The sequence below is a fragment of the Exiguobacterium profundum genome (assembly GCF_001909285.1).
GTDB classification, from domain to species: Bacteria; Bacillota; Bacilli; order Exiguobacteriales; family Exiguobacteriaceae; genus Exiguobacterium; species Exiguobacterium profundum.
This window is the reverse complement of record NZ_MRSV01000001.1, coordinates 860889-976231: the sequence shown is the minus strand read 5'-3', so window position 1 is coordinate 976231 and position 115343 is coordinate 860889. Positions and strand designations below refer to the sequence as shown.

Annotated in this window: 111 protein-coding genes, 3 pseudogenes and 2 riboswitches (1 of these 116 only partly in view); of the genes and pseudogenes, 34 read left to right on the top strand and 80 right to left on the bottom strand. The window is 49.2% G+C overall.

The annotated features are described in order from the left end of the window. Positions 1-284 precede the first annotated feature (284 nt). Entirely contained in the window at positions 285-710 is a 426-nt protein-coding gene (locus tag BBB58_RS05185) for a MerR family transcriptional regulator (RefSeq protein WP_074035947.1), read from the top strand. Positions 711-777: 67 nt separating this feature from the next. Here BBB58_RS05185 and BBB58_RS05180 read toward each other — a convergent pair whose 3' ends face one another. From BBB58_RS05180 to BBB58_RS05170, 3 genes are read right to left on the bottom strand one after another with little or no spacing between them, the layout of a single operon-like run. Continuing rightward, positions 778-1098, bottom strand: a complete 321-nt coding sequence (locus BBB58_RS05180; RefSeq protein WP_276327315.1) for a YxeA family protein — start codon at positions 1096-1098, stop codon at positions 778-780. Between the two features lie 36 nt (positions 1099-1134). After that, on the bottom strand, positions 1135-2967 hold the full coding sequence (locus BBB58_RS05175; protein WP_074035943.1) for an FtsX-like permease family protein: 1833 nt from the start codon (positions 2965-2967) through the stop codon (positions 1135-1137). After that, positions 2954-3715 carry an ABC transporter ATP-binding protein gene (locus tag BBB58_RS05170; protein ID WP_074035941.1) on the bottom strand — a complete coding sequence of 254 codons (762 nt, stop codon included), beginning with the start codon at positions 3713-3715 and terminating at the stop codon, positions 2954-2956. The genes BBB58_RS05175 and BBB58_RS05170 overlap by 14 nt, the downstream gene beginning before the upstream one ends. Positions 3716-3821: 106 nt before the next feature. Between BBB58_RS05170 and BBB58_RS05165 the strand changes: the two genes are divergently transcribed. After that, positions 3822-4511, top strand: a complete 690-nt coding sequence (locus BBB58_RS05165) for a response regulator transcription factor (protein WP_074035939.1) — start codon at positions 3822-3824, stop codon at positions 4509-4511. 12 nt (positions 4512-4523) lie between these two features. Next, positions 4524-5897 carry a sensor histidine kinase gene (locus BBB58_RS05160; RefSeq protein ID WP_074035937.1) on the top strand — a complete coding sequence of 458 codons (1374 nt, stop codon included), beginning with the start codon at positions 4524-4526 and terminating at the stop codon, positions 5895-5897. An 88-nt stretch (positions 5898-5985) separates the two neighbouring features. On the opposite strand, the gene BBB58_RS05155 is transcribed toward BBB58_RS05160, so the two are convergent. Both BBB58_RS05155 and BBB58_RS05150 read right to left on the bottom strand, forming a co-directional pair. Then, the gene (locus BBB58_RS05155) at positions 5986-6645 is read right to left on the bottom strand and encodes a hypothetical protein (protein WP_074035935.1); all 660 of its coding nucleotides are present in this window, start codon (positions 6643-6645) and stop codon (positions 5986-5988) included. An 81-nt stretch (positions 6646-6726) separates the two neighbouring features. Continuing rightward, on the bottom strand, positions 6727-8574 hold the full coding sequence (locus tag BBB58_RS05150; protein ID WP_074035933.1) for a sensor domain-containing phosphodiesterase: 1848 nt from the start codon (positions 8572-8574) through the stop codon (positions 6727-6729). Positions 8575-8855: 281 nt separating this feature from the next. On the opposite strand from BBB58_RS05150, the gene BBB58_RS05145 reads away from it, so the two are divergent. Further along, positions 8856-10628: an SH3 domain-containing protein gene (locus BBB58_RS05145; protein WP_074035931.1), complete on the top strand. Its 1773-nt coding sequence runs from the start codon at positions 8856-8858 to the stop codon at positions 10626-10628. A 112-nt stretch (positions 10629-10740) separates the two neighbouring features. Next, on the top strand, positions 10741-13437 hold the full coding sequence (locus tag BBB58_RS05140; RefSeq protein ID WP_074035929.1) for an EAL domain-containing protein: 2697 nt from the start codon (positions 10741-10743) through the stop codon (positions 13435-13437). Positions 13438-13524: 87 nt separating this feature from the next. Here BBB58_RS05140 and BBB58_RS05135 read toward each other — a convergent pair whose 3' ends face one another. Beyond that, complete coding sequence (locus tag BBB58_RS05135; protein ID WP_244150679.1) at positions 13525-14178, bottom strand: DUF3784 domain-containing protein; 654 nt, start codon at positions 14176-14178, stop codon at positions 13525-13527. Between the two features lie 97 nt (positions 14179-14275). Next, positions 14276-15517: a UDP-glucose dehydrogenase family protein gene (locus BBB58_RS05130; protein ID WP_074035928.1), complete on the bottom strand. Its 1242-nt coding sequence runs from the start codon at positions 15515-15517 to the stop codon at positions 14276-14278. Positions 15518-15720: 203 nt separating this feature from the next. Between BBB58_RS05130 and BBB58_RS15145 the strand changes: the two genes are divergently transcribed. Further along, complete coding sequence (locus BBB58_RS15145) at positions 15721-15882, top strand: hypothetical protein (RefSeq protein WP_167365515.1); 162 nt, start codon at positions 15721-15723, stop codon at positions 15880-15882. A gap of 145 nt (positions 15883-16027) precedes the next feature. Here BBB58_RS15145 and BBB58_RS05120 read toward each other — a convergent pair whose 3' ends face one another. The 21 genes and pseudogenes from BBB58_RS05120 to BBB58_RS05020 all read right to left on the bottom strand — a co-directional run bounded on the left by BBB58_RS05120 (position 16028) and on the right by BBB58_RS05020 (position 36844). Beyond that, positions 16028-16444, bottom strand: a complete 417-nt coding sequence (locus tag BBB58_RS05120; RefSeq protein ID WP_084543037.1) for a GNAT family N-acetyltransferase — start codon at positions 16442-16444, stop codon at positions 16028-16030. Next, positions 16444-17382, bottom strand: coding sequence for a glycoside hydrolase family protein (locus BBB58_RS05115; RefSeq protein WP_074035924.1), 939 nt, complete (start codon positions 17380-17382; stop codon positions 16444-16446). Before BBB58_RS05115 ends, BBB58_RS05120 begins: the two co-directional genes overlap by 1 nt. After that, complete coding sequence (locus tag BBB58_RS05110) at positions 17379-18344, bottom strand: glycoside hydrolase family protein (protein WP_074035922.1); 966 nt, start codon at positions 18342-18344, stop codon at positions 17379-17381. The genes BBB58_RS05115 and BBB58_RS05110 overlap by 4 nt, the downstream gene beginning before the upstream one ends. 48 nt (positions 18345-18392) lie before the next feature. Then, positions 18393-19091, bottom strand: a complete 699-nt coding sequence (locus BBB58_RS05105; protein ID WP_074035920.1) for a WbqC family protein — start codon at positions 19089-19091, stop codon at positions 18393-18395. Positions 19092-19105: 14 nt separating this feature from the next. Beyond that, positions 19106-20086 carry a glycosyltransferase family 2 protein gene (locus BBB58_RS05100; RefSeq protein ID WP_074035919.1) on the bottom strand — a complete coding sequence of 327 codons (981 nt, stop codon included), beginning with the start codon at positions 20084-20086 and terminating at the stop codon, positions 19106-19108. A 41-nt stretch (positions 20087-20127) separates the two neighbouring features. Beyond that, positions 20128-21180, bottom strand: coding sequence for a dTDP-glucose 4,6-dehydratase (rfbB, locus tag BBB58_RS05095; RefSeq protein WP_074037881.1), 1053 nt, complete (start codon positions 21178-21180; stop codon positions 20128-20130). Next, a complete protein-coding gene (gene rfbA / locus BBB58_RS05090) occupies positions 21086-22057 on the bottom strand; it encodes a glucose-1-phosphate thymidylyltransferase RfbA (RefSeq protein WP_074035918.1) in 972 nt (323 codons plus the stop codon). The genes rfbB and rfbA overlap by 95 nt, the downstream gene beginning before the upstream one ends. Beyond that, positions 22054-23175, bottom strand: coding sequence for a DegT/DnrJ/EryC1/StrS family aminotransferase (locus BBB58_RS05085; protein ID WP_074035916.1), 1122 nt, complete (start codon positions 23173-23175; stop codon positions 22054-22056). The genes rfbA and BBB58_RS05085 overlap by 4 nt, the downstream gene beginning before the upstream one ends. 26 nt (positions 23176-23201) lie before the next feature. Further along, positions 23202-24179: pseudogene (locus BBB58_RS15655) on the bottom strand (glycosyltransferase family 2 protein). A 14-nt stretch (positions 24180-24193) separates the two neighbouring features. Beyond that, positions 24194-25306, bottom strand: a complete 1113-nt coding sequence (locus BBB58_RS05075; protein ID WP_074035914.1) for a polysaccharide biosynthesis C-terminal domain-containing protein — start codon at positions 25304-25306, stop codon at positions 24194-24196. After that, complete coding sequence (locus BBB58_RS05070; protein ID WP_244150676.1) at positions 25270-26526, bottom strand: ATP-grasp domain-containing protein; 1257 nt, start codon at positions 26524-26526, stop codon at positions 25270-25272. Before BBB58_RS05070 ends, BBB58_RS05075 begins: the two co-directional genes overlap by 37 nt. Further along, positions 26435-27712 (bottom strand): glycosyltransferase family 4 protein, encoded by a 1278-nt coding sequence (locus tag BBB58_RS05065; protein WP_074035912.1) that lies wholly within the window; start codon positions 27710-27712, stop codon positions 26435-26437. The genes BBB58_RS05070 and BBB58_RS05065 overlap by 92 nt, the downstream gene beginning before the upstream one ends. Continuing rightward, the gene (locus tag BBB58_RS05060; protein WP_074035909.1) at positions 27676-28719 is read right to left on the bottom strand and encodes a polysaccharide biosynthesis protein; all 1044 of its coding nucleotides are present in this window, start codon (positions 28717-28719) and stop codon (positions 27676-27678) included. The genes BBB58_RS05065 and BBB58_RS05060 overlap by 37 nt, the downstream gene beginning before the upstream one ends. A 106-nt stretch (positions 28720-28825) precedes the next feature. Then, positions 28826-29464, bottom strand: coding sequence for a sugar transferase (locus BBB58_RS05055; protein WP_074035907.1), 639 nt, complete (start codon positions 29462-29464; stop codon positions 28826-28828). Positions 29465-29467: 3 nt separating this feature from the next. Continuing rightward, positions 29468-30619 (bottom strand): non-hydrolyzing UDP-N-acetylglucosamine 2-epimerase, encoded by a 1152-nt coding sequence (gene wecB / locus BBB58_RS05050; protein ID WP_074035905.1) that lies wholly within the window; start codon positions 30617-30619, stop codon positions 29468-29470. Positions 30620-30630: 11 nt separating this feature from the next. Then, positions 30631-32193, bottom strand: coding sequence for an oligosaccharide flippase family protein (locus tag BBB58_RS05045; RefSeq protein WP_074035903.1), 1563 nt, complete (start codon positions 32191-32193; stop codon positions 30631-30633). Between the two features lie 18 nt (positions 32194-32211). Beyond that, entirely contained in the window at positions 32212-33258 is a 1047-nt protein-coding gene (locus BBB58_RS05040) for an EpsG family protein (protein WP_074035901.1), read from the bottom strand. Positions 33259-33273: 15 nt separating this feature from the next. Further along, complete coding sequence (locus tag BBB58_RS05035; protein WP_074035899.1) at positions 33274-34200, bottom strand: glycosyltransferase family 2 protein; 927 nt, start codon at positions 34198-34200, stop codon at positions 33274-33276. Continuing rightward, positions 34197-35411 (bottom strand): glycosyltransferase, encoded by a 1215-nt coding sequence (locus tag BBB58_RS05030; protein WP_074035897.1) that lies wholly within the window; start codon positions 35409-35411, stop codon positions 34197-34199. The genes BBB58_RS05035 and BBB58_RS05030 overlap by 4 nt, the downstream gene beginning before the upstream one ends. 10 nt (positions 35412-35421) lie before the next feature. Next, on the bottom strand, positions 35422-36120 hold the full coding sequence (locus tag BBB58_RS05025) for a CpsD/CapB family tyrosine-protein kinase (protein ID WP_074035895.1): 699 nt from the start codon (positions 36118-36120) through the stop codon (positions 35422-35424). After that, on the bottom strand, positions 36086-36844 hold the full coding sequence (locus BBB58_RS05020; protein ID WP_074035893.1) for a YveK family protein: 759 nt from the start codon (positions 36842-36844) through the stop codon (positions 36086-36088). Before BBB58_RS05020 ends, BBB58_RS05025 begins: the two co-directional genes overlap by 35 nt. A gap of 397 nt (positions 36845-37241) precedes the next feature. Between BBB58_RS05020 and BBB58_RS05015 the strand changes: the two genes are divergently transcribed. Both BBB58_RS05015 and BBB58_RS05010 read left to right on the top strand, forming a co-directional pair. Then, entirely contained in the window at positions 37242-39143 is a 1902-nt protein-coding gene (locus tag BBB58_RS05015) for a beta-glucoside-specific PTS transporter subunit IIABC (protein ID WP_074035891.1), read from the top strand. A 43-nt stretch (positions 39144-39186) separates the two neighbouring features. Next, positions 39187-40644 carry a 6-phospho-beta-glucosidase gene (locus tag BBB58_RS05010; protein ID WP_074035889.1) on the top strand — a complete coding sequence of 486 codons (1458 nt, stop codon included), beginning with the start codon at positions 39187-39189 and terminating at the stop codon, positions 40642-40644. 59 nt (positions 40645-40703) lie between these two features. On the opposite strand, the gene BBB58_RS05005 is transcribed toward BBB58_RS05010, so the two are convergent. The 16 genes from BBB58_RS05005 to BBB58_RS04935 all read right to left on the bottom strand — a co-directional run bounded on the left by BBB58_RS05005 (position 40704) and on the right by BBB58_RS04935 (position 58554). Further along, positions 40704-41666 carry an aldose epimerase family protein gene (locus BBB58_RS05005; protein ID WP_074035887.1) on the bottom strand — a complete coding sequence of 321 codons (963 nt, stop codon included), beginning with the start codon at positions 41664-41666 and terminating at the stop codon, positions 40704-40706. A 14-nt stretch (positions 41667-41680) separates the two neighbouring features. Then, the gene (locus BBB58_RS05000) at positions 41681-43210 is read right to left on the bottom strand and encodes a UDP-glucose--hexose-1-phosphate uridylyltransferase (protein ID WP_074035885.1); all 1530 of its coding nucleotides are present in this window, start codon (positions 43208-43210) and stop codon (positions 41681-41683) included. Beyond that, positions 43207-44211 (bottom strand): UDP-glucose 4-epimerase GalE, encoded by a 1005-nt coding sequence (gene galE / locus BBB58_RS04995; RefSeq protein WP_074035883.1) that lies wholly within the window; start codon positions 44209-44211, stop codon positions 43207-43209. The genes BBB58_RS05000 and galE (BBB58_RS04995) overlap by 4 nt, the downstream gene beginning before the upstream one ends. Further along, the gene (locus BBB58_RS04990; RefSeq protein ID WP_208606702.1) at positions 44208-45392 is read right to left on the bottom strand and encodes a galactokinase; all 1185 of its coding nucleotides are present in this window, start codon (positions 45390-45392) and stop codon (positions 44208-44210) included. The genes galE (BBB58_RS04995) and BBB58_RS04990 overlap by 4 nt, the downstream gene beginning before the upstream one ends. A 22-nt stretch (positions 45393-45414) precedes the next feature. Beyond that, a complete protein-coding gene (locus BBB58_RS15335; protein WP_244150776.1) occupies positions 45415-45558 on the bottom strand; it encodes a GH36 C-terminal domain-containing protein in 144 nt (47 codons plus the stop codon). An 18-nt stretch (positions 45559-45576) separates the two neighbouring features. Then, positions 45577-47481, bottom strand: coding sequence for an alpha-galactosidase (locus BBB58_RS04985; protein WP_244150675.1), 1905 nt, complete (start codon positions 47479-47481; stop codon positions 45577-45579). Then, complete coding sequence (locus tag BBB58_RS04980; RefSeq protein WP_074035882.1) at positions 47478-49466, bottom strand: beta-galactosidase; 1989 nt, start codon at positions 49464-49466, stop codon at positions 47478-47480. The genes BBB58_RS04985 and BBB58_RS04980 overlap by 4 nt, the downstream gene beginning before the upstream one ends. 18 nt (positions 49467-49484) lie before the next feature. After that, positions 49485-50270 (bottom strand): carbohydrate ABC transporter permease, encoded by a 786-nt coding sequence (locus tag BBB58_RS04975; RefSeq protein ID WP_074035881.1) that lies wholly within the window; start codon positions 50268-50270, stop codon positions 49485-49487. 12 nt (positions 50271-50282) lie between these two features. Beyond that, complete coding sequence (locus BBB58_RS04970) at positions 50283-51236, bottom strand: carbohydrate ABC transporter permease (protein WP_074035880.1); 954 nt, start codon at positions 51234-51236, stop codon at positions 50283-50285. 67 nt (positions 51237-51303) lie between these two features. After that, positions 51304-52611: an ABC transporter substrate-binding protein gene (locus tag BBB58_RS04965; RefSeq protein ID WP_074035879.1), complete on the bottom strand. Its 1308-nt coding sequence runs from the start codon at positions 52609-52611 to the stop codon at positions 51304-51306. Positions 52612-52629: 18 nt separating this feature from the next. Continuing rightward, entirely contained in the window at positions 52630-53076 is a 447-nt protein-coding gene (locus tag BBB58_RS04960; RefSeq protein WP_074035877.1) for a hypothetical protein, read from the bottom strand. 166 nt (positions 53077-53242) lie between these two features. Beyond that, on the bottom strand, positions 53243-54394 hold the full coding sequence (locus BBB58_RS04955) for an ROK family transcriptional regulator (protein WP_074035875.1): 1152 nt from the start codon (positions 54392-54394) through the stop codon (positions 53243-53245). 221 nt (positions 54395-54615) lie between these two features. After that, positions 54616-55383 carry a tyrosine-protein phosphatase gene (locus tag BBB58_RS04950; protein WP_074035873.1) on the bottom strand — a complete coding sequence of 256 codons (768 nt, stop codon included), beginning with the start codon at positions 55381-55383 and terminating at the stop codon, positions 54616-54618. A gap of 6 nt (positions 55384-55389) precedes the next feature. Beyond that, positions 55390-56595 (bottom strand): alpha-amylase family glycosyl hydrolase, encoded by a 1206-nt coding sequence (locus BBB58_RS04945; RefSeq protein ID WP_074035871.1) that lies wholly within the window; start codon positions 56593-56595, stop codon positions 55390-55392. Positions 56596-56683: 88 nt separating this feature from the next. Continuing rightward, the gene (locus tag BBB58_RS04940) at positions 56684-57607 is read right to left on the bottom strand and encodes an LCP family glycopolymer transferase (protein WP_074035870.1); all 924 of its coding nucleotides are present in this window, start codon (positions 57605-57607) and stop codon (positions 56684-56686) included. A gap of 68 nt (positions 57608-57675) precedes the next feature. Beyond that, a complete protein-coding gene (locus tag BBB58_RS04935) occupies positions 57676-58554 on the bottom strand; it encodes a YihY/virulence factor BrkB family protein (RefSeq protein WP_074035869.1) in 879 nt (292 codons plus the stop codon). A 126-nt stretch (positions 58555-58680) separates the two neighbouring features. Here BBB58_RS04935 and gnd (BBB58_RS04930) point away from each other — a divergent pair, with 126 nt between their 5' ends. Then, positions 58681-59565 carry a phosphogluconate dehydrogenase (NAD(+)-dependent, decarboxylating) gene (gene gnd / locus BBB58_RS04930; RefSeq protein ID WP_074035868.1) on the top strand — a complete coding sequence of 295 codons (885 nt, stop codon included), beginning with the start codon at positions 58681-58683 and terminating at the stop codon, positions 59563-59565. A 37-nt stretch (positions 59566-59602) separates the two neighbouring features. On the opposite strand, the gene BBB58_RS04925 is transcribed toward gnd (BBB58_RS04930), so the two are convergent. The 7 genes from BBB58_RS04925 to BBB58_RS04895 form a co-directional block, all read right to left on the bottom strand. Then, entirely contained in the window at positions 59603-60217 is a 615-nt protein-coding gene (locus BBB58_RS04925) for a flavodoxin family protein (RefSeq protein WP_074035867.1), read from the bottom strand. Positions 60218-60323: 106 nt separating this feature from the next. Beyond that, positions 60324-61340, bottom strand: a complete 1017-nt coding sequence (gene galE, locus BBB58_RS04920) for a UDP-glucose 4-epimerase GalE (protein WP_074035865.1) — start codon at positions 61338-61340, stop codon at positions 60324-60326. A 41-nt stretch (positions 61341-61381) separates the two neighbouring features. After that, a complete protein-coding gene (gene pelG, locus BBB58_RS04915; RefSeq protein ID WP_074035863.1) occupies positions 61382-62842 on the bottom strand; it encodes an exopolysaccharide Pel transporter PelG in 1461 nt (486 codons plus the stop codon). Then, a complete protein-coding gene (gene pelF, locus BBB58_RS04910; RefSeq protein ID WP_074035861.1) occupies positions 62823-64241 on the bottom strand; it encodes a GT4 family glycosyltransferase PelF in 1419 nt (472 codons plus the stop codon). Before pelF ends, pelG begins: the two co-directional genes overlap by 20 nt. Further along, positions 64238-66079, bottom strand: a complete 1842-nt coding sequence (locus BBB58_RS04905) for a DUF2194 domain-containing protein (RefSeq protein ID WP_074035859.1) — start codon at positions 66077-66079, stop codon at positions 64238-64240. Before BBB58_RS04905 ends, pelF begins: the two co-directional genes overlap by 4 nt. Continuing rightward, positions 66076-66990, bottom strand: a complete 915-nt coding sequence (locus tag BBB58_RS04900; RefSeq protein WP_074035857.1) for a hypothetical protein — start codon at positions 66988-66990, stop codon at positions 66076-66078. The genes BBB58_RS04905 and BBB58_RS04900 overlap by 4 nt, the downstream gene beginning before the upstream one ends. After that, positions 66987-68213, bottom strand: a complete 1227-nt coding sequence (locus BBB58_RS04895) for a hypothetical protein (protein ID WP_074035855.1) — start codon at positions 68211-68213, stop codon at positions 66987-66989. The genes BBB58_RS04900 and BBB58_RS04895 overlap by 4 nt, the downstream gene beginning before the upstream one ends. A 69-nt stretch (positions 68214-68282) precedes the next feature. Further along, positions 68283-68369: riboswitch (cyclic di-GMP riboswitch) on the top strand. 40 nt (positions 68370-68409) lie between these two features. Between BBB58_RS04895 and BBB58_RS04890 the strand changes: the two genes are divergently transcribed. Continuing rightward, positions 68410-69204 carry a glycoside hydrolase family 191 protein gene (locus tag BBB58_RS04890; protein ID WP_244150674.1) on the top strand — a complete coding sequence of 265 codons (795 nt, stop codon included), beginning with the start codon at positions 68410-68412 and terminating at the stop codon, positions 69202-69204. Positions 69205-69446: 242 nt separating this feature from the next. Here BBB58_RS04890 and BBB58_RS04885 read toward each other — a convergent pair whose 3' ends face one another. The 4 genes from BBB58_RS04885 to BBB58_RS04870 form a co-directional block, all read right to left on the bottom strand. Further along, entirely contained in the window at positions 69447-69743 is a 297-nt protein-coding gene (locus tag BBB58_RS04885; protein ID WP_074035853.1) for a spore coat protein, read from the bottom strand. A 13-nt stretch (positions 69744-69756) separates the two neighbouring features. Next, positions 69757-69957, bottom strand: a complete 201-nt coding sequence (locus tag BBB58_RS04880; RefSeq protein ID WP_074035851.1) for a hypothetical protein — start codon at positions 69955-69957, stop codon at positions 69757-69759. A 56-nt stretch (positions 69958-70013) separates the two neighbouring features. Beyond that, positions 70014-70370, bottom strand: coding sequence for a DUF2512 family protein (locus tag BBB58_RS04875; protein ID WP_074035849.1), 357 nt, complete (start codon positions 70368-70370; stop codon positions 70014-70016). Positions 70371-70645: 275 nt separating this feature from the next. Then, complete coding sequence (locus BBB58_RS04870; protein WP_074035847.1) at positions 70646-72172, bottom strand: FAD-dependent oxidoreductase; 1527 nt, start codon at positions 72170-72172, stop codon at positions 70646-70648. A 196-nt stretch (positions 72173-72368) separates the two neighbouring features. Here BBB58_RS04870 and BBB58_RS04865 point away from each other — a divergent pair, with 196 nt between their 5' ends. After that, positions 72369-73247, top strand: coding sequence for a manganese catalase (locus BBB58_RS04865; protein WP_074035845.1), 879 nt, complete (start codon positions 72369-72371; stop codon positions 73245-73247). A gap of 119 nt (positions 73248-73366) precedes the next feature. Here BBB58_RS04865 and BBB58_RS04860 read toward each other — a convergent pair whose 3' ends face one another. The 4 genes and pseudogenes from BBB58_RS04860 to amaP all read right to left on the bottom strand — a co-directional run bounded on the left by BBB58_RS04860 (position 73367) and on the right by amaP (position 75144). After that, positions 73367-73753, bottom strand: coding sequence for a hypothetical protein (locus BBB58_RS04860; RefSeq protein WP_074035843.1), 387 nt, complete (start codon positions 73751-73753; stop codon positions 73367-73369). Positions 73754-73877: 124 nt separating this feature from the next. Continuing rightward, positions 73878-74327: pseudogene (locus BBB58_RS04855) on the bottom strand (Asp23/Gls24 family envelope stress response protein). Positions 74328-74382: 55 nt separating this feature from the next. Then, complete coding sequence (locus BBB58_RS04850; RefSeq protein ID WP_074035841.1) at positions 74383-74589, bottom strand: DUF2273 domain-containing protein; 207 nt, start codon at positions 74587-74589, stop codon at positions 74383-74385. A gap of 12 nt (positions 74590-74601) precedes the next feature. Continuing rightward, positions 74602-75144, bottom strand: a complete 543-nt coding sequence (amaP, locus tag BBB58_RS04845; RefSeq protein WP_074035839.1) for an alkaline shock response membrane anchor protein AmaP — start codon at positions 75142-75144, stop codon at positions 74602-74604. 133 nt (positions 75145-75277) lie between these two features. On the opposite strand from amaP, the gene BBB58_RS04840 reads away from it, so the two are divergent. Continuing rightward, positions 75278-75520, top strand: a complete 243-nt coding sequence (locus BBB58_RS04840; protein ID WP_074035837.1) for a hypothetical protein — start codon at positions 75278-75280, stop codon at positions 75518-75520. A 46-nt stretch (positions 75521-75566) separates the two neighbouring features. On the opposite strand, the gene BBB58_RS04835 is transcribed toward BBB58_RS04840, so the two are convergent. Further along, on the bottom strand, positions 75567-76415 hold the full coding sequence (locus tag BBB58_RS04835; RefSeq protein WP_074035835.1) for a MurR/RpiR family transcriptional regulator: 849 nt from the start codon (positions 76413-76415) through the stop codon (positions 75567-75569). 162 nt (positions 76416-76577) lie between these two features. Between BBB58_RS04835 and BBB58_RS04830 the strand changes: the two genes are divergently transcribed. The 8 genes and pseudogenes from BBB58_RS04830 (at position 76578) to BBB58_RS04795 (ending at position 86387) form a co-directional block, all read left to right on the top strand. Further along, positions 76578-79037 (top strand): bifunctional diguanylate cyclase/phosphodiesterase, encoded by a 2460-nt coding sequence (locus BBB58_RS04830; RefSeq protein WP_074035833.1) that lies wholly within the window; start codon positions 76578-76580, stop codon positions 79035-79037. Between the two features lie 371 nt (positions 79038-79408). Beyond that, entirely contained in the window at positions 79409-80614 is a 1206-nt protein-coding gene (locus tag BBB58_RS04825; RefSeq protein ID WP_012727266.1) for an MFS transporter, read from the top strand. Positions 80615-80883: 269 nt separating this feature from the next. Then, a complete protein-coding gene (gnd, locus tag BBB58_RS04820) occupies positions 80884-81765 on the top strand; it encodes a phosphogluconate dehydrogenase (NAD(+)-dependent, decarboxylating) (protein ID WP_074035831.1) in 882 nt (293 codons plus the stop codon). Between the two features lie 89 nt (positions 81766-81854). Next, a pseudogene (locus BBB58_RS04815) lies at positions 81855-83197 on the top strand (GntT/GntP/DsdX family permease). A gap of 16 nt (positions 83198-83213) precedes the next feature. After that, positions 83214-84713 (top strand): gluconokinase, encoded by a 1500-nt coding sequence (gene gntK / locus BBB58_RS04810; protein ID WP_074035829.1) that lies wholly within the window; start codon positions 83214-83216, stop codon positions 84711-84713. A gap of 119 nt (positions 84714-84832) precedes the next feature. Continuing rightward, the gene (locus BBB58_RS04805) at positions 84833-85114 is read left to right on the top strand and encodes a hypothetical protein (protein ID WP_074035828.1); all 282 of its coding nucleotides are present in this window, start codon (positions 84833-84835) and stop codon (positions 85112-85114) included. A 14-nt stretch (positions 85115-85128) separates the two neighbouring features. Further along, positions 85129-85602 (top strand): GNAT family N-acetyltransferase, encoded by a 474-nt coding sequence (locus BBB58_RS04800; RefSeq protein ID WP_074037878.1) that lies wholly within the window; start codon positions 85129-85131, stop codon positions 85600-85602. Positions 85603-85652: 50 nt separating this feature from the next. Continuing rightward, positions 85653-86387, top strand: a complete 735-nt coding sequence (locus BBB58_RS04795) for a polysaccharide deacetylase family protein (RefSeq protein ID WP_074035827.1) — start codon at positions 85653-85655, stop codon at positions 86385-86387. Between the two features lie 72 nt (positions 86388-86459). Here the strand turns inward: BBB58_RS04795 and BBB58_RS04790 are convergent, their stop codons facing one another. Continuing rightward, on the bottom strand, positions 86460-87530 hold the full coding sequence (locus BBB58_RS04790) for a GGDEF domain-containing protein (protein ID WP_074035826.1): 1071 nt from the start codon (positions 87528-87530) through the stop codon (positions 86460-86462). Between the two features lie 155 nt (positions 87531-87685). Continuing rightward, entirely contained in the window at positions 87686-88204 is a 519-nt protein-coding gene (locus BBB58_RS04785) for a dihydrofolate reductase family protein (RefSeq protein WP_074035824.1), read from the bottom strand. Positions 88205-88279: 75 nt separating this feature from the next. Between BBB58_RS04785 and BBB58_RS04780 the strand changes: the two genes are divergently transcribed. Then, complete coding sequence (locus BBB58_RS04780; RefSeq protein WP_074037877.1) at positions 88280-89170, top strand: helix-turn-helix transcriptional regulator; 891 nt, start codon at positions 88280-88282, stop codon at positions 89168-89170. Positions 89171-89246: 76 nt separating this feature from the next. Beyond that, complete coding sequence (locus tag BBB58_RS04775; RefSeq protein WP_074035822.1) at positions 89247-90188, top strand: peptidoglycan DD-metalloendopeptidase family protein; 942 nt, start codon at positions 89247-89249, stop codon at positions 90186-90188. Positions 90189-90224: 36 nt separating this feature from the next. On the opposite strand, the gene BBB58_RS04770 is transcribed toward BBB58_RS04775, so the two are convergent. From BBB58_RS04770 to BBB58_RS04745, 6 genes are all read right to left on the bottom strand, one after another. After that, positions 90225-90623 (bottom strand): cytidine deaminase, encoded by a 399-nt coding sequence (locus BBB58_RS04770; protein ID WP_074035820.1) that lies wholly within the window; start codon positions 90621-90623, stop codon positions 90225-90227. Between the two features lie 178 nt (positions 90624-90801). After that, complete coding sequence (locus tag BBB58_RS04765) at positions 90802-91638, bottom strand: ABC transporter ATP-binding protein (protein WP_074035818.1); 837 nt, start codon at positions 91636-91638, stop codon at positions 90802-90804. After that, positions 91639-92670 (bottom strand): FecCD family ABC transporter permease, encoded by a 1032-nt coding sequence (locus tag BBB58_RS04760; protein ID WP_074035816.1) that lies wholly within the window; start codon positions 92668-92670, stop codon positions 91639-91641. It lies immediately after the preceding gene. Further along, positions 92667-93668 carry a FecCD family ABC transporter permease gene (locus tag BBB58_RS04755; RefSeq protein ID WP_167365514.1) on the bottom strand — a complete coding sequence of 334 codons (1002 nt, stop codon included), beginning with the start codon at positions 93666-93668 and terminating at the stop codon, positions 92667-92669. Before BBB58_RS04755 ends, BBB58_RS04760 begins: the two co-directional genes overlap by 4 nt. Before the next feature lie 20 nt (positions 93669-93688). Continuing rightward, entirely contained in the window at positions 93689-94720 is a 1032-nt protein-coding gene (locus BBB58_RS04750; protein ID WP_074037876.1) for an iron-siderophore ABC transporter substrate-binding protein, read from the bottom strand. A gap of 155 nt (positions 94721-94875) precedes the next feature. Continuing rightward, positions 94876-95469, bottom strand: a complete 594-nt coding sequence (locus BBB58_RS04745; RefSeq protein WP_074035812.1) for an FMN-binding negative transcriptional regulator — start codon at positions 95467-95469, stop codon at positions 94876-94878. A 71-nt stretch (positions 95470-95540) separates the two neighbouring features. Between BBB58_RS04745 and BBB58_RS04740 the strand changes: the two genes are divergently transcribed. Further along, positions 95541-96206 carry a haloacid dehalogenase type II gene (locus BBB58_RS04740; RefSeq protein ID WP_074035810.1) on the top strand — a complete coding sequence of 222 codons (666 nt, stop codon included), beginning with the start codon at positions 95541-95543 and terminating at the stop codon, positions 96204-96206. On the opposite strand, the gene BBB58_RS04735 is transcribed toward BBB58_RS04740, so the two are convergent. Both BBB58_RS04735 and BBB58_RS04730 read right to left on the bottom strand, forming a co-directional pair. Further along, the gene (locus BBB58_RS04735; RefSeq protein WP_074035808.1) at positions 96203-96715 is read right to left on the bottom strand and encodes a GNAT family N-acetyltransferase; all 513 of its coding nucleotides are present in this window, start codon (positions 96713-96715) and stop codon (positions 96203-96205) included. The two genes, BBB58_RS04740 and BBB58_RS04735, sit on opposite strands and share 4 nt — an antisense overlap. Before the next feature lie 13 nt (positions 96716-96728). Beyond that, complete coding sequence (locus tag BBB58_RS04730) at positions 96729-97181, bottom strand: MarR family winged helix-turn-helix transcriptional regulator (protein WP_074035806.1); 453 nt, start codon at positions 97179-97181, stop codon at positions 96729-96731. A gap of 114 nt (positions 97182-97295) precedes the next feature. Between BBB58_RS04730 and BBB58_RS04725 the strand changes: the two genes are divergently transcribed. After that, positions 97296-97652 carry a DUF2200 domain-containing protein gene (locus tag BBB58_RS04725; RefSeq protein ID WP_012727286.1) on the top strand — a complete coding sequence of 119 codons (357 nt, stop codon included), beginning with the start codon at positions 97296-97298 and terminating at the stop codon, positions 97650-97652. Next, positions 97649-98098: a DUF1801 domain-containing protein gene (locus tag BBB58_RS04720; RefSeq protein ID WP_074035804.1), complete on the top strand. Its 450-nt coding sequence runs from the start codon at positions 97649-97651 to the stop codon at positions 98096-98098. The genes BBB58_RS04725 and BBB58_RS04720 overlap by 4 nt, the downstream gene beginning before the upstream one ends. Before the next feature lie 18 nt (positions 98099-98116). Here the strand turns inward: BBB58_RS04720 and BBB58_RS04715 are convergent, their stop codons facing one another. Continuing rightward, positions 98117-99811: a methyl-accepting chemotaxis protein gene (locus BBB58_RS04715; RefSeq protein WP_074037875.1), complete on the bottom strand. Its 1695-nt coding sequence runs from the start codon at positions 99809-99811 to the stop codon at positions 98117-98119. A 218-nt stretch (positions 99812-100029) separates the two neighbouring features. On the opposite strand from BBB58_RS04715, the gene BBB58_RS15330 reads away from it, so the two are divergent. From BBB58_RS15330 to BBB58_RS04705, 3 genes are all read left to right on the top strand, one after another. Continuing rightward, a complete protein-coding gene (locus BBB58_RS15330; RefSeq protein WP_244150673.1) occupies positions 100030-100329 on the top strand; it encodes a TVP38/TMEM64 family protein in 300 nt (99 codons plus the stop codon). Between the two features lie 9 nt (positions 100330-100338). Further along, positions 100339-100671, top strand: coding sequence for a TVP38/TMEM64 family protein (locus BBB58_RS15325; protein WP_276327314.1), 333 nt, complete (start codon positions 100339-100341; stop codon positions 100669-100671). A 129-nt stretch (positions 100672-100800) separates the two neighbouring features. Further along, positions 100801-102333 carry a methyl-accepting chemotaxis protein gene (locus BBB58_RS04705; protein WP_074035801.1) on the top strand — a complete coding sequence of 511 codons (1533 nt, stop codon included), beginning with the start codon at positions 100801-100803 and terminating at the stop codon, positions 102331-102333. 38 nt (positions 102334-102371) lie between these two features. Here the strand turns inward: BBB58_RS04705 and BBB58_RS04700 are convergent, their stop codons facing one another. From BBB58_RS04700 to kdpF, 6 genes are read right to left on the bottom strand one after another with little or no spacing between them, the layout of a single operon-like run. Next, positions 102372-103229 (bottom strand): SDR family oxidoreductase, encoded by an 858-nt coding sequence (locus tag BBB58_RS04700; RefSeq protein WP_047794858.1) that lies wholly within the window; start codon positions 103227-103229, stop codon positions 102372-102374. A 59-nt stretch (positions 103230-103288) separates the two neighbouring features. After that, a complete protein-coding gene (locus BBB58_RS04695) occupies positions 103289-104368 on the bottom strand; it encodes a universal stress protein (RefSeq protein ID WP_208606701.1) in 1080 nt (359 codons plus the stop codon). Then, positions 104368-104859, bottom strand: a complete 492-nt coding sequence (locus BBB58_RS04690; RefSeq protein WP_074035797.1) for a potassium-transporting ATPase subunit C — start codon at positions 104857-104859, stop codon at positions 104368-104370. The genes BBB58_RS04695 and BBB58_RS04690 overlap by 1 nt, the downstream gene beginning before the upstream one ends. 10 nt (positions 104860-104869) lie before the next feature. After that, positions 104870-106891: a potassium-transporting ATPase subunit KdpB gene (kdpB, locus tag BBB58_RS04685; RefSeq protein ID WP_074035796.1), complete on the bottom strand. Its 2022-nt coding sequence runs from the start codon at positions 106889-106891 to the stop codon at positions 104870-104872. Between the two features lie 19 nt (positions 106892-106910). Continuing rightward, positions 106911-108548 (bottom strand): potassium-transporting ATPase subunit KdpA, encoded by a 1638-nt coding sequence (gene kdpA, locus BBB58_RS04680; protein ID WP_074035795.1) that lies wholly within the window; start codon positions 108546-108548, stop codon positions 106911-106913. 22 nt (positions 108549-108570) lie between these two features. After that, complete coding sequence (gene kdpF / locus BBB58_RS15630) at positions 108571-108651, bottom strand: K(+)-transporting ATPase subunit F (protein ID WP_353048210.1); 81 nt, start codon at positions 108649-108651, stop codon at positions 108571-108573. A gap of 211 nt (positions 108652-108862) precedes the next feature. Next, a riboswitch (cyclic di-AMP (ydaO/yuaA leader) is annotated at positions 108863-109005 on the bottom strand. 397 nt (positions 109006-109402) lie between these two features. On the opposite strand from kdpF, the gene BBB58_RS04670 reads away from it, so the two are divergent. The 3 genes from BBB58_RS04670 to BBB58_RS15140 all read left to right on the top strand — a co-directional run bounded on the left by BBB58_RS04670 (position 109403) and on the right by BBB58_RS15140 (position 111296). Then, positions 109403-110023: a DedA family protein gene (locus BBB58_RS04670; RefSeq protein WP_074035794.1), complete on the top strand. Its 621-nt coding sequence runs from the start codon at positions 109403-109405 to the stop codon at positions 110021-110023. Between the two features lie 106 nt (positions 110024-110129). After that, the gene (locus BBB58_RS04665; protein WP_074035792.1) at positions 110130-111047 is read left to right on the top strand and encodes a TerC family protein; all 918 of its coding nucleotides are present in this window, start codon (positions 110130-110132) and stop codon (positions 111045-111047) included. Between the two features lie 87 nt (positions 111048-111134). Then, the gene (locus tag BBB58_RS15140; protein WP_159562944.1) at positions 111135-111296 is read left to right on the top strand and encodes a hypothetical protein; all 162 of its coding nucleotides are present in this window, start codon (positions 111135-111137) and stop codon (positions 111294-111296) included. 45 nt (positions 111297-111341) lie between these two features. Here BBB58_RS15140 and BBB58_RS15320 read toward each other — a convergent pair whose 3' ends face one another. From BBB58_RS15320 to BBB58_RS04655, 3 genes are all read right to left on the bottom strand, one after another. Next, on the bottom strand, positions 111342-111794 hold the full coding sequence (locus BBB58_RS15320) for a M23 family metallopeptidase (protein ID WP_244150671.1): 453 nt from the start codon (positions 111792-111794) through the stop codon (positions 111342-111344). A gap of 48 nt (positions 111795-111842) precedes the next feature. Beyond that, positions 111843-112058, bottom strand: a complete 216-nt coding sequence (locus BBB58_RS15315) for an SH3 domain-containing protein (protein WP_244150670.1) — start codon at positions 112056-112058, stop codon at positions 111843-111845. 199 nt (positions 112059-112257) lie between these two features. Next, positions 112258-112734 carry a DUF305 domain-containing protein gene (locus BBB58_RS04655; RefSeq protein ID WP_074035791.1) on the bottom strand — a complete coding sequence of 159 codons (477 nt, stop codon included), beginning with the start codon at positions 112732-112734 and terminating at the stop codon, positions 112258-112260. 168 nt (positions 112735-112902) lie between these two features. Between BBB58_RS04655 and BBB58_RS04650 the strand changes: the two genes are divergently transcribed. The 3 genes in view from BBB58_RS04650 to BBB58_RS04640 are tightly spaced (at most 25 nt apart) and all read left to right on the top strand, a layout consistent with a single transcriptional unit that may run on beyond the window. Continuing rightward, complete coding sequence (locus BBB58_RS04650; protein ID WP_074035790.1) at positions 112903-113241, top strand: hypothetical protein; 339 nt, start codon at positions 112903-112905, stop codon at positions 113239-113241. Positions 113242-113266: 25 nt separating this feature from the next. Further along, positions 113267-113941 carry a response regulator transcription factor gene (locus BBB58_RS04645; RefSeq protein WP_074035788.1) on the top strand — a complete coding sequence of 225 codons (675 nt, stop codon included), beginning with the start codon at positions 113267-113269 and terminating at the stop codon, positions 113939-113941. Further along, on the top strand, positions 113938-115343 hold the 5' portion of the coding sequence (locus BBB58_RS04640) for a sensor histidine kinase (RefSeq protein WP_074035786.1). It continues 4 nt past the right edge of the window; only the first 1406 of its 1410 coding nucleotides appear in the window; it begins with the start codon at positions 113938-113940; its stop codon lies off the right edge, out of view. The genes BBB58_RS04645 and BBB58_RS04640 overlap by 4 nt, the downstream gene beginning before the upstream one ends.

The following is a 115343-nucleotide window of genomic DNA, read 5'->3' as shown; positions in this document are numbered from 1 at the left end:
AGGTCAAAGTGCTCATTCTATTTTTCTATAACAATAAGTGACGATAGTCCTAAACTATCTGAATATTTATTCATTTTTTTTTTTTTGTCTACTTTCTTGAGTTTTCATATTAAGTAGGGTATCTTAATCTTCGGCAGACAGCATTCAAAAATACGTCAAAAGTACCATGATTTATTCAAAACATTTGAAAAAACTGTAAGTTAAATTCTTGTAAATGGGGTACGATACGTAGGAGGGCATTTTTTGTTTTTTACTAGTCAGTCTTGAAGAAGGAGACATACACGATGAACAGCCTAGACCTCGCAAGCTTTGCCTCAATTCCTTCCGCTCAACACGACTTCGACCAAGCCGACCTGACGTTTTCAGCGACCGAATGGGATACATACCGACCGGAACAGGGAAAACTAATTTCGTATAAAGAGCAGCATCTAATGGTCTATCCGCTCAAAGAATTGAGTCGCGCCTTTAGCGTGGCCGGCATCCCACGCAGCCAACAGCAATTGATCAAATGGGAAACAGATGGCGTCTTGCCACCGACCCCATTTACGTTCGGCCGGAAGCGATTCTATACGGAAAATCAGATTCGTACCATTGTCGACATCGCACTGGAATGCGGATTGCGTCCACGAACACATGTGAAGAAAACAAACTTCTCTGAATTGGCGCATCATGAACTAACGTACATACTCAAACTTGAACTTCATGCCTAGGAAACTCCTCTCGTCTGAGTAGGCAAAAAAATCATTCGTCATGATGTTCGTGACGAATGATTTTTTTTTACAACTTCTCAATGACTGGACGAGGAAGCTCTTCCCGTTTCACTTCGTCGTACGAAGTCACGGTATCTTCATCTTTGACATAAAGACGTAAGAACGCCCCCTCCCGAAGTTCTTTCCCGGCGGTAAAGGTGACTTCTTTCTGGTCACCTTCCTCCGTGAACGCGGATTGTGTATAAATGTAACGCTTCATCACATCGCCGTTCTCGAGCGTCGTCTCTTCTACATCCGTCGCTCCTCCGATTTCAACGAAAAGGTTATCCTTCCCAATTCGATTCCAATCCACCTGCGTTAATCCAACGACCAATACAATCGCAACAATTGCAATTCCAATCCATTTTTTTATTTTTTTCTCTCCTTATCGAATCGCCGTCATGAAGCGGCGAACTGTGATGCCATAATAGACCGCATAAATGGTCGTATAGACGCCCATCCACACGAGAACCGGTATCGTGAAATTCATGCTCAACAAGTTTGAAAACGCGATGAGCGCCACGGTCGCATGAAGAATCCCGAGCGCGAACGGAGCGAGAAAGACGACGATGATCTGTTGGCGCACCGTCCGGCGCACGTCCCGATCGGATATCCCGATTTTCTGTAATATCGCATACTTCGCCCGGTCATCCTCTGCCTCCGTCATCGTCTTGAAGTAAATGACGCTACCTGTTGCAACGAGAAAGACGAGCCCAAGGAATGTCCCGACAAAGAGGAGCGCCCCGTTCATTGCCATCGTCTCGGCGTACACGTCCGGTGCACTCGAGAACGATTCAAGCCCGAGTTCCGCTAGACGCTCAGACTGTTCGCGCTGATCTTTGAACGACTCCGTGAGGGCAACGTGATACGTCTCGCTCGGCTCCGTCATCGTCTTGAACATGTCGTCGGCGACGACGAGGAACGACCCGCCGAACGTCATCACGTTGAGCGGTGATTCTTCAAGACGCGTCGACACGTCAACCGTCTGTCCTGACAGTTCGACCGATTCAAGATTCTCCGAGTAACGTTCGTCATAGAACGGGTCGACCCATACGACCTCATCCTGTTTGAACGGTGCCGGCTCTGCCACGCCGAGACCTTGCAGAAGATGGCGGTATGTCGATTCATCGATGACCCCGAGCTCACGCTCTCCGTATTGCGCTTCCGTCCGAATCGTCTTTTGTTCGACACTTGATTCGAACGTCGCTCCGTTCACCTCGACCGCATCCCCTTTCCAAGCATACGTGTATGGTGTATAAGAGGCGACATTCTCTTCCGCGTAGTAGTAGACGCTAAAGATGGCACCTCCTGCCGTGATTGCTGTCGCGCTGATGATGCTGATCAACGTGAGCGTCTTCGCGTTCCCGCGAATGCGATAGAGGAGCTGTGACGTCGTCAACAAATTGAGTCGTTTCCACGACCAGCGTTCGTTCCCTTTCAACCATGTCAATGCGAAAATCAAGACACTGTGAAAGAGAAGCGCAGACCCGATGACACTCAATCCGATAATGAGAAGCGGCATCGCGAGTCCGAGCATTCGCCATAGCGATGACGTCATCAGATCCTGAAGCGCGAGCCAGTATGCCGCTCCAATCGTGAGCACACCTGTGAGTGCGACCCATCCTTTCGCCGTCGGAACTCCTTCCCCACTCTTATCCGCATGGAACAAGTCAATCAACTTGAAACGATAGATGACGCGGTACCCTTGGAATGATGTGAAAAGGAAAATAGCAAGAAAGACAAGGAACGTCTCGATGAATGCCGACGCAGAGAAAGCGAATCCGATGTTCAAGTCACTGTCCATCAATCGCATCAACAGTTGCAAAAGCGCATTCGACCCGAACAGGCCGAGCACGATTCCAACGACCAAGGACACCGCTCCAATGACGATATTCTCAAACAAGAGCAAGAGTCCAATCTGTTTCTTTCGGACCCCGAGTAATGAGTAGAGCCCGACCTCTCGCTTAAGTCCTCTCAAAAAGAAGGCGTTCGAGTAGGCAATAAACAAAGCGACGAACAACATGAGGATGAACGTCGACGTGCTCATCAACCCGCTGATCTTTTGCGATGTTTCCGCAAGCGCACTGATTTCATGACTGTGCTTGAGTGTCGCGAACGTGAAGTAGATGACGATGGAAAAGATGGTCGTCCCGACATAGAGTGCGTATCGCGACAGATTCCGTACGACGTTTTTCTTAGCGAGCTCAAATAGCGTCATCGACCGCACCGCCTTTCGCGAGCTCCTCGAGGATTGATTGGTAGAATGCGTCTCGTGAGGCGTTGCCGCGAATGAGCTCTTTCTTCAACTGTCCGTCTTGAATATAGAGGACTCGGCGGCAAAAACTTGCGGCGAAGGCGTCATGCGTCACCATCATGATGGTCGTCTCCGCTTCATTCAACCGAGCGAGGGTATCTAAGAGATCGGTCGCCGACTTCGAGTCGAGCGCACCGGTCGGCTCATCGGCAAAGATGAGTTTCGGGTCCGAGATGAGCGCCCGACAAACAGCCGTCCGTTGTTTCTGTCCGCCTGAGATTTGATACGGGTACTGCTCGAGGATCCCTTCGAGTCTGAATCGTTTCGCTAACCGTTCGACCTTTGCGCGTGTCTCATGAACCGGCGTCTTCGAGACGGCGAGCGGGAGCAACATGTTTTCCCGGACCGTCAATGAATCGAGCAAGTTATAGTCCTGAAAGATGAATCCAAGATGGTCACGTCGAAAATCGGCAAGAGCCTCCTCATTCATCGCCGCAATGTCATCGCCTTCGACTAAAATCTCACCCGACGTCGGTGTATCGATTGTCGCGAGGACGTTGAGCAACGTCGATTTCCCAGCCCCGGACGGCCCCATGATTCCAACGAACTCCCCATGTTCAATGGTGAAGGAGACGTCATCGAGCGCTCGAAACGTCGCGTTCCCTTTCCCGTATGTCTTTTGAATCGCTTTTACTTGTAATAATGTTTCCATGTTCAGCACCTCTTTCTGTCCCTTACATTACGCCCTCTGTCTTAACTCCAACTCACGCGTACCTTACAAAATCCTTACGTGATATGCTTAGAAAGAGGTGATGACGATGGAACAGCCACGGATTCTCATCGTGGATGATGAACAAGATTTATGTATATTGATTCAACGCGCGCTTGAAAAAGAAGGATTTCATGAGATTCGGACCGCTCACACATTGAAAGACGGATTTGATGTCTTCGAGACGTTCCGCCCTCACTTGGCGATCTTAGACGTTATGTTACCGGACGGTGAAGGCTATCAGCTTTGCCAACAGATGCGAGCGCAGTCCAACATCCCGATCCTCTTTCTCTCTGCCAAATCGGAAGAGGTCGATAAACTACTCGGTCTCGCCATCGGTGGAGATGACTACATCACGAAGCCGTTCAGTCCAAAAGAAGTGGCATTCCGTGTAAAGGCTCAGCTCCGACGGGTTTCAATGATGGAAGCACCAATGCCCGAGACGACGACCGTCGGCCCCTTTCAAATGAATGAAGACGAGACGGAAGTGTATGTGAACGGGGAGCGATTGGAGTTGACGGCTAAAGAAGTCGGTCTTCTCGCCTGCTTTTTACGCAACCCGAACCGAATTCTCAGCAAGGAGACGCTCTTCACGCAAGTGTGGGGTGAGTCATTCTTCGGATCCGACAACACGGTCATGGTCCACATCCGACGTCTCCGTGAAAAAGTCGAACCGAATCCATCTGATCCGACATATATCAAGACGGTCAAGGGACTTGGCTATCGGCTGACGGTATAAGGAGCGATCATGATGAAATGGAAACTGACCGGTCGCTATTTGTTGTCGATTCTCCTTATTGTCGCGCTCGTCGTCTTCTTGAACATTACAATCTTATTCGGCCTCCTTATCAATGATCGAACGGGACTTGATGATGTCGAGAGCAACGCCGGGGAGACCTTCACCCGAAACTTCAGCACCTATGTATCGCTTGAGGACGGTGAACCCGTTGTGTCAGAAGCCGGGCGGGAAGCTCTTCGCCAAACGGGTGCATTCGTCCGCTTTTTAGATGAGACGGGACGTGTCGTCAGCGAGGTCGATGCCCCGAGTGGATTACCAGACGCCTATTCTCCAATCGAATTGATTCAAATGTATAAATATATGGATGATGACCTCCGACTCTACTTCATCGGGGAGTATGAATCGTACAGTTATCTCATCGGTGTGCCGGAGGCAAATGAGCGTCGGGTGCTCTTTATGTTAGACGAACAGGCAGTCCTTTCGTATATCACGAAGGCGTTCTTCTGGATTCTAGTTGTCGATTTACTTGTCGCCGCCTTGATCGGTTTATTGTTCAGTTCACGATTGACGCGCCCTGTATATCGCTTGACCGAACGGATTCAACAGCTGAAGCAACGTGATTTTTCGACTACCGAACCGAAGCAGTCAGGGATTTACCGTCCTGTTTTCTATGATTTGAATGCCGTCTCACAGACACTTAAAACGTATGAACGTCAGCGCGAAGAACTCGAAGAACGTCGAAAAGAGTGGATGAGCAACGTATCTCACGACCTGAAGACCCCGCTCGCCTCCATCCAAGGCTACGCCGAACTACTTGATGATGATTCGTTAGATGACACCGAGCACAGACAATACGTACATGTGATTGAACGACAGGCTAAGTATATGAAGGAACTGCTCGACGATTTCAATTTGACGATGCGTCTGCAACACGGCGATTTCCCACTTACGCTCGAAGAGACAAACCTCGAGCCGTTCGTTCGTGAGCTCGTCATCGACGTGTTGAACGATTCTCGCTTTGGGGAGCGTCACATCGAGTTTGAGGCTACTCAAGCAGCGACCGTCTCGCTCGATCGTCACTTTATGAAGCGAGCCTTGCTCAACTTCTTGTATAATGCTCTTCTCCATAATGACGATTCGGTGCACGTGACAGTCCACATCGAGGGTGACGTCGTGACGATTGGAGATGATGGAAATGGGATTGCAGAATCCGAATTGCCCTATATCTTTGAACGCTATTACCGAGGCACGAATACAGACGACGCACGCGGGAGTGGTCTCGGCATGGCCATCTCACGGGACATCATCGAAGCCCACGGCGGGAAAATAGAAGTCGACAGTGCACCGGGACACGGCACCACAATTCGAATCACATTCATGACATAGCAAAAGGGACGCTCAGGCGTCCTTTGCAAAAAATAGACAAAAAAGCACCTACTTCATTTCAACGCGAATAAAGTAGATGCTTTTCTTTTTATATTTGAAAAGGCAGAAACGACAGGATGCCAGTTTCTTTAAAAATGAAGAATATGATAACCGTAGAAACAGTTAAAATGATTCGACGTTCTGTTATCTTAAAAAATATTGAATAAAGCACAACCGCAGTCACAAGATTAAATCCACTTTGAATATCGATACCAAAGTAGTGAATACGTACTTGAGCTGCTTCAGTATTAAATAAGAGATCTGGAAGAAAATAGTAGCCTTGTTTGAATAGAAAGGCAGTAGGTATTGAACCTAAAATAGCGGCGCCTATCCCTCTTTTACCGGCATTCCAAATGATTAACGCATAGACAGAGGATAGGACTGCGATAGTTAGCCATATTCCAAATAGTTGATAAGGTAAGAATCCTAAGTTCAAATAGAACATTAGGTAATAAGCTAAAACTGTGGAAACAAGCAAAATAATCGAATGAATGGAAGCGTTTAATCGTGACTTGCTAAACACAGCTACTAATGTCACTAGGAATAGCCAAAACTCAAGTGTAGTATCAAAATCAATCAAAGGGGAACTACTCGCATATTGATCTAAGAATCCCAAGAAAATTCCCAATAACCCTAACAAGATATAATTCTTAAATTGGCTAAAAAAAGTAATTTCATGAGTTGACTGTTGTGGCGTTGAGCTATTCATATGTATTTGAGTCCCCAATCTAAACTTTAGGTAAGTTATAAGAGTGAAAGATATTGATATATACAATTCTAAAAGGGACGCTCAGGCGTCCCTTTTCTGTGTCGTATAGTCAACAATCCATTCTTCAAGTTCTTCAAGCGGTAATGGTCTAGAGAAATAATATCCTTGCATCTCGTCACAGCCGAGTTCGCGTAACGCGTTCCACTGTTCAAGCGTCTCGACGCCTTCGCACACCGTCTTCAAATTCAAGCCACGTGCCAAATCGACAATCGATTCGACGATGACGTTGCCGGTCGGGTCATTCTCGGTCACTTGAATGAACTGGCGATCGATTTTGATCTCATGAATCGGATAGTGCTTCAAGTAGACGAACGCCGAGAACCCTGTCCCGAAGTCGTCAATCGAGATAGAAAAACCTTCTTCTCGGAATGCAACAAAACGATCGATGACGTGTTTCTGGTTCTCCATCCCGACGCTTTCCGTGATTTCTAAGGTCAAATAACTCGTACTGACCCCTTCTTCCCTTGCGATTTGGGCAAACTTTTCGACGACCCCTTCGGATAAGAAGTGACGCGCCGATAAATTGAGGGCGAGTTCATACCGGTCTCCCCGTTCATGCCAACGTTTGAGCTGGCGACAAGCCGTCACGAACGCCCATTCCTCTAAGTCGATGATGACACCAGTTGATTCGGCAAGCGGAATGAAGTCGAGCGGCGGCACGAGACCTCGCTCTGGGTGATTCCAGCGCATCAACCCTTCAAACCCTTTCAGTTTACCTGAGGAAGCATTCACTTTCGGTTGGAAATACAGTTCAAACTGACCTGATATCACACCAGTACGTAAATTCATCTCTAACAAGAGTCTCTCAGATGCTTCTTGCGCCATGGCCTCTTCAAAAAACTTGATGACCCCACGTTTCTCATCTGATTGACCTGCAACGACACGTGTTGTATGAATCATATCCAAAGTAGATCGACTTTCATGTTCAATGGAAATGAATGCACTCGTCGTCAGTACAACGTCCAATTCATTGATTCGATATGGCGCACGCGTCACTTGCTCGCATAAATGTTCTGCAAACGAACGTATTTTCCTCCGTTCCCCGTAAGGTACCCAAATGACAAATCCCGATTGCGAGGTACGTGCCATCCTAGATTCATCGATTACTGCTCGTAGTCGTTTCGCCATTTCTTTCACGATCAAATTCGATGTTTCGGTTCCAATCGCATCCTCAATAGACCGAAAATCGTCTGCTCGAATATATAAAACTGCTCCTAAAAACCCTCTCGCTTGTTGACGTAATTGATCGACTTCCTCGACAAATGCATATTTGTTCATCAAACCTGTCAGTTCGTCCGTGTAGGCTAACTGATGAATCCGTTCATCCACAAGCTGCCGGTCAAGCCGGAAGTACAGGATGGCAATAAAATCCGCAAGTGTACTCACAATCAATTCCTCAAGATAGTTCCACTCCCGAAGCAGAAACGTCTCGCAACAAATCACACCTGTGGCACGATTGTTTGCATAAATCGGAGCGTCTAGCATGGAGTACACACGCTTTCCTTCTACAAAGTACTCTTTGTACAAGTCCTTCACCCATGGATGACTGCGAACATCCTCAAACGAAAGGATTCGCTCTGTTTGAAGCGCATCAAAATAGTCAGGCGCGAGTTCACGATGGACGGTCAACTTCGGATGATGTGTCCCTGATTCGTGAGAATAAGCGACTTGACATGAAATAGATCGATGCGATGTATCAAAATGCCAGATCGAGACTGTATCGACTGCCAACATATCGGCGACAATCTCACACATATACAGAATTGCCTCCTGCACCGTTTCTTCCGTTACAATCGGCATCCGTACGAGCGCGAACAGTTTCTCTTGATGCTTACGATATACTCGGTTTGAAAAGTTGTTCTCGATCATCAGTCTGCTACCTCACCCATTTAAATTTGACCTAATGATAGCATGAATCATCCGATACAGCGTTTTCCAAAATTCAACAGAGAGTCAATGCTTGCTTCGTTTTTAAATAAACAAGATTTGAATTTATTCCCATTTATAAATTATTGACCTCCTTTTTAAGAAAGTGGTGTGAATTGACCCTTTGTCCCATTGATTGTCCTTTTCCTCTCACCGTACAATGAACTTGTATTGCTTCACTTGTTGAATTGTTTCGTTCTCACTCTTTGAAAGGATGTGACGCTATGAATCCAAAGTCTGGTCTCACCTATTCATTCGCGGCACTTGCAGCGGTCAGCGTGCTTGCCCACGCAGACGAAGCTGCAGCGGCGAGCACACATACGGTGCGTTCGGGTGATACGTTATGGTCGATCAGTCGGTCCTATGATGTGTCCGTTGCGACGATTAAATCGTTGAACGGTCTCTCTTCCGATAGCATTCGCATCGGTCAAAAACTAAAGCTCACAGGCAGTCCCTCTGCTGCGACAGGTGGTTCCTCGTTAACCACGGCGAGTACGAACCGCGTCACGACGACACACGCATTGAACATGCGCGTCGCGGGCGGAACATGGCATCGCGTCCTCTTGACGATTCCAAAAGGTACGACGCTCACGTCGATTCAATCAAACGGTTCATGGACAAAAGTCAGTTACGGCGGACAGACCGGATGGGTGCATAACGACTATTTGCAAAAGGCATCTATGTCTAGCAGTACCGACAAACCAACAACGGTCACACCGAGCTCGGCTAAAGCTCAAACGAAAGCCAACTTGAATCTGCGTTCGTCGAAGTCTACGAAGACGACCGTATTGCTCACGATTCCAAAAGGCAAGACCGTGACCGTCTTATCTGTCGAAGGGTCATGGTCGAAAGTGAAGTACGGGTCGAAAACAGGATATGTCGCCAATACATATTTAACGACATCAGGAGCGGCGACACCGACAACACCGAGTACAGGACAATCAATCAATCAACAATTCACTACGACGGCAAACTTGAACGTTCGACAAGGTGCAGGCGTCGGTTATCCGCTCGTCACGACCATCCCGAACGGAACCGTCGTCAAAGCGACGAAACAGTCGGGCAACTGGTACTATGTCACGTATAATGGGAAGTCCGGATACGTGAGCGCCGGTTACTTGAAGCAGACGTCCACGACACCGAGCAACCCGGCTCCGAACGAAGGCGATGCCGGTGCTGGTAATGCGGCTGTCGATTATATCGTCAACACACCGTCCTTGAACGTACGTTCGAGCGCATCGACGAGCGCGACCATCATCGGGAGTGTCAAAGCAGGACAGACGTTGCGCGTCGTCCAATCGTCAAAAGGCTGGCTTCAAATCTATTACGGGAATACGGTAGGATTTGTCGCCTCGGCTTATGTGAAAACCGTCCCGAAAGGTTCGGCAGACGGCCCGTCTTGGGTTGAAGGTTCTTATGATTCGAATTCATATTATACGTACTATCCGACATCGATTCGGTCACAGGCGAACGAGTCGAGTAGCACGGTCGGCTCGACACTTCGGGGAGAACTCTTGAACGTGATCGGAGAGACATCGACCCACTATCGTCTCGCATCAGGATTCGTCGCAAAATCAGCCGTCACTGAAATCAAAGGGCAAAGTGCCCAAGCTACTAGGCTTTCGACCATCGATGTGGCAAAACGCTTCGTCGGCACACCGTACGTATGGGCATCATCAAGCCCGGCAAATGGTGGATTCGATTGCTCAGGACTCATCTATTATGTATTCAATCAATCCGGCGTCAGCATCCCACGGACAAACGTGGCTAATTATTGGGGTGGCGCTTATTTCGGACCTCAATTGCCCAAGTCATTCGTCCCGCAGGCCGGTGACCTCGTCTTCTTCGAAAACACATATACCGCCGGGCCATCGCACATGGGTATCATGATCAATTCCGATACGTTCATCCATGCCGGTTCATCCGGATTAGGATACAACCAAATCAGTAAAGAACCGTATTGGCAGTCACGCTTAATCGGTTATAAACGACCGTGACTTTGGTCACGCTAAAAAACCCGACAAAAGTCGGGTTTTTCTTTCGTTTTGCAGGATTTTTATCGCCTGACCCGAATTCGGAAGTAAAATGAAGGAAAAAAGGAGGTGCCGGATGGGCCAACCCCGTTTTGCAAAAATTCCATACCGTACCTACACGATGGTGCTCGCGATTGCTTGTCTCATCGGTGTCCTGTTGTTTGGACTTGGCACGAGTTTTTATTGGCATGAAAAACAAGAAGCCATCGACCAGACGATTACGAATTTGAATCAAGCGGCAGACCTAGCTGGTGTCGAAGCATACGTGTCTCTGTTCGAGGCGGCGACCCGGTATGAGGAGCAGTCGAATCAAACGACATCCTTCCTCTCCACACCGTACAAAGAACGGGCACTCCAATACAATGAGCGTTTATTGAACGACTTTGAGGACGGTGTGAACGAACGGGAACGGGAGACACTCCAGACGTTTTCAAATGAGTTGAATCAAATTCTCGAGGCAGAAAAGTTCGAAGCGGTCCCAACGGATGTCATCAGTTCCATCAATCGACGATGGCTATATCAAGCACTCGAGCAAACGAATCAATCGAATGCGGCATACGAACTGACTGATGCCATCATGCGAATGCAATCGATTCTTATGCGGAATCGCGAAGCCTTCTTCCGTAACCCGATTGATGCGGATCAACTCACAAACACCGTGGACATGATTGTCGGCGAAGCGACACTTGTTCAAACCATCATCGAATCGAATGAGACACTGCAATCGAAAGCGGTCATCGACGTGGCGGAAAGCGGGCAGTCCTTTGCGAATATGGCGAATCGCGAGGTGTCTCTAGAAGCACGTTACGTCAATTCAACGAATGTCTACGAGGACGCCTATGGTGCCCTTCGTTCCATCCGTTCGAGTTCTGAGACGATGCTTCAAGAAGAAAGTAAGCATTATCAAGTCTTAGCCACCACTTCATTCGTGGTGACGTTGCTCTTATCTCTCGGACTCTTATTCCTGCTCTACTATACACGCAATCGTTACAATCACGATTTGGCGCATCTCAAGGCACGCGCACTCGCCATCGACCCGAGCCTAGAACCTGTCGAAGCGATGTTTCCGAAAACACATGATTTTCGAGGGATCGAGGACGAGTTACGTGAGATTGCCACGAGTGTCCATTCGACTGTTCATGAACTTGAAAATCGTTCGCAAGATCTCGTGCGCTATCACGAACGTTGGTCGTCCCTCTTCTCTGAAACGGGACTCGCCATCGCACTGATGGATGACTCGTATAATTTAATTGAGCGCAACGAGATGTTCCGGCAGTTTTTCGGTGACCGGAACTTATATGAGATTAATCAATTGTTCACCGAGACGGGTCGCCGCTTGTTCGAGCAAGCGCTCGAAGGTGTGACTGAACATGGGACGAGTGCCCAGTTCATCATTCATCTGAAAGGGGAACATCTCCGTTATCTGAATGTGAAACTGACGCCGCTCAAGCGAGAGGAAAAGTTGACGTATTACCTCATCGTCGAAGATGAGACAGACCGGGTCGAACGGGAACGGAAGGTCGACCGTCTCGTCCGTTTCGACTTGGCGACCAATCTCTATAACGAATACGGTTTTATTCGCAAGTGGGAAAAGCAAGAGATTGACGGTGCATTTGTCCTTATCCGGATTCATGACTATCATCATCTCGTTGATTGGTACGACCCTGCGTATGCTGATCTGCTCATGATTGAGTTTGCGCGAGCCGTCGAGTCCCGTCTTTCGAAATATGCCCAACATCTCTTCGGTCGATACCGAGACGACACGTTTATGCTGTATGTCAAAGGCTTCTCGTACGAGGATGAGCACGAGCTGTTGGAGCTCTTCCCGACAGAAGTGACAATCAACCATAAACGTCAAAATGTGCATATCCAAATCGGGGCAACTGAGACGGAATCGACTTACAACGATTGTCTGTTCAAGGCGATGAAGGCGTTACAGCACGCCAAAGAGACACGTACCCCTTCGGTTTGGTATGACTCGGAAATTTTAGCCCAGATGCAACTCGCCGCACTGATTGAACAAGCGCTTCCGGACGCCATCCGAAAAGGAGAATTAACGGTCGCGTATCAACCGCAAGTCGAATTGAAAACCGGTCGCGTCGTCGGCGCGGAAGTGCTCGCTCGTTGGACACATCCTGACATCGGAGTCATCCCACCGAACGAGTTCATTCGCATCGCGGAACGTTCCGATCAAATCTTATGGCTCTCACATAATATTCTCGATCAGACGATTGCCCAGCTCGTCGCATGGCAAGGAACTTCATTTGAAGACATCTCCTTGTCGTTCAACTTGTCGGCCCATTCGGTCGACCCTTCCATCGTGGCGAAGCTCCGGGATTCGATTGAGGTATACCCGTGGCTACCTGACCGATTGAAGATTGAATTGACGGAGTCCTCGGATATCATGTCGTATGCGAGTGAACTCGAACGATTAGAAGACATCTCCGACCTCGGCTATTGCCTATCAATCGACGACTTCGGGACCGGATACGCCTCATTCGAAGCGATTTGGCACCTACCGATTCAAGAAGTGAAAATTGATCGGATGTATGTGAGTGGAAAGGCGAAAGAAAGTACTTCCTTCTTACGTGCCGTCTCTCGCTTTGCGAACGAGCAACAGCTGACCGCTCTCGCCGAAGGGATTGAGACCGAAAGCGACCTGTCACGCATGCTTCGTGAAGGGGTCGAACTCGGACAGGGCTTCTACTTCTCACCCGCCCTGGATGCGGCTTCATTCGAATCATGGGTCAACAAAAAGGGACACTCGCATTGAGTGTCCCTTTTTTCAGCGTGAACGAATGTCCTCATATAACTGCCTCGTTTCTTTAACCGAAGACTGATTGAGATAGATTGTTTTTTTTTACCAATCGAGTCGGATCACCGGTTCGACATCGCGGTCGATAAAGAGGAGTACATCCTCCCCTGTTTCCGTCCGAAAATGTCCGGTCAGACGTGTTCCCGTATCTGCTCCGTTCGTTCGACGCGCGATATCCGGCAATGTCGTCCATGTCACGTCTGCCACTTCATCAAACGAGACCTCACGACCATAACTGCCTTCAATCACAATCGCTTCATCCGTCACGGTCACCTCAGTCGGTTGACTGAACCAAAACATAAGCGCCGGCACACCGACGAGTAAGACGACAGAGACAATGATGATCGGAATGAGACGTTTTTTCCCTTCTGGTCTCAAGCGCCCCGCTCCATCGTAGATGTTACCGTCATAGCGTTGCATCCGCCAGAGCATCCCGACAATGAATACCATCAGGACGAGAAAGAACGGTTCGAGCGGGACGTTCCAACTAGACAGTTCGATAAGTGCAATGATGAGAAAAAGTGCACCAATCCCGTAACACATCCAGGCAATCAGTCGCGCCACTTTTTTGATGTCGACCCGCTCCTGTTTTTCTTTCGACATCGTATTATATCCAGAGATCAAGTGATACCAACCGAGCCTGTCAACCGCGAAGCCTAACCCGATGACGATTCCTGCTGCTAGAATGAGAATCCACATATGCCTCGCCTCCTCTCCTTTTTATACGTCATGACTGCTACAAAAGATACACGTCTCGCAAAAACAGGACCGCCTATATGAGCGGTCCTGAACAGTTTTAGTTTGAAGTCGGTGTGTTCGACGGACGTTGCATCCGTCCGATTCCTTCGTATGACACATCGCCCGGATCGCGTGCAAACTTCCATGCGTTTCGTGCATCGATCAATCGACGCTGGCGCATGCCGTTGAAAGCATCCGGTGCCAAGTTCACGATCTCATCCCATTCTGTGACGAAAATGGCATAATCGGCTCCCTTCAGCGCCTCTTCGACCGTCGTCGCTTGTGGATAGTCCCACGTCGCAATCGGATCATACCCGATGACGTCCACGTTACGGGCCACCATGTGGTGAGCGAGTAGAATCGATGGGGCATCTCGCATATCGTCTGTTCCTGGTTTGAATGCCAAACCAAGGATAGCCACGCGCATGTTCGGTTCAACGTTCAATTTTGAGAGCACGTACTCGATTTGCGTCTCATTCACTTTCGTCGCCGCCCGGATGACACGTAGGTCGATCTCGTTTTCACTCGCGACGTGTAGGAGTGCGTTCATGTCTTTCGGGAAGCACGAACCTCCGTACCCGATGCCCGCGTTCAAGAACGAACGCCCAATTCGCGGATCGAGTCCCATCCCGTCCGCAATCGTCGAAATGTCAGCGCCAGCTTGATCGGCTAGACGCGACAAGTCGTTCATGAAGCTGATTTTCGTGGCCAAAAAGGCGTTCGAGGCGTATTTGATGAGTTCTGCATTGATCGGTGTCGTACAGATGAGCGGAACGCCAAGGCGTCCGTAGATTCCTGCCAACTCTTCTGCGACTTCGAGGTTTACACACCCGATGACGACACGGTGTGGTTTCATGACATCTGCGAGCGCGCGTCCTTCTTGTAAAAATTCCGGTACGATCGCAAACGTATGAGAGGGATACATGATGTTCAGTAAGTCTGTCGTGCCGGGCGGGACCGAGCTACGAATGACGATTTTATGCTTCGTGTTTAGTTCCGACAAGACTGCTTCGATATAAGATAAGTCACAGCTTCCATCCGACTTGCTCGGTGTCCCGACCGCAAGAATCAAATAGTCGACCTGCTCCGTATCCGCGATTCGGCTTGTCAGGGTGATCTGGTCGGCGTGCTCTTGCAACACCTCTGCCATGCCTGGTTCATGGAATGGCGGGTGTCCACTCATGAGAAGACGTAGCTTCTCTTCGTCCGCTTCAACCCCGATGACGTGATGACCGGCTTTTGCCAAACCACAAAGTGTAGCCAATCCAACGTATCCTAAACCAATAATTCCAAATTTCACATCAGTTCCTCCTTCAATCATCTTTTATAAGCGTACCGAAACACGCCGAAGAAGTGAAGCTTCTAACACTCTCTCGATGTTCTTTGCTATAATGAGTCAAAATGATGGGTGAAAGGACAAACCGCATGGGCTTAATCGCTTTCTTCTTAGTGACATTGTTCGTTTATTTTTGGTTTTTTGTCCGGGGGGGACTGAAAACCTTTTTGCTAGTCTTGATCATGGTGAGCGGATGGCTCTCCATTTTTGAACTCGTCTCGATTCTCGAAGCCCGTCCATGGGTCATCGCGCCAATTCTGATCATCGTTGGATCGGTGATTTGGAAAGTACAACGCGACCGGAAACGAGAGCTCAAGAAAAGTGTTTGACCTCGGTCAGGCGCTTTTTTTTTTTGTCGTATTCGATAAAGCTTATCAGTTTCAAAAAAACATCAAAAAATCCTCGTACGATGGACGAGGATCAGCTTCGGTTTGTATTTAACTTTCTTATTCTAAAATACGAGAGAGATGCGTTTCATAATATACTCTCCATGACGAGCACATCATCGATTCGGTCGAGCTCGCTGAAGCCGTGTCGCATGTAGAAGGCAATCGCCCGTTCGTTCGTTGCCTCGACGTGCAAGTGAATCTTCCATTTGTTCGTCTGGATCGCTTCTTCGCATAATGCTTCCAGTAAGGCGTGCCCACTACCGGACGGTGCTTCCGGCAACACGCAAATATGGCTGATGAAAACGATGTCCGTATCCATGTAAGCTGCGATTAGCCCGACGAGACGCCCGTCGTTCCAGATTTCATACGACGTCGCCCGTTCGTGCAGTTTCAAAGCGTATGGCTCTAACTCTACCCGCTCCGACAGCTTGGTCGGGAACAGATGATCACACGCCTCAAGATGCGCCACATAGTCAGAGACCGTCCCTTGGTCGCGAGTCATCATACATCCTCCAAGACAGCGACACCAAATCCATGTCGCCCAAACTCGTTCCCGTTATAAAGGAGGTAGTGCCGACCGTCCCACTCGAAGACGTGCGGGTAACATTCCATGTCCGCATCCCATCCGTCGGAACTTCGTTCGAATCCGAGTGCCGAATCATCACGCGTCCAGTCCAACAGATTTTCCGAATAGGCGTAACCTAATCGATATCCGCGTAACGGGTCGGTCCGAAAGCCAAAGGTGTAAAAAAAACAAAAAATCATATGGTAGCGTCCGTCCGCTTCGAACACGGTCGGAAGCGCCTGACTCTCGTCCGCGATTGTATCCGAAACGATTCTTCCGTGACGCTTGAACGTCTGTCCATCTTCTGACGTGGCGAGCGCAATCTTATAGGTCCTTTCCTGGACGCCATCCGGACCCTCTTTCCATGTCGTCCCGTAAATGTAATACATATAGTATTGTTCCCGTGTGACCACAAAGGGGTCGCCGACGAGAAACGGTTCCTCGATGCTCGCCGATAATATCGGTCCGTCGCCGAGCCGTTCGAACGTCTCTCCCTCGTTCCGACTGACAGTGAGACCAATCCCCGTTTCGACCGACACAGAGTCTCGACGGCTCCAGCCACTCGTATAGCCATAAAGCCCATCACGCGTCCGCGTGACGTGGAATGGGAAGATCCCGTGTTCGTCGAATGTCCCCCGTTTTCCAAGTGGGATGATCTCATCTGTGGACACGTCGATGACGTTGAAATCACGTGTCATGTCCACATATCGGACGTGGCTCTTGAACATGTCACCGTCCGGTTCACGGGTCGAGAAATAGATGCGCACAAAATCTCCGAAGACGAGCGCCTGAGGGGACTGGGCGAACGAGGAATACTCCCCGAAAAATCCATACGGCGCCGGGTCGAAGATGTGTCCGAGTTTTTTCCACTTCATCTCGCTCCCTCCTTGCGCTCCGCGATGCCGAATCCTTCTCGTCCGACTTCATTCCCCAAATAGAGTAAATACCGTTTCCCGTTCAACGTGAACGTGTGGGGGTAGGCGACCATCTCGTCATCGAATCCCGATTCTGTCCGCGAGAATCTCATGACCGAATCGTCACGCGTCCAGTGGAGGAAATCCGGAGAAGAGGCATATCCGATTCGATAAGTCCGCTCTGGATTCTTCCGATAATCGGTCGCATCTCGGTAACAGAAAAACATATGATAGCGCCCATCCTCATAAAAGACGTCTGGACTAGCCTGCGCTTCATTCGGAAGTACGCTTTCGATCAAATCGCGTCCCGCCTTCACCCAAGTGACCCCGTCCTTCGACGTGGCCAGCCGAATCTTATACACCGGTTCAGGACGTTCGCCATCCATGACCCACTCTCGTCCGGCGATATAGAACAAGACCCACGTGTCATGGAAACGCCGAATCTTCGGACCGCTCAAGATGAACGGTTCATCGAGTGTATACGATAGGATCGGTCCTGGACCGACACGCTCAAACGAACGTCCGCCGTCTCGACTGATGGCTTTTCCGATATTCACATTAAACGGAACGGACACAGTACGCGTCCAGCCCCCGTAATAGGCGTGCACCTCATCCCCAACCTCAATCGCCGAGAACGGATAGACACCAAACTCGTCGAACGTCCCACGTGCACCGAGCTCCAGTATCGGTCGTTCACTCACTCGAAGAATCGAGAAATCCTCTTTTGCGACATCCACATACCCGCTGTGACTGACGTATCGTCCATCGATCGGTTTCGGTCGACAACTGAAGTAGATTCGTAAATAGGTATCGCGTTCCAACACACAAGGTCCTTGTGCGAACGCATCCATCCAGTCGAGTGATGCGTCTCGTTGAGGGCTGAAGAAAAGACGTCGATTGGTCCATTCAAATGATGTATTCAACGTGTTCGTCCCCTTTCCCCTAATTGTTGCGGCATCTATCTCGCCCCATTAGACGAGCGTATAGGCATCGAGTAGTTCACGCATTTTCGTCTTCGAATTGAACATCAAGACATCGATGATGGACAAGTTGGGCGTGAACGGATGACCAAATTGAGCATATTCCACCGCATCCATCTGGATAAAATCAAGCGGCACCCCGGATTCCGCGAAACGCTGTTTATCATAAAGCTCCTGTCCTCCAATCGCATTGATGTAATGCGATGTACGCAAATGATGACAAATCTCGAGTACCAATTGTTCACACTTCAGCGACTTGTCGTAGTCGAGCGAGGAGGCGACCAATAACTCCGTATCCATCTCGAGATAATCACGCACTTCCGTCAATAACGTCTCTAGGTAAGTGGCGACATTGCGTTCCTCGTTTTTTTTTATTCGTTCCACCATCGGCATGACGTCGGCATAACTTGGTGCGTGCTGATACGCATGATGCAATAAGCGCAGTTGATAGGTCTCATGAACCGGATCGAGAATCCGCTCATGCTCACGGATCGTACGATGCTGTGTCATATGATCGATTTTCAGATGGATCGGTTTGATGTGTCCCTCGACCAAAATTCGGTTTCGATGAATCCATCCTCGTTTCGTAAATTGCACATGGTCCAAGATGACAAACTGGTCCACCGCGTTCATCAATTGAATATATCCGAGGTATGGGAAGTAATAAGGCTGCATAATCCCTAATTTCATTTGAGCCACCTTCCTTAGCCCAGCTGGAACGAGCGCATGCGAATCAACCATTCGGTCAACACCGGATGTCGTACCATCAAGTAGGGACGTAGTCGCTCTCTACCTACGAAACGCTCCACATATCGGTCATACCGGGGTGACTTCAGCGCTTGAAAATCTCGTCTGAGACGATGTAAGCCGACCTCGAACGATAAACGAGAGATTTCGATTTCTTGATGAAACCTGCCGTCCGTATAGGAATCGAAAGCATCCATCATTCGGATGAACGCCTCGAACCGTTCGATGTCGCACTCCCTGTCTGTCTGACTCCACTCGGTTGTGACCGATCCAGACACACCGTAGCGGTATACGCTCATTACCTCAGGCATATAGTAGGCGTAGCCTTGGCTTGCGACGTGCAATTTGAGCGCCCCATCGAATGCTGGCGTATCGCCGATCCAATCTAACAGATGGTCTGTCAGTCCATTTCGGTACAGCATGGACATCGTTGGAATGAAGCCGAGTAGCTGTAACTCCCCGGCATGATAGGTCCGCGGCTCCGTCGAGGCATACTTTCTGTTTTCAGGCATCCACGGGATGACGTGCCATCCGGTATGGAGTGTGTCGTCCGTTTCGACATACGCATCATGAAAACAGAGTGTACAGTCCGGGTGGGCTTCCATATAGTCGACTTGTTTCTGCAATTTACGTGGGTCGGTCCAATAGTCATCCCCGTCACAAAGCGCGATGTACTTGCCACGCGCCCTCTCTTCGTTCAACAGATTCACCAGCACACCTTGAGAATATTGGTTTTCCGTTTGATAGATGACCCGAATGAGGTTTGGGTGCTGTTCTTCATACTTACGCACGATGTCTGCCGTCCGATCCGTTGAGGCATCCTCATGAATGAGGATTTCAAATTCAAAATCTGATTCCTGCATCAAAAATCCTTCAATCGTTTTGGCGATGTACGGTTCGTGGTTATACGTGATGCAGTCGATGCTGACCATCACCATGTCGATTCCCTCCTTTCCCGAGATGATAGAACGGCTCCGATTTAGGAAGAGTACATGTCTTGATAATAGGTTTTGTACGCTCCCGAAACGATGCGCTCGACCCATTCCGGATGTGATCGGTACCATTCAATCGTCTCTTTGATTCCATGTTCAAAACTGTAGCGTGGCACCCACCCGAGTTCGTCTTTCATTTTCGTCGCGTCAATGGCATAACGACGGTCGTGACCAGGGCGATCCGTCACGAATTGGATGCGGTCATCGGGTAAGTCAAAAGCCTGTAAAATCGTTCGGACGAGCTCGAGGTTCGTCTTCTCGTTATGTCCGCCGATGTTATAGACTTCTCCGACCTGTCCCTTTTGCCGAACGAGATCAATCGCTTCACAGTGGTCCTGTACATGTAACCAATCTCGGATATGTCCTCCGTCCCCATATACTGGGAGTAGTTGATCGGTCATACAATGGTGCACCATGAGCGGAATCAGTTTCTCGGGGAATTGATACGGACCATAATTGTTGCTGCAACGGGTGATCTTAATCGGTAAGCCGTACGTCTTATGATAGGAACGAACGAGCAAATCAGACCCGGCCTTCGAGGCAGAATAAGGACTGTTCGGGGCGAGGGGGGTCTCTTCTGTAAAGAACCCTGACTCCCCTAGCGACCCGTATACCTCATCCGTCGAGACATGGACGAAACAGACATTGTCTCGATAGTCTTGACTGTATTTGTCATCCGGGTACCGTTTCCAATGCCGCATGGCCACATCGAGCAACACTTGTGTACCCAAGATATTCGTCGAGAGGAACAACTCCGGCTCAAGAATACTTCGGTCGACATGCGATTCCGCCGCAAAATGAACGACTTCGTCAATTTCAAAGAGAGAGAACAGTTCATCAATCGCTGGACGGTCACGGATGTCTACTTTCCGAAACACGTAGAGCGGGTCGTGCTCGAACGCTTGAACGTTCTCTAAATTGCCGGCATAGGTCAAAGCGTCGACGTTAAGGATTCGTGACGTTGGATGTTTCTCCCGAAAGTGTTTTATGAAATTTGAACCGATGAACCCGGCTCCGCCAGTCACTAGGATCGTATGCATTGGTCTGTTCTCCTCCCTCTAGAAGCGATATCAAATACTGTCCGTAATCGGTCATCTTGAGCGTCTGACCGATGTCGGCCAATTGCTCTCGCGTGATGAACCCACGACGCCACGCAATCTCCTCCAGACATGCGATATAATAGCCTTGCCGTTCCTGTACCGTCTGTACGAAGATGGAGGCTTTGATCATCCCCTCTGGCGTCCCGGTATCGAGCCATGCCATCCCGCGACCGAACAAGACGACGTTCAACTCGCCTCGTTCTAAATACATTTGATTGATCGACGTAATCTCAAGCTCACCGCGCGGGGACGGCTTTACTTGTTTCGCGAACTCGACGACCTGATTGTCATAAAAGTAGAGCCCCGGTACCGCATAATTGGATTTGGGGACCGCCGGTTTCTCTTCGATGGACAAGACACGACGGTCCGCATCGAACTCGACGACACCGAATGCCCGTGGGTCCTTTACCGGATACCCGAACACCGTTGCGCCTGACTGCCGCTCTTTCGCATCCTGTAAAAAGCGCGTCAAGTTCGGACCATAGAAGACGTTATCCCCTAAGATGAGGCAAACGGAGTCGTCCCCGATGAACGATTCTCCTAAGATGAAAGCATCCGCGAGACCGACCGGACGCTCTTGTACTTGGTACGTAATCGAGATTCCGAGTTGATGCCCGTCACCGAACAGTCGCTCATACCCGGAGATGTCTTTCGGGGTCGAAATCAATAAAATCTCTTTGATGCCGGCGAGCATCAACACCGACATCGGATAATAGATGAGGGGCTTGTCGTAGATCGGTAATAGCTGTTTCGAGACTGCTTTCGTCATCGGGTAGAGACGCGTCCCGTTCCCACCCGCTAGAATGATCCCTTTCATCGTTCATTCCCTCCTTCAAGGATTACGTCACAAATGCGGTCAACCATCTCCATTGTCATGTCCGGATACAGAGGTAACGTGATCACCCGATCCGAGACGTATGTGGCGTTCGGTACGGATGCGTCGAAAAAGTAGCAGGAAAAATCGGTCACGAGCGGATAGAAGTACTTCCGGGCGAGAATCCCATGTTGCGCTAAGTATGCCATCATGTCATCGCGCGCCGCTCTCCCTGGCGTGACGAGAACCGGATAGTACGCATAGTTGGACTCGGTTCGTTCATTCCGGAGGTTCAAGCGAAGAAACGAAGCGTCCCTTAAACGGGTATCGTATCGCTCGACCAGACGTTTCCGCTTTTCAATGTCGATATCAATTCGTGGGAGGTTGCAACGTCCCATCGCTGCCTGAAACTCGTTCATCTTGGCGTTGCCCCCGACCGATTCGACGGATTCTGTTCCGGTGATTCCAAAGTTGACGGCTTGATGAATCGCCTCGATGTAACGGGCATCCCGGAACGTGAGCGCCCCACCCTCAATCGTGTGAAACACTTTTGTCGCATGAAAGCTGAACATCGTCAGATCGCCGAACGTCGAGACATCGCGCCCGTCGTGACGGACACCGAACGCGTGCGCCGCATCGTAGAGGACATGGAGTCCATGGCGTTTCGCGAGTTGTTCGATCGCCTCGACGTCACATACGTTCCCATACACATGAACGGGTAAGATGGCCGTCGTCCTTTCCGTGATCAACGCCTCGATTTTGTTGACATCAATCGTATAGTCGACGGGGTTGATGTCACAAAAGACAGGGGTGATTTGTTTTCGGATGAGCGCATGCGTCGTCGAAGCGAACGTGAACGGCGTCGTGATGACCTCACCCGTCAACCCGAGCACATCAATCGCCGTCTCGAGGGCCAAATGACCGTTCGTCAATAAGGAAACGTGCGGGACGTGGAGACGCTGCTCTAACTCTTCTTCTAATGCCCGCACATGCTCGCCACGGTTGCTCAAGTGACGCGATTCCCAAAGGGGACGAATCATCTCGACATACGTATCAAAATCCGGCATACTCGGTCGCGTGACGGGAATGATGGCATCTGTTTCTACATTTGAACCACTCATGGTGAAATCGCCCCTTTTCCTTTCGTTTAAGCGAATGCTCGGTTTCGTACTTTGATCAGCCACTCCGTTAAATGTGGCTGCTTGATCATCAGGTAAGGTCGGATTCGATCGATTCCGACGAATCGATTCAGATACGCGTCATACCGAGTAGAACGTAACGCATCATACTCTCCCTTCAATCGGTGGAGCCCCACTTCAAAGGAAATCCGGGACAACTCCAGCTCCTGATGATATTTCCCATCGGTATAGGCATCAAATAAGTTGATGAAACGAATGAACTCCTCATGTCGCTTCACGTCACGTTCGACATCTCCTTCGTTCCAAATGGTCGTCGCCGACCCCTCGACCTCGTAGCGATAGACACTCATCACTTCCGGCATGTATTAGGCGTATCCCCTGCTCGTGATATACAAGCGAATCGATGCATCTCGCGCCGGCGTCTCTTCGAGCCATCGCGGGGCGTCATGGAAATCGTTCACATACAACATGGACATCGTCGGAACGAACCCGAGTAACTGTAACTCTCCGGCGTCATACGTACGGGGCACGGATGAGGCGAGCTTTCGATTTTCCGGCATCCATGGAATGACGTGCCAATTCGTGTGGAGCTTCCCACCTGTCTCAACGTACGCATCGTGGAAACAAAGTGTACAGTCCGGATTAGCTTCCATATAGTCGACTTGTTTTTGTATTTTGTACGGGTCGGTCCAGTAATCATCGCCCTCACAAACCGCGATGTATTTGCCGCGTGCCCGCTCCTCGTTCAACCGGGCGATGAACACGCCTTTTGAATATTGATTCTCCGTCTGATAGATGACGTTGAATTTTTCAGGATATTTCTGAACGTATTCCCGGATGATGTCTGCCGTCCGATCCGTCGAGGCGTCATCATGGATCAGAATCTCGACCTCGAAGTTCGTACGCTGTAACAAAAAGCCTTCAATCGCCTGAGCGATGTACTTCTCGTGATTGTATGTGATGCAGTTGATGCTCACCATGACCATGATGAATCCCTCCTTTATGAGACTTCCGCGTCTTGTGCGACAGTGGCTCGATAGGTGTCCGGTTGACTCGCATCGAACGGCTCGTTCACCCACATCACCGTCACTAAATCTTTCACGCCCGTGTTTTCGATATGATGGACGTAACCTGGCGGAATCTCGATGACTTCAAGCTGTTCTTCACTGACATGGAACGAGATGATCTGATCTTGGTCCATCAATCGGAGCCGAATCACGCCTTCACCGCTGACGACGATGAATTGTTCATGTTTCGACTCATGCCAGTGCTCCCCTTTTGTGATTCCGGGTTTGGCCACGTTGACGGAGACTTGACCACGGTCAGGCGTCTTGAACAGTTCTGTGAACGATCCCCGCACGTCCTGATGCATCAAGAGAGGCGTGACCATCCGTTCTTTCGGCAAGTAACTTAAGTACGTGCTGTACAGCTTTTTCGTAAAAGGATCTGATACATCCGGTACCCCTCTAGCCATTCGGACCGCTTCGAACGATTCAATCATTCGGGCAAGGTCGAATAATGTGATCTGGTGTGTCGGGACATCTGAATCGGTGCTTTCTGTTTTATGCAACGCCCCTACAAACGATGCGACGACGTCATCGACATGGGCGAGCGTCAACACGTGATTGGGATGTGTGACCGTGATGTCCTCTCCTCGTGCAATCTGATAACAAAACGTCGTGACCGCACTGTTATAGAATGGTCTCCCCCATTTGCCGAACAGGTTCGGGAGCCGATATATGTGAACCGGTGCCCCGCTCCGTTGACCGTACAGCCGCAAAATGTCCTCCGCTTCTCGTTTACTGTTTCCGTAAGGATTGTCTTGAGTCGCTTGAATCGACGAGGCGAAAATGACCGGGACCCGATTATAGGACAGCAATTCGATTGCAATCGCCTCGGTCAAGTTGACGTTTCCGGTCGTGAATTCTTCGACTCGTTCAGGGCGGTTCACTCCGGCCACATGATAGACGGCGTCGGCTCGACGCAGATAGTAGCTTCGTTCCACGGATGATGTCGAACGGGTGATCGGGAGGACGAGATGCCCAGCCCGCTCTAAGGCGTGAACGAGGTGTCTGCCTAAAAAACCGTTCGCACCGGTGACGACGATGTCCATGATTCTCCCTCCGTTTCTTCGGTTGACTGGATGTGAAAGGTCAGCCATCGCTCGGGATGTTCAACGAGTCGAAGCATCGTCTCAACGTCTTCAAACTCTAGAATCAAACTACCGAGTGCTTGATTTGCCCCTTCGAAGCGTGGGACCACATCTCCGACGTTGTAATAGATGTTCGCTTGTCGAATCGTATATGCGTCCTCATCGAAATGGACACCCATGAACTGACCCTTTTCTTGACTACCGATGATGAAATAGGCGGACGGTACGGTCACCGGCTTCATCTCGAGCGTCACCGGCATCCCGAGTGCGACATCAATCGTCGCCTGGACCAAGTCGACGCCTGTCGCTTGTTCGATGATTTGTGGGATGTAATTTCCTCCGTTCCGTGGACCGATATCCATCAGATAAACGTCTTCTCCTTTGACGAAGATGTCAAAATTGAACGCCCCTTGTTTGAAGCCGACTTCAGTCAACATCCGTTGCAACGTCTCATGTACCTGTTCGAGCACGTGAGGTGGATGCACACTTGGAAAACTCGCACTAATCGGGGCAAACGGGTTGACTCCGTTCACATTGAAATGTCCGTTTCCGAAACAACGAAACACTAACTCCCCGTCGACGACAAATCCATCACCCGCTAGTTGATAGCCGTCTCGGGTAATGAACTCCTCCACGACCACTTCCTGATTGAACGACATCGTAAATGCCGATCGGAGATGGCGGCGAAGCTGCTCAATTCCGTTCCCCCGACTCCATTTGTTGACCCCTTTACTCCCAGAGGCGTCGGCCGGTTTGATGATGTACTCGCCCGCTCGATTCCGTAACGTTTCGACGGCTATTTCTAGTTCGGTAAACGCAAAGGCTTCCGGGACGGCAAAGCCATGTCGCTGTAGGAATGTTCGAAACTTCGCTTTATTCGTCAACGTTTCGACCGTTTCTAGCGAGTTCGTCACTAAACCGAGCGCTTCTCCGACATAGGCGGCCGTTCGCGCCGCCGGGTCGGAGGCATAAGCGACAATCCCATCGATGCCTTCTTCTCTCGCGATGGCGAGGACTGCTTCCCGATCAAGCGTGCTCGTACAGTAATAGCGATCGGCCACGAGTCGACCTGGATTATCCGGTAGATAGTCACAGAGAACGGTGAATATCCCTTGTTGTTTCGCTTTTTGTATGATGGGAACTTGATGCATCGCGCCCCCGAGCAACATCAGCTTCAGCATGGTGAGAATCTCCTTTGCGATAAAGTGGTTGGAGTAAATCGGCGTAGATGGCAGCAGTACTGGCGTTCAGTCGCGGTGTCACGAGTTCTTTCGATTGTTGTCCGTGAGCTTTCAATTTTTCAGGATGTTCCAGATACCGCTTAAGCTCGGTCACGAGTGACGCCACCGTCGGTTCGCATTTGTAACAGTTAATGCCTTCGTGCAGATGTCTCTCAACGTTGTTGACGTCATGGCTGACAACAATCCCCATCCCGGACGCGCAGGCTTCAATGATGCTGATGTTCCCGTTCGAATAGGTCGCCGGTAATACGAGGATGTCCGAACTCCGGTAAACGAGATTCAATCCTTCCCACGACTCGATTTCGTCAAGGAACGTGACGTCCTTCAACTGCTCGTCCTCGATATATCGCCGACACGCATCTGCGAGGTGTCCGTCGCGATTGAGCGACATGGAAAGGTTCGGATATTCTTCTTTCAAGATTCGATACGCCTCCAAGGCGACGAGCGGTTGATAACGTTCAATTAAGCGATTGGCAAACAACAGATGAATCGGGTCATTTGGTCCTTTCTGACGCAATGGGTGCGACATATGCGTCTCGATATCAATCGGATAGGGCGCCGAGACGACTCGTTCGGAAGGGAAGCCTAGTTCCTTGATAAATTGATCGCGTGCGACGTTTCCCATTCCGAAAATCAAATCGGTCCGCTTGAACAGTCGATGAATCCGTGTGGTCTTGTGCAAGCCGTTTTCTCTTGTCAATAACGTCGATTCACCGCTCGTCTCACCTCGAACGTTTCGGATTGGCTCGCTCATGACGACGACGCGCACCCCGAACAGTTTGACAATTTTTAAGAGAATTGCGTGAAACGGGGTAAAGCCGGCTAGTAGCAAGATATGCGGTCGAAACCGGATGAGTTGGACAAACACATCGAGTGACAGATAGTTCGTCTTTTTCGAGAAATAGGAGCCTCTCAAGACGCGACAGCGTTTACCAAGTGGGATGACCCACCAATCAGGACGTTGATCCGTGATTTGTCTATAAAACCAAAACTCAGTATCAAAATATTTATGGAGCGCGTCAGCGAATTTCACTTGATACGGGGAAGCCATATTGGATAAGAAGACGATTCGTTCTCTGGTCATCACACTCACCCGATTCGTTTCGCGGAAGCGGGAATCGTCCATTTCGCGAGTTCTTCCTGGATGTAAGGTAACGTCAACAAGAGTTCCTTCACTTCCTCCACATCGAGCTGTCTCGTATTGTTCGAGTTGTACTCGCCTTGAGCAGTCAGCTCCTGGCTGCCTTCACTGAAGTACTTCTCGTAGTTCAAGTCACGATTGTCGGCCGGGACGCGGAAGAATCCACCCATGTCCTCGGAGACGACTTTCTCTTCCCGGGTCATCAACGTCTCGAACGCTTTCTCGCCGTGGCGAGTCCCGATGACTTTGATGGGAAGATCGACCCCGAACAGTTGTTTCACGGCTTCCGCGAGCACACCGATCGTCGAGGCAGGTGATTTTTGGACCATGATGTCACCGGCATGCGCATGATGGAATGCGAAGACGACGAGTTCGACCGCATCGGCCAAGCTCATCAAGAAACGCGTCATGAGCGGATCGGTCACGGTGAGCGGCTCCCCTTTTTTGATTTTTTCCACGAATAATGGGATGACCGACCCACGCGAGGCCATCACGTTCCCGTAACGGGTCCCGCAGATGAGCGTCCGGTCTGGTCCGACCGCACGGGCCTTGGCGACGAAAACTTTTTCCATCATCGCTTTGGAGATTCCCATCGCATTGATCGGGTAGGCCGCCTTATCCGTCGAAAGACAGATGACCTTCTCCACACCCGCTTCGATGGCGGCATTCAAGACATTTTCCGTACCGAGAATATTCGTCTTCACCGCTTCGATTGGGAAAAACTCACACGAGGGAACTTGTTTTAGTGCCGCTGCATGGAAAACGTAATCGACCCCATACATGGCATTTTTGACACTGTTCGGGTCCCGTACATCGCCAATGTAGAATTTTAACTTGTCATGATGATAGCGATTGCGAATGTCTTCTTGTTTCTTCTCATCCCGTGAAAAAATGCGAATCTCTTTGATGTTCGTATCGAGGAATCGCTCCATCACGGCATTGCCGAACGATCCTGTCCCACCCGTGATGAGCAATGTTTTATTGGAAAACATAAGAAGGCTCCTTTCGTAGCTGTCTAGTCTCAGATGTAGGAAGAGCGGTATGTCATCATTTACCCGGTTGGTCTCACTTAAATTGGTAACTTAATGGAAACCGTTATCATTTTTTCGCAACATGCATCATCTTCTTTTCTTCAGACGTCGGGCTCGGTGGTGGCGCCCCTTCCACGATTCCTTCCCGGAGCAAAACGTTCCTGACGGTCAAGGCGATACAGCGCAGATCGAACCATAAGCTCATCTGGCGAACGTATTCCCCGTCGAGTTTCGCCTTCACTTCAATCGGAAGCTCATCGCGCCCCTTCACTTGTGCCCATCCGGTCAGCCCCGGCAGCGCTTCTGTCGCACCCACTTGTCGACGAGCCTCGACCAAGTCGTCCTGGTTCCACAGTGCGGGTCTCGGTCCGACGATGGCCATCTCGCCTTTTAAAATGTTGACGAGCTGTGGCAATTCATCGAGACTCGTCTTGCGAAGAAACGCCCCAACGCGCGTGATATGTTTCGTGGAGTCGTTAAACAGATGTGTCGGGACATCGTTCGGGGTGTCCTGATGCATCGTCCGGAACTTATACATCCAAAAACGTGTCTCCCGTAATCCGATGCGCTCCTGTTTGAAAAAGACGGGACCCCTTGAATCGATTTTGATCGAGAGGGCGATAAGGAGCAGAAACGGTGCGAGAAGAAGGAGCGCGACTCCGCTGAGCGTCCCGTCAAAAATTCGTTTGAACGTCATATAATCCATAGCTCACACCTCTTTCTTCTCGGTCGACACCGTATGTTGCTTCCACACTTCTCGCATCACATAGTCCGTGTAGGACAACAAGATGCGGAGCACTTTATCGGAGACGTTCGGCATGCCATAATCGTTCACGAGTCGCATCGGACCTTCCGTCTCTTCTAAGATTCGAAGCGCCTGAAGCACCCGTTCCCGCTTCAATCCAACCATCATTGCCGCCCCTTCCTCCATCGCCTCCGGACGCTCATGCGCTTGTCGGATATTCAACCCTTTGATTCCAAGAATCGAGCTTTCTTCACTGATCGTACCGCTGTCCGACAACACGGCCTTCGCATGGAGTTGCAGGTGGACGTAGTCACTGAAGCCGAGCGGCTTGAGGGTACGAATGTTTGGATGGAGACGCACCCCACTCTCACGAATGCGTTTTGCCGTCCGAGGATGAGTGCTGACGATGAGGGGGAGCTGGTACGTGGTCGCGACCGCATTGAGCGTGTCGACGAGATCGAAAAAGTTCTCGTCATCACTGATGTTTTCATCGCGATGGGCCGATACGACGAAATAGGCATCTCGCTCCAAGTCGAGCCGTTCGAGCACGTCTGACCGCTCGATCTTCTCCCGTTGACGATGGAGCACCTCGTACATCGGGCTCCCCGTCTTGATGATGCGGTCCGCCGGTAACCCTTCACGAAGCAGATACTCGCGTGCGATGTCACTATAGGTCAGATTGATGTCGGCGATATGGTCGACGATGCGACGATTCGTCTCCTCCGGGACCCGTTCATCAAAACAGCGATTCCCTGCCTCCATATGGAAGATGGGAATGTGATGACGTTTTGCGGCGATGGCTGCGAGACAGCTGTTCGTGTCCCCGAGTAGCAAGACCGCGTCCGGACGCTCGGATGCGAGCACGGGATCGATGGCGATGAGGATATTCCCGATCGTCGCCATCGGACCATCCGCCGAGGCGTCTAACACATAATCCGGTGTCCGGAGTCCGAAGTCTTCAAAGAAAATTTGATTCAATTCGTAATCATAGTTTTGTCCCGTATGAACGAGCACATGGTCGATTGCCTCGGAGGCTTCGAGACGTGCCATCACGGCGGACAATCGAATGATTTCGGGTCTGGTACCAACAATCGTCATGACCTTGAGTCGTTTCATCTTGTTCCCTCCTAGGATGTGTGGTGAATGGATAGGATGCGTAGTTTCAATTGAGCGAACACTTGGCGGAACATGGCTTTCTCCGTCTCATCAAATGCGAGTCCCCACATGATTACGGCGTAAATACTGATGAGCACGATTCCCTTCACCCCGAAGCCGAACCAGTTCGAGGACGGGAAGAAGAACTGGATCCCCCAGCCGATGAGCGTGTACAGGAGAATACCGGGCAAGAGCTTCAGATGGCACTTGCGGAAAAAGTCGAGGATGTCGAGACCGAGGACCCGATGGTAAATCACGTTCATATAGAAGACGAGTCCGACGATGTTGCCGATACAAATGGCGATGGCCGCACCGATCGGACCAAAGTGTGGAATCAACAGTGGTGAGAGCGTCATACTGATGGCGGCCACGATGAGGGCAGCGAACGCCCGATACTTCACTTTGTTCTCGGCAATGAGTGTCGTATTGCCGATGTCTTGCGTCAACGTGATCACACTCGGTGCAATCAAGAGAAGTGCGATGACGTAGGAATCGGTGAAGTCTGGTCCGACCCATAGGTGCATGAACTCGCGACCGAGGATGAAGAACGAGGCGAGGATGAGTCCGACGATATACAGTTGAATCCGACCGATGCGGACGAAGAGGTACCCGATGGCCTCACGATCGTTTCGGGACAACATCCGACTGACTTTCGGAAGGAATAAGTAACCGAGCGAGGCCGCTATGGTCCAGACATACCCTTCGATGACCATCCCGACGGAAAAGAGGGCAATCGAGGCACTGCCCGCTAGAATCCCCAGTAAACTCGGGGTAATGTTCAACACGAAGCGTTGGGCGACGAGCGTAATCGTGCTCCAGGACGTGAAGCTAAAGATGTCCCGATAAATCCCCTTCTCTCGATTCTGAAAGTTGGCACGGACGAGAGTCTTGCGCCGAATGAAGACGTACTCGATGAGTAAGACGATCGTGCCCACCAGCGCATTGACGATGACGAGGGCATACAACCCATAGCCGAGAAGAAGCGCGGTGACCATCAAAGCGACCGTCCCGACCTTCTCAGCGAGATGCAGGGCACTCGAGAAGAGGAATTGTTCATGGGATACGAGAATGCCAGAGAATGGCTTCGTCGGGAAAGAGACGACGATGAACAGTCCCGCGATCACATAGAGGACTTTCAACTGTTCGAGCTCGGTCGCCGTCAAACTCGAGTAAATCGAGTCCAAGAAGAAGTAGACGACGGTGAGGATGAGGAAGAGGACGAGTGAGATGGCGATGAACAGTTTATAGGCGATGCCTAAAAATCGTCCTGCTCGCTCGTGGTCCCCCTCCGCCATATACTTGCTCATGAATCGTGAGACGGCCGCATCGAGCCCGAAGTCCATCGCGAACATACTGATGAGAGAGATGGTCAGCATATACAACCCGTAACTCGCCTGCCCGATCTCATGAATCATCCACGGCGTATAGATGAGACCAGATAAGATGCCGAAAAAGATTTGCGTGTAGGACATGACCGCCCCGATCTTGATTTTGCGGTTACTGGCTGCCTCGTCTAGCGTCATGCGTGTCGACATATGCTTCACCTCCTCGTTTTACCAAAAGAACGAATACACCGGCGCTTCGCGAATAAACAAGAGACCGAGCAACATGACCGCCGAGTAATAGACGACGAGTCGTTCCCGCCGCTCGAACGTGCCGACAATCTCCGGAATCATCAACAGCAGGAAGAGCGAGAAGTATTGGACGAGCCTCATCATGGATGGGTTCAAGAACGTCAACGGCAAGAGACAGGCGGCGAGTAACAGCGCATTGAAGAAATGGATGGCGGATGGATTGTTCGCTAAAATTTGATCTTTTCGCCATAATGCCACGAAGAGGACGGAGAGCAACATCAGACTGAAGTTGACCGCCCCGGCGCCGTCCATGGCGCTGTACGTATCGTAGCCAGACACTTGGACGAGCAGGTCGAAGAATGGATTCCGGAAGACGAACAATCCGACGATGACCCCGAACATGGTCATCAAATACGCTTTGGTCAGTTGCTTGTTCGCTAAAAAGTAGAACGGGACGAAGATGAGCGAAGATTTATGAATCGTCATGGCGATGCATACGAGCAGGAGGAACCAGCCCAACTTCCGCGCCCGCACGAAATGGTAGCCGACGAGCACGACGAGCGCGGTCGCCACCGTTTGCCGTAACCCGGTGACGGCGAAGAATTCGTAGAAGAGGACCGAAAAGAGCAGGAAGCTGATGAGCGGTTCGCTCGAGTATTTGTAGATGAAATAGCCGAGCGGAATCATGAAGATCATCGCGATGAGAACGAGATACACTTGATAGTCCGTGATCGCGTACTGGATGAGACGTTGGAACAGGTAGAACCCCGGGTCCTCGCTCTCCGTGAAGACGATTTCAAAGAAACGGTCGGTGAACGCACCGAGCGGCAACGTTTGCGACTGAAGGAAGAGTGCCTTGTACTGCGCGGTATCTGCCCCGACGGTGACGTCTCGGAAGCCTGACAAGACGATCCATTGAATCGTGGCGAAAGATACGAACCAAGCACGGCGACTCGGAATCTCGTTACGGATCAACAACAGTCCCCAACCGACCAACAGCGCCATATTGACTAAATAGATCGTCATCTCAACCCCTCCTTTCTAGCGATAAATCAGATTGGTCATCCCTCGATATAGAGACAGCAGGTTTGAAAACAGGATACCGTTCCAGCGAAGCCACCGATATTCCAGCGGTCCAAAGTAACGATTCACATCATGTGTCGTTAAGTACTGTTCCCGTACGTCCGCCGCATTTTCTTTAAACGTGTGTTTCAGAATGATGGCGGTCAATTCCTCTCCGTTATCACGCACCTCGACGTCCTGGAGTAGCCGCTTCAGATAGCGATTCGATTCCATCGTGGCTCGATGTGCGATTTTTTTTTTTTGTTGCTCGCCGTGAATCCGTGAATAGACGAGCGGCTCACGCATCACGTAAAAGTCGAACCCATCGAGCGCCAACTCGACCCAGCAGATCCAGTCTTGAATGAAGCGGTCCTCTAACGAAAAACGCCGATGTTCGAACGCTCGTCGCGGAATCAAGAGCGCGCATCCGTTCAAAGTCGAGGACAACAGCAAGTGACGGAACATGTCCTGACTCGAATAGAATCCGCTCACTTTCCGTTGCACCCGTCGGATCGCCTCCCCCTTTTCGTCAATGAACGCCGTCCCTGTGACGACGATTGTCTGGTTCATCGGGAGATGTTGCTCGTGCAATGCGGCGAGCTGTCGTTCGATCTTTGTCGGTTCGTACACGTCATCGTGACTGAGCCAGGAGAAATAGTCTCCGTTCATTTCTTCAATCCCACGATTCAACGCACTCGAGACGCCCCCATTTTCCTTTTCCACGTAGCGAATTTTCTTGCCGTAACTTGTCGCAATCGCCGCCGTTTTCCCGTCATCAGTCGAGCCGTCGTTGACGACGATCACTTCAATCGAAGGATGCGTCTGGGCTAAGGCGCTGTCGATACATGTCCGTAAATAATCGCTCCCGTTATAGACGGGGATGATGATGGATACGAGTGGTGTCATAAAGCGTTCCTCACTTTCTCGGTTTGCAGCTCCTCATATACGTGCAGGTAGTCCTCCGCCCGGTCGAATAAGTCGAACCGTTGACGCGCTTCGTTCGCACAAGCGATTCGTGAGATCGAGGCGTGATGGAGACGATCGAGTCCGTCCATTACATCTTCGACCGATCGCGTGGCGACGACGACACCGGTCCGTTCTGTCACAAGTTCCGGACTGGCCGTGGAATTGAGGACGAGAACTGGCGTGCCACAGGCGAGTGCCTCTGCCGTCACGTTTCCAAATGATTCTTCCTCTGACAGGTTCAACAAGACGTCTGCCGCGGCATAGTAAGAAGCCAATTCGCTCGGGTCATGTGTCTCCTGAATGTGAAGCACATTCGCCGGCAAGTCATGTTGTTCAGGCATCTGTCCGACTAAGACGATTTGGTCGGACGGTCTCGCCGTGGCCAACTCCATGAAGGCAGACAATCCTTTCGCCTCGGTCCAATGACTCGCCACACCGAGAAGAATGTGTTGTCCCGTCAACCCCAGGCGTGCCCGAAGTGGGGCTACCTCTTTCGGTGTGAACGTCTCCAAATCGACCCAGTTGTAGATGCGACGAATGATGGACGCGTGTTGCAGAATCGAGAAGTGGGTTTCCATCGTGATCCAATCCGACACTCCCACTACTGCCAAGCGTGGAATGGCGTTGAACCATTTCCGCTTGTCCGCCAACATCTCGCCGGTCCGGTCTAAAAACCAGCTCGGGATGTCTTCTTTTAAGAGTGGGCACTGTCCACATCCGTCCTTCCAGCGCGCACATCCGACCGCCGTATAGTGAGTACATTTCCCAGTGAATAGCCAACAGTCGTGAAGCGTCATGACTGTGGCGATGTCCTGCTTCGCCAAATACTCAAACAACGTCTGGAGATGAAGGTAATTGGCGTGAAGATTATGAAGATGAACCACGTCCGGCCGAAAGCTGTCCATGAAGGCGATCAAATCAGCGGTCGACCGTTTGGATGTGTACCCTTGCCGCCCCGTCACACGGGCGTGGAGCGCATGTCGCTTCGTTTCCCACGCCTGTCCGACCACCACACTCGTCTCGGTCACCGGTCCGGTCGCATGGGCGATTCGGACGTTGTGTCCGTAAGAGGCATGAACGGATGCGAGCTCTTTACACATCCGACCGGTGCTTTTCACTTCGTTGATGGCATTGATGTGTAGAATATTCATGTCCGAGACCTCACTCGTATGCGTAGTAGGTGTTGTTATCACGAGAAGAACGTTTGTTGAGGACGAGGCCGAGAAGTTGTGACCCGGTCCGTTCAAGTTGTTCTTTCGCCTTCAGGACGAGCTGACGATCTGAGTTCTCGCAACCGATCACGAGAATCGTCCCATCGGATACGTTGGCCAACAGTCGAGCATCGGCGACGTGCATCATCGGAGGTGTGTCGACAATCACGATATCAAACTGTTCACGCAAATCACTCAGGAGGTCCGTCATGCGTGACGAGGCGATCAGTTCGGTCGGATTCGGTGGAATCGGACCGGCCGCCAGCAAGGTCAGACGCGGAATATCCGTTTTTTGGAGCGCATGTTCGAGCGTGACGCGACCGGCCAATACGGTAGACAATCCCGCATGTGCTGACATCTGAAACGTTTGGTGTGCCGTCGGTTTGCGCATATCACAATCGATGATGACGACATTTTTTCCGAGTTGCGCATAGACGACCCCTAGGTTTGCCGCCGTGGTCGACTTCCCTTCCCCGGACGAAGCGGAAGTGATCGTGATCATCTGTAACTTATGGCCGACGGACGTGAACTCCAGATTGGTCCGAATTGTCCGATATTGTTCAGAAATCGGTGACTTCGGATTCGCCAACGTGACGAGATCCCGTTTTTTATAATCAAGACGATTGGCGTTCTTTTTTCGACCGAACATGCGAAACGTCTCCTTTCACTTGGGGTGTCGCTTCTTTCACATTTTTTTTTTTCTTATCCCGGCGTTCGATTGTCGGAATCGATCCGATGACTGGCAAATCCAGCAACCGTTCCGCTTCTTGCTCATTCCGGATGCGTTTATCAAAGACGTGGCGTAATAGACCGATGAATCCACCTAACAAGAATCCGGCGAAAAGACCGATTACCGTGTTGAGCAGTACGTTCGGTGAGACAGGCGCTTCCGGAATTTCGGCTGGAGATAAAATTCGAACGTTGTCGATGTTCATCAGATCCGGAATTTCAGAAACGAACACTTCACTGATCACATTGGCCGTTTCCGCTGCCACGACCGGGTCGTTCGCGGTGACGAACACATTGATGACTTGCGATTCCTCTTCACTTTCTACGGTGAGTGCATCCGAGAGCGGGTCTGGTGCGCTCGGCACCTGTTCTTTGACTTTCTCAAGAACAGCCGGGCTCTTCATGATGACGCGATACGTATTGACGAGTGAGAGCGAGGATAACACTTCCGAACTGTCTACGCGGTTGTCTTCTTGTTGTGTAACGAGTAGCACTTGTGTGGACGCCTCATATTTCGGCTGGATAAATGAAGTGCTCAAATAGTAAGCTAAGAGTCCGACGAGAACCATACTCACGAACATCCATTTCTTACTTTTCTTGAGAACTTCCACGAGATCGCCCACGATCGTCGTTTGTTCCTTCATGTTGGTTTCCTCCCTACAGACAGATTAAATGACCGAAATCAGGCGCAGGTTAACTGTAGTACCTTCTTACCCCCTTCATCTTGATAATTGAAAAGAAGGATTTATCATTTTTTCGCAACATCATGTCATGATGCCGTTCCGCTTTCTTCTTTTACGTTGTAGGGAGGAAAAGAAAACAAAAAAAGTAAAATGTAAGCGTTGACATTTTGAATTGCTACATGCTACATTTCAATTATCAAATAACAACTGAACGGTATCCTGCGCAGGAATGTTACCTTTAGTGGGCATAACCTGACTCGAGTCGGATGAATGACGTGATTTCACGTTCTTCGTTTGACACGAGTCAGGTTTTTTATTTGACGCAAACCAAAATTATGGGAAAAGGAAGGGAACGGACATGAAATATGAACAGCTCGCACGCGATATTATTCAACATGTTGGCGGGAAAGAGAACGTCAATAGCGTCGTCCACTGTATCACCCGTTTGCGTTTCAAATTAAAGGATGAACAAAAAGCAGATACCGAAACCATCAAAAACATGGATGGGGTCGTCACGGTCATGAAGAGCGGTGGTCAATACCAAGTAGTCATCGGGAATCATGTACCAGAAGTGTATAAAGCCGTCGTCGAGGTCGGCGGATTCCAACAACAGTCTCCAATTGAAGAAGAGAACGCTCCAAAGGGATCGTTGTTCAGCCGTTTTATCGATATCATCTCTAGCATCTTTACTCCTGTGCTCGGCGTCTTAGCAGCGACCGGGATGATCAAAGGATTCAACGCCCTGTTCGTCGCACTCGGTTGGCTCGACAATACGTCAGGTACGTATCAATTGTTGAATGCCATCGGGGATTCGCTGTTCTACTTCTTCCCGATTTTCCTCGGCTATACGGCCATTAAGAAATTCGGAGGAAGTCCGTTTATCGGTATGGCCATCGGGGCGTCACTCGTCTATCCGACCTTATCGACGCTGACGGCTGGAGATCCTCTCTATACGGTCTTTGCTGGAACCATGTTCGAGTCACCGATTCATATCACGTTCCTCGGTGTTCCTGTCATCTTGATGACGTACTCGACTTCTGTCATTCCAATTATTATCGCGGCATTCTTTGCAGCAAAACTTGAGAAGTTCTTGAAGACTGTCATTCCAGACGTCATCAAAATGTTCATCGTTCCACTACTCACTTTGTTGATTGTCGTACCACTCACATTCATCTTGATTGGACCAATCGCGACTTGGGCAGGGATGCTTCTTGGTAGCGCCACGGTCGCTGTATATAACTTGAGCCCACTCGTCGCCGGCCTATTCCTCGGTGGATTTTGGCAAGTGTTCGTCATCTTCGGTCTTCATTGGGGGCTTGTCCCGGTCGCCATCAACAACTTGACGTCACTCGGGGCTGACCCGATTCTCGCACTTGTGTTTGCAGCATCGTTCGCACAAATCGGTGCCGTGCTCGCAGTCTTCTTCAAAATTAAAAATCAAAAGATTAAAACGCTCACGATTCCGTCCTTCATTTCAGGCATCTTCGGTGTGACCGAGCCCGCTATTTATGGGGTGAAACTTCCCCTCAAAAAACCGTTCATCATGAGCTGTATCGGTGGTGCTGTCGGTGGTGGAATCATGGGTGTCATGGGTACACAAACTTATATCATCGGGGGGCTCGGTGTCTTCGGCTATCCGTCCACCATCTCGCCTGAAGGCATCACAACTGGTTTTTATGGTTCACTCATCGGAACGGCCGTTGCTTTCATCGTCGGGTTCGTCTTGACTTACCTCTTTGGCGGTGTCAATCAAGCAGCAGCTTCGACACCACAACCTGAAGTTACACCGGTCGCTAAAGAAGTATCTGCGACAACTGTCGGTCAGGAACAAGTCGTTAGCCCGCTTCAAGGAACTGTCGTCCGTTTGAAAGATATCTCGGATGTCGCCTTCTCATCTGGTTCACTCGGTCAAGGTGTTGCCATCGAACCGACGGAAGGGAAACTGATCGCCCCGGTTTCCGGTACCGTGTCTGCCCTCTTCCCGACACATCATGCCATCGGGATCACAACGGAATCAGGGGCTGAAATCCTGATCCATATCGGTATGGATACCGTTCAACTAGAAGGGAAGCATTTCAAAGCACACGTCACACAAGGTGAATTTGTCGAAAAAGGACAACTGCTGATCGAATTCGATATCGACGCGATCAAGCAATCAGGTCGTGCGTTGACGACACCTGTGATTGTCACGAACCGAAAAGCACTCTCACCAAACTACGCCTCACATGTCCAGACGGGCGATCCGATTTTCATCATCTAATGAATCAAGTGGGAGGATTTTTCCTCCCACTAATATAGAAAGGATGGATACGATGAGTTTTCCAAAAGGATTTTTATGGGGTGGCGCCATTGCCGCCAACCAAGCAGAAGGCGCTTATGCAGAAGGGGGAAAAGGTTTAACTACCGTCGACTTGTTGCCGACGGGTAAAAAACGCTTCGATGTCATGTTTGGAGAATTGCCATCATTAGAACCTATGCCCGGAGAGTTTTATCCTTCGCATGAAGCGATTGATTTTTACCATCGCTACAAAGAAGACATCGCTTTATTCGCTGAGATGGGATTCAAGGCGCTTCGCCTCTCGATCGCATGGTCAAGAATCTTCCCGAACGGAGATGACGTGGAGCCGAACGAGGAAGGTTTGCAGTTTTATGATGATGTCTTCGATGAACTATTAAAACATGGGATTGAACCGGTCGTGACAATCGCCCACTTCGATGTACCTGTAAACTTGATCAAAAAATATGGAAGCTGGCGCAATCGACGAGTCGTCGACTTCTTCGAGACATATGCGACGACCCTCTTCACCCGCTACAACGGTAAAGTGAAGTATTGGATGACGTTCAACGAGATCAATATGCTACTCCACCTCCCATTCATTGGAGCGGGCATCGTGTTCGAGGACGGAGAAGACAAGCAACAAGTGAAATATCAGGCGGCCCATCATCAACTCGTCGCGAGTGCGAAAGCCGTCAAAGCAGCTCACGAAATCAATCCTGATCTACAGGTGGGTTGTATGCTTGCTGCTGGTCAAACGTATGCCTATTCGTGTAACCCGAATGATGTGTTAGATGCAATGGACAAAGACCGTGAATCGTTCTTCTTCATCGACGTCCAATCACGTGGAGAGTACCCGGGATATGCCAAACGATATCTCGAGGAGCAAGGTATTACGCTTCAGATAGAAGAAGGAGACCTCGAACTGTTGAAAGAGCATACGGTCGACTACATCGGCTTCAGCTATTATGCAAGTCGGACGACGAGTACGGATCCAGAGATAAACCAGTCGACCGAAGGAAACATTTTCAGTTCACTTGAGAATCCGTTCCTCGAGAAATCGGAATGGGGCTGGACGATTGACCCGACCGGTTTCCGGATCACGGCGAACCAACTGTATGACCGCTATCAAAAGCCGCTATTCGTCGTCGAGAACGGACTCGGTGCCGTCGATACACCGGATGCGACCGGATATGTCGAAGACGATTATCGCATCGACTATATGGCGAAACATATCGAACAGATGCACGAGGCCATCAAGGACGGTGTCGACATCATCGGCTACACAAGCTGGGGTCCGATTGACTTGGTGAGTGCGTCGACCGGTGAGATGAAGAAACGCTACGGCTTCATCTATATCGATAAAGACAATGAAGGCAACGGGACGCTCAAAAATTCGAAGAAAAAGAGCTTCGATTGGTATAAGCAAGTGATTGCGACGAACGGAGCGGACGTCAGTACTCCTGTTCAAACTACTAAATCTTGATTGAAAAGGAGGCAACCGACTTAAATCGGTTGCCTCCTTTTTGAATGGTAGTGATGAATTCATTCCACCCCAAACCGATACACCGTCCGCGAGTGATACAACTCACCCGGTTTCAGTTCGATTGAGGTTGCGATGTCTGGATGGTTCGGGGCATCTGGGAACGCCTGGGCTTCGAGACAAATTGCGCTATGTTTCTGTCGACCGTCGAGCGTCACCGGTGTCTCTTCACTCAAGAAATTCCCTGTGTAGACGACCATGACCGGTTGATTCGTCTCGACCGTCATCGTCCGTCCGCTCATCGGGTCGTGCAATCGAATCGGTCCATCCTTTAAGATAAAAGGATGATCAAGACCGCTCGCCCGTTCAATCGCCTCGTCTCCTGACACGAGCGCCTCTCGGAAAGCTTTTCCGTCTCGGAAGTCAAACGGTGTCCCGCTCACATCACGCAACTCTCCTGTCGGCAGCGAATCCGCGTCGAGCACCCCGACCGAATCGGCTGGTAGCGTCAGCTCATGGTCGTGGATGGTCGGGCGTCCGCCAAGATTGAAATAGTTGTGATGGTTCAGGTTGACCCACGTCAGTTGGTCTGTTTCCGCCGTCATCGTGACAATCAGTTCATTGTGATCCGTCAGTTCGTACAACACTTTGAAGAAGACGTTGCCGGGATACCCTTCTTCTCCGTCCGGGCTGAGATATGTGAACTGGATACACTGTTCGTCCGCATCCATCTCCCAATAACGGGACGTGATGCCTTTCTCGCCTCCGTGAATATGATGGGGCGCCTCGCTTGGGGTCAAGGCGACACCCTCAATCTCTGCGTCACGAATCCGTCCGGCAATCCGCCCTACGATTGACCCGAGATAGACCGGATTTTCTAAGTATTGTGAGACGTCCCCGTATTTCAAGATGACCGAGTCTAGGTTTCCTTCCCGGTCCGGGGCCGTCAGTTCCGTCATCGCACAACCATAATCGATGGCGGATAGTCTCATGCCGTTGGTGTTTTGAATCGTCGCTTGTTTCACTCGTACTACCACCTTTAGTTCGTTTTCTCTCTCATTCCCGACCTTGGTGTTCCGTACTCCACTTTATCGACATGGCTAAGGAGTGACCGGATGAACGTATCAAATCGTTCCTGCCCAGCGTTCGTCTGTTTAAAGACACCAGCATCCTCAAGACCTTTCACAAATTTATCGACGACCGCTTGATCGACAATCGTTTTCGGGTCGCCCGACTTCTTCCGTAACTCATCGGCCCACTCTTGATGCATCACTTTGATATCGACGTCCTCGCCGGCCACATAGTGAACAACTTGCTCAAGTTCTGTCTTCAGGCGCGCTGGCAAGACGGCGAGCCCCATTACTTCAATCAAGCCGATATTCTCACGCTTGATATGATGCACATCAGCGTGCGGGTGGAAAATACCGTCCGGATGCGCCTTGCTCGTTCGGTTGTTTCGCAAGACGAGATCGAGCTCGTAACGTCCGTTTCGGCGTCTTGCAATTGGCGTCACCGTATTGTGTGGGACACCTTCTGTATACGGAATGACTTCACTAACGGTGTCCTCATAATCGCGCCAATATCCGAGCAACTGGTTCGCCAACATGACAAGCTGCTCTTTTTGATTGGAGCGGAGACGGACGACCGAGAGCGGCCAGTACAGCGTCTCGATATCGACTTGATCATAGCGTTCAGAACGATATGTCGAGACGACTCGCGCATCGTCCATCGCGAACCGGTAGCGGCCGGCCTGGTAATGGTCATGCGTCAAAATCGAGCCTCCAACAATCGGCAAGTCTGCATTCGACCCGGCGAAGTAGTGTGGGAACTGCGTGATGAAGTCGAGCAGACGCTCGAAAGCTCCTCGGTCGATGACCATGTCACGCACCTCGTTCGACAGTAAAATTGAGTGCTCATTGTAATAGAGGTACGGTGAATACTGGAACGACCATGGCTGTCCACCGAGCGTGAGCGGGATGATGCGATGATTCGCACGCGCTGGGTGTTTCAAGTGACCGCTGTATCCTTCGTTCTCAATCGCGAGTAATCCTTTTGGATAGTTCGATGTCGAGGTCGGTTGCATTCGAGCGAGTGCAATCTCACGCGGGTCCTTCTCCGGTTTCGACAAGTTGATGGTGATATCGAGCGTGCCATAGCGAGTCGGTGCCTGATACGTGATATTGTTCGCGATACGACGTGTCTGGATATAATTTGACGCCTGACTCATCCGATAGAAATAGTCAGTCGCCGCTGTCACATCTGTCTCGAGGAGCTCATTGAAATGACGTGTCACTTCCGATGGCTTGGATACGAAGATATCCATGATTTCCGCCATGAAGCGGTCCTTCTCTTCAAGGATCGGCTCGATAATGTCCGCCCCCACTGCATACTCGACCACTTGTTCGAGCAACTCGGGGATTGACAGCTCTGACACAAAACGTGGGATTTCAAAGTCGAGCTTATTCAGTTTTGCGAGCACGCGGTTCCGTGAATAGATACGGTCCTGCTCGTCAATCAGCTCTTCACGAATCGCCGCGTCGACGAGTGCCTCAATCATCACATCGATCATCGTCTCACCTCTTTCACCTGATAGCCGAATGGATGTGTCACATGCCAGTTCCAAGCGTCCGTCAAAATCGTCTCGACGTCGGAACGGGTCGGTGTCCATCCGAGGATACGTCTTGCCTTGTCAGACGAGGCAATCAATTTAGCCGGGTCCCCGGCGCGGCGTTCACCAAGTAAGACCGGAATGTCATGTCCCGTCACGCGACGTGCCGCCTCGATAATTTCGAGCACTGATAGCCCGTTCGCTGTCCCGAGGTTGAAAACGTCGCTCGCACCGTCTTCTCGTAAATAACGGAGCGCTAACATATGCGCATCGACGAGGTCTTGGACGTGGATATAATCACGGATACATGTCCCATCTTCCGTCGCATAGTCATCACCAAACACGGTAATCGCGTCACGCTGTCCGTTCGCCACTTGCAGAACGATTGGGACGAGATGCGTCTCCGGGTCATGGTCTTCGCCGATTTCACCGGTCGCAATCGCGCCAGCGACGTTAAAGTAACGGAGTGCGACCGAGCGGATACCATGTGCCTGGTCACACCAACGAATCATCGACTCCATCGCGAGCTTTGTCGCCCCGTATGTGTTCGTCGGATTCGTAAGCGCCGTCTCGTCAATCGGCATCATGGTCTGGTCACCATAAGTCGCGGCCGTCGAGGAGAAGACAATCCGTTTCACTGACGCATCGCGCATTGTCTCGAGGAGGATTTGCGTCCCGAAGACGTTGTTGTCATAGTAGGCGAGCGGGTCCGTCATTGATTCGCCAACGAGGGAGTTCGCTGCGAAATGAAGGACGTCTGTGATTGATTCCTTTATGAAAACATCTTTCAAGAACGTTCGATCACGCAGGTCGCCCTTATAAAAACGGACATCCTGTGGAATCGATTCAACATGTCCTGTCTGAAGATTATCGAGAATGACGACGTTTTCCCCTTCTTTCAACAATGTACGAACGGCGTGCGAACCGATATAGCCGGCACCGCCAACAACGAGTATACTCATTTCACTTCCTCCTCTACGAGTTCTCGTACCCCGTCCCCGACCGAGGCGACGTAACACGTCGGTGCGTGACCGATTGTCGACACATATCGATCCGAAGTTTCCTGAATCATCGATCCCGTCTTGTCTTGACGGACGATGGCGATGGCACAACCACCGAATCCGGCCCCCGTCATGCGAGCACCGATGACGCCGTCACACCCTTGCGCGGCTGAAACGAGCGTGTCTAGCTCGATGCCGGTCACTTCGTAATCATCCCGGAGCGATGCATGCGACGCATTCATCAACTGACCGAACGTCTCGAGTCGTCCTTCCTGTAGAGCAGTGTAGGCGAGTATTGTCCGCTCGTTCTCAGAAACAGCATGACGCGCCCGTTTACGAAGTGTCTCTGGCAAGTCGAGCGCGACTTGTTCAAACGTTTCCATCGACAATTGTCCGAGAGAATTGACTTCACATTTCGGTTGAATCAAGCCGAGTGCAGTGTCGCATTCGCGCCGACGTTCGTTATATTTCGAGTCGGCGAGTTCCCGACGTTTGTTTGTGTTCATGATGACGATGTCGTACCCGTCGAGGACAATCGGTGCATAGTCATGATGGAGCGTCTCGCAATCGAGGAGCATCGCCTGCCCCGCTTTGCCCATTCCAATAGCGAACTGGTCCATGATACCGCTATTGACACCAATGAACGTATTCTCGACCCGTTGTCCGAGTCGGACGAGGTCAAGCCGTTCGAGACCGAGACCGTACACTTCATTTAACATGTATGCCGTTACGAGTTCGAGGGAGGCTGATGACGAGAGACCCGCCCCATTTGGGATGTTGCCCGCAAGGAAGAAGTCGAACCCGTTGAGGTCGTGTCCGTCTTTCCTGAGAAGCGTGACGACCCCTTTCACGTAGTTCGCCCAGTCGTGGCTCGCCTCGTACGTCTCGTCCGTCACCGGGAACGTGACGATACCAACCTCTTCAAAATTGAGCGAATAGACACGAATCAGGTCGTCTTCGCGCTTTTTCACGAGTCCGTATGTTCCGAACGTGATTGCACATGGGAAGACGTGTCCTCCGTTATAGTCGGTATGCTCGCCAATCAAATTGATGCGTCCCGGTGCGAAGAACGACCGGTCTGCTGAGGTGGCAAACACCTCCTCGAATTGTTGTTTCAGCTGTTCCATGTTAAATGAAAGCATGCGGCTTCATCCCTTCCATCGCTCATGCCGGGTGGATGACCAGGCAATACGCGTCATAGTCTGTTTGTTGTGTGAGGTTTATGCCTTGTTCCATCAAATAGCGTCCGCTCACGTGGCGTCCTTCTAGTTCGTACGTCCGTTCAGGATCGAGCCCGCGTAGCTTCACACGCAAACGATTTTTTTTTTACTGACGACGGTCGGCGTTGACGAGGACGATATAGTCTTCGCCGTTCGTATAGCCGACGGCATGGAAGCCGTCCCGTTTGAGTGAAGCGAGGCGATGGCTCGTCCCGTGCTGCACAATCGGACGGATCGTCTTGTACGTCGCAATCCATTCTTTCGCTTCTGAAAGCTCATCTGGTGTCCATTCTAGTAGGTTGCCACCGATACCGAGCGTGCCTTGCATCGCACTGACGAACCGATACGCGAGCGGCAACGAACGATTGTTCAACCAGTTCGGTGAGTCCGTCACCCAGCAGCTCATCATCTTGGCGTTGTAGGCGTATGAGAAACCTTCTTGAATCGCGAGGCGGTCGAACGCGTCCGTGTTGTCGCTCGTCCAGACCTGCTCGACGCGTGAGAGCACACCGAGATCGATTCGTCCACCACCACCTGCGCAGGACTCGAACGCGACATTCGGATGTTTCTCCCGCAACGTGTCGAGGATGCGATACACGGCTTCCGCATGACGGAGCCATAGTTCCTTCGCATCTTCCATGCGTGGACTGTCCGGTTCTGAGAAGGCGCGGTTCATGTCCCACTTGATGTAACGAATCGCGTGTCGTCCGAGCAATTCATCGAGCCACGCCGTCACGTGCGCCTCCACTTCAGGCAGTGCAAGGTTCAAGACGAACTGGTTCCGCGACGTCGTCGACGGGCGTCCGTCCGTATAGTAAATCCATTCCGGATGAGCCCGATACAAATCTGAATCCGGATTGACCATCTCCGGTTCGACCCATAGCCCGAACTGGAGGCCTTTCTCCTCGACGTAGCGGACGAGCGGGTCGAGCCCGTTCGGGAACTTCGTCGTGTTGACGTGCCAATCCCCGAGTCCGGCCGCGTCCGAGTGACGCTCACCGAACCAACCATCATCGACGACGAATAACTCACAGCCAATCGCGGCCGCCTCATCGACGAGACGTTTTTGTCCATCCTCGCTGACATCGAAATAGGTCGCCTCCCAGGAGTTGTAAAGGACCGGGCGTAACACGTCACGTGTCGCTTCCGGCATGATGACGTCGCGCTCAAAGTCATGGGCGTTCTGACTCATACCACCGAACCCGCGTTGCGTATAGCCGATATAGGCCGGTGGCGTCGTGAACGACTCACCCACTTGAAGCGTCTTCGCGAAGTCGAACGGATTGATCCCGCCCGTCACCTGTGTAAAGCCAAACTCGTCTTTTTCAAAATGAATCGCCCAGTTGCCGGAGTAACCGAGGAATCCAAAGACGACCTCCCCGTCTGTCTCCGTCGCGTCACTGTCGAGCGCGAACCACGGATTACTTTGATGGCTCGTCAATCCGCGACGACTCTCGATTGTTTTCTTGCCTGGGAGGAGCGTCCCTTGCTGGAGCTGGAACTCGCTCGTCCACGCCCCGCTGAAATGACTGAGTCGCATCTCGCGCTCAATGAGTCCGAGGCTGAAAGACTGCGCGCTCTCGAGCGTGACCGTTTCTCCTGCCGTGATGGTCATCTTGCGTGAGATGATGTCGTAAACCGGATGAAGCGTGAACTGGAGCGTCACTTGAAGTGATTGAATTGAATCGATCAAATCGAGCTCGAGTGTCTCTCCAGCGATACGTGCATCACCGAGTGAGAAAGCGTGCAATCGTTCTGTCGTCGTATGACTCTTCAACGTCGGTTCCGTATAGACAAGGTCGCCGAACGAGGTGAACTCGTAAGCGGCCACCCCTTCTGGTGTCTCGAACGACGAGTGCAGAACGCGCGCGTCTGGTAGTTCTATGATGTCTAATTCATGCAGGCGTCCGCCGAGATACTGATGGATGAGACGACCTCGTGAATCGACATCAAACACGTACGTGAGATTCGTTCCGATGAGGGCGAACCGATTGTCGTGACGAACAATCATGCCTTCACCTCCTGTTTCAATAGGACAACATCGAGCGGTTTAAGTTCGAGCTTGCCTGTTACCGTTCTCCCGTCAAGCGTCTGCCACGTGCCATCGAGGTCAACCGTTGATTTAACCTCGGTCGAATGGTTCAGGTAGAAGCGGATCACCTGCCCGTCTCCTTGACGGTCGACCTTCTCGACATCGTCTGGAAGTCGGGTCGCGTCGATCCCAGCGCGTGTGAGCGCCTGATGATAAACTGCATCGAGCATCTCGTCATCGACCGATGAACCGATGTATGTCACGTCTCCTTTATACGTGTGCCGTGTGATTGCCGCAGTCCCTTTATAGAAGGCCTTTTCATATGTTGCCAATACGTCGGCGCCTTTCGGTGTAATCAAGTCACACCAAATGTTCGCCTCAGAAACTTGGTCACCGAGTCGGACTTCGTTCGATTGGACGGTCTGCAAACTCTCGTACTCATCAATCTCGATACCCGCGTATTCGGCAAACTTACCTGGTAGCGTCAAGTTGTGGCAACGGTTAATCGGGTCTTTCACGCCTGTACGGTAGGTGAAGATGACATGCCCACCCTTTTCGATATAGTCGATGAGCGTCTCGTCAAACACATCATTTCCGAGGAAATAGAGCGGGACGATGACGAGCTTATACGAGTCGAGCGCGTCTCCTGGGAAGACGATGTCCGTGTTGACGCCTTGGCGGACGGCCGCACCGTAGAAGCGAACGAACTCCTGTTTGAAGTTGAACGCATCCGAATGCGGTTGGTGTGTCCACGCCCATAGGTTCTCTTGGTCGAAATAGACGGCGACGTCCGATTTGTACGCAGCCGCGTTGATCATGTCGCCATGCGCATGAAGCTCCGACATGACGTGCTTCACTTCTTCGAATTTCCGTTTCGGTTTCCCGTCATGGTCAATGATGCCGTGACAGAACTCTTCCGTCCCAAAATCCGCGGCACGGAATCGGAAGTAGACAATCGCCTCGGCGCCACGCGCGACAGCCTGATGTGTCCAGAGACGGATATGACCAGGTCGTGGTAAGTAGCCGATGCGGCTCCATCCTTGGGCCCCGCTCAACTGTTCCATCACCCAGAATCCTTTGCCTTGTTTCGAAGAACGGCACAAATCATGATCGTGCGCCGTCTTCTCGAAACGGTTTGGTTCTGGCAACCCGCCCCATACCGGATAGTTGTCGAAAGAGACATAGTCGAGATCTTGTGCCATCTGCTGCTGGTTGATCGCCATGTCGCTATATACCAGGTTATGCGTGATGAACGCATCCTCGTGGATGAGCGGGCGGAGCGTGTCGACCTGGAGCTTGTTAAACGAGCGATATGCGTCCGAGCAGAAGCGGTCAAAATCGACGAGAAGCGACGGATTGTGTTCTTGGAACACGGTGCGAGGGACCGGAATCTGTGTCCATGCCGTATATGTATGGCTCCAGAAGACGGTCCCCCAAGCCGCGTTGAGCGCGTCGAGCGTCTCGTAGCGTTCTTTCAGCCATTCCCGGAACGCCTCTTGGTCGACGTCACCGTACGAACGGTCCGACTGTTCATGTCCATACTCGTTGTCCGTCTGCCAACCGATGACACGTGGATGACGACCATACCGCTCCGCCATCTTGCGGGTGATTCGTTCAGAGTATTCGCGGTAGACAGGGCTGTTGACGGTATAGTGACGACGAGCTCCGAAGCTGATACGCACCCCGTCTTTCGTCACCGGAAGGATGTCCGGATACTTTTCAATAAGCCACGCGGGCGGTGTCGCCGTAGGCGTGCCGAGCACGATGTCAAAGTGTTCGCCGAAGGTTTCGACGACCTCATCCCAAAATGAGAAGTCAAACTCACCGTCGGACGGTTCCATCATCGTCCAGGCAAATTCCGCCATCCGGATGACGTTGACACCGAGTTCTTTCATCAAGCGGACATCCTCGTCCCAAAGTGCACGATCAGTCTGTTCTGGATAATAATCTACTCCTAAATACATGCTGTTCACCTCAATCGATTATTTGACCGCTCCTGAAGTCATGCCTTTTTGTAAGAAGCGTTGGAAAAAGATATAAAACACCATCGTCGGCAAGCTGATCAAGACGAGCGAGGCGTATAATTTACCAGGGTCTCCGCCGAGCGCTTCCGTGAAGAAGGTCGGTGCCATCGTTACTGTCTGTTTGGCCGGGTCTGTCATGAACGTAAGTACCATCAAGTATTCGTTCCATGAGTTGAGAAACGCGTAAATCGTCGCTGTTGCGAGTGCCGGCTTGGCGAGTGGCATCATGACTTTATAGAAGATTTGAAACGTCGACGCCCCGTCGATATGCGCTGCTTCCATCAATTCGTTTGGCAGCTCGTCGAAGTAACTCTTGATGAGCATGAGTCCGAACGGAAGGAAGAAGGCGATTTCGGCACCAATCAATCCCCAATAGCTATTGAGCCCGTCAAGTGTGCGCAACGTGAAGAAGAGTGGCACGATGAGCGAGGCGACCGGTAACATCAATCCCGCCAGAACGAGATTAAATAAAAGGCGCTTCCCGGCGAACTGGAGCTTCGAGAAACCGAACGCCGCAAATGCAAGAAATGAGATGGAAATCAAGATCATGAAGAAGGCGACGATGAAGCTGTTAAAGACGAATTGTGGGAAGTTCGGATTTTGTAGCGTCGCGATGTAGTTGTTGAAGCCATTGACACGTAAGCTTTCCTTGAACATGACGAAGATCGGGAACAACCAGAGGATTGCCATGAGTGACAGACCGATATTGGTGAACCATCTTCCTTTCTTTGTTTGCAGTTCCATCTGTTCTCCCCCTTAGTCCATTTTCTTCTGTACACGCATCTGGAAGTACGTGATGCCGAGTGCAATCGCAAGCAAGATGACGGCGACAGCGCTGGCATAGCCGACCTCTTGATGCAACATCGATTTACGGAACAGGTATGTCGAGATGACCTCGGTCGAGTTACCTGGCCCTCCTTGTGTCGAGATCCAGACGATGTCGAACGTCTTTAAACCACCGATGACCCCGAGGATCGTCAGTGTGAACGTCGTCCCTTTCAAGTTCGGGAAGACGACACTCCAAAGCGTACGCCAAAATCCTGCCCCGTCGATATTAGCCGCCTCGAACACTTCCCGCTCGATTGCGAGCATCGCCATGTAATACATGATCATGGACGAGCCTGTCCATTGGAAGATGTTAATCAGAATGATAGCGTAGAGCGCAACGTCTTGGTCGCCGAGCCAGTTCTGTTCAAACGCACCAAGACCAATCATGCGAAGGAATTCGTTGATATATCCGAACTGGAAGTCAAAAATTTGCGTGAACGCCGCCCCGAGGACGACCGGGCTCAAGACGACCGGGAAGAAGAACACCGATTTGAAGAACGTGCGCCCCATGCCTTTCGTGTGAAGCAAATAGGCCAATACGAGCCCGAGACCCGCCTGAATCGTGACCGTCAATACAGTGAAGATTCCCGTGTTTTTGAGCGCATTATAAAATTCTGGGTCTTTGAACATCCGGCCGAAGTTTTCAAAACCGATATACACTTTCTCAAACGAGATTCCGTCCCATGAAAAGAGTGAGTGATAGGCGTTGTAGAAGATTCCGTAATATATGAAAGCGATGACGAACAGGACGGTCGGAGCGACGAACGCCCAGCCGATCAAGTGCTGCTTCATCCGCTCTTTCTTACGAATCGGATTCGGTGCGCTCGGTGGTACCGATGTGAGCTTCGGCTTGGACTTGGTCAAATCGGTTGCTTGTTGCATAAGGTTCCCTCACTTTCAGATTCAAAAAATCGAGCGCCAGTGAGTCTGGCTACTGGCGCTCGTTTGATTATTTACCTTGGTCCGCAATCGCCTGGATGCGTGCGAGTGCTTCTTTCGCATCTTGTCCGGCAGCGATGTTTTGAAGTTCTTTTCCGAGTGCGTCGTAGACTTTCGGGTCACGGATTCCGCGTCCTGCGACAGCGTTCTTCACCGTTTCGTTCAAGATTTTGTACGACTCACGTTCAACATCATTGGTGAACTTGTCTTCGTATGCTACTTCGATGTCTTTAATGGCTGGTGCCATCTCAAACTTCTCCATGTATAGCGCCTGTCCTTCACCTTGCGTCATGTAGGCGATGAAGGCAGCCGCACCTTCTTGTTGTTTCGATTCTTTGTTGACACCGAGTGCCATGTCGATTGATGCGATGACCGGTTGTTCTGTGCCACCTGCAAGGTTTGGCATTGGGACGAAACCAATCTCGTCTTCGAAGTTGTTCCACTTGTCACGCTTCTCGACCGTCGTCATCGAGTGGGCTTCCCATGAACCAATGACCCACATCGCTGCTTTCTTGTCGAAGAAGTTGTTCATGCCGTCCATGTATGTCGCAAGACCCAAAGCGCCTTCTTGGAACACTTTGTCCTCGTACAGTTGTTGCCAAAGTTCAGCCGTCTCGACCATCTCTTTATCCGTCCACTTCGCGTCACCCGCTAGTACTTCTTGGATGTAACCTGGTGCGACCTGGTGGCTCAAGACGTTGAAAACGTCAACGCCAACCCACGCGTCCTTCGCGCCTAGTTGCATCGGGATGACCTTGTCGCCAGATGCGTTGATTTTGTCAATCGCCGCAACCGTCTCATCATAAGTTTTCGGAGGTGTCACGCCATATTTGTCGAGGAGTGTTTTGTTGTACATGAGGTATGCCTGTCCTGTGAATCCGACTGGTACCGCATACTGTTCACCGTCTACTGTTGTCTGTTCGACACCAAGTTCGATTAATTTATCTTTCCATCCTTCTCCGGCCGCTTTATCCATATAGTCTTTCGCTGGTACAAGGCGATCCTTGTATTGCGGAATCATCGGTTCTTTGAGACCAATGACGTCCGGACCATCTCCACCAAGCATCGCGACTTGAAGCTGTTGCTCGTAGTCTTCGAGGCGTTTAAACTTGACCACATAATCATCTTGCGATTCGTTGAACGCCTTCGCCATTTCTTCCCCGACTTCAGGTTGTGGCGCCCAACCCCACCATGTGATGACAGGTTTGCCGTCTTCCGTTGTCGCCGCCGCTTGTTCGTCATCGCCGCAGGCAGCGAGTAAAGATGAGAGCATTAAGACAGATGATGCGAGTGCAATCGTCGTTTTTTTTATGTTCATTCTCCTTTGAATGTGTTGTCACGCCACAATCCGATGGCATAACTCCCGAATAAGATGGTCTGACATCGGGCGATCCCCGAGCCATGTTAATGTGTACGCTATCAGTTCCAAATCGAGCTTCGGTCCGTCTATGTATGGGCCGACGACGTAGAGGTCCGCCCCGAACGGCAGTGCGTCCTGTTCTTTCAAGCGCCATAGCAAAAGTTCAAACAGGCCGTCCATGTCGTCGAACGACACGTCATGCGAGAGCGTCGATGCTCGGAACAATCGGATATCACGCGTCTCGTCATCATAAAGACGGAAGATACCATCGCGTCTAGAGCGCGTAATGATGATGCTCGTCTCATCCCCCGTTAGCGCTTCCATTTCATCGAAGGCAAAGTCCTTTCGTGCGAACATCCTAGTCGCCCCGTAGCGACCGAAGATTGTGTGAAACTGATCTTTCAATGGTGTCTCTTTTTGCATCGCTACCCCTCCAAACGTGTCGTTGAGAGTGTCACCCCTTACTTAGTAAATTAAATTTATTATCTAACTACACATAGACTATAGCATGCCCTGATTTATATTGTAAACGCTTTCTTATAAAGAAATTAAAAATCGCCTTTCCCTAATAGAAAGGCGATTCATGGTTTCATTGGATTTCACCGAACATCTCGTTCGTGATAAGCGCTGCGGCTCCGAGTGCCCCTTGGCTGGCGTTCCACGAGACGACACGGATATCGGTCTGTCGGGCGTCAAGGGTGAGCGCCGTTTGGGCGACACGCTCCTGAATGTTCGTGACGACGTCTGGCGCATAGTTGAATAGTGGACCTCCGAGAAGAATACGTCCCGGGTTCAAAAGGTGGATCATATTGAGCGTGGCAATACCGATATATTCGCCGGCCCGTTCGTATAATTTTCGGACATCTTGATTCAAATGGACAGCGTCACGAAGATCATCAAGTGTCAGTTCATGCGAGAGCTGACGAGCCTCATTCAATATGGCACGTTCCCCGGCGACTGCCTCTAGGCAACCACGATTACCGCACGAACAGATTGGTCCGTCGAGCATGATGCGCATGTGTCCAATCTCCCCAGCAATATGATGCTCGCCGTCAATCAATTCGCCCGCGTGGACATAGGCTCCCCCAATTCCATAACCGGCATACACGTAGAAGAATTCCTCGATACCAATCGCTTCCCCGAAGTACAATTCACCAAGGGCGAGTGTCCGCACATCGTTCTCAACGAATACGTGCTGCCCGAGGCGTTTCTCCAGTTCGCGCTTGAGAGGGATATCATGCAAGTGAAAACGTGGGGCAAATAAGACAACCCCTTCACCCGCCTCGACCATTCCGTGCACAGAAACACCAAGTCCAATGACATTCCCTATAGCTCGTTTGTTCAATATGGTGTAGAGAGCGACAATCGCGTCGATGAACTCCTCGTTCGTGTCAAACCGTTCGTCGTGCCATGCTTCGTCAAGTAACTCTCCATGGATGTTTGTGACGACGCCATGCAGTTTTCGCTGTGTCGCATCGATTCCGATGACAAAACGGTCGCTCGCAGCAAGTTCGAGCATGATTGGGCGACGTCCGCCGCTTGAGACCCCAAGCTCGCGCTCATTGATTAATCCCTCTTCCTTCAATTCGTTAACAATGTTCGAAATCGTCGGTTTCGTCAAACTCGTCTTCTTAGCAAGTTCAACCCGTGATACCGGCTGATGAAGCCGAATCAATCTAATAATCAGTGCACGATTGTATGTCCTCATCCATTTAGAGTTACGTGGCGTTGTGTTCCCCATGACCATTCCACCTATTCCTATCTTTTTCTTTTTGTATAGCACTTGTTAAATCCGTAATTAGTTGCGCTTTCATTTTTACGACCATCTATTTTTGATTTTTTTATTTTTTACATGCTAAATCAAGTTCAATATAAAAAACGATTTATGCATCGGTTGATTCCATGCATAAATCGTAAAAACACCTACACTTTTGTTCATAATCAATATATTTAACTTCTACTTCACCACTTCCAACGTCCTCGCCAGTTTTTCTCAGGTAAACGTGGAGGATTCACCGAAATCGGTTCATCCGCTAACATCTCCTCCGTAAAGTGGAGGTGCTGTTGCCACATCTCTTCCCCTAATTCGTTGATGACTTCCTGTCTCGCCGCTAACCAATTAAAATCACGATGTTCCACGTTATGGGCATCGGAGGCGACGATGTGACTCAGCCCGTGACTGATGAACGTGAGTGCGAGTTCTCGAATCTGTCTTCCGAACTGCCCTGTCAAACTGCTTGTCGTCACTTGGGACAACGCACCCGACGATACGAGATGATGCAATTTTTCTGGATGGAGTGCAAACTCACGATTCCGCTCCGGATGCGCGATGACCGGAACGTATCCAGCCGCCTGTAGTTGAAAGAATAAGGACTCCGTATAAGCTGGTAGACTTTGACTCGGCAGTTCCACGAGGACATATCGTGACCCAGCGAGCGAATGTGCCTCTCCGGACTCCAACGCTTCGACCATTTCTCCAAAAATTCGAATCTCTTGTCCAACATACAAGGTCAAGGGGATCTGTTCATCATCGAGTCGTTTTTGTAGATGCGCGACTTCTTGCGTGATGTCATGATGCTGCGTCTCAAAGTACGGATGATACGCGTGTGGTGTCACGACAATCGATGTTACCCCTTCTTCCACCGCACGTTTCGCGAGTTGAAGGGATGCTTCCATTGTACGTGGTCCATCATCTACTTCAGGCAACAAATGACAATGTACATCAATCATGAGTGTTCACTCTCCATTGTGTGATTGTTTTAGCCAAACATATTCATACGGGCGAAGCGTTACATTTGTCATCCATTCTTCTGTAAAGAGACTCGTCCCTTCACAATCCGTCTGCACCGTCTCTTCACTCATATTCGTCAATAACAGTAGGGTCTCCTCTTGATGCGTTCGCTTAACAGCGAAAACGCGCCGATCGAGATTTAGGACCTCTTGACCAATGTAAGGGGACAAGGCAGGATGGAGTCGTTTCACATTCAATTGGCTCAATATCCCTTCATAAACACGAAGTCGATCCGGATCGCGTTTCAATGCTCGGACGAGATCTTCCTGTTCAACCGGTTGCGACACCCCAAATAAAGTTCGGTAATCAATCAACGGAATCCCTTGAAGCGACAACAATACACTGTGGGCTGCGAGAATCACATCTGGGTTAGTGTCCATCAGATTTTTCTCAAACGGATCACGTTCCGCTGAAGATAGGAAATTGAAATATGTTTGATTGGCTCTCAGTGAATGAACTTGTCTCGCCCAATCGGTCAATCGTGTCACATTGGCCTGCGCAAACGCTAAAATGACATGACTGGATAAGTCGAAATGACAGACGACGTCCGCCTCTTCCTCAAAGTTTAGGACTGAATCGACACGTTCATTGGCAACGATGAGCTGTGCATTCGGCTTATACGTATGCATAATCGTACGCCACAGTTTGAGGATGTGTTTGACTCGTTCCGGTTCTATTCCGCGAAACGACTCGACATGGACACGGATTTTCGTCGCTCCATACGCCAGACGTTCAATCAGTTCATCTGTTACGGTGACAAGGTCGAGTTGTGACTCATTCCATGCTTCAGGCGTCATCTCGTAAATCAAATCGAACTCATCGGTGAAACGTCCTAAGTCTTCGAACAGTTGCACCCGCGAGTCGATGGCTGTGTCCTGTTGTTTCGTTTGATACGGAAACAGGGAGACGAGATAGAGATCACTCACCGTCGTTTGGACATGATCGGCTAACCATTGATGGAGAGCCTCGAGGTTCGCTCGTCCGTCAGTCAGGATAAAACCGGCATCCACCAACAAGACGTTTGTTTTTTCAGAAGGGCGTTCATGGTCGTGCCAACGATGATCCGACCACTTCTCAAACAACCGTTCCCACTTTTCTTGCGAGGTCTCCCCGAGTTCGAGGAGCACCTCTTCAATCGTTTCCCATTTCATGACTCATCCCTCCTTGGCATCTCTTTATTTCTCCCACTTTCCGTTTCATAAAAAACACAAAAAAACTGTCCGACTTGGGTCAGACAGTTTACTCCATCAATCGTTTCAACTCTTCCTGAACGCCATTCAACGAAGAAGATTCCGGATTCCAATAATAGATGCCGTCCCCCTCTAATCCGCCCGCACCCTCAAGCCGTAAGATACTCGCGTTGCGGAACGCGTTCATATAGTCCGTCGACAAAGAGACGAATTCATTGAGCTCGATATTCGTCTTCGCCTGATCGCCGACCACCTCGAGTAACGCGGTGACCTTGTCGAGTGAGAAGTCCGTCCGTCCTTTTTTGATGATGGCGGCGACGACATCACGCTGACGTTCTTGACGTCCGAAGTCACCGTTTGGATCGTTATAGCGCATCCGCGTGTAATCGAGTGCCGCTTCTCCGTCTAACGTCACCTCACCAACGGGAAACGTGTAATCTTCTGTCGAGAACGCAAATTTATTCATGACGGTAATGCCTCCGAGTGCATCCACGACGTCGCTGAATGCCTCCATATCCGTCTCGATGACATAATCGATTGGGATGTCGAGGAAATTCTCGACCGTATTCATTGCCATTTCGGCCCCACCGAACGCATAGGCATGATTGATCTTATCACGTGTCCCTTTCCCGACGATTTCAGTCTTTGTATCCCGGGGAATCGAGAGCATCGCTCCTTCATCAAGTTCCGGATTGAGTGTCAGCACGATGATTGAGTCACTCCGTCCCTGTTCGGTCCCGCGTCGGTCAATTCCAAGCAAGAGAATGGAAACAGACTCTTTGCGTTCAATGGTCTCGACCTGCTTGCGCTCTTTGCTGATTTTCAAGTTGTCATTCACTTGTGCGACGGTGTCATCGACTTCTTTTACCATTGACCAGACGAACGCGCCACCCGTGATGAGCACCAAGGCCATGACGCCTGCTACAACCCCTAGTACGATTTTCCACTTTGATGGTTTACGATGTTTCGCCATGCGGCCACACCTTCTTCCGTGAAATAGTACTAGTTTATTCCCATGCCACGGGTTGTTTTAAAGCATGTTCACAAAGAATAATCACGATATCCCTTTTTTTGTTTCGGGAAATGGGTCCGGGTCGGTTGGCGGGTCATATGGTAGGGCCATGCCGCATTGATTTCTGCCCCAATCAGCATCGTTGCTGCTGTCAGATAGAGCCAAATTTGTAGTAGAATCACCGCACCAATCGTGCCATACGTGTCCCCTAGAATCGAGAAGCGTTCGACATAGACACTGTATCCGGTCGACAGCAATTGCCACGAGATGACCGCAAACACGGCTCCAGGAAGTGTTTCGATGAACCGTACTCGCTGTTGTGGCGCGATTTTATAAAAGAGTGAGAAAGCCATGATCAAGATGAGCGTCGAGACCGTATAGCGCGTCAGAGTCGACAAGCGGTCGAATTCTTCGACTTTTGGATAGAGGGCATAAATCAATTCGACAAATTCTTGACCGAATAGATGAAACACAATCAAGATGACCGCCCCGATGCTCCCTGCTAAAATCACGAGCAACCCGATCAATCGTCGGAAGATATAGCCGCGCGCTTCCGTCTCCCCATATGCGAACACCGTCAGCTTGACGAGTCGCGCCGTCCCGTTCGAGGCCGACCAAAACGCGATGATGGCACTGACTGATAACAGTCCACCGTTCAAATTTCCGCTCACGTCATAGACGATAGATAACAGTTCACGCACACTTGACCCTGGAATGAGTGTCTCAATCTGTTCGATGAGAAGCGCATCATCGATTTGAAACCATGCCATCACGGCAAAAAAGACAAAAAACGTCGGAAAGATGGATAAAAACCAAAAAAACGCCAATGTGGCACTGTAGTCATTAATATGATGGTCTTTGAATCGATGCCTGACGTCTACGGCCAGTCGAAATACATTTTCAAACATCGCCACCCTCCTCTCATCACTGTTGCACTTATATCATTCTACATCTCGGGCAAGCTGTCCTTTTGAGCAATCGTTATTTCGGGTATGCCCTATAGAGGACTAAATCTTACAAATGGGGTGGAACGAATGGAAATCGGTATGATTGGACTTGGTAAAATGGGCCTCAATTTGGCTCTGAATTTGACAGACAATGGGCATCGTGTCGTCGGGTATGACCCGGGAAACGTATCGACGAGTCAATTTGAGACGAAAGCCTCTTTGCAGGAGGTCGTTTCCGCGCTTCAAGCCCCTCGCGTCGTCTGGGTGATGGTGCCGGCGGGTGACGTGACCGAACACGTCTTGAACGACTTGCACAATCTTCTCTCGCCGGGCGACATCGTCATCGACGGAGGGAACTCGAACTATAAGGAATCGATGCGGCGTGCCGACCATTTCAAAGAAAAACTGATTTATTTCTTCGACGTTGGGACGAGTGGTGGGATGGAAGGTGCCCGTCACGGGGCGTGTACGATGATCGGAGGCGATTTGGAGGCGTTCGGAAAGATCGAGCAACTTTTCCAAGACGTCTCGACCGACCAGGGCTATTTGTACGCAGGACCGAGCGGAAGTGGTCACTTTTTGAAGATGGTGCATAACGGGATTGAGTATGGGATGATGCAGGCGATTGCCGAAGGCTTTGAAGTGCTCGAGAAGAGTCCGTTCGACTATGAATATGAAGATGTCGCACGCGTTTGGAATCACGGGTCGGTCATTCGCTCATGGCTCATGGAACTGACGGAGAGTGCCTTCTCGAAAGATGCGAAGCTCGACGACATTCGCGGGGTCATGCATGCATCCGGTGAAGGCAAATGGACGGTCGAGACGGCACTCGAGTACGACGTCCCGACACCGGTCATCGCACTCTCCCTCATGATGCGTCAACGCTCGCTTCAAGAGGATACGTTCTCGGGCAAGGTCGTCGCGGCATTACGGAACGAGTTCGGTGGGCATGCGGTGGAGAAGAAAGAGTAAGCCATAAAGGTCTCGACCGATTGGTCGAGACCTTTACTCATTCCATCGTATTCCCTTCTGCCGGAATTGGATGGTTTTTAAGCATTCTCGCAAAATGGACGAGATTATATGCCATCGTCTTTCCGTGAGACTTCGTGAATTCATTTTCTCGTCCAGCATCAAGGTACGAATCACCTGGTCCCGCTTCTCCGACCCAGTACGTGTCGACATTCGGCGGCACGGTGAAACCGATGTGGGACAATCCATATAGAATCGAAGCACAGGCGTGTTTCGCCCCATCCTCATTCCCCGTGACGACGACTCCACCGACCTTGTTGTAGTAAATCGCCTGTCCTGATTTGTTCGTCAGTCCGCTACCGCCATATAGCCGTTCGATCACTTGGGTGGCGACGCTACTCTTCTCCCCGAGCCAGAGTGGTGTCCCAATCACGACAATATTCGCGGCCTTCACTTTCTCAAAAATCTGTGGCCACTCGTCCCCATCCCCTTCATCTTCCGTCACACCGAACTTGACGTTGTAATCAACAATCCGAACAATCTCGGATTCGACGTCGAGCGCATCGAAGTGTGGGATGATGTCACGAATCAATCCTTCCGTATGGGACGTCGTGTCTCCACCTTTTAGCGAACAGTTCAAAAACAAAGCTTTCATCCGATCCCTCCTAAGTAAATGACGTTCCATTAGGTGTTCCCGTTCGCTATCCAATCTAACACAAAAAGAGACGACCATCGTGTGATGACCGCCTACTTCATAGGATTTATTCACTGTACCCTTTCGGATTATTCGATTGCCAACGCCAAGCGTCCCGACACATCGCTTCAATGTCATGTCGCACTTCCCAGCCAAGAATGGCCTTAGACTTTTGCGGGTCGGCAAATATCGCCGCGACGTCTCCGTCTCGTTTATCCGTGATTTGATAAGGAATCGTCTGTCCGCTCTCCTGTTGGAACGTTTGAAGCAAATCAAGGACGCTGTATCCTTTCCCTGTCCCGAGGTTGAACGCCTCCACCCCTTCATATTTCCCCACATACTCCAACGCCTTCAAATGACCAAGCGCCAAATCTACGACATGGATATAGTCGCGCACGCCTGTCCCGTCATGCGTCGGATAGTCATCCCCGAACACTTGAAGCTCTTTTAGACGCCCGGCCGCGACTTGTGTGATGTATGGCATCAAGTTGTTTGGGACATCGAACGGATCTTCGCCGATCGTCCCGGAGTCGTGCGCGCCAATCGGATTGAAATAGCGAAGAATCGCAATCGACCAAGAAGAATCAGCTGTATAAAGGTCGCGCAATATCTCTTCGATCATCAGTTTCGTTCGTCCATATGGATTGGTCGCACTGAGCGGGAACGATTCATCGACCGGAGATGTGGTTGGGATTCCGTAAACGGTCGCCGATGAACTGAAGACGATACGTTTTATCCCAAATTGATTCATCATCCGTAACAAGACGAGCGTCCCAGCTACGTTGTTGTCATAGTAGTGAAGTGGTTGGCTGACGGATTCGCCGACTGCCTTTAGACCCGCGAAGTGAACGACCGCATGAATCGAGTGCGTGGAGAAGATTTCATCAAGCAATTCCTGATCTCGAATGTCGCCCACGTATAAGGTGACCGTCTTTCCAGTCAGGATCTCGATTCGCTGAATCGCCTCTTGTCGGCTATTGGACAAGTTGTCCAAAATGACGACTTCGTATCCTTCCTCAAGCAATTGCACCGTCGTGTGTGTCCCGATATACCCCGCGCCACCTGTCACAAAAATTGTTTTCATGTGCTTCACCCCATTTTCTGAAAGTTCATCTGCTGCGATTGTTAAGCCGAGCGATCATTGAGCCAGTCCCCGACACGACGGAATGTATCCGTACGCGGAGGTGTTTCGCTTCGGCTAAACGTGTGATAATCAATCTCGGATACATATCGAATCAAGCGAATGAGTGAGAACGCGAACGCAATCGTGCAACCAATCGCAAAACTAAGACCGTAACTGTCTGGTCCAAGTGGTAATAGCAAGAACGTCAACCCTGCATTCATCGTGATGAAGAGTGCCGATGTATACGCCGCTCCCCGATGATCTTCAAAATAGAGCAGGACGAGCGTGAGAACGAGCACCATGGCGTTTGAAAAGGCACCAATCGTCGTCATTTGAAAGACATCCCGAATCTCAGGTGACAGACCTAGTAGCGGGAACAAGACGGCCGCGAACAGAATAAAGAGAAGCGACACGAGCCCTTGATTTCGGAACAGTCGTTGCAACTCTTGTCGTAAGACGAGGAGCATGGCCGCTTTCGAACGTTGAATCTGTTGGTACGTCCCACCTTCGTTCACGTATCCATAAAACACGCGATACCGCTCATAAAAACGCGTCTCGACCGACACAACGAATATCGTCATCGTCGGAATGATCGTCAAATAAGAGAGGAAGATAGCTGTGTCATAGATCGGATGATAGCGGAATGTGTCGAGGTGGACACTCCCTCCTTCCGCGAACCAGATGATCCATGTGCCGACCCAGATCCCGATGTTATAGAGAAAACTGGTCCAAAAGAGTGCCGGGTAGCGGTCAAAATAGCGATAGAACGAGAACTGACCGACCGTACTACGGTTTGGGAACGTAAGGAGCATCGATGTGAACAAGCCGAACAACGTGACGACAAGACCGAGTGTCATACTCGCTGTCAACGCGAAGCTCTTCATGTAGGACTCCGTCAAATATTGCATCAAGAACTGGTCCGTGATGAGGACCGCGGCGACTGAGACGATGCCACCGGCCACAAAGCTATAGGCTACCGCCTGATAGAACTTGGCCGCACTGAGGAACAAGAAGTGTACCCAAATGAGGTTGACCGTCATGAATAGGACGAATGCCAACGCGTTCAATAAAGCAGGGAGTTCAGAGAACATGAGGAAGATAGCGAACAACAGCGACGCGATGGCGACCGTCGTCTTCATCATCCCGATGAACGCCGGGAAGATGTCTTCATATCGTTTCTCATAAAAACAATCCGCCAAGTACCTCGTGACAACGAGCTGCTGCACGCCGAGAAAGACTTGCGAAAAAATAAAACTGTAAGAGACGATCAAATTGAACGTCGTGCGTTCTTCGAGTGTAGCGATAGATAGATAGCTCGTCAGCCACTGCATGAGGGCAATCGTGACGATGACGATCAGCCATGGTCCTGATGTGACGAGCCCGGCAAATGCATATGCTTTGATTCGTGAAGAGAAGTAGTCTTCTTGAAACAACTGTTGTAACTTAAACCCGATGCCCGCCATATACCGCTCTCCTCTCTTCATATAAGTGTAGATATGCATCGATAAACTGATCGGTGCGATAGTACGTCTCGACTCGCTGTTGCCCGTTTCGTCCGAGTCGGCGCGCATCTTCACGATTTTGATGGAACCAGGCGCAACGCTCTGCGATTCGCCGTGGATTGACCGGCGGAACGACAAATCCGGCCGGACCGAACGGTTCATCCGGTCGCCCGTTCACGAGTTCCGCACAGGCCCCGACGTCCGTCACAATCCACGGGACACCAGCGGCCATACCTTCTAGTACAGCAAGCGGTTGTCCTTCGGAGATACTCGTCAACAAACAAACATCGAATTCGGGAAGGTGTTGTCGAATATCGACTTTTCCGACCATCAAGACGGACTGTTCAAGCTCGAGTTGCCGAATGAGCATCTCGCACTCCGTCGCATACTCCTTATCCTCATCAAGTGGTCCCATAATGGTCAGTTCGAACGGGACGAGCATGTCTTGTAACAGTTTCGCCGCATAAATCATGGTTTTAATATCTTTGATTGGAACGACGCGAACGATGGCACCGATTCGTAGTTTATCCACTCCCGGCACATGCCCGAGAGCAGACAAGCCCGTCACGTCAATCCCGTTCGGAATGATACTTAATTTCTCAACAGGTGCACCGAGCTGACGTTGCAACTCGCCGTTTCGTTCAAAGAGTGTGATGACGTCATCTGCCTTTCGGTACGCTTCCCGGGAAATGTGGTGGAAGAACTGAATCCAATGGGAGCGAAACTCAGCCGGAATCCAAGATGCCTGCAACAGTTCTTCTTCCCGTTCACGCGAATAGATGCCGTGTTCAGTCAAAAGAAACGGAATGTTTTGTCGTTCTTTCATCGCACTCGCAATCAGACCCGCATATCCGGTCGAGGCCGCGTGCACGAGGTCGACCTGAGGTAATCCGGCTTGGAGTAAATCAAGGACAGGCGCATACATACTGCGCCACATCCAAAAGTAATCGATAAACGAACCGGCCTGCCCTTCTTCTTGATAGCTCTCCGTGACGAGCTGATAGAAGAGACGACTCGAGAAGAATTGTTCTGGTGTCCCGATTTGATTTTCAAGAATCGGATAGATGGACGAATCGACTTGACCGAATGTCATCCACGTCTTGATTCGCTCCCGTTCCGCTTCCGATAACGCTTCCGGTCGACGTTTCCGTGTCGTCCGTTGATTGAGGGCGAGCGTGGTGACGCCTGTGACGTTCTTCGGTAACTTATAGCGATAATCTGCCTCTGTCTTCGGATTCGGCATGATTGAGATAATCTCAAACTCATGCATCGGCATCTGTTCCATCAGCATGTGAACCCAGCTCGATACGCCGCCGCTCACATATGGATAACTCCCTTCGACAACAATTCCTATTTTCATGGGCGACCCTCCAATATCGGGAGACGAACAGACGTGTCTCTCAATTCAACTTGATACAATGTACCATTCTCATCAAATGGCTTGACTTCACCATAATCGAACGTCCCTGTATCGAGACGTTTCCCAGGTTGCACACGAACGAGTAACGTCGACGGGACAGGCAGTTGTTGGGCATTGATATCGATAGCATCATTCGTGTAAGCCACATCGATTTGCGCATCTTGATAAAGCTTATATTTTCGATACGCGTCATATTGGCTCAAGCCCTCGAGATGTGGATATTTGGAGTAGAGTGTCTGGAACAGACCTCCAAACGATTCTTTCATCATCTCCCACCCTTTCCCTTTCGAGCGATAGTCATCTAACACATCATCCGGGTGAATGAAGTGGGAAACGAGTCCGAAGTTGGCGACGGCATCAATGACGACAAATAGATCATCCGGTGTCTCGTTGTATCCGCTCGATACGCGAGGAAAATCGTACAAGTTCGGATAGACCGGGTCGGGTCCGAACTCTTGAATGTAACTTCCTTTCGTCGCATCTCCGCTGTAGAGTCCTGCGACAATCAGCCCTTTCGGAAACTTCTCGTTCAACACTTCAAGTCCGGATTGACCGATGATGTTCGATGGTGGCACATAGCTGCGGATCCGCTCATTCGGCAAGTAATAGTCAAACGCCTCAACGACACGGTCAATGGCGGAACGCATATCTTCCTGACTGTCCCATTTTGTATATCCAAGCTCCGGGTCCATCACTTCATCTCCCATGACGAGTGGCTGGTGGTTGAACCCGTGTAGCCCGACTTCCCCATTCGTTTGGAGTAAACCGCGACCATATTCGAGCATCGGTGCCCGAATTTTTTCGATGAGCTGTTCTGTCGTCTCTTCATTCGTCGCTTTATAACTGCCGATCAAGAAACCAGAATAAGTGACGTCGTAGTCAGCACCGATTTGCTTCATGTCTCTCCACCAAATCTCTGAGAAGAACTCTTTGATGGACAAATCATATTCTTTCGTGATGACCGGATTCGAATAATTTGGTACCGGTGCCGGGAAGTCGTCAAGGTGAACGACCTTGATGCCAGCTTGTGGCATGACGAACGCTGGGAACAGCATCGAAAGCGTCTGCACCATCAAGCCGCGTGAGTTCTTATCCGTCAACGACGTCGTATTCCAAAACATCACTTCGCCCTTCCCATAAGGAGACTGCCATAATATTGGTTCGTTTTTGGCAGAAATGAGGACGTCCGCCTCTTCTTTCAGTTTGACGTCAGCAATGCTGTGGACGAATAACCCTGAGTCTTGAGGCAAGTCGACATACCCAGGGAAAATTTCTTGTTCGAAAATCAACCCGTTGACTCCATCTTTAAAGTCCCCAAAATCGCTTACGCCGACCAGGTCTGCCCAGTCTTGATCGATGAATCGTCCGGCAACGTAGAGCCGTCCACCTTTTTCAACGAACGACCGAATTGCCTCGTACGGCCATGATTTCGTATTTTCTCCGCTGACGACGAGAACGTGTCGTGGAGAAGGCTCAATCGATGCGATGGCCTCTGCTTCAATCGAGGTATAAGGCAACTTTGCATAGTCGAGCGCATATTTAAAGTTATTCAAAACAGCTGTCGACAAATCGTCGTCATTCTGATGGATGTAGATTTGAACCGGATCCCCCTCCACCGCTCTCACCTCACCCGCGAGTGTCGTAAAGGATTTCGGCTCATGTGCTTCTTTTGGGATGAGCCGATGACCATAGTCAAGCCGTAAAAACTGGACGACGACAATCATCGCGATGAGTAAAGAGAACAAAGACGCGATATACGTCGTAATCGATTTATTCATATATGGGCACCTTCTAACTGTTGAATGACAAAGCGATAGTCCTCTGGAATGTCTTGCAAATCGAGATGTTGATGCAGGCGGTCGAGGGTAGGACGTAGGGACGTCCAATCGCCGTTCGTCATGTGGTGTTCAATCAACATGACATATCCATCGGGTACTTTTGGATGATAAAGGGTGAGCGCCTCAGCCAATCGTTCTCCCGTTTCCAAGTCACCCGAGCGGAACGAGAGGCGGGCTTTCGTGCGTAAGTACGTTTCGTCTGTTTCGTCGTACTCACTCAATTGATCGAGGTGAAATAATATCCGTTGCTGGATGCGCATTTGCATATCTTGATCCAAGAGACCGCTATCCAAGAACGAGATCCCGGTCTCGATTACCGGATAAATCGTCTCCGGTCGCTCCGGATTCACTTGTGCGATTCGCTGTTTTAACATCAAATCGTATCGGTCAAACAATGTGTTTCGGACAGTCGCTGCATAGTGGACCGTTTCCGTATCCTCGTGTTCGAGACCTAAGTGTAAATATTCTTCTGTATTCATGAGCGGTGTCGACATGAGTTGTGTGATCGATTGTTTCCGTTTGTTCCCGTCCATCTGTAAGGCTTCCGTCAATGGGACGAGATCTAAATCTTCTTTCGCCTGTTGCTGCAAGCGTTCTAAGTTGACCGTCTCAAAGTTGATGTACTCATCGTAGTCGAGAAGCGTCTTCGGTGAGGCGAAGCGTCGGGCAATCACATATCCAATCAAACCAAACAGTTCTCCGACAATCGGGATGACGGCACTGACGAGAAATATCGAGAGCCAGACTCCCTTTTCCGTCGCATCGACTTTCGGTCGTACAATCAGTCGATACAAGACGAAAAGGACCGTCGCATGCAGAAGGAAGAAAAGAAGAATCATCCAACCGGTCATAGGCGTTTCCCACCTTTCACATAGAAGACATGCTCAATCCGTTCCTTGAATCGTTCGGCTGATTCAACCGGTGTACCTGGGAGGAGAAAATGAAGGATGCGATCGTCTTCGTCATATCCGATAACGTCAATTTCACGCATCGACTGTCTCAAAATCAATTCCATTTCAATCAATGACAAGTCCACACCCTCTACAGGCAATGTGACCGTACTATACGGTTGACCATATTGCTCATGACGAAGTACTTGTTGGGCCACTTTTTGTTCGAATGCTTCCATACGGAACATGTGCGTCCCGTCGACGAGTTGGTCGCTGACGAGCATCCATTCGAGGGCATCGGCCTTTTCAATGCGCGTTCCCGTCCAATCCAAGACGAGTTTCATCATGTTCATCTCATGACTACGTAAGCGTAAGATATCGATTTCATGGACGACCAAGACTTCCTTCACCGTTCCTTCATAACAAATCGGTGCAACGAGAAGCGGTCCATCTAGCTCATCTGCTAAACGAAGCGTCGGCTTTTTTGATTGGAACATCCGTGCGAAAATTCCCTCCTCCGAATCGATGAAAAGCGTCTGGGGCAAACGTTCTACCTCTCCGGAACGGACATGAAGACGGAGTGTGCGCCGCGATGCATCCACATGATATAAAGCGAGTTGACGAGCACGGAAGACACGCGTGAACGTTCCAATTAAATGATCACGTACTAAAGCGGTCGCATCCTGATCAAGTTGTAGTCCAATCTCATAAATTTTTGAGAGCGTATAAGTCGAGTCGAGCACCCGCTTCCGCATCTCCCCTTGCGACTCTTGTAGTTGTTGTATCGTCTGTTTCAGTTGTTCGTTCTCATCAATCACTTCTTCTTGACGAATGTGGAGCGACTGGTAACGCTCCCGATAAGAAGTACTGAAGACACCCGCACTAAGCGCGACGAAGAAGTGTAGCAAAATCCAAGCCAGTTCATTCGTATCGTAAAGGAATAAGAGCAAGTCTGAGCCTTCCATCAAGAGGAATGAGAAATGGTAGAGACTCGTCAACGCGAAACTGACGAAGGCACCGAGCAAACCATATCGTAAAGAAAACAGGAGGATATAAAAAATTAACGGGTCAATCGCCCAATCTGACAAAGAAAGACTAAATGTATAGTCCAAAATGCCGATAAGTAAAATAGTCACAATCATTTCAATCCATTTGATGGATGTGCGGTGTTGGGTATAAATCATAGTGTCACTCATTCCTTTACGTGGTATTTTAGTAGTAGGACTTTCAATGGATTGTCGACAAAAATTTCATATCGAGACGGGCAAACTTACTGAAAAGTAAGGGCGCAAAGACATGGGTCGTCGATCTTTTTAGATACCGATCGCCAGTCTGCAATAGCCGCAGCCGCTCTCTGATAACTATCAGGAGGGTTTTTTTATGTTTATTTTCTCAGCCAAACGAATCGTGACCATCTGTTGTGCATTTCTCGTTGGATTGGCGTTTTTGACGCCGCAACAAGCGGTCGCTAAAGCGAGCAATCCGCTCGCAAACGTCGAATCGTACAAAATTTATTACGATATGCCGACAAAGACCAAAATTAAAAAGATGCAACAGTATGACCTTGTCATCATCGAGCCTGTTTATTATACTGCAGCGCAAATCAAAGAGTTACAGAAATATGGGACAAAAGTGTACGGCTACATCAACACGATGGAAGCTGACAATTGGAACGTCGATTTCATCAGTCAGATGAACGAGTCGGACTTCTTCCACCGCAACGGACAACGTGTTCATTATGCGGAATGGGATTCTTATTTAGTCGATATGACGTCAACCCACTATCGTGAGTTGTTGACGCGTGAAGTGGAGAAACAAATCGTCGCCAAAGGATTGGATGGTGCGTTCTTAGATACCGTCGGCAACATCGATAATGAGCACTCGGAACAACCGACCATTTTAAAAGCGCAACGTGACGGGATGAGTCAGTTCATGAAGACGATCAAATCCAATCACCCTTCCCTTTCTCTCATTCAAAACTGGGGATTTGCGACATTGAAGACGTATACGTATCCATATGTGGATGGCGTGATGTGGGAAAGCTTCAACTACACGACCGTAGCAAAAGATCAATGGTCAAAAGACCGCATTCAAGAGTTGCGTGACCTTGATACACGTTACGGGATCAAAGCGTTGACCGTGTCTTCGAAACAACGTCCAAAGAGCGCGGAATAAAAAGAAAAAAATGGGTTCATCCATTTCCATTCAAACGCTTCGTTAGATTATAATAAATTCTGACTTTCATTTACATGATTGTACAAGTATCTGGTAGTTTCTACAATGGAAATGCTAAAAAAACATCCCACGTGTATGCCTTCTTTATCGGCAGATTCGTGGGATGTTTTGATGGATTCGCTTCATTCTTTTTCGTATCCATTTGCATGGCTTTAACATGATGATATGACAGTTAGACATCTTTACTTTTTGACATACTCTTTCGCTTTTTTATTTTTTTCTTTGTCATATTGCAATTGTTTTTCGATGTCGTACGCCATATACATATCGTTCTTGATCATATAATCAGCGATTTCCGCATGATTTTCAATTGCTTGATTCAACTGTTTGACGAGCACTTTCCGTACCTCAGGTGAAGCTGTTTCAGTCACAGCGACCGAGTAAGCCCGAACGGCCGACTTTGCAGTGATGAGCAAATCGGTCGCAATCAACTCGTCCCGTTTTTTACTTGGTCGCTTTAAATTTTCCTGGATTCCCATATGGATTTCCTCCTTATACCTTGTTCGGTAACAGTTGCTTCAATTCACTGATTGCTTGCTCAGTGTTCTTCAAGTAATTGCGAGCAATTTTCTGTAGTTCCTTATCCTTAATAAGCGGTTCGCTCACATATCCTTTAACAAGTGCAGCTTGCTTCAATGTCAACATCTCATGAATTTCTAAAATTTCATGGATGGCGAGCTTATTCTCTGCCATTTTATTTTCCTCCTTATTTTATCGTTTAGACGTTTGTTTGTCGGCTCCTCGTACTTTTATTTATTTATTAATAACCATTTATGGAAAAGATATTCGAAAACGGCAGTGGCAAGAGCAGTGTAGAGGGCCATCATGACAAAATTTGAATTGACCGCTAAATCAAAGTCCAGCATCCATAAAAAGAACCAACTAATTAAAAAGACAAGCCCGAAATCCGCCATTGTCGCTGGGATATTCCCAAATTTCCGCAATATGAATAGATCACCAAGCGCATAAGCGATGATTCCTATGACAAGGGCAATCCAAGCCGCATGATACCAGGGAACTGAAAAGCCGATTGTCAGGACGAGAAGAAAGACTACGAGTACCGCCGGGAGCTTAATCCCTAATGCTTTCCCATGATTAACTTGCATGTCATCCACTCCTTCCCAAAAAGAATTGTCTATCTTTTTTCTATCGTACAGTCAGATGTTCCCACCTCAAACATCCCCAAACATTTTTTTAAGTAGCTTTATTGTGCAATAGAAAATCATACAATTCTCTATTTTTAAGTAAGCTATCTATGTTACATGCGCCTCAATTGGAACTTTTTAATATTTCAAAAAAAAGAAATAATAAACTTTTAGAATACATTACAATCTCGTAACGAAAAAACGAGACGATGATTCGTCTCGCTGGATGGATTTACTTATTTCTGTGGTAAATTTTTCACGGCCGGTCCTTCGATGACTTCTCCATTCGGTTTGAATCGAGACCCGTGACATGGACAGTCCCATGAACGCTCGGCTTGGTTCCAACTCACGGTACACCCCAAGTGAGTGCATGTAGAGCCAACCATACTGATATGACCGTCCTTATCTCGGTAAGCTGCAACTTGATCTCCCTCATGATCAATCAAACTGCCTTCATCAAATCCGAGGTCGTCTAGCGTTTTATCTGACGAATGTACTTTTCCTTTGACAAACTCTTTTGCCACATCGGCATTCGTCTTTACAAATTGTTTAATGTCTGAAAGTTTGCTTTTCGACCGGGAAGGATCATATAACGCTTCATACCGATTCTTTCTGCCCATTACTAAATCTGTGATAAGTCGCGACGCAATGATTCCTTGACTCATTCCCCACTTTGAAAATCCTGTAGCTACATAGACATGAGGGGTGTCTTTTGTCATTTGTCCGATATAGGGCACGTGATCAAGAGTAATCAAATCTTGAGCTGACCAATGATGAGTGAAAGATTCGACGCCAAAATAGCGGTTGGCAAACACTCCAAGATTCTCATAACACATCCGTGTCTGCTCCTTTTGACCACTCGTATGATTCTCCCCGCCGAACAGCGCCAATTTATTTCCATTCTCCATTTTTACATGACGGAGAGAACGACTTGGAGAGTCTATACTAATATACATCCCTTCAGGAAAATCTGAACTCGGAACTTCTGCAGATACGACATACGATCGCTCCACTTCCATTTTCGAAAAGTACACCCCTTTGAAGTCGTTGAATGGATAATGCGTCGCAATGACGACATCATCTGTAGAAATTGTATGTCCGGCTTCTGTCTTTAGACGATTCGGCGTTCCATATTCGAGGTCAGAGACTCGTGTCATTTCGTAGAATGTTCCTCCTAGTTCAATGAACCGCTCCATCAATCCCTGTAGATATTTGACCGGATGGAATTGAAGTTGATTCCGCATGACTATTGCTTTTTTGACTGGGTACGGTAATTTATGATTTACTTCATTCGTTGCATCCTCACCATCGATTCCGATTGTTTTGTAAGCTCTTTCTTCTTGTACCAACTGCTCAACCGTCCCCTCAGAGGACTCTGCATACATATAGGCATCCTGTGGCTCTAGGTCGCATTCAATCCCAAAGGCATTAACCTGATCGGATAAGAACTGAATAGCTTCCATGTTCGCTTCGTAATAAAGACGAGCTTTTTCTTTACCAAATGATTCAAGAAGCTCGGCGTAGACCACACCGTGTTGTGCACTTACTTTTGCCGTCGTATATCCCGTCGTCCCCGTCCCCAACCTAGCCGCTTCGACTAACATAACTTGTTTCCCTTGTTCAGCCAATAAAAGGGCAGTCAATACACCCGTAATCCCTGCTCCTACCACGACAACTTCTGATGAAAGATCTTGATGTACTGAAGTTGTAGATTGCTCTTTGGCGATATCTCGCCAAAATGACGTTGGACTGTTTTCAAACATGAAATCATCCTCCTTTTTTAACGCTCTTCTCTCGTCTAAATACAAATGCCTAGTTGAGTTACCCCTCATTCTCTAAACGAAAACAAAATGGCATCAAATTTATAATCTAGTGGTAAAATGTTTCACTTTGTGAAATGAGTGGAACAAGTTGATTGTTGTGCTATTTCACTCGTTTTATACACAAAGGAGGAATTGGATGTTTCTTCATCAAAAAGAATTACAGTTTGAAGTACAGGTTGATCGTCCAGACCCACAGTTAGCTCGACAAATTCAAGAAGTACTTGGTGGTCAATTTGGGGAAATGACCGTCATGATGCAATATTTGTTCCAAGGCTTCAATTGTCGGGGTGAAGAAAAATTTAAAGACATGCTGATGGACATCGGAACAGAAGAAATCGGTCACGTTGAAATGCTATGTGCTCTCATCTCGCAGTTACTCGATGAGGCATCACCAGCAGAACAGGCTGAGGCCGCAAAAGATCCTGCTACCGCGGCTATCCTTGGTGGAATGAATCCTCAACATTTGATTGTCAGCGGACTTGGAGGTATGCCAACGAACTCGAATGGCGTTCCATGGAACGGGTCTTACATTGTAGCCAGTGGAAACCTCCTAGCCGATATGCGTTCAAATTTACATGCTGAGACGCAGGGGCGGCTTCAAGTTTCAAGACTGTACCATATGACAGAAGACGAAGGAGTTCGTAAAGTATTTCGTAAAATGTTAGCACGTGATCGATACCATCAATACCAATGGATGGCCGCCATCGATGAACTGGAACAGAAGAACGGAGTAGTGGTCCCGGCAAGTTTCCCAGCGAAAGACGAAAAGGAAGCTGAAAAACATGGACTCGAGTTTTGGGATCTTTCCGAAGGGAATGAATCAAGCAAAGGGAAATGGGCAACTGGTTCTGCGCCAGACGGTTCGGGAGATTTCATTTATCTGAGTGATCCTGCACCACAAGGACAAAAGCCGGTGATGAATCGACCTGATGCGACGCTACATCACGATTTAGATCACCCTAGAAGTGTTGAAAAAATGGCGAAGAAAGTAACAGATCATTTAAAAGGGAAGTGACAAAAGACGTCTGCTCCAAGATGGGGAGCAGACGTCTTTTGTCACTTATCAGATCAGCAGAAAACAAATTCACAAAAGTACTATAAAAACGCTTATTGAAGTAATATCTAGTCGTATCTTCAATCGCTGGGAATCTTAATCTCATCAAATTGCTCATTTCTACATAACGTAATGCCTTGCATCGCCAGTTTATAGTACTCTTCCGGCAAGGCGATCAACTCGGTCGGAAGCACCCATTCTTTCGAGTTATATAAATGGATAACCAATTTGACGAGGACGAGCGTCTCTTTCGTGAATGTGTTCTCGTCGATAATTTGAGCTGTTCGAATCACACCTGTTTGTAGGTCAATATAAGGAAGCAACATGTCACGGACGCAATCATTCCCGGCGATGACGTACAGGGCGGCGAAATATTTTCGGTCGACGCTGCCCGGGTCTTCTAAGTGTCTCGCAAGTTGCTTAAACGTCTCATAATAAAATGGTGAAAAAAATTCAATGTTGTGCATGGCGTTTTCCTCTCATCTCTAGGGCTTCCGTCTATCTTTAGTAATTCCACGATTCTCCAGGAACTAACCCTTTTCTACTCAAACAAAACCTGGACCTTTTGAGAGGTCCAGGTCAGCGCTTCGGTTATACAAGGTCGCGTGACGGCTCCGTTTCAGCGTCGTTCGACTTGCTCTTTGCTTCGAATTCCTCACGTGTCATGACGTCCTCGACGTGCATATTCACCTCGACAACTTCAAGACCAGTCATATCGTTCATCGCCTTCTTGATTTTTGTGACGGTCTCATTGAAGACGGACGGGATGTTTTTTCTTTATTCGACGATGACACGCAAATCGAGCGCGACTTGCTTCTCTCCGACTTCAGCGCCGATTCCTTTCGTGATGTCTTCTGTGCTGCGGAATCGGTCTGTCAATCCGCTCATAAAGCCACCGCTCATCGACAAGATTCCTTGGACTTCACTCGTCGCGAGACCTGCGATTTTTTTGATGACTTGTTCCTCGAACGTCAATTTGTTTTGTCGTGCCTGTTGTTCGTTCGTTTCATTCGTTGTTACGTTTAAGTTTTCGTTTGCCATGATTCATGCTCTCCTTTTTTGTTTATGAGTCTGTTTTACCGATTGACCACGAGGGTCAATCTCGTGTGAAGAATGTGATCCATTCCTCGATACGCAGTGCACCGTCACGCCATTTCCCGATTAGAAAACCAATCAATGTGAGCGTCACAATGAGAAGTGTCGGCCCAAATCCGAGCGTCAGGAACAGTACCGCGATGATGAGACCGATCAATGCCCCGACGAGTCGGAAGCGATAAGGTTTTAGTTGGGTTTTCGTAGCCATCACAGCACCTCCTTATATGACGCGCTCAGACGTCTTGAGCTTCGTATCGTGGATATTCAATGTCACATCTGCTACCGGCACTTCCATCAACGATTCAATCCGCTCTTTCACATGTGTCTGAATGTCTTTACCGAGAGTCGGTAACCTTTCGCGATTGAACACGGCGCAGTCGATGAAGACGCGGACACGTTCTCGCTTTGAGTCGATGTCGACGCTTACGTTCGGTGTACGCAGTCCTTGAAATTGTTTCAATGACTCGTATACCGATTTTTTAATCGTCTCTTTTGAGACAGTGATTCGACCTTCACCGGTCTGAATCGTATAACGCTTTGGTTTCGGCCTTGCAACCAGTCCCGTCATCAGCATGATGAGGAAGATCACAGCCAGGAATATCCCAATCGTTAAAATCGTATAGATATACCAGTCTTGTGTTTGCCATTGATCTGTATATTGGGTGAGTTGTGGGACATCGTAGACGCCAAGCAATAGAATACCTACACTTAGCAACCCGACGATGCCCGTTAAGACCAAGAGGGCTCGATTTAATCCATTCATCTCAACAATCTCCTTTTTCATTCACATCATTCATGTTGCGAACCCTTGATTCAGAATCGCAATACCAATCGGTAGTCGTAGTGATTCCCGCTCATCTGAACTTGAAACATCTTAACCTGTAAAAAATTAAAACATGCAAAAAAATGACCAAATTACAACCGATTTGAGCGATCAATTGACAGAGCGCGTGGAAACGATCAAGCAATCCGTCGACGAGGAAGCGATTGCGGACGCAGTCGCACAAAATACAGAGTTATTGGAAACCGAAGCGGCTTCGAAAGCTTCGATTTGGAGCTTTGTCGCGCTCATCTTGACATCAATCGCTGGAATTTCCGGATCAAGTGCCGCCCACCGTGGTGAGACCGTCAATCGTTAATAAATAAAAAAATCTCCCTTCTCTAAGAGAGGGGAGATTTTTGAAGTTATACACGTCGATTGGCAATCGCCTCGCGCATCTGTTGAAGCGATGCTCGGGCCGCGTCCCCTCGCCGAATCATGACGGCTGTAAACAAGGCGTCAATCAGACTGAGTTCCGCAATGCGGGAAGCGAGTGCCTCTGAGCGAAATGCCGTTTCTTGAGACACCGTAAACAGAGACACGTCCGCAATCTTCGAAAGAGGTGACTTCGCATAGTTCGTGATGGCGATTGTCGGGACACCTTTCTCTTTTAACAGTTTCGCGATATCGAGCGTCTCTTTCGAAGCACCGGAATGCGAGATGACGACGGCGACGTCTTCTGCCGTCAGCTGTGAGGCTGACATGAGCTGCATATGCGACTCGAGCATCGCGCTCACCTGAAGCCCGCTCCGCACAAACTTATGGTACGCATCGAGTGCGACGACGGCCGACCCGCCGCTCCCGAAAAATTCGATGCGGCGCGCCCCAAGAAACAACTCCACCGTTTTCTCAAGAGAGGCACCATCTAAAATCTGACGGGTCGATTCAATCGTCTTACCGTTCGTCGAAAAAATTTTCTCTGCGATTTCGAGTGCCGTATCCGTCTCGGTAATATCTTCATGAATATCTTGAAGCGGCGCGACGACATCTGAGGCGAGTGCAATTTTTAACGCCTGATAGCCTTTAAATCCGACACGCTGACAAAAACGGAATACAGTGGATTCCGCGACATCGAGGTCATCTGCCACCTGATTGATGGTATGATGAACGATTTGTTCTGGTTGCTTTAAAATGTAGTCGGCAATGCGTTGTTCTTTTTTACTCAGTGTCGAATAGGCACCACGAATGCGGGCCGTCCCGTTCATCGTTTCCATCAAGAATCACCCTTTCTCTTCTTCAATCTAACGAAAACGTTTCGAAAAAAATTCCGCAATGTGTGATTCATGCAAATGATTGACCCACCTTACAAAAGTAGGCAAGAAGCGTGATTCCCGAGTGTGCTACTCTAATAAAGCACTTTTTAACTGCTTCACTCTTTGTACCATTTGAAATCGAAAGGACTGTTTCTCATCGAACATCACCTGAGTAGCTCATATAACTTACCACTCGTCATTCTTTCCATCGCTGTCGCCATCTTCGCTGCCGGTGTCGCTCTCGATATTAGCAGTCGTTTGAAATATGCGAAGCACGCCTCGCGACTCAGGTGGGTCGTAGCTGGCGCCTTCAGCCTCGGTCTCGGCATTTGGGCCATGCACTTCATCGGTATGCTGGCGTTTCACTTGCACGATGATGTGACGTACCATCTCGGCATCGTATTATTATCCATCGTGCCGGCCGTCGTCGCTTCCGGTCTTGCTTTCTGGATCATCAGTCACCCTGAGACAAGACCAATTCAACTCGTCTTTGGTGCCTTCTTGATTAGTGTCGGAGTTGTTTCGATGCACTATATCGGGATGGAAGCGATGCAGATGAATGCGATTCTTACCTATGACCCGGTCATGTGGATCGCTTCTGCCATCGTCGCCTTTGTGGCTTCGCTCGTCGGCCTGTATATCCTTTTCTATATCCCAAACGTCTCCCGATTCCATTGGCGTCGCCTTGCCAGTTCTGTATTAATCGGGGTCGCCGTTTCCGGCATGCATTACGTCGGGATGGGCGCGGCTCGTTTCACAGAGATGAGCGAGGGAACGCAACCGGTCAGTGGATACTCGGTCGACAGTACGCTCCTCGCCTACGTCATCGCAGCGAGCGTCATGACACTTTTCATTTTGATGTACATCTCGCTCCGGACGGCTTCGCAACTGGAGGCACAGTCGGAAGAACTCGAGTTGAAATTCGAATCCATCATCGAATCCGCCTCGGATGCCATCATCGTCGCTGACCACACTCGTGTCATTCTACAGTGGAACCAAGGAGCGACCGACTTGTTCGGTTACACGACTGACGAGATGGTCGGACAATCGATTGTCGCCATTATTCCAGAACGTTTCCGCGAGGCGCATGAACGTGGAATGCGTCGCTACGAAGCAACGGGTGAAAAACGCGTCATCGGTCAAACGGTGGAACTCATCGGACTAAGAAAGGACGGCGTCGAAGTACCAATTGAAATGTCTCTCGGCACGTGGAAGACAGAGAAAGGAATCTTCTTCAGTAGTATCATCCGTGACATCAGCGAACGGAAACGGATTGAGGCGCAAATCAATGATCTCGTGTATTTGGATCCACTCACGGGACTCCCGAACCGCCGCCTGTTCAGTGACCGACTCGATGCTCTTCTCGGTCAATCCCAGCAAGAGCCGTTCGCGCTATACTATATCGACTTGGACAATTTCAAAGTCATCAACGATCGCTTCGGCCATTCGATTGGCGACCAGTTCTTGAAACAAGTAACCAATCGGATCGAGTCGACCATTAAAAAGACGGACACGCTCGCCCGACTCGGTGGGGATGAGTTCATCATCTTATCGCCTGATACGAAAAGTAACTTGGCAGCCCATCACGCACAGGAACTCATCAACGTCCTCCATCCTCCGTTTGAACTCGAGAATGAAGAAGTGTTCACGGGTGCCTCGATTGGAATCAGTCTCCATCCGTCCGATGGCGATACGGCCGAGGAATTGATTAAGAATGCCGATATCGCCATGTACCGGGCGAAGGCGGACGGTAAAAACGGCTATCAATTCTTCACGAACGAATTGAACGAATCAGTGTCCCGCCGCTCGAACTTATCAATGGCGCTCCGTAAAGGCATCGGTCGTGGCGAGTTCTCTGTACATTATCAACCGCAAATTCAGTTGGAGACGGAAACCATCATCGGTATGGAAGCGCTCGTCCGTTGGCAACACCCGGATCTCGGGATGATTTCACCTGGTGAGTTTATTCCGATTGCTGAGGAAACAGGGAGCATCCATCGTCTCGGCGAGTTTGTTTTAAATGAGGCGTGTCGTCAAAACAAGGCGTGGCAAGATGCGGGGATTCCCCCGTTCCGAGTCGCCGTCAACATCTCGGCCGTTCAGTTTGCACAAAAAGATTTACCGGAGGTCGTCAATCGGGCACTCGCCTCATCCGGTCTTGCGGCACAATATTTAGAGCTTGAGTTGACCGAGAGTGTCATCCAAAGTGCGGATCGCGCCATCGAAACGATGCATGAACTCGTCGCCCTCGGCGTCCATCTTTCCATCGACGATTTCGGAACCGGGTATTCCTCCCTCAGTTATTTGAAACTGTTCCCAATCGATACGCTCAAGATCGACCAACACTTCACGAAAAATATCAAGAGCGACGAAAAAGATGCAGCTCTTGTCAAAACAATCATCCGGATGGCGCACGAACTCGATTTGAACGTCATCGCGGAAGGGGTCGAAACAGAGAACCAAGTCGCTTTTCTGAAAGCCGAATCATGTAATCAGGCACAAGGATATTTCTACAATCGTCCTTTGCCGGCGGAAGAAATCGAAGTCTTCTTCCAACAATATAAGAAAGCATCATCAAGTTAATTCGTTCGACCTCCGTGACGGGGGTCGATTTTTTACTAGGATTTTGACGATCGCTGAGTCACACCGAGCAATGCGCACAGGTTACCCGACACCTCTCGATGATTGGAAAATTGTTGCCTGAAAATGACGAACTATTTGAGGGATCTTTCGCCCATAGCTTTAAATCGATGAAGACGACACAATAAAAATGACCTCCGATGATTATATCGGAGGTCATTTTACAAACATACGTTCGTTTTATAGTACAACGCAAACAAGCGCCTATATATTCGCTATTTCTATTTTTAGTCTAGCAAATCCCGCAACATAAGTCTATTCTTTCTCTCCACGACCTCTTACATTAAAGAGAGACTCTTGAAAGGAGCATATCTATGGAATTATACCGTTGGGACCTCAATCTGAAAGTCCGCTTATTCGGCGAAGGCTTATTCAACCTCTTGTTTTGGATGTACTTTCCATTCATCACCGTCTATTTCGCCCGGACGCTCGGTGTCGAGCTAGCCGGACTACTCATGGCCGTGCCACCGTTGTTCCTGCTAGTCGGCAGCTTGATTGGCGGTTCGCTTGCAGATGAGATTGGTCGCCGCCCCGTCATGCTCGCCGGGACGTTCTCACAAGGTTTCCTATTCCTCGTTTTCGCTTTATCAACGAACGCCTATGTCGATTACATCACCTACATCAGCATCGGTTTTATGGGTGCCATCTACAAACCGGCCAGCTCGGCGATGGTCGCCGACCTCGTTCCGACTGAACATTTACGGAATGTATTCGCGACGTTTATGGCTTCGAACAATATCGGTGCTGTTCTCGGTCCGCTTCTTGGTGCGGTCCTCTTTTTCGAGTATCGTCAGGCGCTCCTCCTCGGCTGCGCCCTTGTTCTTTTTTGTTACGGGGGTTTGCTCGCGGTTCTAACCAGTGAGACACGACCGGTCTCGACCGAGAAGACGGTCGCAACGACATTTTTCACCCAAGGGCGGTCGTATGCGACGATTTTGATTGACCCGCTTTTCCGCCTCTATCTGATTGCTGGCGTATTCGCCTTAATCCCAATCATGCAGCTAGACGTGTATTTACCTGTCTATTTGATTGAACAAACTCCGGCCACGTTCAACGTCTCGAATACAGTCTTATTCGGCTGGCTCGTTGCATATAACGGCCTCTTGTTCGTCGTCTTCATCATTCCTGTCACACGTGTGTTTCGGGCGTGGGACGAACGGCGTGTTTTACTATTGTCGACTTTCCTAGGAGGTTTCGGGACGTTTCTCGTCGCCTTCTCATCAAATATCTGGTACTTGCTCATCGTCACGACCATGTTCACGTTCGGGGAGCTGATTCGTTCTCCCGTCAGTCAGAGTTTCGTTAGTCACTATGCACCAATCGAGTCACGTGGACAATACCTCGCGACCGATACGCTCCAAAACACAATCGGCAAGTTCCTCGCACCAGTGACGGTATTTGCATCAGGATTTCTCTCCCCGCTCGCTGTGTTCACACTCATCTTGCTGTCGGCACTCATCGGTATGGGGCTGTATGCGAAGCTATTTGACAGGCTGAACCAAATGAAAGTTTCGTCTTAAGGTTACCGCAATCACTTTGTTACTAATCAACGCCTGTATCGCATTTCGGGAATTTTATTTAATCTCAAAGATTGATCGTTCGTTCTTGTATCTATATAAGAGTGCCTGTCCGTCATAAGAGTGCCTGTCCGTCGTCCCGCCTACGAATTAAGCCGGGACGCTTTTTTTTTAAAAAAAGAAAAAAATTCCGTAATCATACTTGTAAATCGAATTTATTTTGATATGATAAACAAAAAGACGGAAAAAAATTCTTTTTCAGGGGTGACAATATGGAAATTGGTTTGATTGGTTTAGGTAAGATGGGTTACAACTTGGCACTCAACTTGAGCGACCACGGACACACGGTCGTCGGGACGGACGTCGGGGACGTCACATCGGACGCCTTTACGATTGTGCCGACACTCGAGGAAGTCGTGAGCAAGTTGTCGATGCCACGCATTATCTGGACGATGGTCCCTGCCGGAGACGTCACGGAAGCGGTGCTCGCGGAATTGTATGAGCGACTCGAACCGGGCGACATCGTGATTGACGGGGGGAACTCGAATTACAAGCTCTCGGTCGCGCGCGCCGAACAGTTCGCCGAAAAAGAGATCAAATTCTTCGACTGCGGAACGAGCGGTGGGACGGACGGGGCTCGAAACGGTGCCTGTACGATGGTCGGGGGTGACGCGGATGCGTGGCCGACAATTGAACCAATCTTTAAAGACTTGTCTGTCGAGAACGGCTACTTGTATACGGGTCCTGCCGGAAGCGGTCATTTCTTGAAGATGATCCATAACGGCATCGAGTATGGGATGATGCAGGCGATTGCCGAAGGATTCGATATCTTGGAGAAGAGCCCGTTCGACTACGACTATGAACAAGTCGCTCGTGTATGGAATCACGGGTCGGTCGTCCGGTCATGGCTCATGGAACTCACGGAGAATGCCTTCAAGAAAGATGCGAAGCTCGATGAGATTCGTGGGGTCATGCATTCATCCGGTGAAGGCAAATGGACGATTGAAACGGCGCTCGACCTGCAAGCCGCGGCACCGGTCATCGCCCTTTCGCTCATGATGCGCTATCGCTCTCTCGAAGACGACACGTTCTCAGGAAAAGTCGTCGCCGCACTCCGCAACGAGTTCGGTGGTCACGCGGTCGTCAAGAAGTAACATGTGTGGAAAAGGTCACGGGGACATGGCCTTTTCCTTTGTCAGAAACTGTAAACGGTTACATATTCGGAATTTAGGGGGAATACTCAATGTCTGGCTCAACACTTATTTTGATCGCCTTAGCCGGGATCTTCTTGCTCTTATTTTTGGTCATTCGAACAAAGCTTCACGCATTCGTTTCGTTATTACTTGTCAGTTTAATCGTCGGGGTCGCAGCCGGCATGCCACTCGGGGATGTCATTGCCTCCATCCAAAACGGGATGGGCGGAACGCTCGGCTTCGTCGCCGTCGTCGTCGGTCTTGGCGCGATGTTCGGGAAGATGCTTGAAGTATCGGGTGGCGCGGAACGTCTTGCCCAAACACTCGTCAGCAAGTTCGGTGAAGACAAGGCACAATGGGCGCTCGGGATTACCGGATTCATCGTCGCCGTCCCGGTCTTCTTCGATGTCGGTTTTATCATTCTCGTTCCAATCGTATACAAACTCGCAAAAAAACGGGACGCTCGCTTCTCTACTACGGTATACCACTCCTTGCGGGTCTCGCGGTCACACACAGCTTCATCCCACCGACACCTGGTCCGATCGCTGTCGCCAACTTGATTGGCGCTGACCTTGGTTGGGTCATCTTGTTCGGTGTCCTCGCCGGGATTCCGGCCATGATTTTAGCCGGTCCTGTTTTTGGGAAGTATATTGCTAAGAAGATTCATGTGACGATTCCGGATTACATGGAGTTTGAAGAAATCGACACATCGAAAGAACTGCCGAGCTTCAAAATGATCTTGTCACTCATCTTGATTCCGCTCGTGTTGATTTTGGCGAACACGCTCTCGGCGGTTCTCTTGGATGAAGGTAACGCCGTCCGTGATTTCTTGACGTTCCTCGGACACCCGTTTGTCGCTTTGACGATCGCGACGCTCCTCACATTCGTCTTCCTCGGGACACGCCGTGGGTATTCACGTGACGAAGTACAAGAGATCGCAACGAAAGCACTCGAACCAGCCGGAATCATCATCCTCGTCACAGGAGCCGGTGGTGTGTTTAAACAAGTGCTCATCGACTCAGGTGTCGGTGACGTCCTCGGTGAAATGATGGCCGGCTCACCACTTCCGGCAATCGTCCTCGCCTTCTTGATCGCGACGGTCGTCCGTGTCGCCCAAGGGTCGGCAACGGTCTCGATGGTCACGGCAGCCGGACTCATCACACCGCTACTTGAAATCCAAAACATCACAGGCGCGGCACTCGGTTTGATCGTCATCGCCATCGCCTCAGGGGCGACCGTCCTCTCACACGTCAACGATTCAGGTTTCTGGCTCGTCAACCGTTACTTCGGTCTTGACGTGAAAGACACGCTCAAGTCATGGACGATCATGGAAACGATTATCGGACTCACCGGCTTTGCCGTCGTGTTCTTGATTAGCCTATTCATCATCTAAGTTAGGAAGTGATTGTGTGTTTACGATTGGGGTCGATATCGGGACGACGAGTACGAAAGCTGTCCTGTTCAACGGTCATCAACAATTGGCGGTACATAACGTGTTGTATCCGCTTCTCACGCCCGATACGGAGACGGCCGAGCAAGACCCGGTCGTCATCTACGGGGCCGTGCTTGAAGCCGTCTCGGCGGTCCGTGCCAAAGCGGACGGTCCGATTCGCTTCGCATCGTTCAGCTCGGCGATGCATAGTTTGATTGCGCTCGATGCGGCAGGACGTCCGCTCACGAACAGCATCACTTGGGCCGACAGTCGGGCGAACCCGTTTACGCAAGAAATCAAACGCGACTTTGATGCGAGCGTCCTCCATATGCGCACCGGTACCCCGGTCCACCCGATGGCGCCGCTGTCGAAATTGCGCTGGTTGAAAACGGAACACCCTGACGTCTTTGAACAGACGGCCAAGTTCGTCTCCATCAAAGAGTATGTCTTCTATCGGTTGACGGGACGCTTCGTCGTCGACCACTCCATCGCCTCGGCGACGGGGTTGTTCAATTTGAAACAACGAGATTGGGATGCGGAAGCACTGACGGTTGCCGGTGTGACACCAGATCGTTTATCTGAACTCGTGCCGACAACAGAAATTTTACATGTGACACCAGACGTGACCGAGACGCTCGGCTGGGACTTCCCGCTCGTCATCGGGGCGAGCGACGGCGTGCTCTCGAACCTCGGGGTCGGTGCCTTCGAACAAGGCGTCGTCGCCGTGACAATCGGGACAAGTGGCGCTATCCGGACAGTCGTCTCGGAACCGATCGAAGATCCAAAAGGTCGTATCTTTTGTTACGCGCTGACGGACAAGCATTGGGTAATCGGTGGACCAGTCAATAACGGCGGCATCATCCTCCGCTGGCTCCGTGACGAGTTCGCAGCAAGTGAGGTCGAGACGGCGAAACGACTCGGGATCGACGCGTACGATGTGTTGACGCGAATCGCCGAGACGGTCAAACCGGGTGCGGACGGACTGTTGTTCCATCCGTATTTGATGGGTGAACGGGCTCCACTTTGGGATTCGAACGCTCGCGGTTCATTCTTCGGGCTCAGCATTCACCATAAGCGCGAACATTTCATCCGCGCCGTATTGGAAGGGGTCATCTTTAACCTCTATACGGTCATGCTCGCACTCGATGAGTTGACGGGCGCCCCGAACCGCATCCATGCGACAGGTGGTTTTGCCCAATCGAGCTTGTGGCGTCAGATGATGGCAGACATCTTCGATACGCCGGTCGTCGTGCCGGAGAGTCATGAAAGTTCATGTCTCGGGGCTGTCATGCTCGGGGAATATGCCTTCGGGGACATCGAGGAGTTCCAAGAAGTACCTCAAGTGACCCATGAGCATACACCGGACATGGAAGCGACGAATGTGTATCGCGAACTCTTGCCGATCTACATCCGCCTGTCACGTCACCTATCTGAGGAATATGAAGCGATTTCTGCGTTTCAGCGGAAGCACGTATAATGACAAACCGAGTCCCTGAAGGGCTCGGTCTTTTTGATTTATGACAGGATTTTTCGTGATATACATGGAAAGTAAGGACGAGGTCAAACAATCATCGTATCGAAGAAGGGATTGATGGAATGGCGATCGCAATCGGATATCTCATCGCAGGTTTAGGTGCATTCGTGGCGTATTGGTTCAGTACAGGCGAAGCACGAAACACAAAATTTAGAATATGGGGAATCGCTCTTATGATTCCTATATCACCAGCCTTAGCGTTTTCCATCGGACTCTCGTACGCAATCAGTGTACAGAACGGATGGGCTGGATTGATTATGTGGTTTATTTTCCCTATCATTTTCTTGAGTGGTCTGGCGTTACTATTGATAAGTCTTTTCAAAAAAGAAAAGAAGTTGGTTTGAATGGTATGACAACCATGATTACGACAACCCGTTGCCTCATTCGACCGTTCGAAACAAGAGACATCGAATCATTTATGATCTATCGAAATGACTTGGACTGGATGAAACATCAATCCTTCAAAGGGCTCACCCGTGAGGAATATGAAAACGTCCTACTCGGTGAACAATCGTTTCTTCAAGGCATGCAACTCGCCATCATTGACAAAGCGACGGATGAATTGATTGGTGATGTCTATATTCAGCAAGAAGGTACGACCTATTGGATTGGCTACACCATCGTACCCACGCGAGCGCGTCAAGGCTATGCATTTGAAGTGATGTCGGGATTGATTCGTCACTTGAATGGTCAAGGAGCGAAAGAGTTCAAAGCCGGTGTGCATGGGACGAACACGGCATCGATCGCGCTATTGAAGAAATTGAAATTCACCTTTTTCGCGACAGAACTTGACGAACAAATTTATCGTCTCGATGTCTCGGACATATGGTAAAGTATGTATCACATGTCACTTGGTTTTGATTTGAGGGAGTTTTGAATTGAATGATGAAACGCGTTCTTTTACTCATGTCGATCTTTCTATTGATTGGGTCTTTGTCTCAGGCTGCGATCCCGGATCCGAAGGCCTATAACGACCCGAGTCTTATCTATTTGACGCTCGATGATGGACCGAACTGGAAAACGGGAAAGCTACTCGATGTCTTGAAGAAACATCAAGTGAAGGCAACCTTCTTCATCCTCGGGAAGAATATCGAAGGAAATGAGCATCTGCTTCATCGCATGATTGCGGAAGGTCACCTGATTGCCTTACACGGGATGCGGCACGAACGGGATGAATTTTATGAAACACCGTTGACGGCCGTACGTCAGATGCAGGAAGTACAAGCACTTATCTATGAAGTGACAGGCATTCATACGAACATGGCCCGGACGATTTACGGGAGCGACGCCGGCATGACACCCGCACACTGGCAGGCGATGACCGATGCCGGTTTTGAAATATGGGATTGGAATGTCAGCAGTCTCGACCATGTATATAAGAAAGACAATGCACGCGTCGAACAACGCGTATTCGACCTCCTCGAAGCGAATCGTACGGCGAATATTGCTTCCATCATTTTGGCGCACGATCACTCGATGACCCCGAAAGCACTTGATACAATCATCCGCTATGCGAAAGAACGAGATTATGAATTCCGGACCTTAGAAGGTGCCCACCCGGTTCACAACTTTTCCGATGTGTGGGAACCGCATTTAAGCGAACGAGCGACCCCATGACTGCAGATCATCTTAATGGTCTGCAGTTTTTATACAATCCAAAAGCGTATCGGGATGACCGACACGCTTTGTTTATCCAACTATAGTTTCCGTCACATGTGTACGATTTCTACCACTATTTTTCGTCTGATATAAACAATCATCTGCCAGACGAATCATCTCACGTAGATTCTCGCTCTTTCCGTTCGCAATCCCAATCGAAACGGATAACTGAATTTTTTGTTTTTTGAGTAGCTTGAACTCATGTTTCGATATACTATGTCTAATCCGCTCCGCTACGTTGACCACCTCACTCTGAGAAAGCATTGGAATCAAAATACCAAATTCTTCTCCACCGATCCGTGCTTTAATGTCTTGATTCCTTGTTTCTCGGTGCAAGAGTTCTGCAAATTGTTTCAATACCTCGTCGCCGTTCGCATGACCATATTGATCGTTGATTTGTTTGAAGTGGTCAATATCTAAAATCAATACATTACATGTCGTATATTGTCCTTTGAACTTTTTCATCTGCATCTCCCATGCTCGGCGGTTTGCCAGACCCGTCAAATGGTCGGTTTCCGCTGAAACTTTATACTCTCTCACACGGTGATGGATGAGATATAAATCAATATTCAGCATGGTGATCAACAATCCGATTGGGAAACTGATCATTGTAACCAACAACGCGACATCGAGAGCACGTTCTGTAAAACCGCCTCCAACAAGAATCCCCATTGCTGCAACTAAACATGTCCACACGTTCAACGTAAGACCGAATTGGAAAAGCCGCTTCTGTAGCCAGACGATTCGATATGTCAGGATCGTCCCGATCACCATCGTAAAGAGGGCGACACATGCCACAATCGAGTAAAAGTCGATACCGTAGCTGAATCGGTGAATCGACATGATTGTAGCTGCGATAAACAACGGAGAGACCAAACGATAAAACCCGAGTAAAAGGAGGACGAGAAAACGAAAATCAATTTTTACCGCATTCTCAAATTCAATACTTTGCGTGATTAGAAAAATCCCGAAACATCCTGAGAGCACACCGATGATGAATTTTTGGATGTGCACATGTCTCGTATGATAGTTCATGATCTTCGAGATGAAATAGATGCCAGTAAAAGAAATACACGAATTGGCGATTAGACTCATGAACATTAGTTGGTCCCCTTCACATTTGTCATGTCACTTCCACTCTCTACATATATCCAATTTCCATCATCAACTAACATGCTAAGGTGTAAAAAATTCTACAAAATGAATATTTTTCCTTGTTATAAAAAATCGAGCCCTTATGTGGACTCGATGCTCACTTATCGTTCATATATCACCATCACAAATTGACCGGAGGCGTGGTGACTCGTCAGTCGAAGTTTCGTCTCTTTAGTACCTTCTGGGAAAAGAGGGATTCCCTCTCCTAACACGACCGGCGCAATCGCAATCTCATAACGATCAATCAAGTCATGCTCCATCGCGGCTTTGATGACTTCCCCACCACCGATGAGCCAAATATCTTGATCAACTTCTTGCTTTAACCGATTGATGAGTTCTTTGATTGGTTCGTCCGTGAATGTGACATGCTCGGCCTCACGGTTAGCCTGACGTGTCAAAATGTAGTTCGGGATGTCTTTGTATGGATACATTCCCTCTTCTAACTTCAACACTTCCTCATACGTCTTCCGTCCCATGATGACAGCACCAACGGTCTTGAAAAATTCAGCATAGCCGTTGTCCCCATCCCCCTCGACAGCGAATAACCAATCGAGTTGGTCGTTTGACCGAGCAATCTTTCCGTCTAAACTCATCGCAATATATAACACTACATTCGGCATCCTGTTTTCCTCCTTGATTCGTGATACATTCAGTTTAATCAATAAACACGACAAAAGATGACGGGAATGAAACGAATGAGAAAAAGACATTTACAATTGATTCGGCTACTCAATCATGGACGACGCTTCACGGCTGAAGAACTGGCTCAGGAGACAGGCGCCTCCATCCGGACGATTCAACGGGACATGCTATCGCTCGAAGAGCTCGGTTATCCGATTTGGAGCGTACCTGGAATCGGCGGAGGATATGAGATGTTGCCGAATCGTTTATTGCCCCCGCTCCATCTCCGCGAACAAGAAGCCGTTGCGCTCTATCTCACGCTCAAATGGATGGAACACATCCCTGACGTGCCATTTGGGGATATACGAAGTACATTGTCCGACTGGTATGTGAACGAGTTGCCGCACGACCTCGCAGAGAAGATTAGCCGATTGGAGCGAAACATCCTGTGGCTCGGGAACAAACAAATTCCCAAAGCGCCGTTCACGAAAGAAATCTATCAGGCGATCGAACGTCGAAACAAGATGAAGATGACCTATCGGACGACGAACGGGCAACGCACGTTCACCGTTGCACCAGTCGGTATGGCACTCCTTGATTTGAAGTGGTACGTCTTCGGGCTCTCCGAACTGGGGCTTCGGCAATATCGGATTGATCGCATCGAGGCGGTCCACGTGCTTGTGGAACCGTTTGAGTCCGAGGATTTGATGAGCGTATTGCAGACAAGTGATGAACGAAACGGTGTGACCGTTCGACTCGACCTCACCCCACTCGGTCGCCGTTTGCTTGAAGATGTATTACCCGATATCGATGAATTGAATGAGTGGGAAGTCCCGAAAGAAGAGCTGTCATTTTTATCGAGGCAGCTATTGAAAGCCGGAGCGGAAGTGGAGGTCAAAGCGCCAAGCGCATTGCGGGAGATGATGAAGGAGCATGCGGAACGCTTGATGCAGCGATATATGTAATTTTTGGTGATGATCACGAAACATTTATAAATTTTCGTCCGTATAATAACTAACACTCAACAAAGGCGGTATAGATATGCGTCACGCGTACAAACAGTTCATCCAACTATTCAAATCGGGTCAGTTCGATGACATTTATCATCAGACGAGCGACTCATTCAAATCTCAGTATTCCATGGATGCCTTTCATCGGCAGGCGTCCGCTTTCCATCACGGCATTCGGCGCTATCGCCTGCTCAATGAAATGGTGTTGAACGGGAATCGGTATGTATTATGGTCGGATTCTCGAAAAGAAAAGTTATTGTACGTCCAATTCAATCACGCGAATGAGATCGCATCCATTCAGATGACTGTCACATCCTCTTCAAAGGAGACTAATCCTTTCACGAAAAACAAATACCATCTCCCATTCAAAGAAGAGTGGTTCGTCGTCTCCGAAGGGACAACCCTCGGAACTTATCATCATGAACCAACCAGAAAAAAGCGTGATGGCTATGACTTTTTGAAAACACAAGAGCAACAACCTAACAATCGTAGAAAAATCGGGATGGATGGCTCGTATGCGTTTGGAGAACGAGTGATTGCTCCATTACACGGGACAATTCATCAAGTCGTGGATGGGTTGTCAGACGAACTAGATGCTGATCATCCATTCGGTAATCACGTCATCATTCAACATGCGAACGATGAATATTGCCTTCTCGCCCATCTTGAGAATGGTTCCATTGCCGTGAATGTGGGAGATACGGTCAAAACCAAACAGTTGATTGGGCGCTGTGGGCGTTCCGGAATTACGCCTGAGCCACGCTTGCATATGCGTGTCATGAATCACCCGGATGTGGACAGCGCGACCGCCCTCCCGATTCAATGGAAAGGTCGATTACGACCTATGCGTGGAAAAGTAGTCACTTCCCGCGAGGAAGAAGGATGGTCGTATGGGATTGCAGCCCTCGATTTTTCAGAACTGCTCCTTTATGTTGTACAGGCCATTCCGCGATTATTTTTTTTTTTTTTTTGATAAGAAAACCCCTCAGGAATCTGAGGGGGTTCAACATCACATATCCAAATCAGTGAACGCGAGCGGGACGAGCTCTCCAAGCGTCACTTCTTTCACATCGGCGTTGCCGTTTGTGAGGAGTACTTTGAAGTCAGGATCGCCGAACTCGACCATGACTTGGCGGCAGATGCTACATGGTGGCAAGAAGTCTTCCGTGTCCCCAGACACGGCAACCGCTTCGAAGTCACCTTTTTTGTATCCTTGAGCGACCGCTGTGAAGATGGCCGTACGCTCCGCACAGTTCGTTGCTCCGAACGAGACGTTCTCAACGTTGACGCCGTCGATGACCGTACCGTCTTTCATGAGAAGTGCCGCACCGACGCGGAACTTCGAATATGGTGAATACGCATTGTCTTTCAATTGGCGTGCGCGCTCGACTAATTGTTGTTGGTTCATCTTAAGTCATTCCTCTCGAATATCGAATGAACTGATGCCAGTCCCCGTGCCTCTCATTTTGGGCAGGATTTATAGCATACACCCGCCTCAAAGAGAAGTCAATGACTTTTTACAAACGCTTTCATGGATAAACAAAAAAAGAAGGAGCGCTCGCCCCTTCTTGACTCTCTATACGTGGTCACACCAATTCAAGCTGCGCGACAGCCGCCTCTTCCGTTTCAGTCTGCACGTGATGACGCCCAATCGGAATAACGGAAGGTGAACCGGATACCGGGTCACACATGACCGAACAGCGGAGGTTAAAGACACGATGGATCAAATCACACGTGATGACGTTCGATGGCTTCCCTTCGGCAATCAACTTCCCTTTGTCAAGCGCGAAGATATAGTCCGCATAACGTGCCGACAAGTTGATATCGTGCAACACCATGACAATTGTCGTCCCGTACTTTCGATTCAAGTCCGTCAACAAATCGAGAATCTCGACCTGATACGTGATATCGAGATACGTCGTCGGCTCGTCTAAAAAGAGCACGTCCGTCTGTTGAGCCAGTGCCATCGCAATCCAGACGCGTTGGCGCTGTCCGCCTGACAACTCGTCGATGGGACGATCCGCGAACTCCGTGATGTTCATCATCTCCATCGCCTCGGCGACAGCTTCGTAATCGGCTTTCGTCCAGCCCTTTAAGAACGATTGATGCGGGTAACGACCACGACCGACAAGATCGGCGACCGTGATTCCTTCCGGTACGACCGGGGACTGTGGCAACATCCCGAGGACACGCGCTAGCTTTTTCGGTGCCATTTTCGAAATCGGCTTATCGTAAAGCGTCACTTGACCGGCACTCGGTTTGATGAGGCGTGCCATCGTCTTCAGGAGTGTCGACTTCCCGCAACCGTTCGCACCGATGATGATGCTGATTTGATTGCTCGGAATTTCAAGGCTGATATCGTTCAAAATCATCTTGTCCTCGTATCCTGAGGTGAGATGTTCCACTTTCATAATGGATGCCATTTAGAAGTCCCCTTTCTGGTTCATCCGAATCAACAAGTATAAGAGATAAGGCGCGCCGATGATGCCAGTGATGACACCGACCGGATAGCGTGCCGTGAAGGCGAATTGTCCGACGAGGTCGGCCGCTAGTACTAAGATGATGCCGACAAGCGCTGCCGGCAAGATTCCCGCGTGGCTCGTTCCGACGAGCCGTTTGGCAATCGGTCCTGCCAAGAAGGCAATAAACGCAATCGGTCCCGTTGTCGCTGTTGCAAGGGCGAGCATGAATACTGCCGCCACAATGAGTAGAAGTCTGGTCTGGTTCGTGTTGATTCCAAGCCCTGTCGCCGCCATTTCTCCGAGCTCGAGCATTTCAAGCTGACGGGTAAGTAACAGTACAATCGGTAAACAGATGAGTACCGTGATGATTAAAGGTGGCAACTCCTCAAGTTTCGCCCCATTTAAACTTCCTGTCAACCACCGCATCGCCATCGCGACATCGTTTTGTCGGCTGATGAGCAATAGATAATTGATGACGGCTGTTAGCATCGCTTGAATCCCAATTCCAACTAACACCAAACGACCGATGGAGAAAGCCGCCCCTTTGGATAGAAAATAGATGACCAGCACGGTGACGAGCCCACCGATAATCGAAGCGATCGAGATTATCGCTTCACTCGATTGTAGGACGACGATACAGAAGACAGCCGCCGCACTGGACCCCGTTGTGATCCCAATGACATTTGGATTGGCAAGCGGATTTCGAAGCATCGTTTGGAAAATCGTTCCCGCGGCACCAAATGCTGCACCGGCAAAGACACCAGCGAGCATACGTGGTAGACGCAATACTTCAACGGCGAACGTCGCCCCTTTTACCTCTTCCCCGAGCAAGACGCGGATGACATCCTGAACCGGATAAATCGTATTGCCCAACATGAGCATCAACCCGCTCAATGCTACCGCTATGATGGTCAAAAGAAGCGTCATCCCGACATAGCGACGGCGTCGCTTCATGCGACCTTGTCTGATTTGTTCAATCGCTGGTTGCATCATAGTCCTCTTACTTTCACTTTCATTGTCAATAGAATCAAGATCGGTGCCCCGATGAACGCCGTCACAATCCCGACCTCAAGTTCACCCGGACTTCCAAGCAAACGTCCCATGACATCCGAGAAGGTCAAGATGATGGCACCTGCTAAGGCAGACATCGGCATGAGGTAGCGTTGGTCAGGACCGAGCACGAGTCGAATCAAATGTGGGGCGAGAAGTCCGATAAACCCAATCGGTCCAGCGAGTGCAGTCGCAGCCCCACACAGAATCACGCCTGCGAACGAGGCGGTCAACTTCAATGTCCCCGTCCGAACACCAAGACTCTTCGCCATCTCCTCCCCGAGCGCAAGTGCGTTCAAGGAAGGTGCGGTCACTACCGCAATCACGAGACCGATTAGAAGAAACGGTAAAAATGTAAAAATCGAATCCAGATTTCCCGCACCGACACTCCCTACTTGCCAAAAGCGGAACTGGTCCATGACGTTTGAGCGTGGAATCATAAGAGCCATGACGAGCGACGATAATGCTGCACTTGTCGCCGCTCCCGCCAAGACGAGTTTGAGCGGGGTCGCCCCTCCCCTTCCGAGTGAACCGATGCCGAAAACGAAAATGGCCGTCAATAGCGCCCCAACGAGCGCAAACCAGATGAACGCACTCGCCGTCGCGATGTTGAAGAATGCGATGCCGATGACGACGGCGAGCGCTGCTCCCGTGTTGACCCCAAGAATACTCGGGTCAGCGATTGGGTTACGCGTCACCGACTGCATGAGTGCACCCGCCACACCGAGTGCTGCGCCACACATAAAACTGAAAATTGTCCGGACGACCCGCTCCCGGACAATATCTGCCTCATACGACTGAACAGCCGGACGGAATAAACCGTCCAGCAGTTCATTCCACCCGACTGTTCGAGAGCCGAAGGCAAGGGATGCCACGATGCATAGCACCGTCAGTACGAGCGTCCCAACTAACAGGAGCGGGAAGTACTTCGGGGTATGCATCTGTTTCACCTGATTTTGCATCATTTTACTTTCGCAAGGGCATCCGATACGCGTGAAACGTACTCATCAATCGTATATTCAATCGAGAGTGGCGTCGGTGTTCCAGCCGCTGCGAGTGGCGTATTGTCTTCAATCAATACGACCGATCCGCGTTCGATGGCTGGTACTTTACTGTAGAGCGGGTCTGCTTGAAGCGCCTTCAACGTGTCTTCATTTCCGTATGTGACGAAGATGTCGACGTCGTTCAAAATGTCGGCGTTCTCTTTGCTGAGCTCGAGATAGAAGCTATTTGCTTTTTCATCTTCGTCGACAATGTTTTGTGGGTACTCCATGCCGAGTTCTTCGATGAAGGCACCACGAGGATCACCTGTTGTATAGATATAGAATTTTGAAAGATCTTCTGCGCTCATCGAGACGAAAGCGGCTTTCTTTCCAGCAATCTCAGGAACGGCTGTCGCTTTGTCAGTAATCAACTGCTCCGTGTCTTTGATTAACTGTTCGCCTTCTTCACCAAGTCCCATTGCGAGTGAGTCATAACGAACCATGTCTTGCCATGAGGTGACCCAAGGTGTTTCTTGATATGCCACGACCGGTGCGATTTGGCTAAGCGTGTCATAGTCTTCTTGCGTGATGCCTGAGTAGGCGGCCAAGATGACATCGGGATTTGAATCTGCGATTGCTTCAAAGTCTAATCCGTCCGTGTCTTGATAGATGTTCGGGTTCTCTTCGCCAAGCGCTGTCAACTTCTCTGCTGTCCATGGGAGCATCCCGCTATCATCTTGGACACCGTAGTTCGCAGCTGAAAATCCGACCGGTACGACATCGAGTGCAAGTGCGACGTCATGGTTTCCCCACGAAATCGTTGCGACACGCTCTGGTTTTTCTTCGATGACAGTCTCACCGAACGCATGCTCGATTGTGATTGGATATCCTTCTGCTGACTCTTCCGTCCCTTCGTTCGTGGAAGCGTTCTCAGCTTCTTCCGAGCCACAGCCGGCTAAGATGAGTGCAAAAGCTGAAGCAAAAATAAACATATGTAACCACTTCTTCATTGTCTTGTTCACGTGTTTCTTCTCCTTTTTCTACTTCTCTATTTTCTCGATACTGATAATCATTATCAGTTATGAGTATAGACTTGCTATTCCTTCGTGTCAACTGCTATTCGATAAAGAAAAATGAAAAAACCTGTCGTTTTAGGACAGGTTTATCAGGACTTTCGATGTTGTCGCATGACGTCCGCGATCGGTTCATCTTGTTTTTCAAGCTCCGATACGATCCGTTCATGGTCCACGTCGTTTCGGTTTTGGCTTAACTTGAACGTCGCCTGCATATCGGTGATGTCGATCCGAAACCCGACGACACCGTTCATTTGTCGTTTCACCGGTTCGGATAATGCATCCCAACGCACCGCATGCTCACGTTCGCCTTCATGCTCGTGAAGTAATCCGGCTAGTTCCTCAACCAACTCGCTTTCATTGAGAATCGTCGCACGTCCATACATGTGTATGGCTTGATAGTTCCATGTCGAGACGTCCTCATGGCCATACCATGACGCTGACACGTAAGCACTTGGTCCTTGAAAGATGACAAGAACGGTTTGATCTTCAATTGTTCGCCACTGCGGATTCGCTTTTGCGACATGGGTCGTCAGTTGACCGTTCGCCTCATCGAATCGTAACGGGACGTGCGTCGCAATCGGCTTATCCCCGTCATGCGTCACAATCGTGCCGAACGGATTGGCATGAAGAAATGTATAAATCTCTGCTCGTTCTGTGACGGAATATTGTTTTGGAATATACATGTCGAACCCCCTTTCTCCTATTATATTCTGAACAAGACGGGTATAACGACACAGAAGGAGGGATGTTATTTATGAAACCAACGATTAAAGCCATCGTCTTTGACGTATACGGCACCTTATTCGACGTCCATTCGGTAAAGGATGCCTGTGAACAAGAGTTCCCTGAAAAGGGAGCAGCCATCAGCCAAGTGTGGCGGACGAAACAACTTGAGTATTTCTTTTGGCGGCACATGATGGGACGCTATGAAGATTTCGATACAGTGACCCGGGACGCACTCCGTTACGCATTAGCCGTGCATGACGCACCATTCACAAAGGAAATCGAACAACGTCTGACTGCATCGTATGCGCACCTCACCCCGTATAAGGAGATCGAATCGGTCCTAAAAGAGATGCATGACGTGAAGACCGTCATTCTCTCAAACGGGACGGACGAGATGCTTAAGGCATTGCTTCACAACGCCGGTCTCACCGATTACTTTGATGAGGTTGTCAGCGTCGACGGCATCAAACAACCTAAACCGACGCCTGCCGCCTACATGAATTGGTTCAAAACGTCTGGTCTTCGTCGTGACGAGGTGCTCTTCTTATCGTCGAACGGATGGGACATCGCCGGGGCGAAAAACTTTGGCTTCCATGCGGTCTGGATCAATCGGAATGACTTACCATTTGAAGCATTTGATATAGAACCAGATGCCATCTATCCGAACTTGAACAACTTGTCAGAATGGCTTTAGTCCGTGAACGGCCTCATGAAAATGAGGTCGTTTTGTGCATCCTCTCCCATAAAGAATGTGTGGACACCCGTTTGTCCGAACCCGTTTCGTCGATAAAATTGAATCGCTCTTTCATTGTGTTCCCATACGCCGAGCCACATCTTTCGTTTGTGTAGTTCCTTCGTCAATTCGGTTGCTTGAGTAAATAACGCTTTCCCCACCCCTTGACCTTGAAACGCTTCTAATACGTAGATTCGTTCGATTTCAATCGCATCTTCGCCCATCGGTTCAGATTGAGCATCGCGTACGTTCACTTTCAAATAGCCTGCCAACTCACCTTTTACATGTGCAAAATAAAAATAAGAATCGGGATGTGCCAACTCATGCTGCAACTGCTCAGGCGCATACGCTTTTTCTAAGTAAGCGTTCAAATGTTCTTCTGTGTTGTGACGTGCGAACGTCTCCGTAAATGTCTGGATGCTAATGTGACGTAAGGCTTCTACGTCTGTCACTTTTGAGATTTCAATCATGTTCTCGCTCCTCTCAGTATTCTCGATACTTGCCTTTCTTCACTTCGGTCCAATCTGTTTCAACATTACGTCGTACTTTTTTCAAAAGGCGTAACAACTCCTCACTTTCTTTCTCGTCGAATCCTGATAATGCGACCGATGTAGAATATTCGTGTTCGCGAATGATGAGCGGGTACAATACCTCTCCTTTCTCCGTCACGTATAAACGTCTGATTTTCTGATTATCAAGATCTGGTCGCCTCTCAATCCATCCTTCTTGCTCCAGTTTCTTGATGGCACGTGCGGCGGTCGTCCTGTCTACCTTAATCAACTCTGCTAGCCGTTCTTGAATGATACCTGGGTGTTCAAAAATCCTAACGATGTACAAGTACTTCCCTTTTTTTAAACCGAGTGCCTTGAATTCAATGTTGCTGATTGAATCGAGGGCACGCGCAATCATCCCGATCTCGCGTAAATGGTCATGCATCATTAGACACCTCTGCTTTTTGTTGCAAATGCAACAAAATACTTTATATAAGCGTATCGTAATTTGTGAGAGAATGGAAGTAAGAATTTTCGCTAAGAAGGAGATGAATGAAAGATGGGTCACCGAATCTATACCACGAGTTTCGCGAGCGTTTATCCACTCTACGTCGCCAAAGCCGAACGCAAAGGACGGACGAAGGAAGAAGTCGACACCATCATCGAATGGTTGACCGGTTACGATGAGACCGGACTCGAACGTCAGATAGCCAATCAAGTCGATTTTGATACGTTTTTCGCTTCAGCACCTCGTCTGAATGAAGACCGCGCCCTCATCAAAGGTGTCGTCTGTGGGGTTCGTGTCGAGAACGTTGAAGAACCACTCATGCGTGAGATCCGTTATTTGGACAAACTCATCGATGAGTTGGCAAAAGGGAAGAAAATGGAGAAGATCTTACGAGGAGGCGAATCATGATGGATGTGACGGCACTCGTCGACGAGGCACGGCTCGATTCATTTATTCATCTGCTCGAGGTCATCGATGATCATTTACCAAGCGGATTTGAAAAAACGACGGACGGACATGGTGTCCATTACGTCGTTCCACTCGATCGATATCCGTCCGGGTATCATGTCACACCGGGGACGCCACTACCGTTTATCAGTGTAATCGCGCAAAAGCGCCATGTCGGACTGTATCACATGGGCATTTACGCCGACCCTGAATTACTCGCTTGGTTCGAACGGGAGTATGCGAGTCGTGTCCCGACGAAACTTGATATGGGGAAAAGCTGTATCCGTTTCAATAACGTGAAGCGAATCCCGTTTGACTTGGTCGGAGAACTCGTCGAGAAGATGACTGTCGAGGAATGGATTCAGCACTACGAAGGACAACAAAAAAATAAAAAAGAGTCCGACTAATTTTCGGACTCTTTTCATTTACACAGTAAATCGATTCGTCATCTCTCGCATCTCATCCGCCATATTCGATAATTCTTGAGCGGCTGCCGTAATTTCTTCCATTGATGCCATCTGTTCTTCAGTAGCTGCTGATGTGTTCTCTGTTTCTGTGGCAGTCGATTCAGTAATTCCTTGAATCTCATTCACAGAGTTCAACACTTCTGTCGCTCCCGCCGCCATTTCTTGTACAGCACTGGACACTTCTTCTATTTGTTGCCCGACTTCTTCAATGGCCACTTTAATTTCATCAAACGCAACACCTGTCTGCCGCACGTTCGTCACACTCTGTCCCATATCACCTTCTACGACATGCATCGTCTCTACGGCATGCTTTGTTTCTGTCTGTGTGTGATGAATTAGAGAGGAAATTTGTTTGGTCGCATCGGCTGATTCTTCCGCAAGTTTTCGTACTTCTGCAGCAACGACTGCAAACCCACGTCCCTGATCTCCTGCGCGAGCTGCCTCGATTGCTGCATTTAATGCAAGTAAGTTCGTTTGCTCTGCAATTCCTGAAATGGTCCCACTGATTGTACCAATCTCTTGAGAACGAGTATTAAGCTGCTCAATGACTTGTTGCAACGTCTTCACTTTTTCATTCATCGCTTCAAGCTGATGTTCAAGCGTTTCGATTAGCTCATTCCCTGATTGTACTTTGTCCAATGCCCCTTCCGATAATACAGTCATCTGTTGAGCACGATCAGAGACTTGGTGAATGCCATTCGTCAATTCTGAAAGGGTACCATTTGAAGACTTGACCCGTTTCAACTGATGGAGTGAACCCGAAGCGATTTCTTCCATCGTCACAGCTACCATCTCTGTCGCTTTTGTCGTTTCTTCTACGTTATTTTTCAAATCGTCCGATGAAGTCGCCACACGCCCAGCAGTCGAAGTCACTCCACCAATCAACTCTCGTAAACTTTCTTTCATCTGATTGAATGACTGTGCGAGCGCCCCGATTTCATCGCGTGATGTGTATGTGCTATTGACTGTCAAATCCCCTTCACCGGCACGACTCATCAATACGTTCAATTCTTTCACCGGACCAACCACAAGGCGCGTGATGTAGACGCCTAATCCAATTGAAAGCGTAGCTCCCAAAATGACAAGACCCCAAAAGATAAACACAGCACGCTCTCGATCAGACCGCATCGTATCACTGGCCGTTTCCGCATCCACATTCAACTGATCCATAACTTCTTTCGCTGTCTCAACAAGCGCAAGTCGAATTGGTCGTAATTCTGTTCCATATTGTCGGTAAGCAGATTCATTTTCATTTCGTAATGCAGGTTGCAATACGACGTCTATGCTTTCCAAATATGCGTTCGTCTCCTCATTCAACTTTTCGATTCGACTCATTAATTCAGGATCTTCTGTCGAAATCGAATCATTAAATACTTCGAGATCGGTAACCATACTCTCCCGACGCTCTTCAATATTTTTTTGTTTTTCTTCATTTCGAGCACTTTCGGTCGTCAACATTAGTTCTAACAAGTGACTGTCGATTGCACGATTATCGGTTCTCAACTGTCCAATGGCACGAATCGGAATCAATCTCTCTTCGTATATCTTTTCTCCGGCATCAGCCATTCTTCCAATCAACACATGGCTTAACATTGAAATCATGACGAGTGTCACAACGAATAATGAAATCAATACTGTAAACTTCTTAGACATGCTTAAATTTTTTTTTTTTTTCCCTCCCATTCTATTTATCATGTCGAATTTGTGAAAAATGAAGCAATGTTTAGAAAGCATTGACCTAAGTTTCGATTCGGATAGCTACCCCTTTGCTCCACCTCGTTACACCTTTTGTAAGCCGGCTCGCATTTATGTTGCATGGAGATGCAGTATACTAACATCAGATACATTCGGTTACGAAAGGAGCGGACAACTTGTCACGACCACTCAAACTCACACTCTTTCTTCTCGTGTTTGGATCTTTGTTCTATATCACCCATTTCCACTATGAGTTGCGTCCGTCTGACATCCGGGACATCGTCTTGTCATTCGGATTTTGGGGTCCACTCTTCTTTATTTTTCTTTATGCCATCGGTCCGGTCGCATTTTTACCGACATCCGTCCTCTCGCTCGGAGCCGGACTCGCGTTCGGCGTATGGCCAGGTGTCCTCTATATCATTATTGGTGCAACTGCTGCTGCGACGACCGGTTATGTGATGGGGCGTTTTTTTTGACGCTCAGTCATCAACGTCGACCGCTATCCATGGTCAGAGAAACTGTTCACACAAATGGAGCGTCGTGGCTTTTTATATTTTTTTGTCCTCCGGCTCATCCCGCTCGTCAGTTTCGACTTACTTAGTTATGCCGGTGGAATCTCACGTGTTCGCTTCCGCGCCTTCGTACCGGCGACCGTGCTCGGCATGATCCCAGGTACGTTCGCCTACAGCTTCCTCGGGGCTAGCCTCGCCTCAGGCAATGTCACCACGATTTTCATTGCCGCGCTCGTCTTCGTCGGCTTGATTGTCGTGACGTACATCTTCCGAAAAACGGTTAAAAAATGGCTTGGATTGAATTGAAATTTTATGATGGAGAGCTTTATGCTCTTTTTTTGTGTATTGAACATGTAATCCGTATAAACTTCTATACTATTCATCCGATATGTATAGAGCTACAACAAATGAACACGAGAATGTGAGGAAAGAATGATGAGTTTGATTAAAAGAAATCAGTTGATGTTGTTGACGACGTTATTGATTGTGATGACGTCGGTTGTTGTCCATTTGCTACATCGTTTCACGGACTTTGCCTATGCGTATACGATTCTGCGAAACGGTGCGGACGGTTACGTGTACTCTGGAGTAACATGGGTCTTGTTCGCCCTTCCAATCATCTTCTTTGGAATGATGATCGTCACCGCTAAGCGAGAATCCGTAGCATTTCCTTATTGGATGATGCTGACACTCACCTTCGCAAGCATCTCGACCGTTGCTGGAGGACAAGGACTTGTTGAATATCACTTCTCCATTTTTGTTTTTTTGGCGATTTTGTCGTTTATGCGTCGCATCGACTTGATTTTGTATAGTGCCGGAATCTTTGCTGTGCAACATCTAGTCGGATACTTTTTAATCCCTGAGATGATTTGTGGAACAAGCGACTATCCGTTCAGTTTACTACTCGTCCATGCCGTGTACTTGATTCTTCTGAGTGTTGTGCTTGTCGCCCAAATCCACTTCCGTAATAACGAGACGCAACATGCCGAGGCACAGGAGCAAGAAACACGACAGTTGTTACAACAAGCGATTCATGATGTCAGCGCCCTCGTTCAATCGTTAAACAGTCACGCCGAAGAGCTTGAATCTGCCGCTAACCAGTCTCTTGAATCTGGTGAGCAAATCGCTGTCACGGTCGACCCGATTGTCGCGCATGCTTCATCCCAACAAACCTCCATGGTGCAAGGGGCAGATGAAATTCACTCGATTCGGTCTTTGACAGCGCTCATTCAAGAACGAATGGCTCAAACGGCCGCAGCATCCTCGCGCATCGCTAAAGATGCCCTTGCTGGGAACAAAGACATGCGACTAATGGAAACAAAAGTACAAGAAATCATTACCGAATCAGAACAACTCGACCGGATTGTTGCGACGATGTCGAATCGTTCAAATGAAATCCAAGGAATCTTGCAACAAGTCGGTTCGATCAGTGAACAGACGAACATGCTCGCCTTGAATGCATCTATTGAAGCGGCTCGTGCCGGTGAGGCTGGACGAGGATTCGCCGTTGTCGCCTCCGAAGTCGGGAAACTCGCTGTCCAATCGCGTGAATATGCATCCGAGATGACCCGAGTCCTCGGTGGATTGATGGAAGATACGACTGTCGTCTCGAAGTCCGCTCACCTCTTCAAACAAGCGACCGAAAACTGTCAAACGGTCACGAACGATGTGACGGCTGTCTTTGGCCGTCTTACAGAAGATGTATCAGAAATCGACGAACAAATTGCTTCGATTCAAGAGACACGCCAGCGGGTCACGACACAGATGGAAGCACTCGAAACACGACTTGAATCGACGAAATATGCGGCGAATGAACTTCAACAACAGATTCACCATGTTGCCGCAGCAACGGAAGAGCAAGTCGCCATTCAAAAAGAACTCAGCTCGATGTCGGACCGACTCGCTCTAACCGCGAATTCGCTTGAAGACGTGACGACTCAACTCGAGGATCACGCCACTCGCGCCTAACACAAATGCCCTCGACCAAGTGGTCGAGGGCATTTTACTTATCGGTCGAGCAATTGACGAATTCCTTCTTGAAGAGGTGTGACCGGGCGTCCGAGAACCGGTTCGAAGTCACTCTCATGAATTTCGAGCGTTCCTTGACGAATGCTTCGCTGAATCCCCGCAAGAATCGCAACGACTTCCTCTGGCAATCCAGCCCCGCGCATCGTCTCTTCGTATGCCTCGAGACTCAACTCCTGCATCATCACTTCACGACCTAACACTTCACTGAGCGCGTCTACAAGATCTTGCTGGGTATGAAGTGGTCCTGATAGCTCGTAGACCGCATTGTCCTGTTGTTCTTTTAACAGAACATTCGATGCGGCTTCCGCGTAATCTTGTTGCAGTGCCCATCCGACTTTCCCATCTCGAGCCGCCGTGATCCATGGTGCCCCGTCAATCACCGCTTGAATGCTTGATAACTCGTTCTCTAAGTACCAGTTGTTCCGTAAGAATGCATACGGAATACCGGACTCGACAATCGCTTCCTCTGTGACGACATGTGGGGGTGCCATCAAGTTTTCACTGTCTGTCGCATCGGCGAGACTCGTGTAGGCAATGAATGAGACACCTGCCCGTTTCGCCGCCTCGACCGCGTTCGTATGTTGACGAATCCGCGTATCGTTATCGCCATCTGCCGAGATGATCAAGAGACGCTCAACTCCTTTGAACGCTTCATCGAGTGTGTCTGGCTGATCAAAATCACCGTGTCGCACATCAACGCCACGCTCTTTAAGAGACGCCGCCTTCTCCGGATTCCGTACACTTACAGCGAGCTCACTCGCATCAATCGATTTGAGTAGTTCCTCTACAATTTTCGAGCCGAGTTTCCCCGTTGCTCCTGTGACTAAATATTTCATAAAACCCCTCCTTTGTTCGCATGATTCACTCTTCCCGTTCATACGACCCGTCACACCTGTCACGTTTGATCCGAGACGATATGGATGTCCACCTGCTTCAATTCCCGCATGATGACATTCACAATCGACCCGCGCATGACTTCTTGCCAGCGTGTCCTTGCTGATTGTCCAAGAATCAATTGGGTAATGCGTTTTTCTCGTGCCGTAGTCGTTAAACTCTTCGTTAGTTCTTTCCTCGGTACATTCAAGACAATCACTTCTGCCTGGAATGATGCACCTTGCTCTCGAACTTCTTTTAGAATGGCAGTCTGCTCAGGTGTCAATTTTCTCTCCTCACCATGGAGGACAGACAAGATATAAAGTTTCGCTTTGAGTCGACTCGCCATGCGAAATCCTCGATAGATCAAATGTCTCGCATTGTCATTGAGCTGAATACAGACCATGATCCTCTCTTGGAGGAGCGTCGGATCAGACACCACATTTTTTTTTTTTTTATAGACTTGATCATCGACTTCATCCGCTACTTGTCGAAGCGCAATCTCACGCAGACTCGATAGATTGGTCAGCGTAAAAAATGACGACAGACTTTGTTCAATTTTGTCCGGTCGATAAATCTTCCCTTGTCTCATCCGCTCTTGTAACGTCTGCGGCGTCACATCGACGAGCAGAATCTCATCAGCCTGATTGAGGAACAGATCTGGAATCCGTTCTCTTACCTCTACGCCTGTGATGCCTTTCACGGTCAACAGTAGACTCTCAAAATGCTGAATATTAACGGCCGCATATACATCGATTCCGTTCTCTAACAACACCTGCACGTCCTGGTATCGCTTTGCCCGCACTGAGCCTGGGGCATTCGTATGAGCCAACTCATCAACGAGGACGATATCAGGATGAAACGATAAGATGGTCTCGACGTCTAACTCTTTCAGTTCGTGTCCTTTATAAAATAGCGAAAGAAGAGGGACGATTGGCAAATCGCCAATCATCGCCTCTGTTTCGTTTCGTCCATGTGTCTCAATCAATCCAATCATGACCGAGACCCCTTCTTGCTGACGAGCCCGTGCATCTGCCAACATTTTATACGTTTTGCCTACACCCGGTGCGGCTCCGATATAAAGTCGAAGTTTGCCTCGCATCAGTTCAACTCATCTAGTGCAAGATTCATCATCAAGACATTGACGTACGATTCACCCTCAGCCGTGTCTTGAATGACGCCTTCGACTTCAGCCGTCGCCATCGAACGTGCGTCGCTGATACGATCGACTTGTGACATCGCATGTTCTATCGAGATATGCGGATCAAGTCCAGATCCGGATGTCTCAATCGCTCCCGCAAGTTCGGGATCGTGTTTCGGACGGTCCGGATTACTTTCTGCCATGTTATCGCCGCCCGATTGACCAGTGAGTTGATCGACTGCTGTTGGTCGGCCGTGGAAGTAACCTTCCGAAACGAAAGGTTGTGCGATCCACTTTGATCCAATCTGTTCACCATCGCGTTCAATCAAACTACCTTCAGCTTGACTCGGAAATAGTGCCTGACCTGCCACTGTTAAAGCGAGTGGATAAGCCACACCGCATAAGATCATCGTCAAACTGACGACGATACCTGCTTGTTTTATAGAAGACATTCGGTCCACCTCACATGAATAAGTTTAAGACGATGTCGAGCGATTTGATTCCCAAAAACGGGACAATCACACCACCGACACCATAAACGAGTAAATTTCGACGTAACAACTTCTCGGGACCGACCGGGTCGTAACGAACCCCTTTCATCGCAACTGGAATGAGAAGTGGGATGATCAAGGCATTGAACAAAAGTGCGGCCAAGATGGCTGACTCAGGTGAGCCGAGACGCATCACGTTCAACCAATCCATCTCTGGGATAAATGCAACGAACATAGCCGGCAAGATGGCGAAGTATTTGGCCACATCGTTCGCAATCGAGAACGTCGTCAAAGCCCCGCGTGTCATCAGTAACTGCTTACCGATTTCGACCACTTCAATGATTTTGGTCGGATCCGAATCTAAATCAATCATATTCGCCGCTTCTTTCGCGGCCTGTGTCCCCGAGTTCATGGCGAGACCGACGTCTGCCTGTGCGAGCGCCGGGGCATCATTCGTACCGTCCCCCGTCATTGCGACAAGATGACCTGCTTTTTGTTCTGCTTTGATGACACGAATCTTATCTTCTGGTTTACATTCCGCTACGAATTCATCGACACCAGCTTCGCGTGCAATCGTCGCGGCCGTCAACGGATTATCTCCCGTGCACATGATGGTCTTGATTCCCATCTGACGCAAGCGATCGAAGCGTTCACGCATACCCGGTTTCACCGTATCTTTCAAGTGAATCACGCCGACAATCCGTGCATCTTCTGAGATGACGAGCGGTGTGCCGCCTTCTTTCGAAATCGCATCGACTTGATCCTGTAAGTCGCTCGGAATCATCCCACCTTGAGCACTCACCCAGTCAATGACGGCGGACGCCGCACCTTTTCGGACACGTCGACCGTCTGCCAAGTCGAGTCCCGACATACGTGTTTCTGCTTTGAATGGAATGATCACCGCATCTTGTTTCGGTGACTCATCTAATTCTCCCCAACGTTCTTTTGCAAGCGTCAATACAGAGCGCCCCTCTGGTGTCTCGTCTTCCAAAGACGTCAAGACGGCGACTCCAAGCGCTTGCGAAGCTGTGATTCCTTCTACTGGAAGGACTTCAAATGCCATCCGGTTTCCGAACGTGATGGTCCCCGTCTTATCTAAAATGATGGTTCGAATGTCTCCAGCCGCCTCAACGGCTTTCCCGCTCATCGCAATGACATTGAATCGCGTGACCCGGTCCATTCCGGCAATCCCGATGGCGGATAAGAGTCCACCAATCGTTGTCGGAATGAGACAAACGAGAAGTGCAATTAAAATGGGTGGTGACAATTGGAAGCCGAGATAGTTCGTAAACGCAGGGAGTGTCAAAACGACGAGTAAGAAAATCATACTGAGCGAAACAAGAAGCAGGGACAAGGCAATCTCATTCGGTGTTTTTTGACGTTTCGAGCCCTCGACAAGGGTAATCATCTGGTCAAGGAACGATTCACCTGGGTTGCTTGTAATCTCGACCTCAATCCGGTCACTGACGACAAGCGTTCCCCCGATGACGGAAGAGAAGTCTCCGCCAGACTCTTTAATCACTGGCGCCGATTCCCCTGTAATCGCAGATTCATCAATCGAAGCAAGCCCGGCGATAATTTCGCCGTCTCCCGGCAGGTAGTCTCCGGCGCGCACTTCGACGATATCTCCTTTTCGAAGGAGCGACGAAGCGACTTCTTCAATCCCATCTTTCACAATTCGACGTGCCATCACATCATTTTTAGATGCTCGAAGGGTAGCTGCCTGCGCCTTCCCTCGTCCTTCTGCAATCGCTTCGGCAAAATTGGCGAACCATAACGTGACGAGCAAAATGAGCGTCACTGCCAAGTGAAATCCTCGCATCTCGTCTGACAGCATCGTATAAACGAGCGATAATAAGAATCCGCCCCATACGAGGAACATGACCGGTTGTTTCACCATCGTCCGTGGATCTAGTTTTTTGACTCCGTCCCACATGGCAGCAACAATTAAGCTCGTGTCAAAGCGGCGTGTCTGTTTTTCTAGTTCATTCATCTTCTATTCTCTCCTATGTTCAACGTATCATGAGCCATTCGGCGAATGGTCCAAGCAACAACACTGGTAAAAAGGTCAAGGCACCGACAGTGACAATCACACCGAACAGAAGTGATGTAAATAGCGGCGTGTCGGTCCGAAGTGCCCCATCGTCCGTGACACGTGGTTTCATTTGAAGGCTACCTGCCATCGCCACCATTAATAAAAGCGGAATATATCGACCGAAGAACATCGCAAAGCCTGCCGTGATATTCCAAAACGGCGTCGCATCCAATAAACCTTCGAATCCGGATCCGTTGTTGGCGACAGCGGATGTATACTCATACAAGATTTGTGAAATCCCATGAGGTCCCGCATTCGTGATGGCGTCCTGTCCTGGCTGTACAACGAGCGCCAAAGCCGTAAATCCTAAAATAAGGAGTGGGGAAACAAGAAGCGTTAATGCGACAAGCTTCATCTCGCGTCCCTCGATTTTCTTCCCGAGCACGGTTGGCGTCTGTCCAATCAAGAAAGCTGCGACAAAAATGGTGATGATTACATACATCATCAAATTCATAAACCCGGCACCGACCCCACCAAAGACAACGTTCAACATCATGTTTCCCATCAAGATGATGCCGCTAAGAGATGGAAGCGAGTCGTGCATCGCATTGACTGCGCCAGTCTCAGCAGCTGTCGTCACCGCACCGTAAAGCGCTGTACCAATTGCCCCGAAGCGCATCTCTTGTCCATGTAAAGAGGGGTTCGAGTACAAAGTGGCGTACATGGCCACTGTTCCAATGACGAACAAGAAAAGCATGACACCAAAGTAAAGGAATCCTTGTTTTCGTTTCTTCGCCATCGACCCGTAGATGAACGGCAATGACATCGGTAATAAGAGCATCAAGAAAAGATGGATGTAATTCGTCCACTTGCTTGGGTTTTCAAATGGATGCGCACCATTTACCGCATAGTAGCCCCCACCGTTATTCCCGAGCTGTTTGATGACCTCAAATGATGCGATCGGTCCTCGTTGAATCGTTTGGCTCGCCCCTTCGAGCGTTGTGACGACAGCATTCGGACTAAGGGTTTGTGGGACACCAAACGCAATCAAAAACATACCGAAAAATAAGCTGATTGGTAAGAGCACGTACACGATGACGCGTACAAAGTCGAAATAGAACTGACCAATCTGCTTTCCAAGAATCGCTCGAATGAAAGCCAGCGCCATCGTCAATGCCATCGTTGGCGCCACGAACATGAGTGTCGATAAGACGAACATCTGTGATAAGTGAGAGAGCGCCTCACCTGAATAGTGCTGTTGGTCTGTATTGGTCATAAAACTGATGACCGTATGGAAGGCTAGATGCCAGTCTAAGTTGACGGCCCCATTCGGATTGAAGGGCAACACTCCTTGAAAGCGAAGCAACACATAACCAATCAATAAAAATAGTAAATTGAGTGTCAAAAAATCTTTTGCATAGCCAAACCATGTTTGCTTTTCACGCTCATTTATTCGAAGACGACGTGTAATTCTTGTCTCGAGCGCTTTCCCGACATAGTTTGGTCGTTCTTGAATCGGTACAAACCGCCGTCCAATATAGCCACCTAACATGGCACTGGCTGTCATCGTGATTGTGATGAGCAGACTCAATGTGATGATGAATGTAACCCACATCTTTCGTCATTCTCCTCTATCCTTAAAATTTTTCTGGTTTTAGTAATGCAACGGTCAAGTAAGCGAGATACCCAATTCCAATTGCCAAAAGCACGATATACATGTCGTCACCCCTGTTCATTCCAGTGCATCCGATCAATCGAGCGAATCATCACATTCATAGACGCCACTAAACCAATCAGTAAAGCGATTGCGAATAAATCAGTCATTTTAACAACCTCTTTTTTTATTTTTTTAACTTAATTTAACATTAGAAACGAACAAAAAACCACAGGAGCAAGAAACGGCTCCAGTGGCATATCACTGCATGAGTCGGATCCCCCTAATAACGCCTACGAGGTTAGCTGTCGGATTCGGGCTTGCCTAGGTTGGCCCTACCTCACTTGAGGATTCACCCCAGTCCAGATTGGACGGTGGGTCCCCCGCTTCCGTCTCCGGAACTCGGCGAAAAGATTTCAACAATACGTATGAAGTTGATGAGATGGATGTTACGCCGATTCAAAATGACTGTAAATAACTTTTCATAAAAATTTTTTTAACTTAAATTGTCAGATTTATCCGAATGCTTTTTGTGAAATGAATATGATTATTCATAAATTTTTTTTTTCCTAGTTTCTTCATACTTAATTTGCAGTTCAGAAAATCACGCATCGAAGTCACTCCGTATATTTGTGGTCACTTCTGCGATATATGTAAGAATAATCACTTTCAAGTGAGTTTGACCTTGAAATTACTCTTAAGTGACATCAAAAAATCGTTTAAAAACACTTTACATCTTAGGATGGATGTCCAAATCGTCGTCATTCGACTTATTGTTGATGGAGAATATGAATTAGGTAGGAGACGATCACGGTATGGAGCAATGGATTCAACAAGTCATTGAACAGTTTGGTTATTTCGGAGTCATGTTTCTCATTTTTATTGAGAATGTGTTCCCCCCAATCCCATCCGAATTAATCTTAATTTTTGGCGGTTTTTTCACAACTACAACCACACTCAATCCTATTTGGATGATTGTTGTGGCAACAGTCGGAGCACTCCTAGGTGCCGTCGTCCTTTATGGGATTGGACTTTTACTGGACCGAGAACGTCTCGAGTCATTCATCACCCGTTACGGCAAAAGAATTTATCTGAAAATAGAAGATGTTCGAATGGCTGATCGCTGGTTTGATCGATTCGGTCCAAAATTAGTATTCTTCGGTCGGTTCGTTCCCGTCGTACGCAGTTTGATTTCGATTCCAGCCGGTATGTCGAATATGCCGTTCCTTCAATTTATCGTGTTGACGACATGCGGGACGCTCATTTGGAACACGGTACTCATTTTTATTGGTGTTGTAGTCGGCGAGAATTGGCAAGTTTGGTTAGGGTATATCGAAATGTATTCACATGTGATGTATATGTTTTTAGGATTCACAATAATCGCTGTTGTCGGTTGGACGGCTCGCATAGTGTTAAGAAGACGCTCTACACATTGACCACTCCTTTTCGAGTGGTTTTTTATTTTTTTGCTTGACTTTGAGTTCTTATGAACTTAAATTAAATATATAGAAGTTCATATGACCTTAAAAGGAGGAATTGTTGTTGACCCTACTCATCGGGTTCTTACTCATCGTCATCTTCATGCTCGCACTTGACCTCGGGGTGTTCCACCGTAAAGCGCACGAAGTCTCGCTCCGCGAAGCATGGACATGGACGTTTGTCTGGATTGGGATTGCCATCGCATTCGGAGGATGGTTGTTCTTCACGCAAGGAAGTACAGCCGCAACGGAATATGCGAGCGTCTACTTTATCGAAAAGGCACTTGCCATTGATAATGTCTTCGTCTTCTCACTTGTTTTTGTTTATTTCGCCATCCCACTCAAGTATCAACACAAGGTACTGTTCTGGGGGATTCTCGGAGCGATTTTCTTCCGCGCTGTCTTCATCGTCGCTGGCGTATCCCTTTTAGAAAACTTCGGTTGGGTCTACTACGTGTTCGGAGCGTTTCTCGTTTATACAGGGTGGATGATGTATAAGAATATCGGGAAAGACGAGTCACTTGAAGAAAACAAGACGATTCGTTGGCTCGAGCGACGCCTCCCCATCACACAAGATATCTCATCCGGGAAGTTCACGAAGCGCATCAATGGGAAGTTGTTCTTCACGCCACTCTTCATCGCGCTCATCTTTATCGAATTGTCGGATATCGTCTTCGCTGTCGATTCGGTCGCTGCAAGTTTCGCGTATTCACGTGACCCGTATATCATCTTCTATGCGAACATCATGGCGATTCTCGGACTTCGTAGCCTCTACTTCGTCCTCGCCAACTTGATCGACCGCTTCTACTATTTGAAACACGGTCTCAGCTTCATGCTCGTCTTCATCGGGGCGAAGATGATTTTCGGTGATGTGTACAAGATGCCGATTTGGATGTCTCTTGGAACCATCGTTCTCGTCATCCTGATTAGCGTCCTCTATAGTTTCTACAAAACGAAACCTGGTTCGTCTAAACACGTATAATGAATCAATCAGTCCATTTCGTCGGTGTTCTTTCTTTGAAAATCGGGTAATCATTGAGGTGCACAACTACAGAAAAGGGGATTCAATATGTTTGATCGAATTGGCCTCATGAGTATCGGTCTCGTCTTCGGGATCATCCTTATGTTACTTTTCAATAATCTATTCGGATTGGTGTTCGGTATCGTCCTTGGTGTCAGCTTCATCGCCGCCAACCAAATCGAACGAAACAAACAAACAACATGGCATTAACCAAAAAGCACGCGCTCCCATTGTTTGAGAGCGCGTGCTTTTATGTCAAAACATTGTATACGGATTGATACTGTTAGCAGGAGATGAACTGCTATACACATAGCTGTTCCGATGCACTTCGAAGTGGAGATGATTCCCGAACGAGTTACCGGTATTCCCGACCGTTCCAATCGTTGCTCCTTTTGCTAACGTTTGTCCTGTAACGACATTGAGGCGATCAAGGTGTGCGTATACAGTAATATATGTTTGTCCATTCAACTGATGGCTCATCATGATGTGGTTACCGTAAGCCCCATAGTTCCGAGAAACGATGACTTTTCCATAAGCGGCTGACACGACCGGTGTTCCTCTTGGAGCAGCCAAGTCGATACCGTTATGGAACGTATAACCGTACTGCCCGCTCGCCGGACCATACTTTTGTGTCAACGTCCCTTTTGTCGGGATGATCATTTTCGCAGTCGATGTGGTTGAAAGCGTGGAGACACTGTACTTCTTCACATATGTACTGGATACGTAGCGGGATGTCCCGTTGAAATTGATTTTTGTTCATCCCCCGCTCACGCCGAGATATTTGAAGGATTGTCCCAACTTCGCACTGCCGACGATTGCATACGTCGTGCCCGGGCCCGAACGGACGTTTAAACTGTTAGTCGTGACTTTGACATAATACGTGGTAGCAGCTTCAGCCGGGGTACCTGTCGGAGTGAAGATTCCGACTGTGAGAAGAACGGCACAGAAGAGAGAGAGCATCTTTCGTTTCATGATGTGGTAAATCCTTTCAATTATGTATTTAAATTTTTATTTTTTATATTATCTAACTGAAAAAATTTTACCACCAAAACGAACCGACAAATATGTCATTTATATTTCAAATAAAGGAAAACAAATTATAACTTACTTTCTTTATTTTTCCTTATCAACATACAAAAAATGCACAGCCGTTTTCGACTGTGCATGTCTGTTACTCACGATTTTCCTCGGCGTTCTCCTCTTCATCCTCTAAATCTTCAATCAATCGCTTCATTTCTTCAATTTCACGGCGCTGTGCCTTGATGATTTCTTCAGACAATTCTTTCACGCGTGGGTCTTCAATTTCAGCGCGTTCACTTGTCAAAATGGCAATCGAGTGGTGAGGGATCATCGCTTTCATCCAACTGACATCATCGACGGTCGTCTGGCTACGTACGAGCCAAAGCGAAGCACTGAAGACGAGAGCACTGACCCCTAGGATGATAAAGTTAACTGTTTTGTTCTTATACATCCCCCACATGAAGAGAAGCATGACGAACGCCATGACCGATCCCATGATGAGTGCCATGTACAACCTTGTCTGACTAAAGAAGATATGATTGAACTGAAACACGTTCAAATACATGAGCCAATACATAATGAATGTCGAGACCGCAATCATGATTCCAAATTTACCGTACTGTTTCATCTTATTCATCCTTTCTTATTGTGCGTATAAAAACTCTTTTTTTTTTTTGTTCTATACTCAAACCCGCCTATTTCTCCGTCTATTCGTACTCTTAACGCTTTTCACTTCTTTTTCACAAACATCGGGTACACTAGTGAAATTGAGTTCATGCAAGGAAGGAGAACGATGATGCAAGAGCGGACATTGCGTGACGTACTGGCAACACTTGATTCTGTTTTATCTTGGTCCTATCTCGATCACCCGGAAGAAATGACAATTCGCGGAATCGGAACGACACCAGAAAAAATAAATAAAATGTTTTTATATATATGCAAGCGCCCAATCAATGAACGTGGCGTCGATTTAGTGAGGGCCGCCATCCGAAATGGTGCAGTAGCCATCGTCACGGATCGACCGATTGACGCGAGAGTACCCGTCATTTACTGTCGAGACGTCGAACGCGCACGTGAACAACTACAGACTCTTTTCGCCATGGAAGGAAATCACGTAAAGCACACGGAACGATAATAATAAGAGGAAGGAGGAATGCAAGATGAAGATTCTCATCGTAAAAAAAGAAGAAAAAATGAGACATTTGATTCGTTTGTTTCTTGAAAGTGACGGCTACTTTTGCATCGAGGCGAGCGATGCCCGTTCCGCACTCGACAAAATCGAAGAGCGACCGGATCTCGTCCTTTTAGATATTATGATGCCAGAAGTAGATGGGATCTCACTTTGTCGTCAGTTAAAGACGATGGATCCGGCATTACCTGTCGTCTTGTTGACGGCACGTTCAGACAATGAGACGACCATCCAAGGATTAGATGCTGGAGCGGATGATTACGTCACCAAACCGTTCGATGGGAACGTGCTCCTCGCTCGTATTCGTGCCGTCTTGCGCCGGACCCGTGTCGTCAACATCCAATACGGACCACTACGTTACGATGAGGAGAGCGGACGCGTTTTGTATGAAGAACAAGAGATTGTCCTCACACCAAAAGCGACGGCCATCTTAAAATTGTTCCTTCAGCACCCGAATCGCCTCTTCAACCGCCTAGATTTGTTTGACCTTGTCTGGCCCTATTCTGCAGAATCCGACCCACGCACCGTTGATGCGCATATTCGTATGATTCGAGAAAAGTTAGGCGATGCAGGATTCCCGATTGATGATTATTTAAAGACGGTATGGGGACGTGGCTATCGATGGACCGAGGAGCGTTCCGGATGAAGCGAGGTCGTAACAGTCTACCGTTTCGCATCAGCCTCGTCTTTCTTCTATCCACCCTATTGATTGAAGGTGTGTTGTTTCTTCTCCTCTATCACACGCTTCTCGGTGAACGTGTTGTAGAAGAAATCAATCGCCTTGAATCTCGGGCTGAGAGCCATGCGAGCGTATTAGCAATGAATTTTTCCGAAGAGACGATTGATCATGTAGCGACTATGGAAAGTGAGACCGATACGAAAGTCGCCATCACTGATCCCACGCATCATCTTCTTCAGACTTCACGCTTCTTTCCCCAAGTCCTTGCCGATACAGTCGATTCGAAAAAACAAACTGGCTCCTTCGACGACACGACTGTCCTAGAGAACGACTGGGAAAACGAACCGTATTTGATCGTTCGTACGCCAATCACAGATGATACCGACAGACGGTATGGATACGTCTATATGTTTTTACCGACTGAAATCATTCATGGCATTAGCCATCGGCTCCAGTGGCGATTCCTATATATCACAGCGATCGCGCTCGTGACGACCGTCTTGACGTTCATCCTCTTGAGTCGATTGATTTCAAAACCGATCCAATCATTAAAACAAGCAACGGAGAATGTATTGACAAACCCAGACGATTTACAGTTACCGACCAATCGTGTCGACGAAATCGGTGAATTAGCGCGTGCCATCGAATCGATGTCAGTGGAACTATCCAGACTACGGCGGGAACGTCGTCAGTTCTTATCCGACCTATCGCATGAAATCAAGACCCCTCTCACGTACTTGAGGGGTTACGCCGAAATCGCTTCGAAAGAAAGTACGCCCGAATCGTTACGCAAGCAATCGATTCAGACAATCTTAGATGAAAGCCGGTCGCTCACAGAACTCGTCGAAAATGCGTTTCAACTGGCACAGCTCGATGAGAACACGTTCTTATTGCATCGAGAAGAAGTGACCGTCACAACGTTTTGTGCGGACTTACGTCGAATGCTCGATACAATGTTCCGGATGACGACGATTCGCTTCGATGCTTCGTCGAACGCGGGACAACAAGACATCGCTCTTACATTGGATCGGCACCGGATGCTCCAAGTCTTCCGCTCAATCGCCCATAATGCGATTGAGCATAGTGAGGCCTCACATGTCTCCCTGCGTTCAAATGTCACGGACACTCACCTGATCCTGACCATTACAGACAATGGGAAAGGCATTCCCGAAGAAGATTTACCGCACATTTTTGTCCGCCTGTATCGTGTGGAAAAATCACGGTCCCGACAGACTGGTGGGAGCGGCCTCGGACTCGCCATCGCTGACCAAATCGTCAACCGTCACGGTGGAGAATTGACAGTCACGTCTGATGTATCGGGCACTTCTTTCACCGTCACGATTCCACTCGACAAAAAGACGCCTATCCT

What these genes read in the sequence shown, in the direction of transcription:
- BBB58_RS05185 (WP_074035947.1), top strand. Translation starts at nt 285, where the DNA reads ATGAACAGCCTAGACCTCGCAAGCTTTGCCTCAATTCCTTCCGCTCAA.
- BBB58_RS05175 (WP_074035943.1), bottom strand. Translation starts at nt 2,967, where the DNA reads ATGACGCTATTTGAGCTCGCTAAGAAAAACGTCGTACGGAATCTGTCG.
- BBB58_RS05170 (WP_074035941.1), bottom strand. Translation starts at nt 3,715, where the DNA reads ATGGAAACATTATTACAAGTAAAAGCGATTCAAAAGACATACGGGAAA.
- BBB58_RS05165 (WP_074035939.1), top strand. Translation starts at nt 3,822, where the DNA reads ATGGAACAGCCACGGATTCTCATCGTGGATGATGAACAAGATTTATGT.
- BBB58_RS05160 (WP_074035937.1), top strand. Translation starts at nt 4,524, where the DNA reads ATGAAATGGAAACTGACCGGTCGCTATTTGTTGTCGATTCTCCTTATT.
- BBB58_RS05155 (WP_074035935.1), bottom strand. Translation starts at nt 6,645, where the DNA reads ATGAATAGCTCAACGCCACAACAGTCAACTCATGAAATTACTTTTTTT.
- BBB58_RS05150 (WP_074035933.1), bottom strand. Translation starts at nt 8,574, where the DNA reads ATGATCGAGAACAACTTTTCAAACCGAGTATATCGTAAGCATCAAGAG.
- BBB58_RS05145 (WP_074035931.1), top strand. Translation starts at nt 8,856, where the DNA reads ATGAATCCAAAGTCTGGTCTCACCTATTCATTCGCGGCACTTGCAGCG.
- BBB58_RS05140 (WP_074035929.1), top strand. Translation starts at nt 10,741, where the DNA reads ATGGGCCAACCCCGTTTTGCAAAAATTCCATACCGTACCTACACGATG.
- BBB58_RS05135 (WP_244150679.1), bottom strand. Translation starts at nt 14,178, where the DNA reads ATGTGGATTCTCATTCTAGCAGCAGGAATCGTCATCGGGTTAGGCTTC.
- BBB58_RS05120 (WP_084543037.1), bottom strand. Translation starts at nt 16,444, where the DNA reads ATGACTCGCGACCAAGGGACGGTCTCTGACTATGTGGCGCATCTTGAG.
- BBB58_RS05115 (WP_074035924.1), bottom strand. Translation starts at nt 17,382, where the DNA reads ATGAAGTGGAAAAAACTCGGACACATCTTCGACCCGGCGCCGTATGGA.
- BBB58_RS05105 (WP_074035920.1), bottom strand. Translation starts at nt 19,091, where the DNA reads ATGAAATTAGGGATTATGCAGCCTTATTACTTCCCATACCTCGGATAT.
- BBB58_RS05100 (WP_074035919.1), bottom strand. Translation starts at nt 20,086, where the DNA reads ATGGTGATGGTCAGCATCGACTGCATCACGTATAACCACGAACCGTAC.
- rfbB (WP_074037881.1), bottom strand. Translation starts at nt 21,180, where the DNA reads ATGCATACGATCCTAGTGACTGGCGGAGCCGGGTTCATCGGTTCAAAT.
- rfbA (WP_074035918.1), bottom strand. Translation starts at nt 22,057, where the DNA reads ATGAAAGGGATCATTCTAGCGGGTGGGAACGGGACGCGTCTCTACCCG.
- BBB58_RS05085 (WP_074035916.1), bottom strand. Translation starts at nt 23,175, where the DNA reads ATGAGTGGTTCAAATGTAGAAACAGATGCCATCATTCCCGTCACGCGA.
- BBB58_RS05075 (WP_074035914.1), bottom strand. Translation starts at nt 25,306, where the DNA reads ATGGACATCGTCGTCACCGGTGCGAACGGTTTTTTAGGCAGACACCTC.
- BBB58_RS05070 (WP_244150676.1), bottom strand. Translation starts at nt 26,526, where the DNA reads ATGCTGAAGCTGATGTTGCTCGGGGGCGCGATGCATCAAGTTCCCATC.
- BBB58_RS05065 (WP_074035912.1), bottom strand. Translation starts at nt 27,712, where the DNA reads ATGGACGATTCCCGCTTCCGCGAAACGAATCGGGTGAGTGTGATGACC.
- BBB58_RS05060 (WP_074035909.1), bottom strand. Translation starts at nt 28,719, where the DNA reads ATGTTTTCCAATAAAACATTGCTCATCACGGGTGGGACAGGATCGTTC.
- BBB58_RS05055 (WP_074035907.1), bottom strand. Translation starts at nt 29,464, where the DNA reads ATGGATTATATGACGTTCAAACGAATTTTTGACGGGACGCTCAGCGGA.
- wecB (WP_074035905.1), bottom strand. Translation starts at nt 30,619, where the DNA reads ATGAAACGACTCAAGGTCATGACGATTGTTGGTACCAGACCCGAAATC.
- BBB58_RS05045 (WP_074035903.1), bottom strand. Translation starts at nt 32,193, where the DNA reads ATGTCGACACGCATGACGCTAGACGAGGCAGCCAGTAACCGCAAAATC.
- BBB58_RS05040 (WP_074035901.1), bottom strand. Translation starts at nt 33,258, where the DNA reads ATGACGATCTATTTAGTCAATATGGCGCTGTTGGTCGGTTGGGGACTG.
- BBB58_RS05035 (WP_074035899.1), bottom strand. Translation starts at nt 34,200, where the DNA reads ATGACACCACTCGTATCCATCATCATCCCCGTCTATAACGGGAGCGAT.
- BBB58_RS05030 (WP_074035897.1), bottom strand. Translation starts at nt 35,411, where the DNA reads ATGAATATTCTACACATCAATGCCATCAACGAAGTGAAAAGCACCGGT.
- BBB58_RS05025 (WP_074035895.1), bottom strand. Translation starts at nt 36,120, where the DNA reads ATGTTCGGTCGAAAAAAGAACGCCAATCGTCTTGATTATAAAAAACGG.
- BBB58_RS05020 (WP_074035893.1), bottom strand. Translation starts at nt 36,844, where the DNA reads ATGAAGGAACAAACGACGATCGTGGGCGATCTCGTGGAAGTTCTCAAG.
- BBB58_RS05015 (WP_074035891.1), top strand. Translation starts at nt 37,242, where the DNA reads ATGAAATATGAACAGCTCGCACGCGATATTATTCAACATGTTGGCGGG.
- BBB58_RS05010 (WP_074035889.1), top strand. Translation starts at nt 39,187, where the DNA reads ATGGATACGATGAGTTTTCCAAAAGGATTTTTATGGGGTGGCGCCATT.
- BBB58_RS05000 (WP_074035885.1), bottom strand. Translation starts at nt 43,210, where the DNA reads ATGATCGATGTGATGATTGAGGCACTCGTCGACGCGGCGATTCGTGAA.
- galE (WP_074035883.1), bottom strand. Translation starts at nt 44,211, where the DNA reads ATGAGTATACTCGTTGTTGGCGGTGCCGGCTATATCGGTTCGCACGCC.
- BBB58_RS04990 (WP_208606702.1), bottom strand. Translation starts at nt 45,392, where the DNA reads ATGCTTTCATTTAACATGGAACAGCTGAAACAACAATTCGAGGAGGTG.
- BBB58_RS04985 (WP_244150675.1), bottom strand. Translation starts at nt 47,481, where the DNA reads ATGATTGTTCGTCACGACAATCGGTTCGCCCTCATCGGAACGAATCTC.
- BBB58_RS04980 (WP_074035882.1), bottom strand. Translation starts at nt 49,466, where the DNA reads ATGTATTTAGGAGTAGATTATTATCCAGAACAGACTGATCGTGCACTT.
- BBB58_RS04975 (WP_074035881.1), bottom strand. Translation starts at nt 50,270, where the DNA reads ATGGAACTGCAAACAAAGAAAGGAAGATGGTTCACCAATATCGGTCTG.
- BBB58_RS04970 (WP_074035880.1), bottom strand. Translation starts at nt 51,236, where the DNA reads ATGCAACAAGCAACCGATTTGACCAAGTCCAAGCCGAAGCTCACATCG.
- BBB58_RS04965 (WP_074035879.1), bottom strand. Translation starts at nt 52,611, where the DNA reads ATGAACATAAAAAAAACGACGATTGCACTCGCATCATCTGTCTTAATG.
- BBB58_RS04960 (WP_074035877.1), bottom strand. Translation starts at nt 53,076, where the DNA reads ATGCAAAAAGAGACACCATTGAAAGATCAGTTTCACACAATCTTCGGT.
- BBB58_RS04955 (WP_074035875.1), bottom strand. Translation starts at nt 54,394, where the DNA reads ATGGGGAACACAACGCCACGTAACTCTAAATGGATGAGGACATACAAT.
- BBB58_RS04950 (WP_074035873.1), bottom strand. Translation starts at nt 55,383, where the DNA reads ATGATTGATGTACATTGTCATTTGTTGCCTGAAGTAGATGATGGACCA.
- BBB58_RS04945 (WP_074035871.1), bottom strand. Translation starts at nt 56,595, where the DNA reads ATGAAATGGGAAACGATTGAAGAGGTGCTCCTCGAACTCGGGGAGACC.
- BBB58_RS04940 (WP_074035870.1), bottom strand. Translation starts at nt 57,607, where the DNA reads ATGGCGAAACATCGTAAACCATCAAAGTGGAAAATCGTACTAGGGGTT.
- BBB58_RS04935 (WP_074035869.1), bottom strand. Translation starts at nt 58,554, where the DNA reads ATGTTTGAAAATGTATTTCGACTGGCCGTAGACGTCAGGCATCGATTC.
- gnd (WP_074035868.1), top strand. Translation starts at nt 58,681, where the DNA reads ATGGAAATCGGTATGATTGGACTTGGTAAAATGGGCCTCAATTTGGCT.
- BBB58_RS04925 (WP_074035867.1), bottom strand. Translation starts at nt 60,217, where the DNA reads ATGAAAGCTTTGTTTTTGAACTGTTCGCTAAAAGGTGGAGACACGACG.
- galE (WP_074035865.1), bottom strand. Translation starts at nt 61,340, where the DNA reads ATGAAAACAATTTTTGTGACAGGTGGCGCGGGGTATATCGGGACACAC.
- pelG (WP_074035863.1), bottom strand. Translation starts at nt 62,842, where the DNA reads ATGGCGGGCATCGGGTTTAAGTTACAACAGTTGTTTCAAGAAGACTAC.
- pelF (WP_074035861.1), bottom strand. Translation starts at nt 64,241, where the DNA reads ATGAAAATAGGAATTGTTGTCGAAGGGAGTTATCCATATGTGAGCGGC.
- BBB58_RS04905 (WP_074035859.1), bottom strand. Translation starts at nt 66,079, where the DNA reads ATGAATAAATCGATTACGACGTATATCGCGTCTTTGTTCTCTTTACTC.
- BBB58_RS04900 (WP_074035857.1), bottom strand. Translation starts at nt 66,990, where the DNA reads ATGACCGGTTGGATGATTCTTCTTTTCTTCCTTCTGCATGCGACGGTC.
- BBB58_RS04895 (WP_074035855.1), bottom strand. Translation starts at nt 68,213, where the DNA reads ATGATTTATACCCAACACCGCACATCCATCAAATGGATTGAAATGATT.
- BBB58_RS04890 (WP_244150674.1), top strand. Translation starts at nt 68,410, where the DNA reads ATGTTTATTTTCTCAGCCAAACGAATCGTGACCATCTGTTGTGCATTT.
- BBB58_RS04885 (WP_074035853.1), bottom strand. Translation starts at nt 69,743, where the DNA reads ATGGGAATCCAGGAAAATTTAAAGCGACCAAGTAAAAAACGGGACGAG.
- BBB58_RS04880 (WP_074035851.1), bottom strand. Translation starts at nt 69,957, where the DNA reads ATGGCAGAGAATAAGCTCGCCATCCATGAAATTTTAGAAATTCATGAG.
- BBB58_RS04875 (WP_074035849.1), bottom strand. Translation starts at nt 70,370, where the DNA reads ATGCAAGTTAATCATGGGAAAGCATTAGGGATTAAGCTCCCGGCGGTA.
- BBB58_RS04870 (WP_074035847.1), bottom strand. Translation starts at nt 72,172, where the DNA reads ATGTTTGAAAACAGTCCAACGTCATTTTGGCGAGATATCGCCAAAGAG.
- BBB58_RS04865 (WP_074035845.1), top strand. Translation starts at nt 72,369, where the DNA reads ATGTTTCTTCATCAAAAAGAATTACAGTTTGAAGTACAGGTTGATCGT.
- BBB58_RS04860 (WP_074035843.1), bottom strand. Translation starts at nt 73,753, where the DNA reads ATGCACAACATTGAATTTTTTTCACCATTTTATTATGAGACGTTTAAG.
- BBB58_RS04850 (WP_074035841.1), bottom strand. Translation starts at nt 74,589, where the DNA reads ATGGCTACGAAAACCCAACTAAAACCTTATCGCTTCCGACTCGTCGGG.
- amaP (WP_074035839.1), bottom strand. Translation starts at nt 75,144, where the DNA reads ATGAATGGATTAAATCGAGCCCTCTTGGTCTTAACGGGCATCGTCGGG.
- BBB58_RS04840 (WP_074035837.1), top strand. Translation starts at nt 75,278, where the DNA reads ATGCAAAAAAATGACCAAATTACAACCGATTTGAGCGATCAATTGACA.
- BBB58_RS04835 (WP_074035835.1), bottom strand. Translation starts at nt 76,415, where the DNA reads ATGGAAACGATGAACGGGACGGCCCGCATTCGTGGTGCCTATTCGACA.
- BBB58_RS04825 (WP_012727266.1), top strand. Translation starts at nt 79,409, where the DNA reads ATGGAATTATACCGTTGGGACCTCAATCTGAAAGTCCGCTTATTCGGC.
- gnd (WP_074035831.1), top strand. Translation starts at nt 80,884, where the DNA reads ATGGAAATTGGTTTGATTGGTTTAGGTAAGATGGGTTACAACTTGGCA.
- BBB58_RS04805 (WP_074035828.1), top strand. Translation starts at nt 84,833, where the DNA reads ATGGCGATCGCAATCGGATATCTCATCGCAGGTTTAGGTGCATTCGTG.
- BBB58_RS04800 (WP_074037878.1), top strand. Translation starts at nt 85,129, where the DNA reads ATGATTACGACAACCCGTTGCCTCATTCGACCGTTCGAAACAAGAGAC.
- BBB58_RS04795 (WP_074035827.1), top strand. Translation starts at nt 85,653, where the DNA reads ATGATGAAACGCGTTCTTTTACTCATGTCGATCTTTCTATTGATTGGG.
- BBB58_RS04790 (WP_074035826.1), bottom strand. Translation starts at nt 87,530, where the DNA reads ATGTTCATGAGTCTAATCGCCAATTCGTGTATTTCTTTTACTGGCATC.
- BBB58_RS04785 (WP_074035824.1), bottom strand. Translation starts at nt 88,204, where the DNA reads ATGCCGAATGTAGTGTTATATATTGCGATGAGTTTAGACGGAAAGATT.
- BBB58_RS04780 (WP_074037877.1), top strand. Translation starts at nt 88,280, where the DNA reads ATGAGAAAAAGACATTTACAATTGATTCGGCTACTCAATCATGGACGA.
- BBB58_RS04775 (WP_074035822.1), top strand. Translation starts at nt 89,247, where the DNA reads ATGCGTCACGCGTACAAACAGTTCATCCAACTATTCAAATCGGGTCAG.
- BBB58_RS04770 (WP_074035820.1), bottom strand. Translation starts at nt 90,623, where the DNA reads ATGAACCAACAACAATTAGTCGAGCGCGCACGCCAATTGAAAGACAAT.
- BBB58_RS04765 (WP_074035818.1), bottom strand. Translation starts at nt 91,638, where the DNA reads ATGGCATCCATTATGAAAGTGGAACATCTCACCTCAGGATACGAGGAC.
- BBB58_RS04760 (WP_074035816.1), bottom strand. Translation starts at nt 92,670, where the DNA reads ATGATGCAACCAGCGATTGAACAAATCAGACAAGGTCGCATGAAGCGA.
- BBB58_RS04755 (WP_167365514.1), bottom strand. Translation starts at nt 93,668, where the DNA reads ATGCATACCCCGAAGTACTTCCCGCTCCTGTTAGTTGGGACGCTCGTA.
- BBB58_RS04750 (WP_074037876.1), bottom strand. Translation starts at nt 94,720, where the DNA reads ATGAAGAAGTGGTTACATATGTTTATTTTTGCTTCAGCTTTTGCACTC.
- BBB58_RS04745 (WP_074035812.1), bottom strand. Translation starts at nt 95,469, where the DNA reads ATGTATATTCCAAAACAATATTCCGTCACAGAACGAGCAGAGATTTAT.
- BBB58_RS04740 (WP_074035810.1), top strand. Translation starts at nt 95,541, where the DNA reads ATGAAACCAACGATTAAAGCCATCGTCTTTGACGTATACGGCACCTTA.
- BBB58_RS04735 (WP_074035808.1), bottom strand. Translation starts at nt 96,715, where the DNA reads ATGATTGAAATCTCAAAAGTGACAGACGTAGAAGCCTTACGTCACATT.
- BBB58_RS04730 (WP_074035806.1), bottom strand. Translation starts at nt 97,181, where the DNA reads ATGCATGACCATTTACGCGAGATCGGGATGATTGCGCGTGCCCTCGAT.
- BBB58_RS04725 (WP_012727286.1), top strand. Translation starts at nt 97,296, where the DNA reads ATGGGTCACCGAATCTATACCACGAGTTTCGCGAGCGTTTATCCACTC.
- BBB58_RS04720 (WP_074035804.1), top strand. Translation starts at nt 97,649, where the DNA reads ATGATGGATGTGACGGCACTCGTCGACGAGGCACGGCTCGATTCATTT.
- BBB58_RS04715 (WP_074037875.1), bottom strand. Translation starts at nt 99,811, where the DNA reads ATGTCTAAGAAGTTTACAGTATTGATTTCATTATTCGTTGTGACACTC.
- BBB58_RS04705 (WP_074035801.1), top strand. Translation starts at nt 100,801, where the DNA reads ATGAGTTTGATTAAAAGAAATCAGTTGATGTTGTTGACGACGTTATTG.
- BBB58_RS04700 (WP_047794858.1), bottom strand. Translation starts at nt 103,229, where the DNA reads ATGAAATATTTAGTCACAGGAGCAACGGGGAAACTCGGCTCGAAAATT.
- BBB58_RS04695 (WP_208606701.1), bottom strand. Translation starts at nt 104,368, where the DNA reads ATGCGAGGCAAACTTCGACTTTATATCGGAGCCGCACCGGGTGTAGGC.
- BBB58_RS04690 (WP_074035797.1), bottom strand. Translation starts at nt 104,859, where the DNA reads ATGTCTTCTATAAAACAAGCAGGTATCGTCGTCAGTTTGACGATGATC.
- kdpB (WP_074035796.1), bottom strand. Translation starts at nt 106,891, where the DNA reads ATGAATGAACTAGAAAAACAGACACGCCGCTTTGACACGAGCTTAATT.
- kdpA (WP_074035795.1), bottom strand. Translation starts at nt 108,548, where the DNA reads ATGTGGGTTACATTCATCATCACATTGAGTCTGCTCATCACAATCACG.
- kdpF (WP_353048210.1), bottom strand. Translation starts at nt 108,651, where the DNA reads ATGTATATCGTGCTTTTGGCAATTGGAATTGGGTATCTCGCTTACTTG.
- BBB58_RS04670 (WP_074035794.1), top strand. Translation starts at nt 109,403, where the DNA reads ATGGAGCAATGGATTCAACAAGTCATTGAACAGTTTGGTTATTTCGGA.
- BBB58_RS15140 (WP_159562944.1), top strand. Translation starts at nt 111,135, where the DNA reads ATGTTTGATCGAATTGGCCTCATGAGTATCGGTCTCGTCTTCGGGATC.
- BBB58_RS15315 (WP_244150670.1), bottom strand. Translation starts at nt 112,058, where the DNA reads ATGAAACGAAAGATGCTCTCTCTCTTCTGTGCCGTTCTTCTCACAGTC.
- BBB58_RS04655 (WP_074035791.1), bottom strand. Translation starts at nt 112,734, where the DNA reads ATGAAACAGTACGGTAAATTTGGAATCATGATTGCGGTCTCGACATTC.
- BBB58_RS04650 (WP_074035790.1), top strand. Translation starts at nt 112,903, where the DNA reads ATGCAAGAGCGGACATTGCGTGACGTACTGGCAACACTTGATTCTGTT.
- BBB58_RS04645 (WP_074035788.1), top strand. Translation starts at nt 113,267, where the DNA reads ATGAAGATTCTCATCGTAAAAAAAGAAGAAAAAATGAGACATTTGATT.